The organism is Falsiroseomonas ponticola (assembly GCF_016805305.1).
Taxonomy (GTDB): domain Bacteria; phylum Pseudomonadota; class Alphaproteobacteria; order Acetobacterales; family Acetobacteraceae; genus Falsiroseomonas; species Falsiroseomonas ponticola.
Window position 1 is genome coordinate 227,456 of the sequence record NZ_JAERQN010000007.1, and the last position, 98,760, is coordinate 326,215.

A 98,760-nucleotide genomic window follows, 5' to 3' on the forward strand; every position below is an offset into this window, starting at 1 on the left:
CGGCCGCAGCGCCGGCGCCGAGCCTCGACCGGGAGATCCTGGATGCGCTGGCGCCGGAATTCGAGGAAGCCTGCGCCCGGCTGGCGGCGGCGGGCGATGGGGCGGCCGCCGGCCGGGCGCTGGATGGGCTGCGGGCGCTGGCGGGGGCGGCCGGGCTCGCTTCCCTGAAGCTGCTGCTGGACCGGGCCCTGCCGCTGCTCGACCCCTTCGATGCCGGCGGGCTCCGCGCCCTGGCGGCGGTGCTGTCGGCGCATGCCGCGCGGATCGTGGCGGCGGGCGAGGACCTGCCGCCGCCGGCGGAGCCCGCGCCCGCCCCGCCTGCAGGGCCGGCGGCGCTGGACCCGGAGATGCTGGCGGCCTTCGCGCCGGAATTCCAGGCCGGCTGCGCGCGGCTGGCCGCCGCGGCGGAGGAGGCGGAGGCCGCGCGCGCCGCCGATTCGCTGCGGGCGATGGCGGAGGCGCTGGGCCTCGATTCGCTCCGCGCGCTGCTGGCGGAGCCGCCCTTCGATGCGATGGCGCTGGCCGCCCATGCCGCCGCCATCGCCATCGCCGGCCACGACCTGCCCTTCGCCCCCGCCGCGCCCGTTCAGGCGAAGCGGCGGGTGCTGGTGGTGGATGACAGCGCCATGATGCGCCGCCTGGTGCGGGAAACGCTGGCCGCGGACCCGGATTTCGAGGTGGTGGGAGAGGCGCCGGACGGCCTCCGCGCCCTCGCCGCGCTTCGCGAATACCGGCCCGACCTGACCATGCTGGACATCGAGATGCCGGAACTGGATGGCATCGGGGTGATGCGGCGCTGGGCGCTGGAGGGGATCGGCGCGGTCGTCATCGTCTCCTCCGCCGCGCGGCCGGGCTCGGCCACGGCGGTGGAGGCCAGGCGGCTCGGCGTCGCGGGCATCGTCGGCAAGCCGTCCGGCGCCCTCAGCCCCGATCTGAAGCAGCGGCAGGGGGAGGCCCTGATCCGCACCGCCCGCCGCGCGGCCGGGCTGCCGGTGGAGGCCGCGCCATGATCCCCGGGTCGCGGAGCGGCCGATGATCGAGGATGACGGCCTCTGGCAGGAATTCGCGGGCGAGTCGGAGGAACACCTCGACGCCATCGAACGCGTCCTGGCAGGCGGCTCGGCGGCGGATCGCGCGGCGGTGGACCGGCTGTTCCGCGCCTTCCATTCGCTGAAGGGCATGTCGGATGCGCTGGGCGCGCCGGGCATGAAGAACGTGGCGCACCGGGCGGAGGATATCCTCGGCCTGGCGCGCAACGGGAAGCTGGCGGTGGAAGGGGCGGTCGCGGATGCGCTGCTGGCGGCGGTGGACGTGCTGCGCCGCCAGCGCGCGGTGGTGATCGACCAGCACAAGGACGTGCCGGCCCCGGCGGAGCTGCTGGCGCGGCTCGGCGCCCTGGCGGATGGCAATGCGCCGCCCCCGCCGCCCCGGCCCGCGCCGGCGCCCGCCGTCACCGCCGCGCCCGCGCCGGGCCCGGCGGCGGCGCTGCTCGGCGCGCTGGCGTCCCGCACGGCGGAGGCCGCGCCCCTCTTGGCCGCGCTGGCGGTGGAACGGCGGCCGGACGCGCTGCGGGAGGCCGCGGACCTGGGCGATGCCGCGCGGATGCTCGGGCTCGGGCGCCTCGGCGCCGGCTTCGACCGCCTGGCGGCTGAAGCCGGGGGCGCGGGGGCGCTGGCGGCGCTGGGCGGGTTGCGGCGCCTGCTGGCGCTGCTGGAAGGCGAGGCCGGCGAGCCCGCCGGGGCCGAGCGCCTGGCCGGCGCGCCCGGCACCGAATCGGCCGCGCTCGGCCCGCGCCTGGCCGCGCTGGCGCTGCAGGCGGAGGCGGTGACCGCGGGCGGCGACGCGACGGCGGCCATGCTCGCGGCGCAGGACGCGGCGGAGGTCGCCGCCGCCTTCGGGCTGGAGGGCCTGGAACACCTGCTGCTGGCGCTGGCGGACCTGGCGGACCGCGCGAGCGACCCCGACGCGGCCGCGACGCTGGCGGCGCAGGGGCCGGTCATCGCCGACCGGCTGCGCAGCGCGGCGGAAGGCGGGCTCAACGCCCTGCGCCAGGCGCAGGAGGTGGGGCCCGGCCCCGAACAGGCCGATGGCCGGATTCCCGCCGTCTTCGCGCCGCTGCTGGGCGCGGAGGGGCGGCGCCGCGCGCTGGCGGCGTTGGAGGGCGGGCGGGTTCTCTACCGCCTTCGCATGGCGACCGGGGTGCCGGCGGAAGCCGAGGCCGCCGTGGCCGCCGCCCTGGCGGCGGAGGCGGAGGTGCTGACCAGCCGCACCGTGCTGGACGCGAACCCCCCCCACCTCGACATGCTGGTGGCCGGCCCGGCGGAAGCCGATGCGCTGTCGCGCGCCCTGACCGCCGCCGATCCCGCCCGCGCCGTGGTGCTGGACCTGGCGCCGGTGGAGGCCGGGACGGGCACGCCGGAAGCCCAGCCGCCGATGCGGGCGGCGCCGGTCACGCTGCGCGTGCGGCAGGAGACGATCGACCAGATCATCGCGCTGGAAGCCGAGGTCCGCGCCGCCTCCCTCGCCCTGGCGGAGGCGCTGACCGATGGCGGGATGACGGAGGCGCTGGCCAGCCTCGGCGCGCTGGAACGCCGGCTTGCCGGCGGCGCGGGCCGCGAACTGGGCCAGGCCATCGGCCGGCTGCGGCAGGTGCAGGAGGCGCTGGAGCGCGCGGAGAACCGCCTGGCCGTCGGGATGCGGCGGCTGGATGATTCGGTGATGGAGCTGCGCGTCGTGCCGGTCGGCACGCTGTTCGGGCGGCTGCCGCGCGTGGTCCGCGCCGTCGCCCAGGCCTCCGCCAAGGAGGTGGAGCTGGTGATGGAGGGCGAGGACGTCACCATCGACCGCAGCCTGGTCGAGCTGCTGGCTGACCCGCTGCTGCACCTGACGCGCAATGCGGTGGACCACGGGATCGAGAAGCCGGAGGAGCGGGAGGCCGCGGGCAAGCCGCGCCGCGCGACGCTGCGCGTTTCCGCCGCCCGCCGTACCGGCCAGGTGCGGGTGCGGGTCAGCGAGGATGGCCGCGGCATCGATCGCGGCCGCGTCCTGGCCCGCGCCATCGCCCGCGGCCTGGTGAGCGAGGAGCAGGCGGCGCGGATGAGCGAGGAGGAGGTGCATGCGCTGCTCTTCCGCCCCGGCTTCTCCACCGCCGAGACCATCACGGAGACCTCCGGCCGCGGCGTCGGGCTGGATGTGGTGCAGGATGCAATCCGCCGCGCCGGGGGCACGGTGGAGATCGCGAGCGCGCCGGGGCAGGGGACGAGCTTCACGCTGCGCCTGCCGCTGACTGCCGCGGTGCAGCCCGTGCTGCTGGTGGAGGTCGGCGGCCATCCCTACGCCCTGCCGGCGGCGCGGGTGGAGGCGGTGCTGGACGGCGCGGCGGCGCCGGGCTGCGAGGTGCTGCCGCTGGCCGCTGTGCTCGGCCTGCCGGCGGAGGAGGCGCGGGGCACGGGCGCCATCGTCATCGTGAAGTCGGGCGGCCGGTCCTTCGGCCTGGCGGTGGGCGCGGTGCAGCGGCGGACGGATTTGCTGCTGCGGCCGCTGCATCCGGCGCTGGCGGCGCTGCCGGGGATCGGCGGCGTCGGCGTGCTGGGCAATGGGGAGCCCGTGGTGGTGCTGGAGCCGGATGGCTTCGCGCCGGAGGGCGCGGTGGGCTGATGGCGAACCGGGAGCGCACCGGTTGCCTCCCCCTGCTGGACGCTGCGGCGCGGGGCGGGTAGAGGCTCCCACCCAATCCAACCCGGCGCCGCCCGCTTCGCGCCGGATTCTGACAGGAAGGACCTGCCCGTGATTTCCCGACGCCACGCGCTCGGCGCCGGCGGCCTGACGCTGCTGCTGGCCGCCTGCCAGACCCCCACCCCGCCGCGCATCGTGCCGGAGGACGGCACGATCGACATCCTGAGCCTGCTGCGCAGCAAGCCGGAGCATACGCGGTTCGTGAACGCGCTGGTGATCAGCGGTGCGACGTCCCGCCTCGGCCGGCAGAATGGCGCGGTGACGCTGTTCGTGCCGACGAACGAGTCGCTGAACGGCCTGCCCGCGGCGACGCTGGCGCTGCTGGACAACCCGCCGGCGCAGCCGACGGAGGCGCAGCGCGCGCTGATCCAGCGGCTGGTCTTCGGCAATGCGGCCTGGGGCCTGCTGCGCTTCCCGGACATCGCGGCGCGCCGCAACACCATCGTCACCTGGGACCGCGCCCGCCTGACCGTGACCGCGACCGGCGAGCGCACCGCGCGCCTGGCCCGTGAGGGCGTGACGCTCGCCGCCGGCCGCCCGGCCCCGGAAGTGACGCGCGGCAACGTGCTGGCCAGCGACGGCGTCTTCCACGTCACCAACGGCTTCGTCGCCGGCTGACCGGCGACGGTTCAGGGCCGGTTCGGGGCCCTGGTCCCTTTGGGCGATAGGGTCCGGTGAAGGCAGCGCCTTCCCCGGACGCCTTCACCCCGCGTGCTTCAACGCCAGCGCCGTGATGTCATCCGCCTGCGGCGCGCCATCTGCGAAGGCGCCGACCGCGCGCAGCACGGTCTCCACCACCGTCCGCGGATCCGTCCCCGCCCCCGCCAGCGCCGCCATCAGCCGCGCCTGGCCGAAGAAGCCGCCCTGGTTGTCCTCGGCTTCCGACACGCCATCGGAATAGCAGAACAGCGATTCGCCCTGCGCCAGGGCGAAGGCGTCGGAGGCATAGGGAATGCCCTCCATCACGCCGAGCGCGGGCTGGCGGCGCAGCGGGCCGAGCAGGCGCGGGGCCTCGCCGCCCAGCACCACAGGCAGGTCATGGCCGGCCACCGCGACGCGGCCCTGGCCGGTGGTGCCATCGATCACGCCGAGCACGACGGTGACGAAGGTCTGGCTTTCGTTCTCCGCCGAGAGGTCGTCATTCGCCATGGCAAGGATGTCGCCGGGATCGGGCGCGGCGCCTTCGGCGGAAAGCCGCTTCGCCGCCGCGCGCATCAGCCCCAGCGTGCGCGCCATGGTGAGCCCCGCCGGGGCGCCCTTGCCGGAGACGTCGGCCACGGCGAAGAGCATGTGCTTCGCATCCAGCCGCAGGCAGTCATAGAGATCCCCGCCCACCTGCCGCGCCGGGACCATGGCGGCGTGGACGGAAAGCGCGCCGGTCGCCGCCGCCGCGAAGTCCCGCGGCACGAGGGAGAGCTGCGCGGCGCGGGCGGATTCCAGCTCCGCCTCCAGCGCATGCAGCCGGGCATCGGCCACTTCCCGCAGCCGCTTCTTCTCCAGCACCGCGCCGAGGCGCGCGCGCAGCAGCGGCGGGTCGAAGGATTTCGGCAGGTAGTCCTCGGCACCCAGCTCGATGCAGCGGACGATCTTCTCCATCTCCGTCAGGGCGGAGATGACGATGACGGGCGGCGCCGCGCCGCGGGCGGCGTGCAGCTGTTCCAGCACGCCGATGCCATCCAGGTTCGGCATCTCCAGGTCCAGCAGCACCACGTCGAAGCGCTGGCGTTCCAGGGCGGCCAGGCCCTGCACGCCATCCTCCGCCATCGTGACCTTCGCGTAGCCGAGTTCGCCGAGCCGGCGCTTCAGCACCAGGCGGTTGAAGCTGCTGTCATCGACGACAAGGATCTCGACATCCCCGTCCATGGTCTGCTGCCCGCTCATGCCCCGTTCCGATCGGAAGCCATCGCCTCCACCACCGCCCGTGTCTCCGACGCCAGCTTGGAGAGGTCGATCATCGTCACCGTGATCTCTTCCGCCGCCGTCGCATTGGACTGGCCGATGCGCGACAGGGTGCTGACGCGATCGGTGATGGAGGTGACCGTCGCCTGCTGCTCCTCCATCGCCACCGCGATGGCACCGGCGAGGCGCGCGCTTTCCGTCACGATCGCCTCCAGCTCATCCATCGCCTCGCCCACCGCGGCGGCGGTGCCGCTGCCCTCGCGCGTGCGCCGGCCGGCGACGAGGACGACATCCGCGATCTCCTGCGCCAGCGTCTCGCTGCTCGCCGCCAGCGCCCGCACTTCCTCCGCCACCACGGCGAGGCCCCGGCCGTGTTCGCCGGCGCGCGCGGCCTCGATCGCCGCGTTGATGGCCAGGATGTTGGTCTGGGTCGCGATCTTGGCGATGGTGCCGGCGATGCGCGTGACGCGTTCGGTATCCTCCGCGACGGCGTCAACCAGCTCGATCAGGCTGCGGAGCTTCACCAGGTTCTCCGCCAACAGGGCCTTCGATTCATCGGCGCGGTCGCTGCTCTCCTGCGTGGTGCGGCCAACCTCCCGCACCGCGTCCTGCGTCTGGCCCAGCGCTTCCTCCACCTGGCGGAGTTCCGCGAGCTGGGTCATCGCGCCGTCGCTGACCTGGCCGATGGCATCCGATGCCTGGGTGGTGGCGATGGCGGTGCGGCGCGCATTCTCCAGCGCCGTCTCCGTCAGGTTGCGGGCGGCGACGAGGTTGTCGCGGAACACCAGCACGGCGCGCGCCATGTCGCCCACCTGGTCGGTGCGATCCGCACCCGGCACGCCGGTTTCCACCGCGCCGCGGGAGAGGCTGACCATCGCGCCCGCCAGCCGGCCGAGTGGCCGGGCGAGCCCCTGCACCAGCACCATCCACACCAGCGCGCAGCCCACCAGCCCGACCGCGCCGGCGCCCATGACGATGGTGCGCGCCTGGCGTTCCAACTCATGCGCCGCGGCGAGGGAGGCGTCGGAGCGTCGCTTCACCTCCGCCCGCGCGGCGGTCGCCACGCGGTTGAAGGCGCTGGCGAAGTCCAGCCATTCCTCATGCAGCGGCGCGAATTGCGCGCGCTGGCGGGCGGCGAAGGCGGCGCGCACCTGTTCGGTGAATTCCGGCAGCCGCCGCGCCATGTCCACGCCGCCGCCCATGACGATGGGGTCGATATCGGCGGCCAGAAGGCGGTTCACGGCCTCGAAGGACTGGCTCACCAATTCGCCGTTGCGGACCATGCGGTTGGCGGTGGGCGCGGGCTGCAGCACGCCCGCGATGACGCTGGCGAAGGCCGAGGAGAAGTCGGCGACATGCAGCGCGAGCTCGTCCACCGCCGCATCGGCTTCGCGGTCGCGCCCGCCGAACTGCTCGATGATCGCGAGCTGGCGGGCGACGACGACGAGAGCCGAGCCCGAGAGCAGGCCGACGACCATCAGCATGAGCAGCGTGATCAGGCCGGCGCGCACGCCGATGCGGCCCAGCCAGCCGCGCAGCCCACCACCGCCGGGCTGGGCCGGGGCGGCATCCGCGCCATCGGCCGCTGCCGCGCGGCCGCCGCTGCCGCGCAGCGTGACGTCCGGCTTCGTCATGCCGCCGCGCCCCGCGCGTTCCGGGGCAACGTGGCGGGGCAGGGGCGCTTGTGAGCCATGGGACGGTCCGGGCCGGGTTCTCTCAACCGGGGGTGAGGCTACAGGCCGCGCACCCCGGCAACAAGCGCGGCCAGGCGACGTGCCGGTTCAGGCCCGGGTGGCGCCGCGCATCAGGCGCAGCGGGTCCTGCCGGACCTCCGCCCAGCTGTCCCAGCCGGGCGCGGGCGGCGGTGTCGCCCGCCCGATGGCGCGACCCTCCAGGCCCGGGAAGCGCTGCAGGATGAGCGGCAGGTCGGCCTCGGCATCCGCATGCCGGACCAGGCGCGAGAAATCGCAGCGGTAGGTGTTCCCGAACACGCGCCCCGCCTGCCCGCAGGCCGTCTCCATGGCCTCCCGCGACGCGAAGCCGACGGAGCCCTGCGCCAGGCCATAGGCCCCGACATAGGTCACCTCCCCACCACGCACGAGCAGGGCGGCCGGCGGCACGCGGCGGGTGATCCAGGCATGCTCGCGCAGGCCGTTGCTGTAGGCGACCGTCAGGTCATAGACCTGCAGCGCGGTGATCACGCAGGGGCCGGCGGGAAGCCGGAAGGCGAAGGGGGTGGCCTCCAGCGCCAGGTTCCCGTCCTCCATGCGCCGCGTCTCCTGGCCCATGCCCACGAAGGCGCCACGGCGGGTGAGGGGAAGGCTGTGCGCCTGGCCGGCCGCATCCACGATGCGCAGCCGGTAGCTGCGGCCATACCGGTCGCGCCGCAGATTGGCCTCGTCATGGATGTAGGCCAGCAGGCCGATGCCGGCCACGATCCCCTCCCCGGCCGGCAGGGCGCCGATCTGGTCCGGCCGCAGCAGCGAATCCGGCTCCGCCGGCGGAATGGGGTTCTGCACGGTGCAGCCGGCGAGGCCGGCCACGGCGCCGCCGAGCAGAAGGCGGCGGGAGAGGGGGCGTGGCATGGGGGTCCTGTGCTGCGTCGCGTCCGGCGCATCCTGGATCGGCGTGCAGAGTCGGAACAATCCGCGCGCGCGGCGCCGGGCGCCCGGTTTGACGCGCGGCGCCCAGCGCCGGATGCTCCCCCACGCGCCACGACGCAGGAGGAAACCCAACCATGGCCGAGCATCCCTTCACGGCGGAAGACCTTGAGACCCTGCGGCAGTGGGACACGCCGACCATCTGCAACGCGCTGGAATTCGTCGCCCCGCAGCGGCGTGGCCACGGCTTCACCGTGCGGCCCATGGTCTGCGCCGATCCGAAGCTGCCGCCGATCTGCGGCCTGGCGCGCACGGGCACGATCCGCGCCGCCCAGCCCTCCGGCCGCCCGAAGGACCAGGACCGCGCGCTGCGCATCGGCTGGTACGAGTATGTGGAACGCGCCAGCCTGCCGACCATCGTGGTGCTGCAGGACCTGGACGACACGCCCGGCGTCGGCGCCTTCTGGGGCGAGGTGCATACGGCCGTCCACAAGGCGCTCGGCGCGCAGGGCTGCGTGACCAATGGCTCGATCCGCGACCTCGACATGCTGGCGCCCGGCTTCCAGCTGGTGGCGGGCGTGGTCAATCCGTCCCACGCCTATGTCCACCTCGTCGCCTATGGGCAGGAGGTGACGGTGCACGGCATGCATGTGAAGCATGAGGACGTGATCCATGCCGACCGCCACGGCGCGGTGGTGATCCCGCATGACGTGGTGCGGCTGATCCCGGCCGCGATCGAACTCGGCGCGCGGAAGGAGAAGGTGATCCTCGACCTCTGCAAATCGCCCGATTTCAGCGCGGCGAAGCTGGCCGAGGCGCTGTCCAAGGCGGACGAGATCCATTGAGGGCACTGGCAGCGCTGATCGTGGCGCTGCCGGCCGCGGCGCAGGCGCCGGGGTGGGAGGCTGCGGTCATCCCCCTGGCCCCCGCGCTGCGCGCCTGCCTGGAGGGCCAGGCGGGCGCGATGGTGGTGGATGCCTGGGCGCTGCCGGGCGGGCGCGTGGCGGCGCGGCTGCTGCGGCCGGGCGGTGCGCGGGAGGATTGCGTGGCGGCGGGCGCGGTGGAATCGCGCTCACCCGCCGGCGCGGCCCGCCCCGGCGAGGGGCTGCGCGCCTTCATGCTGGAACGCCGCTGCGTGGATGCCTGGCGGGTCACGGACCCCACGGGGCGCGAACTGGGCTGGCTGGCCTATCCGGAGTGTGGATGAGACCGACGATCTGCCACGTCCGCCCCGAATGGGTGGACCACTACGGCCACATGAACCTGGCCTACTACCTCGTGGCCTTCGACCTCGCGACCGACCTGGTCTGGCCGGATTGGGGGCTCGGCGCGCCCTTGCGGGAGGCCGGCTTCGGCACCTTCGCCGTCGAATCCTGGCAGGGCTACCGGCGGGAGGTGACGCTCGGCATGCCATTGGCCGGGGAGAGCGTGCTGGCCGACTACGACCATCGGCGCCTGCTGGTGAAGCACCGGCTGTACCACGCGACCGAGGGCTGGCTTTCCGCGGAGAACGAGGTGCTGTTCCTCTGCGTGAACCTCGCCACGCGCCGGGCCGGGCTGTGGCCGGAGACGACCCTGGCGCGCTTCGTGGAGAAGCGCGGGACGGAGGCGCCGGAGCGCCTCCGCCTCACGCGCGTCAGTCCAGCCGCAGGTTGAGCGGGCGGATCACGGCGGCCCAGCGTTCGCGGTCCGCGGTGATGAAGGCGCGCGCCTGGTCGGGCGTGCCGCTGACGGGCAGGATGCCCTGGGTGCGGAAGACCTCCTGCGCCGCGGGGCTGCGCAGCGCCTCCGCGCTGGCCTCGGCGACGCGGGTGGCCGCGGCCGCCGGCATGCGGGCGGGGCCGACCAGGCCGAACCAGTTGGCGGCATCCAGCTGCATGCCCTGTTCGCGCAGCGTCGGCACATTGGGCAGCAGCGGCACGCGGGTGGAGGAGCCGATGCCCAGCACCTTCACGCGCCCGTCGCGGGAGAGCGATTCGGCCGGCCCCGCATTCATGAACATCGCATCCACCTGCGCCGCGACCAGCGCGGTATAGGCCGGCGCCGCGCCCGTATAGGGCACGTGCAGCATGTCGAGCCCCGCGGCCGCGATGACGCGCGCGGCGGCGAGGTGGGAGGTGGAGCCGATGCCCCAGGAGGCATAGGTGAGCGCGCCCGGCCGGCTGCGCGCCAGCGCCACGAAGGCATCGAGCGTATCCGTGCCGAGGCCGGAGCGCACGACGAGGGCGAAGGGGCCATCGGCGAAGAGCGTGATGGGCAGGAAATCCGCCATCGGGTCATAGGCCAGGCGCTGATAGACCAGCGGGTTCACCGCATGCGTCTCCGCACTCGCCACGAACAGCGTGTGGCCATCGGGGCGCGCCTGCGCCACGAACTGCGCGCCGACCGCGCCATTGGCGCCCGGGCGATTGTCCACCACCACGGGCTGGCCGATGACCGGCGCCATGGCGGTGGCCAGCGCCCGCGTCACCACATCGGTGGCACCGCCGGCATTCCAGGGCACGACGATGCGGATGGGCTGGTCCGGGAAGGCGAGGGCAGGGGCGGCGAGCGGCAGCAGGGCGGCGGCGCCGAGCAGCGCGCGGCGCGAGACCGTGGTCGTCATCGGCGGGGAGCCTCCGGGCAAGGGCGGCGCGGGCCGCGAAGTTGTCCGGACATGTCAGCCGACCATTCCGTTTGTGTCAAATCATGCGAATCCCGGCATCACTCGCCGCGATTGATCACCCAGATTCCGGCGCCGACCAGCAGCAGCGATGCCAGAAGCGCCGGCGTCACCGCCTCCCCCAGCAACAGCCAGCCGCAGGCGACGCCGAAGGCGGGCGTCAGGAACAGGAAGGGCGCGAAGGCGGAGGCCGCGTGCCGCTTCACCAGCCAGAACCAGGCGAGGTAGCTGACGACGGCGATGCCCAGCACCTGGAAGGCCAGCGACCCCAGCACGCGCGGCGACGGGTCGAAGACCCCGCGCTCCCCGATCGCATAGCCCAGCGGGATCAGCAGGGCGGAGACGGCGAGCTGGTAGAGCAGCGTGCGTTCGGAGGCGATGCGCGTCAGGCCGCTCGCCTTGATGGTCACCATCGTCCCGCCCCAGAAGAGGCCGGAGGCGAGGCCGATGAGGTCGCCCATCAGCGCCCCATCGCCGGGCGCGCCGAGCCGGTCCGCGAAGAGCACGGGGACGGAGGCGAAGGCGATGACGAGCCCCATGAGCTTGCGCCGCGTCAGCCGGTCCCCGCGCACGAGGAAATGGGCGCCGATCACGGCGAAGAAGGGCGCGGTGTAGAGCAGCACGACGACGCGCGCGGCACTGGTCAGTTCCAGCGCGCGGAAGATGGCCCAGAACTCGGCCGAGAAAAGCAGCCCCGCCAGCAGCCCGGCCGGCAGCGTGCCATCCCGCCGGAACACCGTGACGCCGCGCAGCCGGCACCAGAGCAGGATGAAGGGGATGGCGAGCGCCGAGCGCAGCCCGGCCTGGACGAGGGGCGAGATGCCCTCGCCGCCCCACTTCATCGTCACCTGCGCGAAGCCCCAGGCGGCGCAGAGCGCCACCAGCAGCACCGCATCGCGGGCGGGCATCATGCCTGGTGCCGGATCACCCCGCCGACGATGGTGGCGCGGACCTTCGTCTCCGCGATCGCGGCCGGGTCGCCATCCAGCACGTCCCGGTCCAGAACGATGAGGTCGGCCAGCTTGCCGATCTCCAGCGAGCCCTTCTCGTGTTCCTCCCGCTGCGCCCAGGCGCCGAGCCAGGTATAGGCGTGCACGGCCTCACGCGGCGTGATCGCCTCCCGCGCATCGAGGTCCGTGCCGCCGGTGGTGCGGCGGTTCACCATGGCGGCGAGCGCGGTCCAGGGGGAGACGCGGCAGACCGCGAAGTCGGAATGGCCGGGGGCGGGCACGCCCGCATCGATGAGGCTGCGATGCGGCCACATCCAGCGCATCGCCTCCTGCCCGCGATTGGCGGCATACGCCTCCCCGAGTTCGTCCATGAAGCCGGTCGCCGAACTGTCCACGAAGCCGCCGCGCTTGAGCCGCGCCAGGATCGACGGCGTCACGTAGCAGCAATGCTCGACGCGCATCCGGTGGTCGTCGATGGGATGGGCGGCGAGCGCGGCCTCCATGACGTCCAGCGCGAAGTCGATTCCGCGGTCGCCGACGCCCTCGATCATCACCTGCAGCCCAGCCTTGTGGGCGGCGGTGGCGCGCTGGGTCAGGTCCTCCCGCTCATAGAGCAGCATGCCGGTATTGGGCACGGGCTCACCCGGCACCGGCGTGCCGAGATAGGGGTCCCAATAGGCGGCGGTGCGGCCGGAGGTCGAGCAATCCGGGCACCACTCCACGCCCACAAGCCTCAGCCATTCATCGCCGAAGCCGGATCGGATGCCGGCGCCGATGAGGTGGGGGATCAAGGGCTCGTCGCGGCCACTCGCGATGATCCCCATCCGCATCCGCCAGCGGCCGTCGCGGTGCATGCGCTGGTAGGCGCTGATCGCCTTCGAAGGACACAGCGAATTGGCGACTGACGAGATGCCGGCGGCCAGGCACTGGTCCTGCACCATCTCCATGCCGTCCGCGATGTCGGCCTCGCTGTCCTGGCCATGGACGGCGTTGAGGAAGACATGCGCCGCCGTCTCCCGCACCAGGCCCGTCAGGCGCCCCTCATGCTTGTCGAAGCGGCCGAAGGCAGGGTCGGGCGTCTCCGCCGTGACGCCGCAGGCCGCGAAGGCGGCGGAGTTGGCGAGGCCGAGATGGCCATCCGTCCGCAGGATGAAGATCGGCCGGCCGAGGCTGGCGGCATCGAGTTCCGCCAGAGTCGGGTAGCCGCCGCAGGCGCGTTCGTTCAGCCGGTAGAAAGCCGCCCAGCGGCCCGGCGCCACGGCCTCGCAGCGGCGCCGGATCGTCGCCAGCAATTCATCCCGCGTCCGCACGCGGTCCGGGGAGACGAGGGTCCAGGCGCGCAGCCGGATGGCATAGGCATCCGGGTGCGCGTGGCTGTCCACGATGCCCGGCAGCACGCGCTGCCCCTCCGCATCCAGCACCTTGGTGCCGGGGCCGATGAGGTCCCGGATCGCGGCGCTGTCGCCCAGCGCGACGATGCGGCCATGCAGGGCGGCCAGCGCGCCGCATTCGGTGCCGGCCGCGTCCATCGTCGCGATGCGGCCGTTCAGCAGGACGAAATCGGGATGCATGGTCAGCCCACCAGCCGGTCGATGTGGTCCCGCACCTTGTAGTAGTTGCCGACGATCGGCAGGAACCAGGGCGTGCCCGTGTAGGTCGGCTGGGTCGGGAAGGGCAGGCCATCCAGCGCGAAGGGCGCATTCGCCGCGCCCGCCAGCTTCAGCGCGACATTGTGGCCGAGCCAGGTCGCCATGGCGACGCCGCTGCCCTGGCACCCCGCGGCGTAATGCATGCCGTCCTGCACGCCGATATGCGGCAGCAGGTCGAAGGTGAAGGCGACATAGCCGGTCCAGGCATGGGTGATCTTCACCCCCGCCAAATCCGGGAAGGTCTGCAGCATCGTGTCATACAGCGCCGGCGCCGCCTGTTCCGCCGTCGCCGCGCGGAAACTGGCGCGCCCGCCCCAGAGCACGCGCTTCCCGTCCGGCGAGGGCCGGAAATAGTTCAGCACGCGCTTGCTGTCGCTGATCATGCGGCGGCCCGGAAACAGCCGGTCCATCGTCTCCGGCGGCAGCTCCTCCGTCGCGATGATGTAGGAATTGAGCGGGATGAGGCGCTTCGCGAGCCAGGGCAGGGCGGTGCCGCGCGCATCCTTCGTATACCCGTTGGTCGTGACCAGCACGGCATCGGCGCGCAGCTCGCCCTTGTCCGTCGCGACGCGGAAGCCGCTGCCGCCTCGCGTCACGCCGGTGACGCGCACGCCATCCACCAGCCGCGCGCCCGCCTTCTCCGCCGCCTGCGCCAGGCCGCGCGCGTATTTGCCGGGATGCAGGCTGCCGGTGGCGGCGGCGGCCATGCCGCCCTCGTAGTGATCGCTGCCGACGAACTCCCGCTGCCGGGATTTCGGCACCATCTCGGTCGGCAGGCCCGTCACCTCCGCGATCCAGCCGGCGCGCGCCTCCATGGCCTTGTAGTGCGCGCGGGACCAGGCGCCGGTGTAGCGGCCGCAGCGGACATAGTCGCAGTCGATCCCCTCCCGCGCGATCGTCTCCTCGATGAAGGGGAAGGACGCCGCGGCGGCGCCGGCGATGGCGCGGCCCTTCTCCTCCCCGTATTTCGCCGCGAGCCCGGTGGAGGCCACCTTCAGCCCGCCCGAGACCATGCCGCCATTGCGGGAGGAGGCACCCCAGCCGATGCGCTCCGCATCGATCACCGTGACCTCATGCCCGAGGCGCCGCAGCGTCAGCGCGGCGGACAGGCCGGCATAGCCGCCGCCGATGATGGCGATCGGCGTCTGGTCCGGCAGGGCGTTGTCGCGGTCCGGCGGCTCGGCCGCTTCCCACCACCAGGGACGGGCCTTAAAGCCGGGGGCGGCGATGGAGTGAAGATCGGTCATTGCCCGCGCGCGCGTCCCGCTGTTGACTGATGGGCATGAGGTTCCCGCCGGACGCCGTCCGGATCAAGGGGACCCACGGGAGCTTCCTGGCGAAGGGGTCGAAGGCATGCAGACGTTCCAGCAGGATTGCATCGAGCTGGCCTGGCGCAAGTTCAACCGGGGGGAGGTCAGCCGCCGCACGCTGCTGGCGGGCCTGGCGGCCTTGGGCGCCGCGCCGATGCTGGGGGGCGAAGCCCAGGCCCAGGCCGCGCGCAACCTGGTGATGGTGAACTGGGGCGGCATCGCCAATGACGGCTTCGGCCGCTTCTATGGCGAGCCTTTCGCCGCCGCGAATCCGGGCTGGCGCGTGGTGCAGGACAGCACCGGGCCCTCCGCCGGGCGCATCCGGTCCATGGTGGAAAGCGGGCGCGTCACCTGGGACCTCTGCGACAGCTCCGCCACCTCCGCCACGCTGCTGGGCGGGCTGAACCTGCTGAACCGCATCGACTACAACGTCGTGGACCGCAACAACGTCATCGGCCCGACCTTCGCGCTGGACCACGGCGCGGCGCCCTATTCCTTCAGCAACGTCCTTGTCTATGACAGCACCAAGTTCCCGAATGGCGGGCCGACGAGCTGGGCGGATTTCTGGGATCTCCGCCGCTTCCCCGGCACGCGGCTGCTGCGGCGCGACGCGGCCGGCGCGCTGGACGCGGCGCAGATGGCGCTGGGGAAGGACCCGGCGAACCTCTACCCGCTCGACATCCGCGCCTGCATCGCCAAGGTGCGGGAGATCCGGCGCAACTGCGTCTTCTGGAACAGCGGTTCCGAATCGGAGCAGTTCATCCGCACGGGCGAGGCGGTGATGGGCCAGATCTGGCACACCCGCGCCAAGGTGCTGGAGCAGGAGAGCAACGGCCGCTTCAAGCACATCTGGAACCAGGGCATCCTGCAGCCCGGCATCTTCGTCAGCCCCCGCGGCAATCCTGGGGGCGAGATGGTGCAGCGGCTGCTGGCCTCCATGCTGTCCAACCCGGAACAGCAGGTGGAACTGCTGAAGTTCCTCGGCAACGGCCCGACCAACCCGCGCGCCGCGGCCCTGGTGCCGGAGGAATTCAAGCGCTTCAACCCGACCGACCCCGCCAATGCCCGCGTGCAGGTCGCGCAGAACGGCACCTGGTGGGGCGGCGTCTATGCCCAGGCCAATGCCGACTATATCGACATGGTGACGGGCTGAGGGCACTCTCGCTGCGTTGCAGCAAGCGAGGCGCCGCGTGGCGAAACCCATCCTCCTGGTGAAGTCCGGCGGCGAGGCGGCGGTGGCGGAATGGCAGGCCCATTTCGCCGCCTGCGCGCCGCAGGTCGAGGTGCGGTGGTGGGACGACGCCGGCGTGGCGGCGGAGGATGTGCGCTACGTGCTGGTGTGGGACCCGGAGCCGGGCCGCATCGCGCGCCTGCCCAACCTCCGCGTGATCTTCGGTGCCGGCGCGGGCGTGGACTTCATCACCCGCGACCCGGATCTGCCCAGGCACATCCCCCTGATGCGCATGGCGACGGAGGGGGCGGCCCAGCGCATGGGCGAATTCGTCTGCTGGTCGGCGCTGTCCCTGCTGCGCGGCGCAAGGCGGATCGCGCTGCAGCAGGCGGCGCGCGACTTCACCTATTTCGATGGGCTGGGCCTGGCCACGGAAACGACGGTCGGCGTGATGGGCCTCGGCCATATGGGCGCGCAGGCCGCGACGATGCTGCGCGGCCTCGGCTTCCCCGTCATCGGCTGGTCCCGCACGCCGAAGGCGATCCCGGGGGTGGAGGGCTTCGTCGGCGCCGGGGCGCGCGATGCCTTCCTGGCGCGCAGCCAGATCCTCGTCTGCCTGCTGCCCTCGACGCCGGAGACCAACGGCATCCTGGCGGCGCCCCTCTTCGCGAAGCTGCCGAAGGGCGCGGGGCTGGTGAATGTCGGGCGCGGCGCGCACCAGAAGATCGAGGACGTGATCGCGGCGCTCGATTCCGGCCAGCTCTCCAGCGCCGTGCTGGATGTGTTCGAGACGGAGCCGCTGCCCGCGGACAGCCCGATCTGGACCCACCCCAAGGCGATCGTCACGCCGCACATCGCCAGCCTGCCGACGCGGCGGGAACGCGCGGAACACGTGGCCCGCGCCATCGCCGCGCATGAACGGGGCGAGCCGCTGCGCAACCTGTTCGACCACGCGCGCGGCTACTGAGATGCTGCCCCCGCCGCCCGTCCGGCCCGACCCCGCCCATGTGCCGACCGAGCGCGAGTTGCGGGAGGACCTGGCGGCGGCCTATCGCCTCATCGCCCTGTTCGGCATGACGGACCTGGTCTTCACCCATCTCTCCGTCCGCGTGCCGGGGGAGGGGCATCGCTTCCTGGTCAACCCCTATGGCCTGCTGTTCGAGGAAGTGACGGCTTCCAGCCTGGTGCTGGTGGACGCCGAGGGCGAGCCGCGGCAGCAGACCAGCTGGCCCGTGAACCCGGCGGGCTTCGTCATCCATTCCGCCGTCCATCTCGGCCGGGCGGATGCGAATTGCGTGATGCACACGCATACGCTGGCCGGCATGGCCGTGGCCGCGCAGCGCGATGCGCTGCTGCCGCTGAACCAGATGATGATGGAGTTCATCGGCCGCGTCGCCGTCCATGACTACGAAGGCGTGGCAACGGACGAGAACATGTCGGAGCGCGAGCGCCTGGTGAGGGACCTCGGCGACAAGCCTGCGATGATCCTGCGGCATCACGGGCTGCTGACCGTCGGCCGCACGGTCGCGGAGGCCTTCTACTGGATGTACTACCTGGAGCAGTCCTGCCGCATCCAGCTGGCCGCGCAATCCAGCGGCGCGCCGCTCGCCGTGGCGCCGGCGGAGGCGGTGGCGCGCACGCAGCGCCTGTTCGACACCGGGCCCACCAAGGGCTGGTTGCCCTGGCAGGCGCTGCGGCGGAAACTCGATCGCGAACAGCCTGGCTACAAGGACTGACCGGATGTCGGGAACGGGCCATGCCCTCGCGCTGCGGGGGCTGACCAAGCGCTATGGCGGCTTCATCGCCGTCGATTCCGTCTCGCTCAAGGTGGAGCGCGGCGAGTTCCTGACGCTGCTCGGCCCCTCCGGCAGCGGCAAGACGACGATCCTGATGTGCATCGCTGGCTTCGTGGCGCCCACGGAAGGCGCGGTGCTGCTGGATGGCGCGGACATCACGCCGCTGCCGCCGGAACGCCGCGACTTCGGCATGGTGTTCCAGGGCTATGCGCTGTTCCCGCACATGACGGTGGCCGAGAACGTCGCCTTCCCGCTCCGCGTCCGCAAGCTCGGCGCCGCGGAGCGGGAGGCGAAGGTGCGCGCGGCGCTGGACCTCGTGCAGCTCTCGGGCTTCGCGGAACGCCTGCCGCGCCAGCTTTCCGGCGGCCAGCAGCAGCGCGTGGCGCTGGCCCGCGCGCTGGTCTTCGACCCCGCCCTGCTGCTGCTGGATGAGCCACTGAGCGCCCTCGACAAGAAGCTGCGCGCGGAGTTGCAGGAGGAGCTGAAGGCGCTGCACCGCCGCGTCGGCCGCACCTTCGTCAATGTGACGCATGACCAGGAGGAGGCGCTGTCCCTCTCCGACCGCGTCGCCATCCTCAACCACGGCAAGCTGGTGCAGGAAGGCCCGCCCGCGCATCTCTACGAACATCCGCGCACGCGCTTCGTGGCGGACTTCCTCGGCAAGTCCAACTTCCTGCACGGGTCGGTGCAGGAAAGCGTGCCCGGCGGCTTCGTGATCGGCGCGGGCGCTACGCGCATCCTGCAGGCGGTGGCGGAAAACCACCGCCCCGCCCATGGCAGCCCCGTGCTGCTGAGCCTGCGGCCGGAGAAGATCGCCCTGCTGAACGAGGATGATGCCGCCGACAACGTCGTCATCGGCCGCATCGCCGCCTGGTCCTACCTCGGTGCCGGCTACACGCTGGTGGTGGAGACGCCGGACCTCGGCGCGCTGCGCGTGGCGCTGCCGACCTGGCAGGCCCCGATCGCGCCGAGCGAGGGGCTTGCCGTGCGCCTCGGCTGGAGTTCGACGGCCAGCGTCCCGGTGGTGGAGGATGCGCCTTGATCCGCCGGCAGGATGCAGGCTGGTGGCTGCTGATCCTGCCCGCCTTCCTGCTGATGACCGCCTTCTACATCGCCCCCATCGCGCAGGTGCTGGCGATCTCCTTCACCGAGCCCGCGCCCGGCCTCGGCAACTACGAACGCCTCTTCACCAGCGAAAGCGTGCAGCGCGTGATCGTCACGACGCTGCGCATCTGCACCATCACCACCGCCCTCGCGCTGCTGCTGGGCTATGTGCTGGCCTATCGCATCGCGCTGGCGAATGAGGCCGCGCGGCGCTGGTGGATCCTGGCCGTGCTCGTGCCGCTCTGGATCAGCGTGCTGGTCCGCGCCTTCGCCTGGGTCACGCTGCTGCGCCGCCAGGGCCTGGTGAACAACGCGCTGATGGAAGCGGGCGTGATCAATGAGCCGCTGCAACTCGTCTGGAACGAATTCGGCATCATCGTCGGCATGGTGCACTACATGGTCCCCTACGCCGTGCTGCCGCTGCTGGCGAGCATGCGGGAGATCGATCCGCGCCTGCTGGCCGCCGCGCGGGGCCTCGGCGCGCCGCGCTTCACCATCTTCCGCCGCATCTTCCTGCCGCTCTCGCTGCCCGGGCTGATCGCGGCGGGCGTGCTGGTCTTCATCTTCTCGCTCGGCTTCTACATCACGCCGGCCATCCTCGGCGGCGGCAAGACGCTGATGGTGGCGGAATGGATCGGGCTGCAGATCCTCGACCTCATCCGCTGGGGCCTCGGCACCATGATGGCCACGGTGCTTGTCGTGGCCATCCTCGCCACGCTCGCGATCTTCTCCCGCGTCGTGGACCTCAGGCGCGTCTTCGGCACGGGGGCCTGAGCGATGGACCACGCGCATCGCCCCGGCCGATGGACCGTGGCCGCGGCCTGGATGGTCGCGATCTACCTGGTGCTGCCGATCAGCATCGTCATCCCCGTCTCGCTGACGGACCAGCGATTCCTCTCCCTGCCGCAGGAAGCGCTGAGCCTCCGCCACTACGCCACCGTGCTGGGCAGCGAGGCCTGGCTGGGATCGATCTGGCAATCCTTCCTGATCGCGGTTGCCGCCACCGTCATCGCCGTGGTGGCCGGCACGCTCTGCGCCATCGGCTGCTGGCGCCTGTCGCGACGTTCGACGGAACTCGTGCGGGCGCTGATGCTGCTGCCGATCATCATCCCCTCCATCGTCTATGCCGTCGGCCTCTACCGCTACTTCGCGAAGATCGACCTGCTGGACCGCTTCCTCGGCGTTGCCATCGCGCATGGCGTCACCGGCATCCCCTATGTCGTCATCACCGTCTCAACTGCGCTGGCCGCTTTCGACCCAAGGCTGGAACAGGCGGCGCGGGGCATGGGCGCCTCGCTGTCGCAGACGCTGCGCTGGGTGATCCTGCCGCGCATCGCGCCGGGCATCGTCTCCGGCGCCATCTTCGCCTTCATCCATAGCTGGGATGAGTTGGTGATCGTGCTCTTCATCGCCTCCCGCGATGTCTTCACCCTGCCGCGCCGCATCTGGGACGGCATCAACGAGAACCTGGACCCCGCCATGGCCGCCGTCGCCGTGCTGCTGGTGGTCTTCACCCTTGGCCTGCTGCTGCTGGACCTGGCGCTGCGCCGGCGCCGCGACGCCTGAGGAAACGACCATGCAAAAGACCCCGCCCAGCTTCGCGATGAGCGAGTTCGACCACCGCTACAACATGCTGATCGAGCGCTTCGCCAGCGAACCCGATCCCGCCTTCGAAAGCGCGTCGGAGCAAGCCTTCGTCTGGGGCCGCGAATGGGGCTGCAACTCCGATATCGGCCGCCTCCGCCTCGTGCTCATGCACCGCCCGGGGGAGGAGATGCGGGTGGTGGACACGCTGCCCCATATCCCGGAACTCAACGCCTTCGGGGACCCCGCGACCGGCGCCTATTGGCGCGGCAATCTCCGCCCGACGCTGGAGGAACAGCAGGCGCAGCATGATGCGCTGGTGGCCGCGCTGCGCGAGGAAGGTGTGGAGGTCGTGTACCTCAAGCGCGCCGCCGCAGGGCGCCACAAGTCGATCTACACGCGCGATTCCTGCATCGGCATCAAGGGCGGCGCCATCGTCACCCGCATGGGCCCGCGCATCCGGCGTGGCGAGGAAGCGCCGGTGACCGAAACCCTCGCTGCCATCGGCATGCCCATTCTGCGGACCATCCACGGCACCGGCCTGATGGAAGGCGGCAGCTTCGCCTATATCCGCCCCGACGTCGCCGTCGTCGGCGTCTCCTCCCGCGTCAATGAGGAAGGCGCGCGGCAGCTGGAGCAAGTGCTGGCGGTGCAGGGCACGCGCCTGATCCGCGTGCAGATTCCCGGCTACCGCCTGCACATCGACGGCGGCTTCGTGATGATCCACCACGACGTCGCCATCGTGAATCCCTCCATGCTGCCCTTCGTCTTCATGGAGGAGCTGAAGCGCCTCGGCATCCGCATGATCCCGGTGAACCACGAGGATCCGTCCTGGACGGTGAACTGCCTGGCCGTGGCACCTGGCCGCGTCATCATGAGCGACCGCGTCAGCGCGCGCACGCAGGATGCGCTGGACAGGGCCGGCATCTCCATCCGCCTGGTGGATTACGATCGCGTCGGGCTTGGCGGCGGCGGCATCCACTGCTCGACGAGCCCGCTGGTGCGCGACCCCGTCTGAGGCGCGCTTCACGGCAACGTCATCGCCGGCGCCGCCCGGGGCGCCGCCGTTGTCTCGATTGTTGATTGCCCCCGTCTCGCGCTTGGCGCTTCTGGCAGATGCGGCATCCGTCTTCCGGGCGCCGCCGTTCCAGCCTGCGCAGAGATGATGAACATCGATCCCGTCCGATCGCTGGAACCCGCAGCCGCGGCGCCCGCAGACCCCGCGACCGGCATGGCGGGCGCCACCGAGCCGGGGTTGCGGCGGCAACTGGCGCTCCTCCTCCTGGCGGTCCTGCTGCCGGGGCTCGCCATGGTGGTGGGCCTGGCGCTTCGGCCATCGGCCGGGTTGTGGCCGGCGGCCTGGGGGTTGCTCGCGCTGATGGTCGGGTTCGGCATCGCGCTGCTGCTGGCGCGGCGGATCCTGGACCGCACCGCCGTGCTGGCGGCCCGCGCGGAAGCGGTGGCCGCCGGGGATGCGCCGCCCGGCCTCTGGGAGCCGGGCATCAGGGAACTCACCCGCATCGCCGCCGCGCTGGATGACGCGGCGCTCGCCGTCCGGGATCGCGAAGCCGCCTTCGCCGCGGCCTTCGAGCAATCGACCGTGCCCATGTCCCAGGCGGAATGCGACACCGCCGTCATCCTGCGCGCCAATGCCGCCTACTGCGCCCTGCTCGCGCGGCCGGTGGAGGCCATCATCGGCCGCCCGCTGACCGACTTCGTCCATGCCGATGACCGGGAGGAGGATCTGGAGGCGTTCCGCCGCCTCTGCCGCGGGGAGATCGCGACCCATGCGCAGGTGAAGCGCTACCTGCGCCCCGATGGCAGCCTGCGCTGGGTGAAGGTCTCCACCTCTCCGGTGCGGGATCCCGAAGGCCGCGTGACGCGGACGGTGGAGGTGGTGACGGACGTCACCGGCCGCCGGGCCGCGGAGGCCGCGCTGCGGGAAAGCGAGGCGCGGCTCAAGCGCGTGCAGCGGATCGGCCGCGTCGGCGGCTTCGAGATCGACCTGCGGAGCGGGGAGAATGCGCGCTCCGCCGAATACATGGCGCTGCAGGGCCTGCGCGCCGTCAACGCGCAGGAACAGCACGAGGACTGGGTGCGCCGCCTGCATCCGGAGGACCGGGAGCGCGCGGAGCACCGATTCCTGGAGGCGATCGCCGATACCTCCGGCGAGGTGGACTACGCGCAGGAATATCGCATCGTGACACCCTCCGGCGAGGTCCGCTGGATCGCGGCGCGGGCGGAGATCGAGCGTGACGCGGAAGGCCGGTCGCTGCGCATGCTCGGTGCGCATGTCGATGTGACGGAGCTGAAGACGGCGGAAGCCGCGGTGCGGGACCGCGAGCACATGCTGCGCATCGCGCTCGGCGCCGCGCGGCTCGGCACCTGGGATGTGGATCTGCGGCAGGGCACGGCGTCCCGCTCCGCCCGCACCTTGGAGATCTTCGGCCTGTCGCCCGATACCGCGGCCGGCGCCTATCCCAGCTTCCGCGACCGCATCCATCCGGAGGACCGCGGCCGGCTTGATGAGGCCGTGGCGCGCGTCACGCGCGGGGAGGCGGAGCGCTACCACGTCACCTACCGCGCGCGCCGGGGCGATGGCTGGTGCTGGGTGGAAAGCCACGGCAGCGTCGCGGCGCGGGACCCTGCGACGGGCGAGGCGACGCGGCTGATCGGCACCACGCAGGACATCACGGAACGCAAGCAGACGGAGGAACGCCAGGCGCTGCTGGCGCGGGAGGTCGATCACCGCGCGAAGAACGCGCTGGCCGTCGTGCAGGCCGCGCTGCGGCTGACGCCGCGCACCGATGTGCGGAGCTACGTGGCCGCGGTGGAGGGCCGCGTGGCGGCGCTGGCGCGCGCCCATACCCTGCTGGCGGATGCCCAGTGGAACGGCGCCGCGATGCGCAGCCTGGCGGAGGGCGAGCTGGCCGCCTTCCTGCCGGCGGATGGCGCGCCCCGCGTCGTGATGGATGGCCCGCCGGTGCTGCTGCTGCCGACCGCGGCGCAGGCGGTGTCCATGACGCTGCATGAACTGGCGACCAATGCGACGAAATACGGCGCGCTGAGCGTGGCCGGCGGCCAGGTGACGCTCGGCTGGCGCGTGCGGGATGGCCGCTTCACCTGGCGGTGGCAGGAACTCGGCGGCCCCGCCATCGCGGGCCAGCCCGCGCGCCGCGGCTTCGGCTCCCGCGTGATCGAGGCGACGATCCGTGACCAGCTGGGCGGCACGCTGGAACGGCGCTGGGTGGAGACGGGGCTGGTGGTGGAGGCCTCCATCCCGCTGGATCGCGCCATCATCGGCCCGGCGGCGGAGGCCACCGGGCCCTGAGCGCCTATCGCTTCGTCACGCCCCAGAAGACCGGGACGGTGGTGGGGCGCAGGCCCTCGATGTTCGCGCGATGCGCGGCCAGCGTGCGGAACTGCCCGGCATTGATGTAGGGCAGCACCTCATAGGCGCGGGCATGGACGCGATGCAGGATCTCCTGCCGCTTCGCCGCGTCATTCTCCTCCCACCAGGAACGGCGCAGATCCTCCAGCTGCTGGTCGCAGGGCCAGCCGGTCAGGCCACCCTCGCAGGGGCTGGCGAGGTAGAGGTTGGTCAGCGGGTTCTGGCCGTCCAGCACATTGGCGACGGTGACGAAGAAGTTCCAGCCGCCCTGGTCCACCGGCTCCCGCCGGTTGCGGCGCTGCGTGACCGTCGCCCAGTCCATGCTGGGCACGTCCATGTTCAGCCCCGCGCGCTGGAAGGCCTGCGCCATGACCAGCGTCGCTGCGTTGTTGATGGGGCTGTCGGCGGCGTTCATGAAGACGATGCGCTGGCCGTTGTAGCCGGCTTCGCGCAGCAGGGCGCGGGCACGTTCCACATTCGCCTCCCGCAGCCCCTGCGCGCCGGCGCTGCTTTCCAGCGGCGTGCCGCAGAAGAAGAAGGCGGGGCAGTAGGGCACCTGTTCGCTGGCGCGGATGCCGACGGCCTGCAGCACCTCCTGCTGGTTCACCAGGTGCAGCAGCGCCTGGCGCGCGGCGGGGTGGTTGAAGGGCGGCTGGGTGTGGTTGATGCGCAGCCAGACCATGAAGCCCACGGGGTTCAGCGCCATGGTGCGGATGTTGCGGTTGCGCTCCAGCGTCGGGACGATGTCCGGGGAGGGCTGTTCGATGAAGTCGATCTCGCCGGATTGCAGCGCGGCCGCGGCGGTGGCGGGGTCCGGCATCGCCAGCCATTCGACGCGATCGACATTCACGACCTTCCCGCCGGCCAGCCCATCGGCGGCCTCCGCGCGCGGGCGATAGTTGGGGTTGCGCGTGTAGACGGCGCGATCACCGACGCGCCACTGGCTGGCCTGGAAGATGAAGGGGCCGCTGCCCGTCGCATCCGTGATCGCCGTCGTTGCCGGCGTCTGCGCGATGCGTTCCGGCATCACGAAGAGCGCGCTCGCGGTCGGTCGCGCCAGCGCCTCCGTCACCAGCGCGAAGGGGCGGGAGAGGGTGATGGTGAAGGTCTTGTCGTCCACCACCGCCATGCTGGCCGTGGCCGCCGCCAGCGCGCGGCCGACGATGTCCCGCTGCGACCAGCGGCGGATGGAGGCGACGGCATCCGCCGCGCGCACGGGCTGGCCATCATGGAAGGCCAGGCCGTCGCGCAGGGTGAAGCGGTGCGTCAGGCCATCGGCGCTGGCGACATGCGTATCGACCATCTGCGGGCGGGCGACGCCCTGGCTGTCCAGCGCGAAGAGCTGGTCATAGACCATGAAGCCGTGGTTGCGGACGAAGGCCGCCGTGGACTGCACCGGGTCCAGGCTGGCCAGGTCGTTGATCAGCACGACCCGCAGCGTGGACTGCGCCTGGGCCAGCCCCGCCGTCAGAGATATCGCGGCCGCCGCCACCGCCCCGATCCACCGCCTGCGCATGCGTCACTTCCTCATCCCGATGCCGCGATCATCAGCGCAGCGCGGCTGGCGGGCAATGATCTTTCCGCATCGCCGGGTTGACGTGTCCCTATCGTCGCCTGACAGTCCCTTCATCTTGTGCGGCGCGGAAAACGGTATGCGGTGTACGGCCTGATGAGCGAAATGATCTTCACCGGCGGGCGCATCTTCCGCGGCCTGGCCAGTGGCTTCGCGGAGGCGATGGCCATCCGCGACGGGCGCGTGCTGGCGGTCGGTTCGCTGGCCGAGGTGGAGGCCGCCGCACCGGGCGCAGGGCGCATCGACCTCGCCGGCCGCGTCGCCATCCCGGCCTTCAACGAAGCGCATATGCACCTGCTGCCCTATGGCCTGGCGCTGGCCGGCGTGAATCTGCGCGCGGAGCAGGTGCGCACGCTGGATGAGGCGCTGAAGCGCATCGGGGAGGCCGCGAAGGCCGCGCCCAAGGGCGCCTGGGTGCTCGGCCGCGGCTATGACCACGCGGAACTCGATATCGGCCGCCATCCCACGGCGGCGGAGCTGGATGCCGTCTCGCCCGACAATCCCGTCTTCATCGTCCGCACCTGCGGCCATATGGGCGTGGCCAACACCGCCGCGATGCGCGCCGCCGGCGTCGGCCACAACACGCCGGATCCCGAAGGCGGCGTGATCGAGCGCAAGGGCGGCGCGCTGACCGGCCTGTTCCAGGAACGCGCGATGCGCCTGGTGCGGGACGTGATCCCGCCGCCGGATGCGGAAGCCCTGGTCGCGGCGATCGAGCGCGCGGGCAACCACCTCGCCTCCTTCGGCTTCGCCAGCGCAACCGACATGAATGTCGGCATGACCGCGGGGATGGCGGAGGTCGAGGCCTTCCACGCCGCGCTCGCCGCCGGGCGTTCGCCGCTGCGGATGTGGAACGTGCTGGCCGGCAATCCGGAGGGCATCGCCCAGCAGGCCTGGGAGGCCGGGCTGCGCCCGAACCAGGGCGACGACATGCTGCGCTGGGGCGCGGTGAAGGTCTTCGCCGATGGCAGCGCGGGCGGCCTGACCGCGGCCTTCTTCGATCCCTACCTGGAAAGCGCCGGCGGCGGCACCGGCGTCTTCACCTTCCCGGACGACAAGATCCACGCGCTGCTCAAGCTTTACCATGAGCAGGGCTGGCAGCTCGACATCCACGCCATCGGCGATGCGGCGATCGAGCAGGTGCTGGTGGGCATGGAGGCCGCGGATAGCGCGGCGCATCCCTTCGCCGGCCGCCGCCACCGCATCGAGCATTGCGGCTTCCTCAACCGCGACCAGATGCGACGCATGAAGGCGCGCGGCATCCTGCCGGTGCCGCAGCCCGTCTTCATGTATGAATTCGGCGACCTCTACATCCGCAACCTCGGCCTGCCGCGCAGCGAGAATGCCTATCCGATGCGGACCTGGCTGGAGGAGGGGCACCATCCCGCCGCATCCTCCGACTGCCCCGTCTCCACCGTGGATCCCTTCATCAACCTCTTCACCATGATCACCCGCAAGACCAGCCGCGGCACGGTGATGGGGCCTGGCGAAGCGCTGACGGTGGAGCAGGCCGTGCACTGCCAGACCTGGTGCGGCGCCTATACGCAATTCGCGGAGGATCGCCGCGGTACGCTGGAGCCGGGCATGATGGCCGACATCGCCGTCTTGTCCCACGACATTTTCTCCAGCACGCCGGAGGAGATCCTGCACGACACACGCGCGGACCTGACGCTGCGGGGCGGCACGGTGATCTTCGACCGGCATGGGGAGGCCGCCTGATGCTGCGCCACGCCGTCCAGCGCCTGCTGCTGGCCGTGCCGGTGATGTTCGGCGTGCTGCTTGTCGGCTTCCTGCTGATGCAGGTGGTGCCGACCGACCCCGCCGTGGTCCGCGCGGGGCCCAATGCCAGCGCCGAGATCATCGAGGCGATCCGCCGCGACCTCGGCCTCGACAAGCCGCTCTGGCTGCAGTTCTTCCTCTATCTCGGGCGGCTGGCGCAGGGCGACCTCGGCGTCTCCATCATCAACAACGTGCCCGTCGCGCAGGAACTCGGCACCACCATCGGCCCGACGCTGGAACTGATGGTGGCGAGCCTCGTCTGGTCCATCCCGCTCGGCCTCTTCCTCGGCACCATCGGCGCCTATTGGCGCGGCTCGCTGATCGATCGCGTGGTCATGGCGATCAGCGTCGCGGGCGTCTCCGTGCCGGTCTTCTTCCTCGGCCTGGTGCTGATCTGGTTCGTCGGCTTCAAATGGCAGTGGCTTCCCTTCACGGGGCGGGAGGGGCCGCTCTGGACCTGGCAGGGGCTGCGCGCCGTCATCCTGCCCGCGATCACGCTGGGCGGCGTCTTCGTCGGCCCCGTGGCGCGCATGACGCGCACCGCGGTGCTGGATGTGCTGGGCGCGGACCATGTGCGCACCGCGCGCGCCAAGGGCCTGCCGGAGCGCATCGTCGTGCTGCGCCATGCGCTGCGCAACGCGATGGTGCCGGTGGTGACGCTGATCGGCCTGCAGATCGGCTTCCTGCTCGGCGGCGCGGTGGTGACGGAGACGGTCTTCTCCTGGCCCGGCGTCGGGCGCCTCGCGGTCGGCGCCATCCTGTCCTCCGATTTCCCGATGGCGCAGGGCACCATCATCGTCCTGTCACTCGGCTTCATCCTGGTGAACCTGACCGTCGATCTCCTCTACGGCGTGCTCGATCCGCGGGTGCGCGCGGCATGAGCGGCGTGCAGCCCCCCGCGCGGCCCTCCACGCTGCGTGTCCTGTTGCGGGAACCCGCCGCGGCCGTCTCCGCCACGCTGGTCGCCGTCACGGTACTGGCGGCGCTGCTGGCGCCATGGCTCGCGCCCTACGATCCCTATGAGACCGACCTGATGGCGATCATGCAGCCGCCGGGCGGAGCCTATCTGCTGGGGACGGATGGGCAGGGGAGGGACATGCTCTCCCGCCTGCTCTACGGCCTGCGCGTGACCCTGACGATGGGGGCGCTCAGCCTCGCCTTCGGGGGCGTGCTCGGCGTGCTGATCGGCTTCTGCGCGGCCTATTACCGGCGCGTGGACGGGCTGCTGATGCGGCTGGCGGACATCATGCTCTCCTTCCCCGCCATCCTCTTCGGCCTGGCCATCGCGGCCATCGCGGGGCCGGGCGTGACGGCGGTGGTGATCGCGCTGTCCGTCGCGACCGTGCCGCTGATGGCGCGCATCGCGCGATCGACCGCGCTCGTCGTGCTGGGGCTCGATTACATCGAGGCCGCGCGCGCCCAGGGCATGGGCGATGCGCGGCTGATCTGGCGGCACCTGATGCCGAACTGCCTCTCCCCCATCCTCGTCTTCGCCACGCTGCGCTTCGGCCAGGTGATTCTGTTGGGATCGGCGCTGTCCTTCCTCGGCCTCGGCGCGCAGGCGCCGATCGCGGAACTCGGCGCCATGGCGGCGCAGGGCCGCACCTTTCTGTTCTTCGCGCCGCATATCAGCGTCATTCCCTCGGTCGCGATCTTCGTCATCGTCCTCGCCTTCAACGTGCTGGGGGATGCGCTGCGCGATGCGCTCGATCCCCGGCTCCGCGTCTAGAACCAAGCAGGGAGAACCAAGCATGAGAACCGGACTGCTCCGCCGCGGCATGATCGCCGCCGCCGCCATCGCCGCGACGCTGCCCGCGCTGCCCGCGGGGGCACAGACGCCGCGCAACACCGCGGTCTTCATGCGGGAGATCGATGCGGACCGCTATGACCTCCACCGCAGCACCGCCCGCGGCGCCGGTGAGATCGTGACGCTGATGACCGACACGCTGGTCAGCATGGATTGGGATGGCCGCACCATCCGCCCCGGCCTGGCCGAAAGCTGGACGGTGTCGGAGGACGGCAAGCTCTACACCTTCCGGCTCCGCCGCGACGTCACCTTCTGCGACGGCAAGCCGATGACGGCGGAGGACGTCGTCTATTCCATCAACCGCTGGATCTCGCCCGCCACGCGCAGCCCCGTCGCCTGGCGCGCCGGCCCGGTGAAGGAGATCCGCGCCGTCGATCCCTACACCGTCGAATACGAACTCAACGCGCCCTTCAGCGAGCTGCTGTCGCAGCTCACGCTCTTCTTCGCCGGCATCATCGACCGCGCGACGGTGGAGCGCCTCGGCGACAATTTCGGCACCCAGGGCTTCAACGGCACCGGCCCCTATTGCTGGGCCAGCTGGACGCCGCGCAGCGAGCTGGTGCTGACGCGCCACCCCACCTATCGCTGGGGCCCGCCCATCTTCGAGAATCGCGGCCCCGCCCATGTGGAGCGCATCGTCTGGCGCGTGGTGCCGGAAGCCACCGCGCGCCTCGCCGCGCTGCAGACCGGCCAGGCCGATGTCACGCAGTACATCCCGATGGTGGCGGTGGACAGCGTGCGCCGCGTGCCGACGGTGACGGTGACGACGCAGCCCAACTACTTCTGGGACTACTATCTCGGCTTCAAGGTGGACAAGCCGGTGGTCAGCGACCGCGCCGTGCGCCGCGCCATCCACCAGGCGGTGGATCGCGCCGCGCTGGTGCGCGCCGTCTGGTTCGGCCACGCCCAGCCCGCGCTGAACATCGTCAACCCCAACACGCTGGACTACGACGCGCAGTCGGACACGCTGGTCCCGCGCTTCGATCCGGCCGCCGCCGCGCGCACGCTGGATGAGGCCGGCTGGCGCATGGGGTCCGACGGCATCCGCGTGAAGGACGGCCAGCGCGCCACCTTCCTGACCTACGGCATCAACACGCTGGAGAACCAGCGCCAGGGCGAGATTATCCAGCAGGCGCTGCGCCGCGTCGGCATCGAGATGCGCGTCCAGCTCTTCGACGCCACCGTGGCCTGGGGCCGCATGGCGACGCAGGAATTCGACGCGCTGTTCCTCTCCTACCCCTACTTCTCCGCGGGCGATGCGTTGGCGCTCTACTGGCACAGCCGCGCGCGGCCGACGCCGAACCGGATGAACTGGAACGACCCGGAGACGGATGCCTGGCTGGATGAGGCGCGCAGCGCCACCGATCCCGCCGTGCGCGCCCGCGCGCTCGCCCTGCTCCAGCGCAAGCTGGCGGAGGAAGCGCCCTGGCTGACCACGGCTCGGGAGAATCTCTATGTCGGCAACAGCAACCGCGTGACCGGCGTGCGCGCCCATGGCCTCTACGGCATCGGCGTCTACAAGGCGCTGGACATGCGGATCGTGCGATAAGCAAGGGGGAGACAACGGGCATGGCCATCACCGTCATCCGCAACGCGGACCTCGTCGTCGCCTGGGATGCCTCGACGAAGAGCCACACCTACCTCTCGGACGCCGATGTGGCGTTCGAGGGCGGCGCGCTGACCTTCGTCGGCCGGGGCTATACCGGCCCGGCGGAGGAGGAGATCAGCGGACGCGGCCTGATGGTCATGCCCGGCCTCGTCAACATCCACTCGCACCCCTCCAGCGAACCGATGAACAAGGGGCTGATCGATGAGATCGGCAGCCCCGGGCTCTACAATTCCTCGCTCTACGAATTCATGCCGATCTTCCGCGCGGATGCGGAGGCGGTGCCGTCCTGCGTGCGCGTCGCGCTGTCGGAACTGCTGCTGTCCGGCGTCACGACGGTGGCGGACCTGTCCATGGCCCATCCGGGCTGGATGGATCTGCTGGCGGAATCGGGCATGCGCGTCTGCATCGCGCCCATGTTCAAATCGGCCAAGTGGTTCACCAAGAACGGCCATGTTGTCGAATATGAATGGGACGAGGCTGCCGGCGAGAAGGCGATGGCGGAGGCGCTGTCGCTGATCGAGCGCGCGGAGCAGCATGAGTCCGGGCGCCTCTTCGGCATGGTCGTGCCGGCGCAGATCGATACCTGCACGGACACGCTGCTGAAGGAGAGCTTCCAGGAAGCCGGCAAGCGCGGCCTGTCCTGGCAGATCCATGCCGCGCAGTCGGTGGTCGAGTTCCACGAGATCACGCGCCGCCACGGCAAGACGCCGATCGGCTGGCTCGACAGCATGGGCCTGCTGAGCGAGCGCAGCATCATCGGACACGGCATCTTCCTGGACGACCATCCCTCCACGAAATGGTGGACGGATACCGACATGAAGCGCCTGGCGGAGACCGGCACCACCGTCGCGCATTGCCCGACCGTCTTCGCGCGCCGCGGCATCACGCTGAAGCATTTCGGCCGCTACAAGCGCGCCGGCGTCAATATGGGCCTCGGGACGGATACCTATCCGCACAACATGCTGGATGAGATGCGCCTCGTCGCCTATCTCGCCCGCACCCAGGCGAACGACCCGCGCAGCATGACGACGACGGAGCTGTTCGACGCCGCGACGGTCGGCGGCGCGCAGGCGCTCGGCCGTGACGATATCGGCCGCCTCGTCGCCGGCGCCCGCGCCGACTTCGTGCTGGTGGACGTCACGCATCCGCGCATGCGCCCATCCCGCGATCCCGTCCGCAGCCTGGTCTATGCGGCGGGCGACCGCGCGGTGAAGGATGTCTTCGTCGATGGCATCAAGGTCGTGGCCGATGGCCAGGTGCTGACCATGGACTACGCCGCCGCCGCCGAGCATCTCAACGAGGCGCAGAAGCGCATCATCGACCGCGCGCCGGCGCAGGACTGGGCGCATCGCCCGGTCGAGGTGTCGAGCCCGCCGACCTTCCGGTGGTCGTGACCCCGCTCCTCGAAATCCAGGGGCTGCGGACGGTGTTCCGCAGCGCCAATGGGGATATCGCCGCGGTCGATGGCGTGGACCTGACCGTGCCGCGCGGCCGTACCCTCGGCATCGTGGGGGAGAGCGGCTGCGGCAAGTCCATGCTGTCGCTTTCCGTCATGCGCCTCGTGCCGGCGCCAGGCCGCGTCGCCGCGGGGCGCGTGCTGCTGGAAGGGCGGGACCTGCTGACCCTCTCCACCACCGAGATGCGCGCCGTGCGTGGCGGCCAGGTGGCGATGATCTTCCAGGAGCCGATGACCAGCCTGAACCCGGTGCACCCCATCGGGCTGCAGATCACGGAGGCGATGCGCGCCCATGATCCGCGCGCCAGCGCCGCCGAACTCCGCGACCGCGCCATCGCCGCGCTGGAACGCGTGCGCATCCCGGCGCCCGCGCGGCGCTATGACGAATTTCCGCACCAGCTCTCCGGCGGCATGCGCCAGCGCGTGATGATCGCGATGGCGCTGGCCTGCAAGCCGAAGCTCCTCATCGCGGATGAGCCGACGACGGCGCTCGACGTCACGGTGCAGGCGCAGATCCTCGACCTGCTGCGGGACCTGCAGCAGGAAACCGGCATGTCCATCATCCTCATCACCCATGACCTCGGCGTGGTCGCGGAAATGGCCGATGAGGTGGCGGTGATGTATGCCGGCCGCGTCGCGGAACGCGCCTCCGCGCGCGATCTCTTCGGCAGCCCGCAGCATCCCTACACGCTCGGCCTGCTCGGCTCGGTCCCGCGCCTCGATGAGGATCGCGACCGCCTGCTGGCGATCGAGGGCGCGGTGCCGCCGCCCTTCGCCCTGCCGCAGGGCTGCCGCTTCCACCCCCGCTGCCCCTTCGCCATCGAGGCCTGCACCAGGGCGCAGCCGCCGCTGGAGGCGATCGAGCCCGGCCACTTCGCCGCCTGCATCCGCGCGCCCGTCGAAAGCGCGGTGGAGCTGACGCCATGAGCCTGCTGGAGGTCACGGACCTCACCAAGCACTACCCCGTCCGCCAGGGCATCGTGCTCGCGAAGCAGGTCGGCACGGTGCGCGCCGTGGATGGCGTCTCCTTCCGCATCGAGCGTGGCGAGACGCTGGCGCTGGTCGGCGAATCCGGCTGCGGGAAATCCACCACCGCGCGCCTGGTGCTGCGCCTGATCGAGCCGACCTCCGGCACCGTCCGCTTCGATGGCCAGGAAGTCTCGGGCGCCGCGCTGCGCACCTTGCGCCGCCGCGTGCAGGTCGTGTTCCAGGACCCCTATGCCAGCCTCAACCCGCGGCTGCGCGTCGGCGAGACGATCGCGGAGCCGATGGAGGTGCATGGCATCGGCGATGCGAAATCGCGGGAGGCGCGCGTGCAGGAACTCCTGCGCCTCGTTGGCCTCGCGCCCTTCCACGCGCAGCGCTACCCGCATGAATTCAGCGGCGGCCAGCGCCAGCGCATCGGCATCGCGCGAGCCCTTGCCGTGCAGCCCGACCTCATCGTCTGCGACGAGCCCGTCAGCGCCTTGGACGTGTCGATCCAGGCCCAGGTGGTGAACCTGCTGAAGGACCTGCAGCGGCAGTTCGGCCTCTCCTACCTCTTCATCGCGCATGACCTCGCCGTGGTGCGCCACATGGCCGATCGCGTGGCCGTCATGTATCTCGGCCAGATCGTGGAGACGGCCCCGAAGCGGGACCTCTTCGCGGCGCCGCGCCACCCCTATACCCGTGCCCTGCTGCGCGCGATCCCGCATCCCGATCCGCGCCGTCGCGGCCAGGTCACGCCGCTCGGCGGCGATGTGCCGAGCCCGATGAACCCGCCGCCGGGCTGCCGCTTCCACACGCGCTGCCCCTTCGCGCAGGATGTCTGCCGGCAGGAGGAGCCGGTGCTGCGCGATATCGCCGCCGGCGCGCGCGTGGCCTGCCACCTGGCGGAGACGCTGCCGCCCTTCGAGGCCGAGGCCGGCGACGGGCTGTCCGCGCTCGCGAGCCGTCGCCTCGCCCTCTACGCCGCCGCGAAGGAACGCCGCGCCGGGCGGTAGCGCGACCGCGCCGCCCCTCCTACTCTGCGGCCCGCAACGGGGAGGGATCGCAGCGATGGTCATGCAGCTGGTGGCGCCGCGCTTGATGCTGATGGGCGGCGGGTCGGTGGCGAAGCTGCCGGAGGTGCTGGCGCAGCTCGGCCTCTCTCGCCCGCTCGTGGTCACCGATCCCTTCATGGTCTCCTCCGGCATGGTGGAGCGCGCGCTGGCGCCGCTGCGGCAGGCGGGCCTCGCCTTCGCCGTGTTCAGCGAGACGGTGCCGGACCCGACGGATACGGTGATCGAGGCCGGCGTCGCGGTGCTGAAGGCGGGCAGCTACGACTGCCTGGTCGGCTTCGGCGGCGGCAGCCCGATGGACACGGCCAAGGCCATGGCGATCCTCGCCGCCGCGCCGCCCGGCACGCATATCCGCGCCTTCAAGGTGCCCGCCGCCGCCAATACCGGCGCCGTGCCCGTCATCTGCGTGCCGACCACGGCCGGCACGGGCAGCGAGGCCACGCGCTTCACCGTCATCACCGACACGGTGAGCGACGAGAAGATGCTGATCGCGGGCCTCGGCGCGCTGCCGCTGGCCGCCGTGGTGGACCATGAGCTGACCTTCAGCCTGCCCGCCCGCATCACCGCCGATACCGGCATCGACAGCCTGACCCATGCGCTGGAGGCCTTTGTCAGCAAGCGGGCCAATGCCGTCTCCGACGACTATGCCCGCAGCGCCATGCGCCTCATCGCCCCCAATCTCCGCCGCGTCTGGGCCGATCCCTCCAACGCCGAGGCGCGGGAGGCGATGATGCGCGGCGCGACCCTGGCGGGCCTTGCCTTCAGCAATGCCAGCGTCGCGCTGGTTCATGGCATGTCGCGGCCGGTCGGCGCGCATTTCCACGTCCCGCATGGCCTCTCCAACGCCATGCTGCTGCCCGCCGTCACCGCCTTCGGGCTGGAAGCCGGCCGCGCCCGCTATGCGGAGGCCGCGCGCGTGATGGGTATCGCGACGGAGCAGGAGGGCGACCAGTCGGCCGCGCAGCGCCTGGTGGAGGAGCTGCGCGCGCTGAACCACGACCTCAAGGTGCCGACGCCGGCCGGCTTCGGGATCGATGCGGACAAGTGGAACAAGCTGCTGCCGACCATGGCGCAGCAGGCGCTGGCCTCCGGCAGCCCGGGCAACAACCCGCGCGTGCCGGATGCGGACCAGATCGTGGCGCTGTACCGGGAGGCCTACGGCCGGTAGGTCAGCCCAGGCTCGCCCGCCAGGCGGCGCCCCAGGCGGGCAGGGCGGGCGGGGGTAGGGGGCGGCCGACGCCGAAGCCCTGCGCCACGTCGCAGCCCGCGGCGGCGGCGGCGCGCCAGGTCAGGCTGTCCGCCACCCCTTCCGCCACCACCACCATGCCGCGGGCCCGCGCATGGCGGACCAGCGCCTCCACCGTGGCGCGGGCGCGGCGGTTGCGCGGCATGGCGAGCACCAGCTTGCGGTCCAGCTTCACCCCGGCGAAGGGCAGGGCCAGCAGGCTGCGCCGGTGGTCATCAAGGCCGAGGTCATCCAGCAGCACGCCGTAGCCGCGCCGGGCCAGGCGGGTCAGCGCGCGGCGGAGCAGGGCGGTGTCGCGGACCTCGGTGCTCTCCGTCAGTTCCAGCAGCAGCGAATCGGCCGAAAGGCCGGCGGCCCGGACCTCCGAATCCAGCCAGCAGGCCATGTCGCCCTCCAGCAGGACGGAGAGCGGCACGTTGAAGGACATGCGCAGCCGCTGCGGCGCGCCCAGCGCGGCGAGTTCCCGCAGGGCCCGCCGCGCGACGGCGCGGGTCAGCCGCGTGGCCAGGCCTTCGCGCTCCGCCATGGCGATGAAGCGGTCGGCACCCAGCGCCGCGGCTGGGCGTTCCCACCGGGCCAGCGCCTCCACCAGCACGGGACGGCGATCGGCCATGCGCACCATGGGCTGGAAGCGGACGGTGATCTCCCCGCGGTCGAGCCCGGCGGCCAGGGCCGCCACGTCGCTTGCCGGCATCTCCCCCGGCGTGCCGCCGGCGACCAGCGCATCGGCCAGCGCGGCGCCCTCGGCATCGACGCTGCGCAGGCCGGGCGTGGCGGGCAGGCCGGGGCGATGGACGACGACGACGCCGGTGCCGCTGAAGGGGTCGCGCAGCGCGCTCATCAGCGCGGGGCTATGGCGCAGGCCCTCGCCGCCTTCCAGCACCAGGTGGCGGGGGGCGATCCCCGGGCCGACCAGGTGGCCGAGGGCTTCCGCGCCCGTCGTCACCAGGACGGTGGGCGGGCCGGCCATGCGCTGGGCGGCATCGCGGGCAGCCGCGATCACCAGCGGGTCGCTGGCGACCAGAAGGACCGTACCGGGCTCCGCCATGGCGCGGCGGGAGCGCCTGAGCATCAAGTCGCTGTCTCCCCGGCCGCCGGCATGGGGCGGCCTTCATGGCGCGCAACGGCAGGGCGGGGCGCGCCTGAGACGTGTAGCAAGGCTCGGCCGCCATTGCCACGACGTCTCAATTGCCGCGAAAAAAAATTCTTTATGGTGGTGACGGGGCTTTGCTGACCGGAATGCGGCACCGGGGGGAGTCATCCGCCCGGGGGCCAGCGATCAGCGTGGAATCGGCAGGAACGGGGCGCGGCGCCAGGATCAGGCGCGGCGGGGCAGCCAGGGTTCCTCGGCCCAGAGCCGCCGGAGTTCCCCATCCGCCCGGGTCAGCACGCGGCCCCAGGCTTCCGGGCCCAGGAAGCGGGCATTCTGGCCGAGGCTGGCGGCCTGGGCGGCGAAATCCGGATCGGCCGCCATGGTTTCCAGCCCGGCCAGCAGCCCGGCCCGGAAGGCGTCCGGCGCGGCCGGGTTCAGCGCGAATCCGCGCTGCGCGGCGGCGACGAGGTCGAGCCCCTGCTCGCGCAGCGTCGGGACCTCCGGCACCAGGGTGCTGCGGCGGCTGGCGGCGATGCCGATGCCGACCAGCTTGCCCTCCCGCAGCGCGGCGATGGCATCCGGCATGGCGAGCATGGCGGCCGCGACATGGCCGGAGATGGCGGCCTGGCGCGCGGCGGCGGCGGAGGGGAAGGCGAGGCGCGCGAGGTCGAGCCGCCCTTCCAGCCGCATCCCCGCGAAATGCGCCGCGCTGGCGGGCGGCGGCGTGCCGAGCGTGCCACGGTCCCCGAGCGCGCGCAGCGCCGCCACGTCGGGCGGGCCGGCGGGGGCGCCGACCAGCACCATGCTTTCCTCGATCACCGCGGCCAGGGGCGCGATGCGCTCCACCGGCGAAACCTCCCCGGCCTCCACCGCGCGGGCGAGGAGGAGGGGCGTGGTGACGACGCCGATCAGCTTCTGCTCCGGCCTGGCGGCGGCCAGCAGGGCCACCGCTTCGAGGCCCGACCGCCCGGCATGGTTGCGCACCGTCAGCGTCAGCCGCGGCAGGCAGCGTTCCAGGAAGGGCGCGACGCTGCGCGCCCAGAGATCGGCCGGCGACCCGCCCGGCGCGCCGACCAGCAACTCCACCGGGTTGCGGCGGCTGGCCAGCGCCGGGCCGGGCAGGGCCGACGCCCCCGCCAGCAGCAGCATCGCGCGGCGGGGGAGCACGGTCACGGCGTGGCCGCCTGCGGCACCGCCGCCGTTTCCCGCCGCAGCGACTTCGCCCCGGTGAAGAGCACGATGGGCGCGGCGATGAAGACGGAGGAGGAGGCGCTGACGACGATGCCGAACAGCATGGTCCAGGCGAAGCCGCCCAGCGTATCGCCCCCGAACAGCGCCAGCGGCATGGCGGAGAGGAAGAGCGTCATCGACGTGCCGAGCGAGCGGTTCAGCGTCTCGTTGATGCTGAGGTCCACCAGCTCCCTGAGCGGCATCTGCTTGAACTTGCGCAGATTCTCCCGCATCCGGTCGAACACCACGACCTTGTCGTTGGCGCTGAAGCCGATGATGGTGAGGATCGCGGCGACGGTCTGCAGGTTGAACTCGATCTGCGTCAGCGCGAGGAAGCCCACGGTCTTCGTGGCATCCAGGATCAGCGTGATGATCGCCGCGATGCCGAACTGCCATTCGAAGCGGAACCAGATGTAGAGCAGCATCGCGAGCAGGCTGATGCCGAGCGCGATCATGCCGCCGCGGAACAGCTCGCCGGAGACGCGGTTGCCGACCGCCTCCACCCGCAGGACGCGGGTGCCGGGGGTGGTGGCTTCCAGCGCCGCGCGCACGGCGTTCACGGCGCGCTGCGTCCCGGCCTCATCCCCCTGCACGGGCAGGCGGACCAGCAGCTGGTCGGGCCCGCCGAATTCCTGCACGCCGACATCGCCGAGGTTGAGGGCGGAGACGGCGCCGCGGACGCGGGCGAGGTCCGCCACCTGCGGGGTGCGGACCTCCATGATGATGCCGCCCTTGAAGTCGATCCCGCGCTCCAGCCCCGGATAGAAGGCGAGGATGACAGAGGCGGTGGACAGGATGGCGGAGACGATGAGGCCCAGCACCGCGCCGCGCATGAACTGGATGCGCGTGTTGTCGGGGACCAGGCGGAAGAGGGGGCGTGCCAGCAGGCGGAACATGGACGCGTGCCCTTACGTCGGCAGCACGGCCGGGCGGCGCCGGCGGTACCAGATGGAGACCATGAGCCGCACCACCACCGTCGCGGTGTACATCTGCACGATGGTGCCGATGGCGACGGTGACGGCGAAGCCCTTCACCGGGCCGGACCCGAAGGCATAGAGGCAACCCATGGCGATGAGGTTCGTCAGGTTGCTGTCCATGATGGTGCCGGACGCCTTGCTGAACCCGGCTTCCAGCGCGCTGAGCGGTGGTCGGCCGAGTTTCGTCTCCTCCCGTATCCGTTCGTTGATCAGCACGTTGGCATCGAGCGCGGTGCCGAGCGTCAGCACGATGCCGGCGATGCCCGGCAGGGTCAGGGTGGCGCCGATCACGGTCAGGATGCCGACCATGATGATGACGTTGGCGATCAGCGCGATGTTGGCGAGCCAGCCGAAGAAGCCATAGGCGAGGCCCATGTAGAGGAAGACGAAGAGCGTCCCGGCGGCGAGCGAGAGCAGGCCCGCGCGGATCGCATCCGCCCCCAGCTCCGGCCCGACGGTCCTCTCCTCCACCACCGTCAGCGGCGCGGGCAGGGCGCCGGCGCGCAGCAGCACGGCCAGGTCGTTGGCGCCGCGGACATCGAAGCTGCCGCTGATCTGCCCGCGGCCGCCGGTGATGGCTTCCCGGATCACGGGGGCGGTGATGACCCGTTCGTCGAGCACGATGGCGAAGGGGCGGCCGACATTCTGGCGCGTGATCTCCGCGAAGCGGCGGGTGCCGATGCTGTCGAAGGCGAAGTTCACCACCCATTCGCCGGTCCGGCCATCCTGTCCCGCGCGGGCATCGGTCAGGTTGGCGCCATCGACCTCGACGCGCCGGCGCACGGCGAAGCGTTCCTGGCCGCGGTCGCCGGGCAGGAACATGGTGCCGGCCGGCGGCGTGGGGGCCTGCAAATTCGCCGTCTCATCCACCAGGTGGAAGGTCATGCGGGCGGTGCGGCCCAGCAGGTCCTTGATCCGGGCGGGATCCTCCACGCCCGGCAGCTGGACCAGGATGCGGTTCTGGCCCTGGCGGGCGATCAGGGCCTCGGCCACGCCGGTCTCGTCGATTCGGCGGCGGACGATCTCGATCGACTGCTCCACGGCGCCGCCGGCCTTGGCGCGCAGCGCCACTTCCGTCAGCGTCGCGGTCACGGTGCCGTCGGGGCTGGTCGTGACCTCGATATCCGGCTGGGTGGCGCCGGCGCCGGTGGGCACCGCGATGGCGGCTTCCCGCAGCAGGCGCGCGACATCCGCGGCGCGGGCGGGGTCGGAGACGCGGAGCGTGATGCGCCGCTCCGCCTGGTTGGCGCTCAGCCCCGTATAGAGGATGCGCGGATTGGCCGAGGCGGTGCCGCGGCGGACCGAATCCACCAGGGTTTCCAGCCGTTCGCGCACCATGGCGGAGGTATCGACCTCCAGCAGCAGGTAGCTGCCGCCGCGCAGGTCGAGGCCGAGGCTGATCTGCCGCACCCAATCCGGCAGCACGCTGCGGGGCAGCACGTTGGGCACGGAGAGCAGCATGCCGAGGAGGCACACGCCAACCACCGCGAGCGCCTTCCAGCGGGCGAAATACATCATGGACGCAACGAAATCCTGGCCAAGGTCAAGGCAGCCCTTGCCCGGTCAAGGGCAGGCCCGCTTGGGCGGAACATGCGCGGGACCCCCCCCTGATGCAAGCCCGCGCGGGAAGGAGTATCCCGGCAGGGCTTGATGAAGGGTGTTTCCGCATGGTCCTCCGCCTTGCCCTGCTGGGTTGCGGGCATTTCGGGCGCTTCCACGCGCTGAAGGCGGCGCGCGCGCCGCGGGTCGAGTTCGTCGGCCTGCATGATGCCGACCCCGCCCGCGCCGCCGCGGTCGCCGCGGAATGCGGCGTGCCGGCGCTGCCGGCGGAGGAGGCGATCGCCCGGGCGGAGGCGGTGATCGTGGCGGCGCCGACGCGCTTCCACGCGCCGCTCGGCCGCCAGGTGCTGGCGGCGGGGCGCCACCTGTTCCTGGAGAAGCCCATTGCCGGCACGCTGGCGGAGGCCGAGCACCTGGCGGCGCTGGCCCTGGCGGCGGGCAAGGTGCTGCAGGTGGGCCATATCGAGCGCTTCTCCGCCGCCTTCCGCGCGGTGCGGGAGGCGCCCTCCGGCGGCCGCGCCCTGCATTGGGAGGCGGTGCGCGCCGCGCCCTTCCGGCCCCGCTCGCTCGACGTCTCGGTCGTGCTGGACCTGATGATCCACGACATCGACCTGGTGCTGACCCTGGCCGGGGAGGCGCCCTCGACCGTGGAGGCGACGGGCGCGCGGGTGATGTCGGACCACGCGGATTTCGCCGTGGCGCGGCTCGGCTTCTCCGGCGGCCGGTCCGCCACCATCACCGCGTCGCGCATCTCGCTGGCCATGGAGCGGCGGCTCCGCGTGCTGGGGACGGAGGGCGAGATGAGCGTCGATTTCCTCGCCCGGTCGCTGGCGGTGCTGCGGCGGGGCGGCGCGGAGCCGGTGGCCACCATGCCGGGCTACGGCATCGATCGCGGCGGCTGGACCGACCATGACAGCCTGGAGGCCGAGCAGGCCGGCTTCGTCGCGGCCTGCCTGGATGGCGTGGCGCCGGAGGTTGGCGCGGCGGAGGGGATCGCGGCGCTGAAGGTGGCGCTGGCGGTGGAGGCGGCGATTGGCTGAACGCGCGGTCAGCCCGGATTTCAGGAAATACTGCGGCTTGAGGGCCACTAACCCGTTTAGGCCGATTATGCCGTTTTAGTGCTTTTAGCACCGTTTTCGCGGGGGTCCTCCGGGGCGGCGGGGCCGGCATCCCGCCATCCCCGGCGCCGAAGGGCATGGCTCCGCCGCGTGGCGGGCGGAACATAAACGAAACACCGGCGGAGAGAAAGGGATTTCGGCGGTGCCTCACCCCGCCGGCACGGCCACTCCGAAGCGCTGGTGGAAGCCGCGCGCGCCTTCCGGCGTCACCACCAGCGTCCGCCCGCCCTGCCGCCGGACCCAGCCGAGTTCGAAGCAGCGGGTGCAGAGCGCGGCGCCGAGCCGGCCCGCGACATGCGGCCGGCGTTCCGACCAGTCCAGGCAGGGGCGGCAGAAGACGCGGCCGCGGGCGGCGCGGGCCATCGGGATGCCGAGCTGCTCGAAGAAGCCCTCCCCGGCCGGGGTCACGGCGCCCCCATCGGGGCCGAATTCCAGGACGCCGCGGGCCACCATGGCATCGGCCAGCGCGACCGCGAGCTGCCCGGCCAAATGGTCGTAGCAGGTGCGGGCGGCGCGCATCGCGGCATCGCGCGGGCCGGTGCGGGGCGCCGGCCGGGCGGCCTCCGCCACCGCCATCAGCCCTTCCAGCATCCGCGCGACGCCGGCGGTGGCCAGGCGGTGGTAGCGGTGGCGGCCCTGGCGTTCCATCGCCAGCAGCCCCGCCCCGGCGAGGCGTGCCAGGTGCCCGCTGGCGGTCTGCGGCGTGATGCCGGCGATGGCGGCCAGTTCCCCCGCCGTCAGCGCGCGGCCATCCATCAGCGCGGCCAGCATGGCGGCGCGGGCGGGGTCGCCGACCAGGGCGGCGGTTTCGGCCAGGGCGTTGACGCTGGGCATGGGCATCCTCCTCCGCCCATCCTGGCACGCGCCGGGGCTGCCGGCTTCGGTGAAGGCCGAAGGATCAGGCGGGCGCACCCCTTGGCGGGCCGGCACCCTGGGCCGCACCCTGGGCCGCATCCTTGGCCGCGTCCTTGGCCGCATCCTGGGCGGCACCCTGGCGCAGCGGGATCGCCATGGTGCAGCCGAGGCCCGCCGGATCCCAGGCCATGGTCACCTGGCCGCCGAGCTGGTCCTGGATGGTGCCGTGCACCACGCGGGACCCGAAGCCGGGCTTGCGGCGCGGCGCGGGGGGCGGGCCGCCGCGTTCCACCCAGCGCAGCCGCAGCAGCGCGCCCGCCGCGGCCTGGTCCACCGGCGGGCCCGGCGGATGCTCCACCACCCATTCCACCGCCAGCCTGCCTTCCGGCGCGGAGAGCGCGCCGTACTTGATGGCGTTGGTGGCGAGTTCGTGGATGGCCATGGAGAAGGGCTGGGCGGCGCCGGCGGGCAGCACGACCCGATCGCCGGACAGGGTGGCGCGCGGGCTGCCGCCATCCCGCGCCGCGCCGGCCACCAGGAAGGGGCCGAGTTCGCCCTGGATGAGGCTGCGCAGGTCGGCGCCGGACCAGCGATCCGCCGCCAGAAGGGTCTGGGCGCGGGCCAGGGCGGCGATCCGGCCCTCGATCGCCTGCACGAAGCTGTCGATCGTCTCCGCGCGGGTCAGGCGCAGCGCCGCCTGCACCACCGCCAGCATGTTCTTGGCGCGGTGGTCCACTTCCCGCGTCAGCAGCGCCTGGCGTTCATGCGCGCGGTGTTCGTCATCCACGTCGATCATCACCACCAGGGCGGCGATGACGCGCCCATCCGGCCCGTGCACGGGCACGCCGCTGACGCGGCACCAGCGCGGCGGCTGCAGGCCCACGGCGTGCAGGAAATCGACGCCCAGCGTCACCTCTCCCCGCAAGGCGCGGGCGCCGGGGAATTCGCGCGGCGGGATGCGCCGGCCATCGGCATCGAAGGCGATCCAGACATGGCCGTTATCCTCATCCACCGAGGGGATGCGCGGCCGGCCGAGCAGGCGGCGGAAGGCGGGGTTGCCGATGATGACCTCCCCGGACGGGGCGACCAGCGCGGCGCCGATCGGCAGGTGTTCCAGCACCGCCTGCATCCCCGCGGCTTCCCGCAGCGAGGCCTGGACCTGGTCGCGTTCCCGCGCCGCCTGCTGCAGGCGGAGGTTGGCGACGCGCAGGTCGCGCGTGCGCTCCTCCACCCGCCGCTCCAGCTCCTGGTTGCTGGCCCGCAGCGCCGCCAGGGCGCGCAGCCGTTCCACGGCGGCGCCGACCAGGTTCGCATAGCTGCGCAGGAAGGCGATGTCGGAATCGAGGAAGCGGCGCGGGGTGCGGCTGTCCACCTCCAGGATGCCGAAGGGGGGGTGGCCGTCGCCGCCCAGGATCAGGACATTGGCGAAGGCGCGGACGCCATGCGCCAGCAGGAATCCCGGCAGGTCGAAGCGGTCCTCCTTCGCCGTGTCGGTGCAGATGACGGGCGCCGCGCCGCCGATGGCGAACTGCTCCACGCCGCCGGGGTGCAGCGCCACGCGGGCCTGGCCGACCACGCCGGGCTGCCAGCCGATGCCGGCGCGGACCAGCATGCTGTCCTCCGCGCGCTCATACTCCATGACCTTGGCGAGTTCGGTGCCGAGGGCATCGCCCACCAGGCGGCACGCCTCCGTCAGGATCGCGTCGAGATCCTCCGCCTTCAGCGCGAACTCGCCGAAGCGGGCGAGCACCGTCTGCTGGCGGAGCAACTCGTCGCGTTCGCTGACATGCCGGTTGCGCAGCGGAAGGTCCCCCTCGGGATGTGCGACCGCTAGAACCGCGGCGGGGCATCCCGGGTTGCAGGGGGGCGGCGGTTCAGCGCGGCAACGTCACCTGGCGCAGCACGGCTTCCGCGGCCGCGGCACTGGGGATGCCGCGGCTCGGCCCCTCCGGCGGGGGGCGGAGCTGGGCGAGGACGGTGGCGAAGCCGGCGCGCTGGGCGGCGGCGGCGGCGCCATCGGAGAGCAGGGCGTGCAGCCCTTCCGAGAGGGCTTCCGGCGTGGCGGCTTCCTGCAGGTATTCCGGCACCACCTGGCGTTCGGCCAGCAGGTTCACCAGGCTGGCGAAGGGCACGCGCACCAGGCGGCGCACGATCGCGGCCGTGATCGGGTTGACGCGATAGGCGACGAGGTGGGGGATGCCCGCCACCGCCATCTCCACCGAGGAGGTGCCGGACTTGATGAGGCCGGCACCAAGCTGCGCGGCGGCGGCGAAGGCATCGTGCTTCTCGGCGATGTCGGTGACGAGGATGGGGCGCACGGGCCAGTCCTGCGTGCCGCGGCGCACGGCATCCGCCACCACGGCGGAGACGGGCAGGACGGGCACCAGGCCCGGATGGCGCGGGGCCAGCAGGCGGAGCGCGGCGCCGAAGATGGGCAGCAGGCGCTTCACCTCCATCCGGCGGGAGCCGGGCATGACGATGAGGACCGGCGCGTCCGGCGCGATGGCGTGCAGGGCGCGGAAGCGCGCGGCATCCCCGGCATCGACGCCGGATTCGAGGACGGGATGGCCGACGAAATCGGCCGCGATGCCGGCGGCTTCGAAGATCACGGGTTCGAAGGGCAGCAGGCAGAGGATGCGGTCCACCCGCGCCTTGATCTTGGCGATGCGCCCCGGGCGCCAGGCCCAGATCTGCGGCGCGACGTAGTGGATGATGGGGATGCCGAGCGGGCGCACGCGTTCCGCCAGCCGCAGGGTGAAGCCGGGGCTGTCGATGGTGACGATGGCGGCGGGGCGGCGCGCCGTGATGTCCCGCGTCGTCTCCTCCAGCCGCCGGGCCAGGCGGCGGATGTTGGGCAGCACCTCGATCAGCCCCATCAGCGCCAGTTCGCGCATGGGGAAGAGGGAGTGGAGCCCCTGTTCGGCCAGGCGGTCGCCGCCGATGCCCGCGACCTGGATGGCGGGGTCGCGCGCCCGCAGCGCCGCGACGAGGCGGGCGCCCAGCACGTCGCCGGAAGCCTCCCCGGCCACGATGTAGATCAGGGGGGCGGTCATGCGAATGCGGCCACCGCGGGCCGCGGCATCGGCCCGCGCGGGAAGTCCCGGTGGTTGCGCACGGCGCCATGTTCCCGGACGTGATCGACAAGGGCGGGGTCGAGCGTCGCGAAGGTCCAGCCGGGTTCGTCGAGCGCGCCGGCGGCGACGACGCCATCGGCGGGGAAGCCGCGGTCGGGCGGGCCATAGACGGCGCATTGGCCGTGGTTCTCGTCGAGCGCCGCGGACCAGGGGGCGAGGCCCATGGTGGGCGCCACGGCGACGAAGCACTGGTTCTCCAGCGCCCGGGCCTGGGCGCCGATGCGGATGCGGGCGAAGCCGTGCAGGCTGTCCGTGCAGGAGGGGGCGAGGACCAGCCAGGCGCCCTGCTCGACCTGGGCGCGGACATGCTTCGGGAATTCGACGTCGTAGCAGACGGAGATCCCGATGCGGCCCCAGGGCGTGTCGAAGACCGAAGGCGTGGCGCCGGGGGAGACGCCCCAGCGTTCGGATTCGAAGCGCGTCATCATCCGCTTCTGCTGGAAGGCCATGCGGCCATCGGGGGCGATGAGGGGGGCGACGTTCACGACGCGGCCGCCCGCCGCCATGGGCAGGGTGCCGGGGGCGAGCCAGAGGCCGCTGCGCATGGCGGCTTCGCGCATCGCGGCCAGGATGGCATCGGCATGGGCGACCATGGCGCGGAGTTCCGTCGCCTCCTCAGGCGCCGTGTTGCCGGCGAGGCCGGCGCCGAGTTCGACGCTGGCGTATTCGGGCAGCAGGACGAGGTCGGCGCGGCCGCGCGCCGCCTCCAGCCGCGCCTCGAGCCGGGCGGCGAAATCGGCCACCGTCGCGGGGTGGCCGACCTGCCAGCCGAGCAGGCCGAGGCGGAGCGGGCGGGGGGCGGGGGGGCTCACAGTGCCTTGGACCAGAAGGAGAGGCGGTGGGGGGTCTCCGCGCTGTCGCCGATCTCCTTCCAGGAGAAGGTGACGGCGAGGCCGGGCAGGGGCTGGTAGCCGCGCTTCCGCCAGAAGGCGTCGAGCGGCACGTGGCCGGGCGGGCGGCGCGGATCGTCGGCGGCGCGATCGACGCCGCAGAAGGTGGCCTGGGGCAGGCCGAGGCGCCGGGCATGGGCCTCGCGCTCCGCGAAGAAGCGGACGCCGGCGCCCTGGCCGCGGTATTCGCGCAGCAGCACCGACTCGCCGAAATAGCAGTAGCGGGCGGGGTCGAGGCCGGCGGCGGCGAAGGCTTCGCGGACCGGGGCGTGGCCCTGGGTCATGGGTTCGCAGGTGGCGGCGCCGACCACGCGGGCGCCATCGCGGCAGACGACGATGGCGGCGCCGGGGGCATCGGCATAGGCGCGGAGGTAGCCACGCTCATAGGCCTCGTCGCCCTCGTACAGGTAGGGCCATTCCGCGAAGACCGCGATGCGCAGGCCGGCCAGCGCCGGCAGCAGCGGGTGCAGCGCGGGGCCGGACAGCGTCTCGAAGCTGAGGTGGACGGGGGGCATGGCGGGATGCATAGGGGGGCGCCGCCGGGCAGGGAAGGGGATTGCGCGCGTGGACTGGATCGAGGCGATCGGCCTGGTGGCGGGGGCGATGACGACCTCCGCCTTCGTCCCGCAGGCCGTGAAGACCTGGCGCACGCGCTCGGCGCGGGATTTCAGCCTGGGGCTGCTGGTGCTGCTGGTGGCGGGCAACACGCTGTGGATGACCTATGGGTTCCTGAAGGGATCCATGGGCCTGGTCGCGGCGAATCTCGTGACGGTGCCGCTGACGATGTACCTGCTGGGGGTGAAGCTGCGGCGGGGGTGACCGTATGGTCCGCCGACCCTCTCCCCCGGCAGGGGGGAGAGGGCTCGAGAAAAATCAGGCCAGGCCGGCGACGGCGGCGTCGCGGGTCGGGTGGATGCTCAGGATCTTGTCGAAGCCGCTGATCTCCAGCACTTCGCGCACGGGCGCCTGGGGGGAGGCGACGGCGAAGCTGCCGCCGCCGGCCTTGGCCTGCTTGGCGGCCTTCAGCAGCACGCGCAGCCCGGCGGAGGAGACGTAGTGGACCTCCGCGAGGTCGGCCACGACCTTGGAGCCGCCTTCGAGCATGCCGAGGATGGCCCCTTCCGCCGCGGGGGCCGTCGCGGTGTCGAGCCGGCCCTTGAGGGCGGCAACCTTCACGCCGGAAACGGAGCTTTCAGTGATGTCCATGGAGGCTGTCCTGTCCTGTCCCGCGTGACTTACACCATCGGCGCGTAGCGCGCGATCTGGGCATAGATCTCCCGGATCGCATCGGCGAGCGAGCGGTTCAGCTCCTCGAGGTCCGCCACCGCGTCGATGCGCGGCTGCACGCGATCGAGTTCGGTGGAGGAGAGCAGGAGGGCGAAGAGCCCGCCGGCGCGGCAGAGGCCGATCAGCAGGGAGTCGCGGGGATCCGGGATCTCGTCGTTGAAGAGCACGCCCATGATGCGCGCCTTCACCTCCCGCTCCTCCTTGTCCGAGATCACGGGGTAGCGGCGTTCCGGGAAGACCCAGAGGAAGCGGCCCTCGACGCGCTTGAGGATGCCCTTGGAGACGAGGCGGGCGAAGAGCGCCTCGCGGTATTCGTCGGCGTCGGCGGCCAGCGTCTCGATCCAGTGGCGGCTGTCCTGCGTGTCCGACGCGGCGGCGATCTGCGCCAGCGCGCGGTCCTGCAGCGCATCGCCGGTCGGCGCCGGGTTCACGACGTAGAGGCGCGTGGGATCGGTATCGATGCGGCCGGCCAGCGCGAGTTCGGCGAGAACGGCGCCGGCGATGGCGAAGTCGCCCGAGGGGGCGGCGCGTTCCTGCAGGCGCCCGGTCTCGTCATCCAGCATCAGGAGGAGGATTTCCTCCGGCATCGTCAGCGGCATGGCGCTCCCTCGGCCCGACAGTTGGCGGGGGCAGGGTCGCGCGCGCCGGGGGGCGAGTCAACGCGCGTGCGGGATGGTCACGCGGGCACGATGGCGGGCGGCTGGCCCGCGGCCTTGAGGAAGGCGTCCAGCCCTTCGCGCACCACGGCGGGATCGAGGTCGCGCAGGATGAAGACGAGGCGGGAGCGGCGCGGTTCGTCCGCCGGCCAGGCGGCCAGGCGCTTCGGCGGGTGGAAGATGTGCTGCACGCCATGCACGGCGACGGGCCGATCCTCCCCCGCCAGGTCGAGGATTCCCTTCATGCGCAGCACGCTGGCGCCGCGCGTCATGGCCAGCATCTCGAGGAAGGTGGCGAGGCCGTCCCAGGGCAGGGGGCTGTCGAAGGAGAGGCAGAGCGCCTGGATGCGCGCGTCGTGGCGGTTGGGGTCGTGGTGGTGGTGGTGATGGTGGTGGTGATGGGGGGCGGCGGCGCCGATCCAGGCGGCGACGCCGGGCGCCTTCACCGCGGGGTCGTAGGGGCCGGCGGCCAGCAGCAGCGCGGGATCGATCGCGCCGTGATCCGCCACCAGGACCGGCGCCACGGGGTTGAGCGCGGCGAGGCGCGCGCGGAGCGCGGCGGTGGCCTCCGCGCTTGCGAGGTCGGTCTTGGTGAGGACCAGGCGATCGGCGACGGCGGCCTGGCGCAGCGCCTCCGGCTGCGCATCCAGCGTGGCGGCGCCGGCAGCGGCATCGACCAGCGTGACGACGCCATCGAGGACGAAGCGCGCGCCGATGCGCTGGTCCGACATCAGCGTGTGCAGGATGGGGGCGGGATCGGCGAGGCCCGTCGTCTCCACCACCACGCGCTTCACGGCCTGGCCGGCCAGCACGCGGTCCCACAGGCCATCCAGCGCGCGGGCGAGGTCGCCGCGGATGGTGCAGCAGAGGCAGCCGGCATTCAGCAGCACCGTGTCGCCATCCAGCCGGTCCACCAGCAGGTGGTCCAGCCCGACCTCCCCGAATTCGTTGATCAGCACGGCGGTGTCGGCCATCGCGGGCTGCCGGAGCAGCGCGTTCAGCAGCGTGGTCTTGCCGGCGCCGAGGAAGCCGGTGAGGACGGTGAGCGGGATCATCGGCCGTAGAGGACCTCGGGATCGACCTCCGGCGCCGCGATGGTGGCGAGTTCGCCGTCGCGCAGCGCGCGGTAGAAGCAGGTGCGGCGGCCGGTGTGGCAGGCGACGCCGGTCTGGTCCACCAGGGCGAGGACGGTGTCGCCATCGCAATCCAGGCGGAGATCGACCAGGCGCTGCACCTGGCCGGAGCTTTCCCCCTTGCGCCACAGCGCGGCGCGGGAGCGGGACCAGTAGCAGACGGTGCCGGTGGTCAGGGTTTCCGCCACCGCGGCGCGGTTCATCCAGGCGACCATCAGGACCTCGCCCGTGTCATGCTGCTGCGCCACGCAGGTGACGAGGCCGTGGCTGTCGAAGCGGATGGCGTCCAGCAGCAGGGCGCGCGCGGCGGGGTCGGCGACCGCGCCGGTGGGGGCCTGGGGCGGCGTCTCGGGGGGGGCGGGTGTGCCGGTCATGATGATACACTATATCATGGCGGCGGCGCGGGACAGCCAGCCGCGGCACGGGGAATCGGCATGAGCGAACACGCGCGTCACGCGCATCACCACGGGCAGTCCGAGGGGCATTCCCACGGGCATGCGCCGGGGGGCGACATCGAGGCGAGCCTGGCCCGCGCGGCGGCGACCTGCCTGGCGCGGGGGGCGCAGCTGACGGAGCTGCGCCGGCAGGTGCTGCGCCTGATCCTCGAATCGGCGCAGCCGGTCGGGGCCTATGCGCTGCTGGACCGGCTGCGGGGGGAACGGCGCGGCGCGGCGCCGCCGACGGTGTACCGGGCGCTGGATTTCCTGATCGAGCAGGGGCTGATCCACAAGATCGAGCGGCTGAACGCCTTCGTCGGCTGCGCGGAGGAGCCGGGCCATGGCCATACCCACGCGCATCCCCACCCCCACCAGTTCCTGATCTGCGGCCGCTGCGGCAGCACGGCGGAGGTCTGCGACGACGCGGTGGCGGGGGCGGTCGCGGCGGCGGCGGCGCGGCTCGGCTTCCAGGTTCATCGAACGACGGTGGAAGTCGAAGGGATATGCGCGCAATGTGTCCCGGGAAAATCCACCCCAGGTTGACGCTGCAACCCGTTATCCTGGAGAAACTATTGGAAAGTCAGTAAATCTTCTGTTTTTGCGAACGTTGCAATGCAGTTCCGGTCTGGCAGAACGGCCCCATGAAGAAGACTGCGGATTGGCTTGCACGACGCGACGCAGCGCTCGTGCTGTTGCGTCGGTTGCGCGAAGTCGACCAGCGGGTGGGTGTGAAAAACAGCCGCATCGCCTTCGATGTCGCGTTGCTGTTCTATGAAGGTTCCGGTGCCGTGCCGCCGACCGCGCTGTCCGTGGACCAGATCGCGGCGCTGACGGGCTATAGCGGGCCGACCGTGCGCCTGGTGCTGAAGCGGCTGATGGAAGGCGAGGTCGTCGCCACCAGCCGGCGAGTCGGCAAGACGCAGCTTTACGAGATGACGGCCAAGGGGCGCACCGGCTTCGATGGCTACGTGACGGCCATCCTCGAATTCAACGCGGGCTGACGCATCCCCGGTATCCTGCCATCCGATTCGTGACCGGATCAGAATACCGGCGCCGGGCGCGGATCGCAATCCGATGGCCGCGCGGGCGAAGCCCGGGGAAGGGCGCGCGGCCCTCCCCCAAGCCCTGCTTCAGCCCGGCAGCAGCGCCAGGCCCTGTTCCAGGTCGGCGATGATGTCCGCCACATCCTCCAGCCCGATATGCAGGCGCACGGCCTGGCCGGGCAGGGGGGCGCTGACGGAACGGCTGAGGCTCGCATTGGTGGGCAGCGCCAGGCTCTCATAGCCGCCCCAGCTCGCGCCGATGCCGAACAGCTTCAGGCCATCCACGAAGCGGAAGGCGTCGGCCTCGGTGTAGCGGGGCTGCAGCACGATGCCGAACAGGCTGCAGGCGCCGGTGAAGTCCCGCTTCCAGATCGCGTGGCCCGGGGCGCCGGGCAGGGCGGGATGGCGCACTTCCAGCACCTCCGGCCGCCCGGCCAGCCATTCGGCCACGATCAGCGCGCTTTCCTCCTGATGCGCCAGGCGGACCGGCATGGTGCGCACGCCGCGCAGCGCCAGCCAGCAATCATCGGGGCTGGCATAATGCCCCATGGCGGAGGCGGCGTTGCGGATGACCAGGTGGTGGTCGCGGCTGTTCACCGTGACGCTGCCCAGCAGGATGTCGGAATGGCCGCCGACATACTTCGTCAGCGCCTGGATCGACACGTCGCAGCCATGCGCGAAGGGCTGGAAGTGGTGGATGCCCCAGGTGTTGTCGATCATGCTGACGGCGCCGTGCTTCTTCGCCACCGCGGTCAGGGCGGGGACGTCCTGCACCTCGAAGGTGTGGGAGCCGGGGCTCTCCAGGTAGAGGACCTTCGTGTTCGCCGTCCACAGCGCCTCCAGCCCGGCGGCATCGATGCAGGGGTCGTAGAAGACCGTCTCGATCCCCCAGCCCTTCATCAGCCCTTCCGCGATGCTCCGCGCGGGGCCATAGGCGCTGTCCGGCATCAGGCAGCGGTCGCCGGCCTTGAGGAAGGCGAGCAGCGGCACGGCGACGGCGGCGAGGCCGGTGCCGGTGATGGTGCAATGGGTGCCGCCCTCGATCTCCGCCACCACGTCTTCCAGCGCGTAGTGGGTGGGCCCCCCTTGGGTGCCATAGGTCATCACCCGGTCGAAGCGGTGCTTCGCATTGTCGAGGCGCGCCTGGCAGGAGGGCGCGGTGACGGTGGAGCCGCGATGGACCGGCGGGTTCACGAAGCCCAGGCTGCGGATGCCGGGCCGCGCGGCGTGGGACATGCGCGTGGCGAAGGCGTGCGCGCCCTCATGCTTCGGGGCGGAATCGTCGGGCATCAGGATGCGCTCGTCTCTTTCGGGGTTTCGGGACGGCTGGCCCATTCGGTCCAGGAACCGTCATAGACGCCGGGCTCCGGCAGCCCGGCGCGCAGCGCGCCGAGCGTCAGCACGGTGGCGGTGACGCCGGAGCCGCAGGAGGTGACGATGGGGCGTTCGCCATCGGCGCCGCGGGCCGCGAACAGGGCGCGCAGCGTCGCGGCATCCTTCATCGTGCCATCGGGATTCACCAGGTCCGCGGCCGGCAGGCTGGCGGCGCCCGGCATGTGGCCGGAGGGCAGGCCGGCGCGGGGTTCGGGCGCCGTGCCGTCGAAGCGCGCCTTGCTGCGGGCATCGAGGATCAGCGCCTCTCCCCCGCCCTGGCGGACGATGCGCTTCACATCGCCGATGCCGACCAGGCGCCGGGCGACGAAATCGGGGATGAAGGCCACCGGCGTGGCCGGGGCCGCGTCGCCGGTCTCGATGGGGCGGCCTTCCCGCTGCCATTTCGGCAGGCCGCCATCCAGCACGGCCGCCTTCTCATGCCCGAAGAGCCGCATCATCCACCAGCCCCGCGGCGAGGCGCGGAGCCCGTGCTGGTCGTAGAACACCACGCGCGTGTCGTTGCCGACACCGAGCGCGCCGATCATTTTTCCGAAATGCGCAGGCGTCGGGACCATGTGCGGCAGGTCGGTGTGCGGGTCGGCGATCTGGTCGATGTTGAACAGCCTGGCGCCGGGCAGGTGCGCCGCACGGAAGCCGTCCGGCGCATTGCCCTTCTCGGTCGGCAGGTAGGTGGTGCAGTCCAGCACCACGAGGTCCGGCTTGCCGAGCTCGGCGGCCAGCCATTCCGTCGTGACCAGGTTGTCCATGGCCGTCAGTCCCCCAGGACGATGTGGATGCGCCGGTTCTGCCGGCCCTTGCTCTCGAGCTTCGTCACCTCGACGCGCCCGATCTCCGCGGTGGAGCGCACATGCGTGCCGCCGCAGGGCTGCAGGTCGATGGGCGCCGCCTGCGGGCCGATGCGCACCAGGCGCACGCGCCCCGCGCCGCGCGGCGGCTGGACGGAGAGGGTGCGGACCAGGGCGGGGTTGGCATCCAGCTCAGCCTCGCTGATCCAGGTCGTCGAGATCGGATGATCCGCCGCGACCAGTTCCGCGAGCTTTTCGGAAAACCATTCCTTCGCCGGCGGCTCCGCGAGATCGACGTCGAGGCGCGACTTCTCCGCGCCGATCTGGTTGCCGGTCGCGTAGATGCCCGGGAGGATGCTGCACAGCAGGTGCAGCGTGGTGTGCATGCGCATGTGGCGGTGGCGGCTCGCCCAGTCGAGCGCGAGGGTGACGGTGGCGCCCACCGGCGGCGCGGCGCTGCCGGGGGCCAGGCCATGCAGGATGGCGCCGGCCTCCCCCTTGATGGCTTCCGCGATCACGGCCTCTCCGCCCGCCCAGCGCATGATGCCGCTGTCGCCGGGCTGGCCGCCGCTGCGGGCATAGAGGCAGGTGCGGTCGAGCAGCACGCCCTTCTCCTCCACCGCGACGACGGTCGCGGTGCACTCCTTGAGGTAGGCATCCTCGGTGAAGAGCGGGTCGGTCATCTTGAAGGAATCCACTCGGCGCGCAGCCGCGCGCGGTTCAGTTGCAGCCACATGAGGGACAGCGCGGCGGGCGCGTTCTCGATCCGGTTCTCCGCCACCAGGCGGAAGGCGTCCCCGGCGGGCAGGGTGATGACGCGGGTTTCCTCCCCTTCCGCCACCAGGCCATGGGTGGTGGCGCTGGCGGCCGAGAGGTCCACCTGGCCGCAGAAGAAATGCACCACCTCGTCGCAGCCGCCCTGCATCAGCATGAAGCGGCCGATCGGCGCCATGGCGCGGGCGGCGAGGCCCGTCTCCTCCGCCAGTTCGCGGCGGGCGGAGGCCTCCGCATCCTCGCCGGCCTCCAGCAGGCCGGCGGGGCATTCGGTCATCACGGGCGCCATGCCGGCGGAGAGGGCGGGCAGGCGGAACTGCTCGATCAGCGCGACGCGGTCGGTGGCGGGGTCGTAGGGCAGGACCAGCACGCCCTGGCCGCGGCGCCACAGCTCCCAGGTCAGGATGCCGGATGGCGCGCCGTCGAAGCGGGTGTAGCGGAAGCGCACGCGCTGCAGCGCGAAGCGCTGCGCCCAGACGACCTCATCCTCCAGGATCTCGAGGCCGGGATGCGGCGGGATGGGGGGTGCCTTGGGATGACGCGGCGGTGGGGTGGCGCTCATGCGGCCAGGACCGTAGCTTCGGGGGCCAGGAAGGTCCATGTCCCCACCCGTATCGTCTGATTCGCTGCGTGCCGCCCGGACCCGGGCGATCCTCCTCGTCATCGGGGCCTCGGCGACCTTCACCGTGGCCGCGGCGATGGTGAAGGCCATCGGCACGGCGCTGCCGGTGGCGCAGGTGGTGCTGTTCCGTAACCTCTTCGCGCTGCCGCTGCTGCTGGTCCTGCTGGCGCGGGCGGGGGGGTGGGAGGCGCTGCGCACGCGCCATCCCGGCCAGCACCTGCAGCGCGCGCTGTGGGGCATGTTCGGCATGTTCGGCGCCTTCCACGGCTATGCGAATCTGCCGATCGCGACGGTCACGGCGCTGGGCTTCACCATGCCGCTGTTCCTGACGGCGCTGTCGGTGGTGCTGCTGAAGGAACAGGTGGGGTGGCGGCGCTGGTCGGCCGTGGTGGTCGGCTTCGTCGGCGTGCTGATCATGGTGCGGCCCTTCGCCACCGGGGATGCGGCGCTGCCGCCGATCTCCGTCGGCATCGTGCTGCTGGGGTCGGTGGGCTGGGCGCTGGCGATGATGACCATCCGCCGCATGGGGGAGGCGGGGGAGAGCGGCGTCGCCATCGTCATCTGGTTCGCGCTGATCAGCGCGGCGGCCAGCGCGGCGGCCACGGTGCCGGTCTGGGTGACGCCGGATGCCTGGCAATGGACGCTGCTGGTCGGCATCGGCCTCGCCTCCGCGCTCGCGCAGCTGCAGATGACGGCGGCCTACCGGCGGGGGGAGACGACGCTGCTGGCGCCCTTCGAGTATTCGGGGATCATCTGGACGATGATCGTCGGCATCGGGATCTGGGCGGAATGGCCCGATGGCTATGACCTGCTGGGCTTCGGCGTGCTGGTGGCGGCCGGGCTCTACATCTGGCGGCGGGAAGTCGTGCGGGGTGCGCGGCGGTAAGGGTCGCGGGGTGCGCGGCGGTGAGGGTCGCGGGGTGCGCGGCGATAAGGGTCAGGCGGGCGCGGCGCCAGGGCGGGCCAGCAGGCGGCCCAGGCGCTGGGTCTGCGGGTGGTTCGGGTGGCTGCGGAGCAGCACGGCGTGGTGTGCCGCCGCCCCCGCCACATCGCCGGCGGCGAGGGCGAAATCGGCCAGGCGGGCCTGCGCCACCGGGTGGTCCGGCACCACGCGCAGCGCGGCGCGATAGGCGTTGGCGGCAGGCGCTTCCTCCCCCAGCCGGTCCAGCAGCCGGCCCTGCTGGACCAGCAGCTGCGCCTCCCGCTGCGCATTCGCCTTCATCTCATGCAGCAGCAGGGTGCAGGCGGCGCCCAGCGCGGCTTCGGTATCGATGGGGGGTGGCGGCGCGGGCGGGCCTTCCGCCGGGGCGGCGGCGGGCATTTCCGCGAAGAGGGCGGGGCGGGCGGGGAACCAGCGGCGGCGCGTCGCCTCGTTCACCTCCGCATAGCGGGCGAGGAAGGCGGCGGCCTCCGCCGGGGCGGGCTTCCAGCCGGGGCCGGGCATGGCGTCCGACACCGCGGCCACGAAGCGGCGCCAGGCGGGGGAGGCGGCGGAAAGACCCTCCGGCGTCTCGCGCATCGCCTCCCCCATCCGGCGCATCAGGTCGATGGCGGCGGGGGTGACGGAGAGGTTGCTGTAGCGGTCGGGGTCGTCGGAGGGGACGGCGAGGGGGATGTTGGCGAGGGCCAGGAAATCATCCACCGCGTCGCCGTTGACCATGCTGGCGCGTTCGAAGATGCGGGGCTCGATCGCGGCTTCGCCGAAGATGGCGGCCCAGTTGTCCAGCAGCGCGGCATAGTCGTATTGCGGCAGGCGGTCGGGGCCATAGGGCGGCAGGCCGGGCGGGCTGATCTGCGCGACGCGCAGCGCCTGGGTGTAGCCGCTGGCGAAATGCGCGTCCTGCCGGCGGAGATACATCACCACGCGGATGCGGCCCGCGAAGGGCGCGACCAGGTCCCGCAGCCGGGCGATGGCGTCCCGCGTGGCGAGCAGGCCGGAGCATTGCTCCGCGGAGAGGATGATGAGGCGGGTCGTGGCGGGCAGGGCCGCCATCTCGGCCGCGAATTCGCGCCGGAAGCGGGCGAGCCGCGCTTCCGCCCCCATGCCTTCCCAGAGCGCCGGGTTGAAATGGCCCAGCGCCTCCGGCGCCACGAGGGAGGCGGGGAGCATGCCGTGGTTCGCCCAGCCGGGGGAGGCCGGGTAGCAGACGCCGAGGGCGGTGAGCTCCGCCCGCCGGGCGCCGAGCACCCGCTGGATGGAGGAGGTGCCGGTCTTCGACTGGCCGATATGCAGGATCAGCTCCGGCCGGGCCGTCGCGGGCGGCGGCGGCGCCCAGTCCGGCGCGGTGAAGGGGCGGAGCGGGGGGAGCATGGTGCTCAGAGGGCCTTGCGGAACCAGATCCGCGCATGGCCCGCGGGCATGCCATCCAGCCGGCCGAATTCCTTGTAGCCGTTCTGCGTCCAGAAATCCGGCGCCTGGAAGCTGAAGGTATCGGTATAGGCATGGGCGCAGCCGCGGTCGCGGGCGATGGCTTCCGCCCGCATCAGCAGTTCGGAGCCGACGCCCTTGCCGCGCAGGTCGCGCGACAGCCAGAGCCAGTCGATGAACAGCCAGCCCCAGAAGGTGAGGCCGAGCAGCCCGCCGCGGGCCGTGCCGTCCGGCGCGCGGGCCAGCAGGGTCACCGGCTCACGGTCGTAATCCCCGCCCATCTCCTGGTTGTAGGCATGCAGGCCGCGCTGGATGGCGGCGACGGCATCGAGTTCGGGGAAGGCGTCCTCGCTGATCTCGACGCCGGCATCGGGCGCCATGCCGCGCTGGCGCGGCACCTCCGGCAGCAGGCCGCGCTGGCGCGGCGGGGGTGTGATGGCCTCGGCGATCGCGGCGGCCTTGCGCATGGCGGGCTTGGCCGCGGTGATCCTGGATCGGGTGCCCTTGGCGCCCGTCGCCTTCGCCATGTCCTAGTGTTCCTGTGGCCAGGCCGTGTGTCGATCGGATGACGGGCAATAGCCGGGGATGGGGAAGGGCGCAAAGCGGGCGCGTTTCATCCGTTTCGCAGGCCCTTCAGCGTGGCGGCCAGCGCCCGCATCTCCTCCGCCGCGACGGAGGCGGGGGCCGATTCGGTCACGCCGAGGCCGGCGGCGAAGGCCTGGGCGATGCCGGCGCGGTTGCCGATGGCCGGCGCCAGCAGCGTCAGGCCGCGCCGGGCGATCTCCGCCTGGACCATGGTGAGCAGCTTGCCGGTGGCGGGGGCGCGGTTCAGCGCGATGGCGGCGGGCCGCTTCTCCCCCCGCGCCAGGTCGAGCGTCGCGTCCATGGCCCAGAGATCGGCGGGGGAGGGCTGGAGGGGGACCAGGACCAAATCCGCGCCGCGGATGGCGATCTTGGCGTCGGTGTCGGCGTGGGGGGGCGTGTCGAGCAGCACGAAGTCGTGGCTGCGGCGGAGCTTGTCGAGGGCGGCGGGCACGCGCCAGCCCGCGGGGGCATCGATGTCGAGGTGGGTGGCGCGGCGGCCGGCCTTGGCGCGTTCCGCCCCCCAGCGCGCCAGGGTCTGCTGGGGGTCCGTGTCCAGCAGCGCCACGCGGGCGCCGCTGCCGGCCAGCGCCGTGGCCAGGTTGGCGGTCAGGGTGGATTTCCCGGCGCCGCCCTTGCGCTGCGCCACCGCCACGATGAAGGCCATGCCTGCGACTCCATGTCCCGGTTCGCGGGAAGCCTAGCAAATCCTGGCGTCGCGGTCCTGCGGCGGGCCGTCAGCGGGGCTGGGCGGGGCCTTCCTGGGCGCGGGTGGTGCTGGCATCAGGGCGGGCACCGGGGCGCGGGCCGATCGGGGATTGGCCGGCCTGGCCGGCGCCCTCGCTGTGCTCGGGCTGGCGCTGGCCGGGCACGGCGGGGGCGGGCAGCGTGGCGTGGCCGGGGGGCGGGGCGGTGCGCGGGGGCTCGTTCCGGGGCGCGCCGGTGCCGGCGGGGGGCTGCGCGGGGGCGGTGGGCGAGCCGGCGCGGTCGCCCTCCATCCGGGTGGGCGGTGGGCGGGAATTGGCGGCGGGTTCGCGGTCCAGCTGCTGCGCGGCGGCAGGCAGGGCCAGCAGGGCGGCGAGGAGCGTGGGGGGGAGCATGATTCGCATGCGATCGCAGCGCGCCAGCGCCCGCCGGGTTCGATAGGCTGCCGGCATGGACGAGCTTCTGACACCGGATGAGATGGCGCGCGCCGATGCGGCGGCGATCGCGGGGGGCGTCCCGGGCCTCACGCTGATGGAGGCGGCGGGGCGGGCGGTGGCGCGGGCGGTGATGCGGCGCTTCCGGCCGGTGCCGACGCTGGTGCTGGCGGGGCCGGGGAACAACGGCGGGGATGGCTATGTGGTGGCCCGGCTGCTGGACCAGGCGGGGTGGCCGGTGGCCCTCGCCGCGCTGGCGCCGCCCCGGCCGGGCACGGATGCGGCGGCGGTCGCGGCGCGCTGGCGGGGGCCGGTGGTGGAATTCTCCGCCGGGCGCGCGGCGCAGGCGGGGCTGGTGGTGGATGCGGTGTTCGGGGCGGGGCTGTCCAGGCCGGTGGAGGGGCTGGCCGAATCGGTGCTGCGGGCCGTGGCGGCGCCGGTGGTGGCGGTGGACGTGCCCTCCGGCGTCGATGGCGCGACGGGGGCGGTGCGGGGCTTCGCCCGGGGGGCGGCGCTGACCGTGACCTTCTTCCGGCTGAAGCCGGGGCACCTGCTGCATCCCGGCCGGGCGCTCTGCGGGGCGGTGGTGCTGGCGGATATCGGGCTGCCGGCCGCCGTGCTGGGGGGCATCGCGCCGCGGGCCTGGCGCAACGGGCCGGGGCTGTGGCGGCTGCCCGTGCCGGGGGCGGAGGCCCACAAATACGCGCGCGGCCATGTCGCGGTGGTGGCGGGGGCCGGGATGACGGGGGCGGCGCGGCTGGTGGCGCGGGCGGCGCGGCGGGCCGGGGCCGGGCTGCTGACCCTGCTGGCGCCGGATGCGGCGACGGCGGCCGTGCTGCGCGCCGGCGACCCCGGCGCGATGGTCAGCGAGGCGGGCGCGGCGGCGCTGCTGGCGGATGCGCGGATCGGCACCTGGGTGCTGGGCCCCGGCCTGCCGCCCGATGGCACGACGCGCGCGCTGCTGCGCCGGGTGATCGGGGCGGGGCGGCAGGTGGTGGCGGATGCGGGCGCGCTGCGCGCCGCCACCGGCGATCCGGAGGCGCTGGCCGGCGCCGCCGTGCTGACGCCCCATGCCGGCGAGTTCTCCGCCGTCTTCGGCACGCCGGGGGAGGACCGCCCGGCCGCCGCGCGGGCGGCCGCCGCACGCACCGGCGCCGTGGTGCTGCTGAAGGGGGCGGACAGCATCATCGCCGCGCCGGATGGGCGGATCGCCATCAACGCCAATGCGCCGCCCTGGCTGGCCACCGGCGGCACGGGGGATGTGCTGGCCGGGATCGTGGCGGGGCTGCTTGCGCAAGGAATGCCCGCCTTCGAGGCCGCCTGCGCCGCCTGCTTCCTGCATGGGGAAGCCGCAGCGCGGATCGGCCCGGGGCTGGTGGCGGAGGACATCGCGGACCACCTTCCACCTGTCCTCGCGGCAAGGTTGCTCGACGCGGCGGGGGCTTCTCGGGCAGAGTGATTGAAACACGCAGAAAGGATCCGTGATGTCGGACCTTGCCGCCCCCGCCGGGCTTTTCGACCGCGCCCTCCGGCGCGTGACCACGCTGTGGCGGGACATGGCATCCTCCGTGACCGGGGGCGAGGAGGAGGGCATCGCCGCGCAGATGCGCGCCTGCCTGGAGGCGCGGGGCGGCGAGGTCTCCGCCCGGTCCCGCGCCGCCAAGCTGGCGCAATCCTACCTGGCGGCGGACCATGCGGGGCGGGGCGAGTTCCTGCGCGCCCTGGCGGCCTTCGATTCCGATGCGGCGGCGGTGACGGCGGCCTGGAACCGCGTGGCGGCGGCGACCGACGTGGCGGAACGCGCGGCGGCCAAGGCGGCGCTGCGCCGGGTGCTGGACCCGCCGCGGCTGCGGCTGCTGACGCAGTTCACCACCATCCCGGACGGGGTGAAGTTCCTGGTCGATCTGCGCGCCGACCTGATGGGCCGGATGGAGGGCGAGCCCCTGCTGCAGGCGCTGGAGGCCGATTTCCGCACCCTGCTGGCGGGCTGGTTCGATGTGGGTTTTCTCGAGCTGCGACGGATCGACTGGGCATCGCCCGCCATGCTGCTGGAGAAGCTGGTGGGGTATGAGGCGGTGCACCGCATCCGCACCTGGCGGGACCTCAAGAACCGCCTCGATTCCGACCGCCGCTGCTACGCCTTCTTCCACCCCCGCATGCCCGATGAGCCGCTGATCTTCGTCGAGGTCGCGCTGGTGGAGGGCATGGCCGCCAGCGTGCAGGGGCTGCTGGACGAGAAGGCGCCGGTGCAGGACCCGAAGAAGGCCGACACCGCCATCTTCTATTCCATCAACAACTGCCAGCGCGGGCTGGACGGCATCTCCTTCGGCAATTTCCTCATCAAGCGGGTGGTGGAGGTGCTGGGCGCGGAGTTCGGCAACCTCGACTGCTTCGCCACCCTCTCCCCCATCCCCGGCTTCCGCCGCTGGATGGAAGGCAGGCTGGAGGCCGGCGACGCGGCGCTGGTGACGGAGGAGGAGGCGGCGGCGCTGCGCGCCCTGGTGCCGGGGGAGCTGGCGATCGCGGGGCCGGATGGCGCGGCGGCCAAGGCGGAGACGCCGGCCCAGACGCTGCGCCGCGTCCTGGCCCGGCGCCTGCCGGGGCGGGAGGAGCCGCTGGGCAAGGCGCTGGAGCCCGTGCTGATGCGCGCCTGCGCGCGCTACCTGCTGGCGGAGAGCGGCCGCAGCCCGAAGCGCGCGCGCGACCCCGTCGCGCATTTCCACCTGAGCAACGGCGCGCGGGTGGAGCGGCTGAACTGGCGCGGCGATACCTCCGAGAAGGGCTTCCGCGAGTCCTTCGGGCTGATGGTGAACTACCGCTACGATCCCGCGAAGATCGAGGACTACCATGAGGAGTATGCGGGGGAGGGGCGGCGCGCGGCGTCCTCCGCCATCCGCAAGCTGGCCAAGGGGTTCGTGTAGGGGTTCGCATGAAGCTTGTGCTGGGGGCCGCTTTCGCGGTGGCGATGACCGTCGGCGGGGCGCTGGCCCAGCCTGCCGCTCCGCTGCGGGTGCTGGTGGAGCAGCGCGTCGAGGATGGCAGCCTGGAGGAACGCGCCACGCTGCGTTGCGTGGCCGATGCCCCCTGCCTGGCGCCGACCGCGTTGGTCCTCGATGGCCGGCCGGTGGCGACCCTGCTGGCGGTGGAGAACCTCGGCTCCTCGATCCGCCTGCATGTGATCCCGGACCTGCCCGGCCAGCCGGTGGCGTCGCTGACGCCCACGGGCCGGTCCGGCGTTGCCGTCATCAACCTGCGCCAGGCTTCCCGCATGGTCCGGGACGTGCCGCTTCACATCAATGCGGACCGGCGGCTGGTGGCGAATGACCTGGCGCATCGCAGCCCGCCCCATCCCGTGGCCGTGCTGCGGGTGACGGTGACGCTGGAATAGCGCCGCCCGGCCGCTGATTTCGGACTGATTTCGGCGCGGCTTCCCCCCGCTTTCGGGACCGCGGAGGCGCCCCTTCGCCAGTCTCCGCCCCGCATCGACGGGGCGGAGGTTGGCGATGGCGGGGCGGTGGTGGCTGGGGGTGGCGCTGGCGGGCCTGGCCGCGGCCGGCCCCTGCCGGGCGAGCGGGGCGGATGGCTTCCCGGTGCAGGAGGTGCTGTTCCCCGCGGCCAGCGGGGGCGTGCCGGCGGGGCTGGTGCTTCGCCCGCCGGGCTGGCTTTCCGGCGATGCCACGGTGGTGCTGGCGCCTTCCCCCGCCTGGCCGCCCGGGCTGCGGGAGAGGCTGGTGGCGGCGCTGGCGGCGGCGGGCGCCGCGGTGGTGGAGGCCACCGAGCCCCTGGAGGCGGCGCTGCCGGCCCTGCGGCGGGAGGGCGGGATCCTCGTCGTGCTCGGCCCCGGCGCGGCGGTGCCGGTGGCGGAGGGGGTGACGGCGGCGATCGCGCTGGATGCCGCAGGCCCGCGGATGCGCATGGGCCTGGCGCCGCCACCGGCGGAAGCCTGGCCGCTGCGCGCCGGGCTGCTCTGCGCGCTGCTGGCCGGGACGCTCGGCCTGGAGGCCGCGCCGGGGTGGGAGGCGCAATGCGCCAGGGGCCTGAGCGCCCCGCGTCCCGCGCGCAGCCCGGTGGATTGAGCCGCGCCCCATCCGCTGCAAGGATCGCGGCAACAACGCCGGGTCCGCCTTGTTCCAGGGAGTGACAACGACAGGGGTTCTGGGGGTGCCGGATTTCCGGCGCCTCTGGCTCGTCGGCTCCTTCATCTCCATCGCGCGCTGGCTGGAGATGCTGGTCATCGCCGTCGTGGTCTATGACCAGACGAAATCGCCCTTCCTCGTGGCCGCCATGACGCTGGTGCGGCTGCTGCCCATGGGGCTGTTCGGCGCGACGCTGGGCGTGGCGGCGGACCGCATGCAGCGGCGCCATGCGCTGGTCGGCGTGGTGTGCTGCCAGGCGATGGTGGCGGCGGGGCTGGTGGTGCTGTGCCTGTCCGGCCAGCCGCCGGTCTGGCTGCTGGGGCTGGCCGCCTTCGTCTCCGGCATCGCCTGGGCCACCGACAACCCGGTGCGGCGGATGATGCTGGGGGAGATCGTGGGCACCACGCGCATGGCCTCCGCCATGTCGCTGGACGTGGTCGCCAACAATGCCAGCCGGGTGGCGGGGCCGGCGCTGGGGGGCGCGATCCTGGCGGCGCAGGGGCCGGTGGCGGCCTTCGCGCTGTCCTTCGCGCTCTATGCCTTCGCGGCCGCGGCGGCGCTGCGGGTGCGCCACCGCAGCACCGTCACCAGCCGGCCGCTTTCCGTCATCCGCGACACGCGGGAGAGCTTCGCCCTGGTGCTGCGCCAGCCCGGCATGCGGGGCGTGCTGATCGTGACCATCATCTACAACCTGTTCGGCTGGCCCGCGAATTCGATGGTGCCGGTGATCGGGGCGGGGACGCTGGGGCTTGGCCCCGATGGCGTCGGGCTGCTGGCCAGCATGGATGGCGTGGGCGCCTTCCTGGCCGCCATGGCGCTGGCCGCGCGGGCGCCGGCGCATTGGTACCGGCCGGTCTATATCGGGGGATGCGCGCTCTATTGCGCGATGGCGACGGCCTTCGCCCTGGCGCCCGGCGTGATCAGCGCGGGGACGGCGCTGGTGGTGATGGGGGCGGGGGGCGCGGGCTTCGCCACCATGCAGGCGACGCTGGTCTATATCGCCATGCCGCCGGAGGAGCGCAGCCGGGCGCTTGGCGTGCTGTCGGTCTGCGTGGGGCTCGGGCTGCTGGGGTTTCTCCATCTCGGGCTGATGGCGGACTGGATCGGCGCGCCGGCGGCGACCGCGCTGATGGGGGTGGAGGGGCTGGTGGCGCTGGCCGTGACCTGGCGCTGGTGGCGGGCCTCGGGCTGAGATGCTTCGCTTGACCGGCGCGAACCCCTATCTTCGCGCCATGAACCCGAGGAGGCGAGGATGACCGCTGAACGCCCGATCCGCCAGGACGCCTCGCCCCTGGCGGAATCCCATCGCCTTCGCGTGCTGCACCAGCTGGAGCGCAAGCTGCTCTGGCTCTCCGCCTGGATGATCCACAACGCCAACCACATCCGCCCGAACCGGGATGGGCTGAAGGTGGGCGGGCACCAGGCCTCCTGCGCCTCCTCCGTCTCCATCCTGGCGGCGCTGTATTTCGAGGTGCTGCGCCCGCAGGACCGGGTGGCGGTGAAGCCCCATGCGGGGCCGGTCTTCCACGCCATCAACTACCTCTTCGGCCGGCAGGAGCGGGAGAAGCTCGCGACGCTGCGGCAGTTCGGCGGCATCCAGCCCTATCCGAGCCGGGTGAAGGACGGGGCGGAGGTGGATTTCTCCACGGGCTCGGTGGGGTTGGGCGTGGCGCTGACCACCTTCGGCTCGCTGGTGCAGGATTATGTGCGCCTGCACGGCATCGGCCGGCCGGAGATTCCGGCGGGGCGGCATGTGGCGGTGGTCGGCGATGCGGAACTGGACGAGGGCAACATCTACGAGGCCCTGCTGGAGGGCTGGAAGCACGATGTCCGCAATGTCTGGTGGGTGGTGGACTACAACCGCCAGAGCCTGGACAGCGTGGTGCCCGACCGGCTGTTCGGCCGGATCGAGGGGCTGTTCCGCGACATGGGGTGGAACGTCGTCACCCTGAAATACGGCCGCAAGCTGGAAGCCGCCTTCGCGCGGGAGGATGGCGATGCGCTGCGCCGCTGGATCGATGACTGCCCCAACAGCCTCTATGCCGCGCTGACCTTCCAGGGGGGCGCGGCCTGGCGCAACGCGGTGCTGGCGGATCTCGGCCGGGTGGCGGGGGTGCGGGCCATCATCGACCCGCTGAGCGACGACGAACTGGCCGCGCTGATGACGAACCTCGGCGGCCACGACATCGAGACGCTGACGGAAGCGTTCCGGGCGCAGGATGCGGCGGGCGACCAGCCCACCTGCTTCATCGCCTACACCATCAAGGGCATGGGCCTGCCCTTCGCCGGGCACAAGGACAACCATGCCGGGCTGATGACGAAGGAGCAGATGGCGGCCTTCAAGACCGCCATGGGCATCCGCGACGGCCATGAATGGGACCGGTTCGAGGGGCTGGAGGTCCCGGCGCCGGAGGTCGAGGCCTTCCTGGCCGCCGTGCCCTTCGCCAGGCCCATCGCGCCGGAGGGACGCGCCCTGTCCGCGCCCCCGGTGAAGGTGCCGGCCGCCCTGCCATCGCCCCGCATCCCGCCGGGGCGGATGATGTCCACCCAGGCCGCCTTCGGCGAGATCCTGGCCGAGATCGGGCGCGGGCATGGGGAGTTCGGGCCGCTGGCGGAGCGGATCGTCACCACCAGCCCGGATGTCACCGTCTCCACCAATCTCGGCCCCTGGGTGAACCGGCGGGGCATCTTCGACCGGCACCTGAAGAACGACGTCTTCCGGGATGCCAAGCTGGCGAGTGCGCAGCGCTGGGGGATGGGGCCGGAGGGGCAGCACATCGAGCTCGGCATCGCCGAGCAGAACCTGTTTCTGCTGCTGGGCGCGCTGGGGCTTTCGCATTCCTTGAACGGGGCGCGGCTGCTGCCGATCGGGACGGTGTACGACCCCTTCGTGAACCGCGGGCTCGATGCGCTGATCTATGGCTGCTACCAGGATGCGCGCTTCCTGCTGGTCTCCACGCCATCCGGCCTGACGCTCGCGCCGGAGGGCGGGCAGCACCAGTCGGTGAACACGCCGCTGATCGGCATGGCGCAGGACCGGCTGGTGGCCTTCGAGCCCGCCTACGCGGATGAGTTGGCGGTGCTGATGCGCTTCGCCTTCGACCACATGCAGAAGCCCGATGGCAGTGCCGTGTGGCTGCGGCTGTCCACCCGCGCGCTGGCGCAGCCGGAACGCCGGCTGGATGCGGAAGGCGTGATCGCGGGCGGCTACTGGGTGGTGCCGCCGGCTTCGGGGGCGGAACTCGCGCTGTGCTACCAGGGGCCGGTGGCGCCGGAGGCGCTGGAAGCCTTCGAGGCGGTGCGGGAGGACGTGCCGGGGGCGGGGCTGATGGCCATCACCTCCCCCGACCGGCTGCACCAGGGCTGGCTGGCGGCGCGGCGCGATGGCGGGACCAGCGCGGTGGAGCGGCTGCTGGCGCCGCTGGCGCGCGATGCGGCGCTGGTCACGATCCTCGATGGGCATCCGGCGGCGCATGGCTGGCTCGGCGCCGTGCGGGGGCAGCGCGTGGTGCCGCTCGGCGTCGATCGCTTCGGCCAGGCGGGGGATATCCCGGACCTCTACGCGGCCTATGGGCTGGGGGCGGATGCCATCCTGGATGCCTGCGCGGCGGCGCTGCTCGGCCCCGCCGCGCCGGCGAGGCGCATTCGATGAGCGCGGATGGCGGCAAGCCCGCGCGGCGGGCGGTGGTGCGGCCGATTCCGGCCCTGGCCGGCAAGCCGGGGGTGGCGGGGCCGGGGGTGGCGCGGCCGGTGGCGGCCGCGCCGCCCCCGGTCCCGCCGCCCGCCCCGGCGGCCAAGCCGCCCCGCCCCGAACGGCAGCGGCGGCCGGGGGCCGCCGGCATCGCTCCCACGCCCGAGGATGTGCGCGCCTGCTACCGCATGTTCCTGGGGCGGGAGCCGGAGAATGACGGGGTGCTGGAACGGCACCTGGCGCAGGTCACCTCGGCCGGGGAGCTGGTGAACCGCTTCCTGCATTCCGACGAATACCGCGCCCGCAGCGGGCCGCGCGCGGAGCCGCGGCTGCCGATCGGCGCGCCGGCCCTGGCGATCGAGACCGCGGCCACGCCCAAGCAGCTGGCGGCGATGCTGGAGCGCACCGGCCGCTACTGGGACCAGGTGGGGCGGGAGGCGCCGCACTGGTCCGTGCTGACGCAGGACCGCTTCCGCCCGGACGCGATCAGCACCAGCATCGACACCTTCTACGCCACCGGCATCGCCGATGCGCAGCTGGTGGAGGGCGTGCTGACGCGGCACGGCATCACCCCCGAATCCCTGCCGGAGGCGGTGGAGTTCGGCTGCGGCGTGGGGCGCGCGACGCTCGCCCTGGCGCGGCTGTTCGACCGGGTGACGGGTTGCGACATCTCCCCCTCCCACCTCGCGCTGGCGGCGGAGCAGGCGGCGGCGCGGATCGTGGACAACGTCGCCTGGCACCGCAGCACCGTCGCATCCCCGATGCCGGCGGGGGCGGGGTGGGATTTCTGGTTCAGCCGGATGGTGCTGCAGCACAACCCGCCGCCGGTCGCGGCGCATCTGCTGGCGATCGCCTTCGCGGGGCTGCGGCCGGGCGGCGTCGCGATGTTCCAGATGGCCACGCACCGGATGGGCTACGGCTTCGCCATCGAGGCCTACCTGGCCGATGGCGCCGGGCCGCCGGGGATGGAGGTGCATATCCTGCCCCAGCCCGCCATCTTCGCCCTGGCGCGGCAGACGGGGCTGGAGGTGCTGGAGGTGCGGGAGGACACGCATGTGGTCACCGCGGACCCGGTGAACTGGCTGAGCAACCTCTTCGCCTTCCGCCGCCCGGCCGGCTGAGCGGGGCGGGCCATCGGGGGGTAGCGGGAGGGGGCCGCGGCGCGGTATCCAGCGGCCCGCGCGGGCGTGGTGGAACGGTAGACACGCTGGATTTAGGTTCCAGTGGCGCAAGCCATGGGGGTTCGAGTCCCTCCGCCCGCATGATTTCGTTGCCTTTCCCTCAGGCGCCGGGCGGCCGCATCCGCGGCCTTGGCCCGCCGCACTGGCGGCGGGCCGCATTCGCGGCCTCGGCCGGCTTCGTCGGCCGCAGGTCACTCCAACCCCCGTTGGTGCAAGCCCCCCATTGCCGCCGCGCCCCCAAGCCGCTAGGGGGGCGGGCTTCCAGCGTGCCGCGCATCCGGGCCACCAACGACCCGGGGCGCCCTCAGGATAAAGAAGGTCCGAAATGCAGGTCACCGAGCTTCCCGCAGAGGGGCTGAAAAGGGCGTTCCAGGTCGTCGTTCCGGCGGCGACCCTGGCGGAGCGCCGTGACAAGCGGCTGAAGGAACTTGGCGCCGACCTGCGCCTGCCCGGCTTCCGCCCCGGCAAGGTGCCGGCCGCCGTCGTCAAGCAGCGCTACGGCACCGCCGTGTCCGGCGAGGTGCTGGAGCAGTCGGTGGACGAATCCATGCGCCAGCTGCTGACGGAGCGCGGCCTGCGCCCGGCCATGCAGCCCAAGGTGGACCTGGTGAACTACAGCGACGGCGCCGACCTGGAATACAAGGTCGAGCTGGAGCTGCTGCCCGAGATCCCGATGCCGGACTTCGCGGGCATCGCGCTCGACCGCCAGAAGGCGGTGCCGGGCGATGCGGAGGTCGATGGCTTCCTCGACACCATGCGCGGGCGCCTGGCGACCACCGAGGACGTGGCGGAAGCCCGCCCGGCCGCGAAGGGCGAGGTGCTGGTCTGCGACTTCGAAGGCCGCCTGAAGAACGAGGATGGCAGCCTGGCCGAGCCCTTCCCGGGCGGCACCGCGGCCGACATGCCGATCGAGGTCGCGGGCGATGGCTTCATCCCCGGCTTCACCGAGCAGCTGGAAGGCATGACGCCGGGCGAGAAGAAGGACATCTCCGTCAGCTTCCCGGCCGAATACGGATCGGCCGAGCTGGCCGGCAAGGACGCGGTCTTCGCCATCACGGCCAAGTCGCTGAAGACCAAGGTGCTGCCGGAGGTGAATGACGAATTCGCCAAGCGCCTGGGCCTGGAGGACGTGGCCGCGCTGCGCAACACGGTGACGGAGAACCTGCAGCGCGAATACGATTCGCTGGCGCGGCTGAAGGTGAAGCGCCAGCTGCTGGACGCGCTGGCGGAGCGGGCGAGCTTCGAGGTGCCGGCCGGCATGGTGGAGGGCGAGTTCGCCCAGATCTGGCAGCGCGTGGAGCAGGACCTGAAGGCCGGCAAGCTCGACGCCGACGACCAGGGCAAGGACGAGGACACGCTGAAGGCGGATTACCGCGCCATCGCGGAGCGCCGCATCCGGCTCGGCCTGCTGCTGAGCGAGATCGGCCGCACCAACAACATCCAGGTGACGAACGAGGAGCTAGGCGCCGCGATGCGCCAGGAGGCCTCCCGCTACCCGGGGCAGGAGAAGCAGGTCATCGAGTTCTTCCAGAAGAACCCGCAGGCGGTCGAGAACCTCCGCGCGCCGATCTTCGAGGAGAAGGTGGTCGATTTCGTGCTGGAGCTGGCCAAGGTGAACGAGACGACGATCACCCCGGCGGAGCTGACCGCGCAGGCGGCGGAGGCCGCCTGACCAGGCGGGGCCATCGGCACGGCGGCGGGCGGCGTCCCTCGGGGCGCCGGGCCCTGCGCATGAACGGGGTCGGCGCCTTGGCGGGTGCCGGCCCCGCTTGCGTTCCGGCGGGCGGCATCCCATCTGCGCGCGCCTGGACGATGCCGGGAAGTGGTTGGGGAAATGCAGCAACAGGGGGGCTTTGCGCGTCGCCCTGGTTTCCCCACATTAATATCAATCGTAGAGAATCGCCTTCGAGGGCAGGCCCCGTGACGGGCCTGTGCGTTGGCTGCAGCCCCGCCGGCGGCGGGGCATGAAAGGGACCACCATGCGGGACCGCGATCCGGTCGAGATCTACAACAACTCCCTCGTCCCGATGGTCGTCGAGCAGACGGCACGGGGCGAGCGGGCCTACGACATCTATTCGCGCCTGCTGAAGGAGCGGATCATCTTCCTCACCGGCCCGATCTACGACCAGGTGGCGTCGCTGATCTGCGCGCAGCTGCTGTTCCTGGAAAGCGAGAACCCGAACAAGGACATCGCCTTCTACATCAACAGCCCGGGCGGCGTGGTGACGGCGGGCCTCGCGATGTACGACACCATGCAGTACATCCGCAGCCCGGTCTCGACCGTGTGCATCGGCATGGCGGCCTCCGCCGGCAGCCTGCTGCTGACCGCCGGCGCCAAGGGCAAGCGCTACGCCCTGCCGAACAGCCAGGTGATGATCCACCAGCCCTCCGGCGGCGCGCAGGGCCAGGCGACGGACATCGCCATCCAGGCGCGCGAGATCCTCAAGACGCGCGAGCGGCTGAACCGGATCTACGTGCACCATACCGGCCAGGAACTGGCCGAGATCGAGGCGAAGATGGAGCGCGACACCTACATGACGGCCGAGGAAGCCCGGGATTTCGGGCTGATCGACCAGGTGGTGGAACAGCGCCCGGCACCGCCCGTGGAAGCGCCGAAGAGCTGATCGCGCATCCTCGCCCGAGCCAGGGATACCAGGGGAACAGGGGCGGGAACGGGCCCTTCGGGTTTCGTTCACGTCTTGTTTCTGATCTGCCCCTTGGTTCAGGGTTATGCTTTCCCCCGCCGCGAGGCGGGGCTACATTCACCCGTTGCCGCTCCCCAGCCGGGGGGTGGGCGTCCCGCGCCGTCAGCCTGCCAGGCGACCGGGGCATGAGGCTTTCGGAGCGCGCATGAGCAAGTCCGGCGACTCGAAGAATACCCTGTACTGCTCGTTCTGCGGGAAGTCGCAGCACGAGGTCCGGAAGCTCATTGCCGGACCGACCGTGTTCATCTGCGACGAGTGCGTCGAGCTGTGCATGGACATCATCCGCGAGGAGCACAAGACGCACCTCGTGAAGTCCCGCGATGGCGTGCCCACGCCGCGCGAGATCTGCAAGGTGCTGGATGACTACGTCATCGGCCAGGACCATGCGAAGAAGGTCCTCAGCGTCGCGGTGCACAACCACTACAAGCGGCTGGCGCATGGCGGGAAGTCCGGCGACATCGAGATCGCGAAGTCCAACATCATGCTGGTCGGGCCGACGGGCTCGGGCAAGACGCTGCTCGCGCAGACGCTGGCCCGCATCCTCGACGTGCCCTTCACCATGGCCGATGCGACGACGCTGACCGAGGCCGGCTATGTCGGCGAGGATGTGGAGAACATCATCCTCAAGCTGCTGCAGGCCGCCGACTACAATGTGGAGCGCGCGCAGCGCGGCATCGTCTATATCGACGAGGTCGACAAGATCAGCCGCAAGTCGGACAACCCCAGCATCACGCGCGACGTGAGCGGCGAGGGTGTCCAGCAGGCGCTGCTGAAGATCATGGAAGGCACCGTCGCCTCCGTCCCCCCGCAGGGCGGGCGCAAGCATCCGCAGCAGGAATTCCTGCAGGTGGACACGACGAACATCCTGTTCATCTGCGGTGGTGCGTTTGCGGGACTGGAGAAGATCATCGCGGCGCGGGGCAAGGGCTCGGGCATCGGCTTCGGGTCCGAGGTGCGGGCGCCGGATGAACGGCGCACGGGCGCCATCCTGCGCGAGGTGGAGCCGGAGGACCTGCTGAAGTTCGGGCTCATCCCCGAATTCATCGGCCGCCTGCCCGTGGTCGCGACGCTCGAGGACCTCGACGAGAAGGCGCTGATCGAGATCCTGACCAAGCCCAAGAACGCGCTGGTGAAGCAGTACCAGCGGCTGTTCGAGATGGAGGGGGCGAAGCTCACCTTCACCGAGGACGCCATGCGGTCCGTCGCGACGCGCGCCATCCAGCGCCGTACCGGCGCCCGCGGCCTGCGGTCCATCATGGAGAGCATCCTGCTCGGCACCATGTTCGACCTGCCGGGGCTGGAGGATGTCGAGGAAGTGGTGGTGAACCGCGAGGTGGCGGAGGGCCGCGCGAGCCCGCTGTTCATCTACGGTGAACGCCCTGTGGAGCAGACTAGCGCCTGATCGGGCGCCAGGACTGCGCTGACGATGACCGGTCCCCAGAAGCTGGCGCCGGCGGTCCGTTCAGGAAGGCGCTGCCAGCATGGCAGGCCCGCCTTGTGGCCGCGGAGCAGGGGACCCATCTGGATGACAACCCCGTGGCGCCGGGGCCCGTGCCGATAACCAGGGCCCCCGTGGTGGGATCGTCCTGGGGGCGGACCCCGCGCCGACTGTCCTGAGTGAGGTCCGACATGGCGGCCAATCCCACCCAACCCGCGCGCGGCGAACTGCTTCCCGTCCTGCCGCTGCGCGACATCGTCGTCTTCCCCCACATGATCGTGCCGCTCTTCGTAGGGCGCGAGAAATCCGTCCGCGCGCTGGAAGCGGTGATGCGCGACGACAAGCAGATCCTCCTCGTCGCGCAGAAGAACGCGGCGCAGGACGATCCGAGCGTGGACGACCTCTACCAGGTCGGCACCGTCTCCACCGTGCTGCAGCTGCTGAAGCTGCCGGACGGCACGGTGAAGGTGCTGGTGGAGGGCGGGCGCCGCGCGAAGATCGCCGCCTACAAGGGCACCGACCCGTATTTCGAGGCCTTCTCCGAGGTTGCGGAGGACCCGGCTTCCGAGGCGCGGGAGCTGGAGGCGCTGGCGCGCACCGTGGTCGCGCAGTTCGAGCAGTACATCAAGCTCAACAAGAAGATCGCGCCGGAGGTGCTCGTCTCGATCAACCAGATCGAGGAGCCGGCCAAGCTGGCCGACACGGTGGCGAGCCACCTGAACCTGAAGATCGCCGAGAAGCAGGAGCTGCTGGAGATCGTGGGCGTGGGCCCGCGGCTCGAGCGCGTCTTCGCGCATATGGAATCGGAGATCGGCGTCCTGCAGGTGGAGAAGCGCATCCGCAGCCGCGTGAAGCGGCAGATGGAGAAGACGCAGCGCGAGTACTACCTGAACGAACAGCTCAAGGCGATCCAGAAGGAGCTGGGCGAGGGCGAGGACGGCAAGGACGAGACCGCCGAGCTCGAGAAGAAGATCAAGGAGACCAAGCTCTCCAAGGAAGCGCGCGACAAGGCGATGGCGGAGCTGAAGAAGCTCAAGACCATGTCGCCCATGTCGGCGGAAGCGACGGTGGTGCGCAACTACCTCGACTGGATCCTGTCGATCCCCTGGAAGAAGAAGACCAAGATCCGCAACGACATCGAGGCGGCGGAGAAGGTGCTGGACGCCGACCACTACGGGCTCGAGAAGATCAAGGAACGGATCATCGAGTACCTGGCGGTTCAGTCCCGCAGCCCGAAGATCCGCGGCCCGATCCTGTGCCTGGTGGGCCCGCCCGGCGTGGGCAAGACCTCGCTCGGCAAGTCCATCGCCAAGGCGACGGGGCGGAACTTCGTGCGCATGTCGCTCGGCGGCGTGCGGGATGAGGCGGAGGTGCGCGGCCACCGGCGGACCTACATCGGCTCCATGCCCGGCAAGGTCGTGCAGGGGATGAAGAAGGCGAAGTCCTCCAACCCGCTCTTCCTGCTGGACGAGATCGACAAGCTGGGCGCCGACTGGCGCGGCGACCCGTCCTCCGCCCTGCTGGAGGTGCTGGACCCCGAGCAGAACGGCACCTTCAACGACCACTACCTGGAGGTGGACTACGACCTCTCGGACGTGATGTTCGTGACGACCGCCAACAGCCTGCGCATGCCGCAGCCGCTGCTGGATCGCATGGAGATCATCCGCATCCCCGGCTACACCGAGGATGAGAAGGTCGAGATCGCCAAGCGCCACCTGATCCCGAAGGTCAGCGAGGCCAATGGCCTCAAGGCCGGGGAGTGGACGATCAGCGAGGACGCGCTGCGCGACATGGTCCGCTACCACACGCGGGAAGCGGGCGTGCGCAACCTGGAGCGCGAGCTGGCCGGCATCGCCCGCAAGGCGGTGAAGGAGATCGTCTCCAAGAAGGCGAAGAAGGTCGCGGTCACGGTCAAGAACCTCGACAAGTTCGCGGGGGTGCGGAAGTTCCGCTACGGCGAGGCCGAGGCGGAGGACATGGTCGGTGTCGTCACCGGCCTGGCCTGGACGGAAGTGGGCGGCGAGATCCTGACGATCGAATCGGTCGTGGTGCCCGGCAAGGGCGCGACCAAGACGACCGGCAAGCTCGGCGACGTGATGCAGGAGAGCGTGAGCGCGGCCATGAGCTATGTGCGCTCCCGCGCGCCGAGCTTCGGGCTGAAGCCGACGCTGTTCGAGAAGCGCGACATCCATGTGCATGTGCCGGAAGGCGCGACGCCCAAGGATGGGCCTTCCGCGGGCATCGCCATGGCGACGTCCATCGTCTCGGTCCTCACGGGCATTCCCGTCCGCAAGGATGTGGCGATGACCGGGGAGATCACGCTGCGCGGCCGCGTGCTGCCGATCGGCGGGTTGAAGGAGAAGCTGCTGGCGGCGCTGCGGGCTGGCGTCACCACGGTGTTCATCCCGAAGGAGAACGAGAAGGACCTGGCCGAGATTCCGGACAGCGTGAAGAAGGGCCTCACCATCCTGCCGGTGAGCCATGTGGATGAGGTGATCTCCAAGGCGCTGGTGCGGGCGCCGGAGGCGATCACCTGGGAAGAGCCGCCGGAGGCGCCGCCCGCGGCCGCGTCCGGCGCGGCGGGGGATGGTTCGGCCGTCCGGCCGCACTGACCAACCCGGCCTGGGTGGAGGGGGCGCGCATCGGGGACGGTGCGCGCCCTTCGCTTGTCTTGTTGGCGCGTCTGGGATTTGTCTCACGCCGTTGCGCGGGGCCGCGGATTCCGTGGGTTTTGCGCCTCACCCTGCGCGGGAATGGCGGATATCCGCCAATTATCGGGGCGGGCGGCGTTGACGCCGCGGAAAGGCGCCTCCTAGTGTGCCCGCGAGGCGCCGGCAGAGTCGTGCTGGCTGGCCATCGAATGTCGTCACACAGGAACCTGAAGGGGGGTCCCACATGAACAAGCAGGATCTGGTCGCCGTTGTTGCCGAGGCCGGCGATCTGCCGAAGGCGAAGGCCGGCGATGTGCTGGATGCGGTCTTCGACGCGATCACCAAGGCGCTGAGCAAGAAGGACGGCGAAGTGCGCCTGGTCGGCTTCGGCACCTTCTCGACCTCGAAGCGGAAGGCCGGCAAGGGCCGCAATCCGCGGACGGGCGAGGAGATCAAGATCCCGTCCTCCACGACGGTGCGCTTCAAGGCCGGCAAGGGCCTGAAGGACGCCGTGAACTGAGTTTCCCGGCCATCGGGAAGCGGGAAGGGGGCTGGTCCGCAGGGACCGGCCCCTTTTCGTTTGGGCGCGCCTAGCGTAGGGGACGGGCGAGGGGCGCTTAGCTCAGAGGTAGAGCGGCTGCTTTACACGCAGTTGGTCGGCGGTTCGATCCCGTCAGCGCCCATTCCTTCCCGCCGAAGGCGGGAAGGAATCCGCCGGAGGCGGTGAGAAGCGACCTGCGCGGCACCGCCGCGCAGCGCGGCACGTAACCGGCGATGTCCCTTGGGCCACCAGGCGAGGCGGTGAGAAGCGACCTGCGCGGCACCGCCGCGCAGCGCGGCCCGCAACCGGCGATGTCCCTTGGGACGCCGGACGAGGTAGGCGGACGCGACGCTGCGGCCCCCCGCGCCCCCCGCAATTTTCCGGTCATCATCGAATCCGCGTGCCACAAGCAACGTCGCGAAGCGTCCACGTCGATCTGCCGGGCGCGTGCATTTCGGGCCCGGGGCGCGCTTGACACCCCCCCTCCGCCCCCGTATTTCTCTCCCACCAGTCGCGTGCGGGTGTAGCTCAGTTGGTTAGAGCGCCGGCCTGTCACGCCGGAGGTCGCGGGTTCGAGCCCCGTCACTCGCGCCACGCGACTGGTTTTCCCAACATTCCGACTGAGTTGGCGCGCTGGCCTCCGGGAAATCCGGATGTCGTGGCGCCTGTTTCCGTTTTGCGAACCACCGCATGTCAAGACTGCCATGATGCGCTGCACCCTATGGCGGAGCGCGTCGGGCGGGTCTAATCTGCCCCTGCTGCGATGCGGCATGGGACGGGGGCCTGCGGGACTACGCGGGAAGCCCCCCCATCTCGCACATGCAGAAAACCCCGGTGCCTCAATGCCGGGGATTGAGGCAAGGCAAAGGGTGCCGTGGCATGACCCAGCCCATGTTGGCTGAATACTTCCCGATCCTCGTGTTTCTGGGGATCGCGGCCGCCATCGCCTGCGCGATGGTGGGCGGGGCGCTGCTGGCCGCGCACCAGAAGCCGGACCCGGAAAAGCTCTCGGCCTATGAATGCGGCTTCGAGCCCTTCGACGACACGCGCCGGCGCTTCGACGTGCGGTTCTACCTGGTCGCCATCCTGTTCATCATCTTCGACCTGGAAGTGGCCTTCCTGTTCCCCTGGGCCGTGACGCTGAACGAGATCGGCTGGTTCGGCTTCCTGTCGATGATGGGCTTCCTCGGCGTGCTGACGGTCGGCTTCATCTACGAGTGGCGCAAGGGCGCGCTCGATTGGGAATGATGGCGCGGCTTCGCACCAATTTCAGGGGGCGCCGGCGGGGCGCCCGGAGATCGGCATGAGCGGTTCGAACACACAGGACATCGCCTGGAACCGGGAGGCGCTGCCCCCCGGCCCGGCGCAGGATGCCGTGGTCAAGGGCATCACCGGCGAGATCGAGGAAAAGGGCTTCGTCATCGCCAACCTCGACAAGGTGGTGAACTGGGCCCGCACGGGCAGCCTCTGGCCGATGACCTTCGGCCTGGCCTGCTGCGCGGTGCCGATGATCCACGCCTATATGGCGCGCTACGACCTCGACCGCTTCGGCATCATCCCGCGCGGGTCGCCGCGGCAGTCCGACGTGATGATCGTGGCGGGCACGCTGACCAACAAGATGGCCCCGGCGCTGCGAAAGGTCTACGACCAGATGAGCGAGCCGCGCTGGGTGATCAGCATGGGCAGCTGCGCGAATGGCGGCGGGTACTACCACTACAGCTACGCGGTGGTGCGCGGCTGCGACCGCGTGGTGCCCGTCGATGTCTACGTCCCGGGCTGCCCGCCGACGGCGGAGGCGCTGGTCTACGGCATCCTGCAGCTGCAGAAGAAGATCCGCCGGACGGGGACCATCCTCCGTGGCTGAGGCGAGCGCGATGCACGAGCTGGGTGCGACCATCGCGGCGGCGGCCGGCCCCGCGGTGCAGGAAGTCTTCGTGGAGCGCGGGCAGGAGCTGGTTCTGCGCGCGACGCGGGAGATGATCGTGCCGCTGATGGCGATGCTGCGGGACGATCCGCGCTTCGCCTTCGAGCAGGTGATGGACATCTGCGGCGTGGACTTCCCCGAGCGCGCGGAGCGCTTCGAGGTCGTCTACAACCTGCTGAGCCTGGCGCTGAACCAGCGCGTGCGCGTCATTGTCTCGACCGACGAGGCGACGCCGGTGCCGAGCGTGGCGGGCGTGTGGCCCGCCGCGACCTGGTATGAGCGCGAATGCTGGGACATGTACGGCGTCGTCTTCGCGGGGCTCACGGATCTCCGTCGCCTGCTGACCGACTACGGCTTCGAAGGCCATCCGCTGCGCAAGGATTTTCCTCTCACTGGCCATGTCGAGGTCCGGTACGACGAGGAGCGGAAGCAGGTGGTCTATGAGCCCGTCTCGCTGACGCAGGATTTCCGCAACTTCGATTTCCTCTCGCCCTGGGAAGGCATGACGACGCTGCCCGGCGACGAGAAGGTGTATCTGATCCGCGAGGAACGCGGGCAGATCGAGGGGCCGAAAGCATGAGCACCGAGCTTGTGAGCGGGCTGCCGCTGCCCGGCGGGTCCGAGGATTCGGGCCACCATCAGAAGCTGTTCGACGCCGACACCCACACCATCAATTTCGGCCCGCAGCACCCGGCCGCGCACGGCGTGCTGCGCCTCATCCTGGAGATGAAGGGCGAGGTGGTGGAGCGTGCCGATCCGCATATCGGCCTGCTGCATCGCGGCACCGAGAAGCTGATGGAGTACAAGACGTATCTCCAGGCGATGCCCTACATGGATCGCCTCGACTACGTCTCCCCCATGTGCATGGAGCACAGCTGGGTGCTGGCGGTGGAGAAGCTGCTCGGCATCGAGAATGACGTGCCGGAGCGCGCGCGCTGGATCCGCACCATGTTCGCGGAACTGACGCGCATCCTGAACCACCTGCTGAACGTCACGACCTATGCGCTCGACGTCGGCGCCATCACGCCGTCGCTCTGGGGCTTCGAGCAGCGCGAGCATCTGCTGGAATTCTACGAGGCGACGGGCGGCAGCCACTACCACGTGAACTACTTCCGCGCCGGCGGCGTGGCGAAGGATCTTCCGGCCGGGCTGGAGGATCGGATCGGCAAGTGGTGCGACCAGTTCCCGGCCTTCCTCGACGACCTCGAGGGCCTGCTGACGAACAACCGAATCTTCAAGCAGCGCACCGTCGATATCGGCGTGATGACGGCGGAACAGGCCATGGCCTGGGGCTTCAGCGGGCCCTGCCTGCGCGCCTCCGGCTGCGCCTGGGACCTGCGGAAGTCGCAGCCCTATGAGAAGTACGGCGAGCTCGATTTCGAGATTCCCGTGGGCGTGCATGGCGACTGCTACGACCGCTACCTCGTGCGCATGCAGGAGATGCGGCAGTCCCTGGCGATGGTGAAGCAGTGCCTGGCGAAGATCCGTCCGGGTGCCGTGAAGATCGCCGACAACAAGATCGCGCCGCCGACGCGCGGCGCGATGAAGCGGTCGATGGAAAGCCTCATCCACCACTTCAAGCTCTACACCGAGGGCTACCACGTGCCCGCCGGCGCGACCTACACGGTGACGGAAGCGCCGAAGGGCGAGTTCGGCGTCTACATGATCGCCGACGGCACCAACCGGCCCTACCGTGTGAAGATCCGCGCGCCGGGCTATGCGCATCTCCAGGCCATGGAGGCGCTTTCCAAGGGGCACATGCTGGCCGACGCCGTCGCCATCATCGGCAGCCTCGACATCGTCTTCGGGGAGATCGACCGGTGAGCGTCGAACAGCCCACGCACTTCGCCTTCGACGCGGAAAGCGAAGTGCAGATCAGCAAGGTACTGGCGCGCTATCCGGAAGCGAAGAAGGCCTCCGCCACCATCCCGCTGCTCTATGTCGTGCAGCGCCAGATGGGTCGCACCACGGGCAGCGCCTGGGTGCCGAATGTCGCGATGGATGAGATCGCGAAGCGCCTCGGCGTCGCGCCGATCCGCGTCTATGAGGTCGCGACCTTCTACTTCATGTTCAACATGAAGCCGATCGGGAAGCATCACCTGCAGCTCTGCGGCACCACGCCCTGCATGCTGCGCGGCAGTGACGATGTGATGCGCGCCTGCCATGACGCGGCGCATGTGAAGGTCGGCCAGACCAGCAGCGACGGGCTGTTCACGCTGACGGAGGTCGAGTGCCTCGGCGCCTGCGTGAACGCGCCGGTGCTGCAGGTGGATGACGACTATTACGAGGACCTGGACTACGACCGCACCGTCGCGCTGATCGAGGCGCTGAAGCGGGGCGAGCGGCCGAAGCCGGGCAGCACGATCGGTCGGCAGACCAGCGCGCCGGAAGGCGGACCGCTGACGCTGCTGGACGTGGCGGGGGAATAGGGCCATGGCGCTCGCCGACAAGGACCGGATCTTCACCAACCTCTACGGCATGCAGGATTGGCGCCTGGCGGCCGCGCAGCGTCGCGGCAACTGGGACGGCACCAAGGGCATCCTGGAGAAGGGCCGCGACTGGATCATCGAGGAGATGAAGTCGTCCGGCCTTCGCGGCCGCGGCGGCGCGGGCTTCCCGACCGGCATGAAGTGGTCCTTCATGCCGAAGCAGGCGAGCGAGCGGCCGCACTACCTCGTCGTCAATGCCGACGAGTCCGAGCCTGGTACCTGCAAGGATCGCGACATCATCCGCCACGATCCGCAGACGCTGATCGAGGGCTGCCTGATCGCCGGCTTCGCCATGGGCGCGCATGCCGGCTACATCTACATCCGCGGCGAATACTACAATGAGAGCGTCGTGCTCGAGGCCGCGATCCAGGAAGCCTATGACGCGGGGCTGATCGGCAAGAATGCCTGCGGCAGCGGCTGGGATTTCGACCTGTATGTCCATCGCGGTGCCGGGGCCTATATCTGCGGCGAAGAGACGGCGCTGATCGAGAGCCTGGAAGGCAAGAAGGGAATGCCGCGGCTGAAGCCGCCTTTCCCCGCCGCCGTTGGCCTCTATGGCTGTCCGACCACCGTGAACAACGTCGAGACCATCGCGGTGGTGCCGACGATCCTGCGGCGCGGCGCCGCCTGGTTCGCCAGCTTCGGCCGGCCGAAGAACAGCGGCACCAAGGTCTTCTGCATCCAGGGCCATGTGAACAAGCCCTGCAACGTGGAGGAGGAAATGAGCATCCCGATGCGGGAGCTCATCGAGCGTCATGCCGGCGGCGTGCGCGGGGGCTGGGACAATCTGCTCTGCGTCATCCCCGGCGGGTCCTCCACGCCGCTGCTGCCGAAGCACATCTGCGACGACGTGCTGATGGATTTCGATGCGCTGCGCGAGCACAAATCGGGCCTCGGCACCGCGGGCGTGATCGTGATGGACAAGTCCACCGACATCGTCCGCGCCATCGCGCGCCTGTCGCGCTTCTACAAGCATGAGAGCTGCGGCCAGTGCACGCCCTGCCGCGAAGGCATGGGCTGGGTCAGCCGCATGATGGACCGCATGGTCGAAGGCCGCGCGGATGTGGAAGAGATCGACGTGCTGGAGGAAGTGACAAGGCGCATCGAGGGCCACACCATCTGCGCGCTGGCCGATGGCGGCGTCTGGCCCGTGCAGGGCCTCATCCGGCATTTCCGCCCGGTCATGGAAGCGCGCATCGCCGAGTACAAGGCGAAGCATGCGCGCCCCTCCATGCCGATGGCGGCGGAGTAAGCGACGATGGCGAAGGTCACGGTCGACGGGATCGAGGTCGAGGTCCCGAACGGTGCCACTGTGCTGCAGGCGTGTGAGGCCGCGGGCAAGGAGATTCCTCGGTTCTGCTACCACGAACGCCTGAGCGTCGCGGGCAATTGCCGCATGTGCCTCGTTGAGGTGGAGAAGGCGCCGAAGCCGGTTGCGTCCTGCGCCTATCCCGTGGCTGACGGGATGGTGGTGAAGACGGACAGCCCGGTGGTGCGCAATGCGCGCCGCGGCGTCATGGAATTCCTGCTGATCAACCACCCGCTGGACTGCCCGATCTGCGACCAGGGCGGCGAATGCGACCTGCAGGACCAGTCCGTCTCCTACGGCATGGACAAGTCCCGCTACCGCGAGGCCAAGCGGTCGGTGAAGGACAAGAATATCGGGCCGCTGATCAAGACGATCATGACCCGCTGCATCCAGTGCACGCGCTGCGTCCGCTTCTCGGCCGAGGTTGCCGGGACGTCGGAGATGGGCGGCACGAACCGGGGCGAGAACCTGGAGATCGGCACCTATGTCGAGAAGGCGCTGACCAGCGAACTCTCCGGCAACCTGATCGACATCTGCCCGGTCGGCGCGCTGACCAGCCGGCCCTACGCCTTCGTCTCCCGCCCCTGGGAGCTGCGGAAGACGGATGGCATCGATGTGCAGGACGCGACCGGCACCAATATCCGCATCGACAGCCGCGGCCCGGAAGTGCTGCGCATCCTGCCGCGCATCAATGAGGATGTGAACGAGGAGTGGATGGCCGATCGCGGCCGCTTCTCCTTCGATGGCCTCAAGCGCAAGCGGCTCGACCGGCCCTGGCTGCGCGTCGATGGCAAGCTGAAGCCGGTGAACTGGCCGGAGGCGCTGGGCGCCGTGGCGGCGAAGCTGAAGGCGACCCCGGCGGATCGCATCGGCGCGGTGGCGGGTGACCTGGTGGATGCGGAGAGCGCCTTCGCGCTGAAGGCGCTGATGGCGGGGCTCGGTTCGGCGAACCTCGATTGCCGCCAGGATGGCGCGGCGATCGATGCCTCGCGCCCCGACTTCTACCGCTTCAACACGACAATCGCGGGGATCGAGGAGGCGGATGCGCTGCTGGTGATCGGCAGCAATCCGCGCACCGAGGCGCCCGTGATCAATGCGCGCATCCGCAAGCGGTGGTCGGCCGGGAAGTTCCCGATCGGGGTGGTCGGGCCGGCTGGTGTCGATCTTACCTACGGCTACGACCATGTGGGGGAGGGGCCTGCGACGCTCCGCTCCATGCTGGCCGGCACGCATCGCTTCATGGCGGTGCTGCGGGAGGCGAAGAAGCCGATGATCCTGCTGGGCCGCGGCGCGCTGGCGCGGCCGGATGGCGCGGCGGTGCTGGCGGCGGCCTGGGCCATCGCGCAGTCCTGCAACGCGCTGCGGGAAGACTGGCACGGCTTCAACCTGCTGCATCTGTTCGGCGGCCAGGTCGCGCCGCTGGCGATGGGCTTCCTGCCCGGCCAGGGCGGCAAGGACCTCGGCGCCATGCTGTCGGGCGGCGTGGATGCGCTGTGGCTGCTGGGCGCGGATGGGATCGACCCGGCCGCGATCGCGCCGGAGACCTTCGTGATCTACCAGGGCCATCACGGGGACCGCGCGGCCTCGCGCGCCGACGTGATCCTGCCGGGCGCGGCCTATACGGAGAAGGACGGCACCTACCTCAACACGGAAGGCCGGGCGCAGCGCAGCCGCATGGCGCTGCATCCGCCGGGCGAGGCGCGGGAGGATTGGCGCATCATCCGCGCCGCCGCGCAGGGCCTCGGCGTCGCGCTGGGCTTCGATGATCTCGGGCAGCTGCGCGCCGCGATGACCGCGGCGGTGCCGGCGCTGGCGGAGGGGTTCACCCGGTCCTTCTGCACGGACACGGCCGGGCCCGCCGGCGATGCGCAGGCGCTGGGCGATGCGCCCTTTGTCTCCGCGATCACGCAGTATCACCTGGCTGATGCCATCGCCCGCGCGTCGGATGTGATGGCCGAATGCGCCCGCACCTACGGCCCCGCGCCGGCGCTCGCCGCGGAGTAAGGAACGATGGAAGCCTTCCTCGCCACCCCCGTCGGCATCCTGGCGCTGACCGTCGCGCAGGCGATGGCGCTGCTGGTGCCGCTGTTGATCGGCGTCGCCTACCTGACCTGGGCGGAACGCAAGATCCTGGGCGCCATGCAGATGCGGAAGGGGCCGAATGTCGTCGGGCCCTTCGGCCTGCTGCAGCCCTTCGCCGACGCGCTGAAGATGCTGATGAAGGAGACCATCATTCCTTCCGGCGCGTCGCGCGCGCTGTTCCTGATGGCGCCGATGATCACCTTCATGCTGGCGATGCTGGCCTGGGCGGTGATCCCGGTGAATGATGGCTGGGCGATCGCCGACATCAATGTCGGCATCCTCTACCTCTTCGCCATCTCCTCGCTCGGCGTCTACGGCATCATCATCGCGGGCTGGGCGTCGAACTCGAAATACGCCTTCCTCGGCGCGCTGCGGTCGGCGGCGCAGATGGTGTCCTACGAAGTCTCGATGGGCTTCGTGATCGTGACGGTGCTGCTGTGTGTGGGGTCGCTGAACCTGACGGAGATCGTGCGGGCGCAGTCCACGGTGTGGTTCATCATCCCGCTCTTCCCGATGTTCGTGATCATGTTCATCTCCGCGCTGGCGGAGACGAACCGCGCGCCCTTCGACCTGCCGGAGGGTGAGTCGGAGCTGGTGGCGGGCTTCTTCGTCGAATACAGCTCGATGAGCTTCGCGCTGTTCTTCCTCGGCGAATACGCGAACATGATCCTGATGAGCGCGCTCATCACCATCCTGTTCCTGGGTGGCTGGCTGCCGCCGATGGCGATGGAGCCCTTCACCTGGATCCCGGGTCCGGTGTGGTTCATCCTGAAGATCTGCTTCTGCCTCTTCGTCTTCGTCTGGGTGCGCGCCACCTTCCCGCGCTACCGCTACGACCAGCTCATGCGGCTTGGCTGGAAGGTGTTTCTCCCGTTCAGCCTGGTGTGGCTCGTCATCACCGCCGCGGCGCTGAAGCTGTTCGGCTGGCTGCCGGCTGTCGGGTGAGGAGATAGGGATGCCCATGCTCGACCGCGTTGCCCGCAGCCTGCTGCTGACCGAGATCGTCTCGGGCATGGCGCTGACGCTGGGGCAGTTCTTCAAGCCGAAGGCGACGATCAACTACCCGCATGAGCGTTCGCCGCTGAGCGCGCGCTTCAAGGGGGAGCACGCGCTGCGCCGCTACCCCAATGGCGAGGAACGCTGCATCGCCTGCAAGCTGTGCGAGGCGATCTGCCCCGCCCAGGCCATCACCATCGAGGCCGAACCGCGGGATGACGGCAGCCGCCGCACCACGCGCTACGACATCGACATGACGAAGTGCATCTATTGCGGCATGTGCGAGGAAGCCTGCCCGGTGGATGCGATCGTCGAGGGGCCGAACCTCGAATTCGCGACGGAAACGCGCGAGGAGCTGCTCTACGACAAGGCCAAGCTGCTTGCGAACGGCGATCGCTGGGAAGCGATGCTGGCCGCGCGGCTCGAACTCGACGCGCCGTATCGCTGAGACGACCGCCCCGGTGACGGGGTGGATGGGGACGAGATGATGAACGCTACCGATCCCGGAGGGGCGCGATGATCGCCGCAGCCGCCTTCTACCTGTTCGCGGCCGTGCTGATCGCCAGCGCGGTCATGGTCGTGACCAGCCGCAACCCCGTGCACAGCGTGCTGTTCCTGATCCTGGCGTTCTTCAACGCGGCGGCGCTGTTCCTGCTGGCCGGGGCCGAGTTCCTGGCGATGATCCTGGTCATCGTCTATGTCGGCGCGGTCGCGGTGCTGTTCCTCTTCGTCGTCATGATGCTGGACGTCGACTTCTCCGCGCTGCGGGAAGGCTTCCAGCGCTATGCGCCGGTGGGCGGCGCGATCGGCCTGGTGCTCTTCGCGGAACTGGTCTTCGTCTTCGGCAGCTGGCGCTTCGCGGATGACGTGGGCGGGCTGCGGTTGAACCCGATGCCGGAGGGGGTGGACAACACCCGCGCCATCGGCCGCATCCTCTATACGGACCATGTCTGGCTGTTCCAGCTTTCGGGCCTGATCCTGCTGGTCGCGATGATCGGCGCCATCGTGCTGACGCTCCGCGGGCGCCCGGCCTCCAAGCGGCAGGACATCGCGGCCCAGGTGGCACGCAGCGGCAGCGTGAACCTGCGGCAGGTGCGCCCCGGCGCGGGCCTGGCCGAGATCGGGATCGAGCGGCCGCCGGTGGAGGCGCCGAAGCCGGTGAAGCAGGTCGAGCACCACGACCACGGGGGGCACCACTGATGCTGGCCGTCGGCCTCGCGCACTACCTGACGGTGGGCGCCATCCTCTTCGTGCTGGGCATCCTCGGCATCTTCCTGAACCGGAAGAACATCATCGTCATCCTGATGTCGGTGGAGCTGATCCTGCTCTCGGTCAACCTGAACCTGGTCGCCTTCTCGGCGCAGCTGGGCGACCTGACCGGGCAGATCTTCGCCATGCTGATCCTGACCGTGGCGGCCGCGGAGGCCGCGATCGGCCTCGCGATCCTGGTCATCTACTTCCGCAACCGCGGTACGATCGAGGTGGAAGACGTGTCCACCCTGAAGGGCTGAGCCGATGTATGTCGGTGCGATCTTCTTCCCGCTGCTCGGCGCCACCATCGCCGGGTTCCTCGGCCGCTGGATCGGCGACCGCGCGGCGCAATGGGCGACGGTCATCTGCATGGCCATCGCCGCGGCCTGCGGCATCAGCGCCTTCATCCAGGTGGCGCTGGGCCATGCGCCCGGCGTGGCGCCGCTCTTCACCTTCATCGATGTGGGCGGCTTCGAGGTGTCGTGGGCGCTGCGCTACGACACGCTGAGCGTCGTGATGGTGGCGATGGTCACCTTCATCTCGACCCTCATCCACCTCTACTCCGTGGGCTACATGTCGCATGACGCGACGATCCCGCGCTTCTTCGCCTACCTCTCCCTCTTCACCTTCATGATGCTGATGCTGGTGACGGCGGATAACCTGGTCCAGCTCTTCTTCGGCTGGGAGGGCGTGGGCCTCGCGAGCTACCTCCTCATCGGCTACTGGTACGAGAAGGACAGCGCGAACCGCGCGGCGATGAAGGCCTTCATCGTCAACCGCGTCGGCGACGTCTTCTTCATGCTCGGCCTGGCGCTGACCTTCTGGACCTTCCAGTCCGTCGAGTTCGACACGATCTTCGCGAGCGTGGAGCAGGCGCAGGCGCAGCGCTTCCTGGGGATGCCGGCGCTGGAAGTCATCGGCGTGCTGCTGTTCCTCGGCGCTTGCGGCAAGTCCGCGCAGCTCGGCCTGCACACCTGGCTGCCGGATGCGATGGAGGGCCCGACGCCGGTCTCTGCGCTGATCCATGCGGCGACGATGGTGACGGCGGGCGTCTTCCTGATGGCGCGCATGTCGCCGGTGATGGAATACGCGCCGACGGCGCTGGCCATCGTGACGATCGTGGGCGCCTCCACCGCGATCTTCGCCGCGACGATCGGCTGCGTGCAGAACGACATCAAGCGCATCATCGCGTATTCGACCTGCTCGCAGCTCGGCTACATGTTCTTCGCGGTCGGCGTGGGCGTGTACCAGGCGGCGGTCTTCCACCTCTTCACCCATGCCTTCTTCAAGGCGCTGCTGTTCCTGGGGGCCGGTTCCGTCATCCATGCGATGTCGGATGAGCAGGACATCCGGAAGATGGGCGGGATCTGGAAGAAGATCCCGGTGACCTACACCGTGATGTGGATCGGCAGCCTGGCGCTGGCGGGCGTGCCCTACTTCGCCGGCTACTACTCCAAGGACATGGTGCTGGAGGTTGCCTATGCCGCGCATAGCGGGCCGGGCATGTATGCCTTCGCCATGGGCCTGCTGGCCGCCTTCCTGACGGCCTTCTATTCCTGGCGCCTGCTGATCCTGACCTTCCACGGCGCGCCGCGGGCGGATCACCACACCATGGAGCATGTCCATGAGAGCCCGCTGGTGATGCTGGTGCCGTTGCTGGTGCTGAGCGTCGGCGCGGTCTTCACGGGCTACGTCTTCTACGACTTCTTCGTGGGCCACCACCAGGAAGCCTTCTGGAATGGCGCCATCTTCACCGGCCCCGACAACCATGTGCTGCACCACGCGCATGAGGTGCCGGCCTGGGTGCCGCTGGCGCCGACGGTCGCGGGCGTGGCGGGCATCGCGCTGGCCTATGTGCTGTACATGTTCGCGCCTGGCATCCCCGGGAAGCTGGCCGAGAGCTTCGGCGGGCTGTACCGCTTCCTGCTGAACAAGTGGTACTTCGACGAGCTGTATGACGCGATCTTCGTGAAGCCCGCCCAGGCGCTGGCGCGGGCCTTCTGGAAGACCGGCGACGTCAAGCTGATCGACGGCATGCCGAATGGTGCGGCCGCCCTGGCCGTGGATGCGGCGCAGGGTGCGGTGAAGCTGCAGACCGGGCGCGTGGCCAACTACGCCTTCACCATGATCATCGGCCTCGTGGCCTTCGTATCCCTCCTCCTGCTCGGGATGCCCCGATGAACGCCGCCGGCTTTCCCATCCTCAGCCTCGTCACCTTCCTGCCGCTGGCGGGGGCGCTGATCATCCTCTCCGTGCGCGGGGAGGAGGCGGTGGTGGCGCGGAATGCGCGCTGGACGGCGCTGTGGACCAGCCTGATCACGCTGGCGCTGTCGCTCGTGCTCTGGGTGCGCTTCGACAGCGCTTCCGCGGAGTTCCAGTTCGTGGAGCAGGCGGCCTGGCTGCCGGATTTCGGCGTCGGCTACCACATGGGCGTGGACGGCATCTCCGTGCTGTTCGTGCTGCTCTCCACCCTGCTGACGCCGCTCTGCATCCTGGCGTCGTGGGAGAGCGTGCAGTCCCGCGTGCGGGAATACATGGTCGCCTTCCTCGTGCTGGAAAGCATGATGATCGGCATGTTCTGCGCGCTGGACTTCGTGCTGTTCTACATCTTCTTCGAAGCCGTGCTGATCCCGATGTTCCTGATCATCGGCGTCTGGGGCGGCGCGCGGCGGGTCTATGCGGCGTTCAAGTTCTTTCTCTACACGCTGGCCGGCTCCGTCCTGATGCTGCTGGCGATCCTGGCGGTCTGGTACCAGGCCGGGACCACGGACATCCCGGTGCTGATGGAGCAGGCCTTCTCGCCGCGCATGCAGTTCTGGCTGTTCCTGGCCTTCTTCGCCTCCTTCGCCGTGAAGGTGCCGATGTGGCCGGTGCATACCTGGCTGCCGGACGCCCATGTGGAGGCACCGACGGCGGGTTCCGTCATCCTGGCGGGCGTGCTGCTGAAGATGGGGGCCTATGGCTTCCTCCGCTTCAGCCTGCCGCTGCTGCCCCAGGCCAGCGCCGACTTCGCGCCCTTCATGTTCGCGCTCTCCGTCATCGCGGTGATCTACACCTCCCTCGTCGCGCTGGCGCAGGAGGACATGAAGAAGCTGATCGCCTATTCCTCCGTCGCGCATATGGGCATCGTGACGCTCGGCATCTTCACCTTCACGGTGCAGGGGCTGTCGGGCGCGCTCTTCACCATGCTGAGCCATGGCGTCGTCTCCGGCGCGCTCTTCCTCTGCGTCGGCGTCCTGTATGATCGCGTCCATTCGCGGGAGATCGCGCGCTACGGCGGGGTCGCGAAGATCATGCCGGCCTATGCGCTGGTCTTCATGCTGTTCACCATGGCCTCCGTCGCGCTGCCCGGCCTGGCGGGCTTCCCGGGGGAGCTGCTGGTCATCGTCGGCGCCTTCAAGGTCAGCCCCTGGGTCGCGCTTGGCGCCTGCATGGGCATGATCCTGGGCGCGGCCTATGCGCTCTACCTCTACCGCCGCGTCGCCTTCGGGAAGATCACGCGCGATGACCTGCGTGCGCTGCTCGACCTCAGCCCGCGCGAATACGCGGTCTTCGCGCCGCTGATCCTGCTGACGCTCTGGATGGGGGTCTATCCCTCCTCCTTCCTCAACTTCTTCGAGGCAAGCGTGACGGCCCTCGTGACGCGGCATGAAGCCGCGCTCGGTGCCGCCCGCCTGGCCGGGATGTGAGCCCGATGAACTGGACCCTCGCGCTGCCGGAGATCGTGCTCGGCGTCTCCGGCCTGCTCATCCTCGCGGGTGGCGTCATCCCGAAGAAGGACACCTTCTTCCCCGTCTCCATGGCGGTGATCGGCGCATTGGTGCTGACCGCGGCGCTGGTGCTGGGCCAGTCGGAAGGCACCGCCTTCATGGGGCAGTACGTCTCCGACGGCTTCTCCCGCTTCGCCAAGGTGCTGATCCTGGCGGGCGCCGCGCTGGCGCTGGTGCTGGCGCTGGACTTCAACGCCAAGGCCGGGCTGGACCGCTTCGAATATGCGGTGCTGATGCTGTTCGCGGCGCAGGGCATGATGGTCATGGTCTCGGCCAATGACCTGATGAGCCTCTATATCGGGCTCGAGCTGCTCTCCCTCTCGCTCTACGTCATCGCCGCCTTCGACCGCGACAATCCCCGCAGCGCGGAGGCCGGGCTCAAGTATTTCGTGCTGGGTGCTCTGGCCTCGGGGCTGCTCCTGTACGGCTCCTCCCTCGTCTATGGCTTCGCGGGTACCACCAATTTCGACCGGCTGGCGGATGCGCTCTCGGCCGGGCAGGTCGGCATGGGCCTCATCATCGGCCTCGTCTTCGTGCTGGCCGGCCTCTGCTTCAAGATCAGCGCCGTGCCCTTCCACATGTGGACGCCCGATGTGTATGAGGGTGCGCCGACGCCGGTGACGGCCTTCTTCGCGACGGCACCCAAGATCGCCGCCATCGCGCTGCTGATGCGCGTCCTGGCCGGGCCCTTCGGCGACCTCTCCGCCCAGTGGCAGCAGGTGATCTGGTTCGCCTCCGCCGGCTCCATGCTGCTCGGCGCCTTCGCGGCGCTGACTCAGAAGAACATCAAGCGGCTGATGGCCTATTCCTCGATCGGCCATGTCGGCTACGCGCTGATGGGGCTGGCCGTCGCGACCGATGGCGGCTTCCGCGGCGTGCTCGTCTACATGGCGATCTACCTGGTCATGAACCTCGGCACCTTCGCGGTGCTGGTGGCGATGCGCCGCAACGGCCGCAGCCTGGAACAGGTGGATGACCTCGCGGGCCTCGGCCGGACGGACCCGGCCATGGCGCTCTGGATGGCGATCTTCATGTTCTCCATGGCGGGCGTGCCGCCGATGGCCGGCTTCTTCGGCAAGCTCTACGTCTTCCTGGCCGCGGTGCAGGAAGGCTTCTGGGTGCTGGCGCTGATCGGCGTCTTCACCAGCGTCGTCGGCAGCTACTATTACCTGCGCATCGTCAAGGTGATGTATTTCGACGCCGCCGAGGCGCCGCTCGATCCGCGCCCGGCGGGCGTGACGGTGGTGATGGCGGGGACGGGGCTGCTGACGCTGCTCTTCTTCCTGTTCCCGGCGCCGATCATCGCGGCCGCGCAGGCGGCTGTCGCTGCCCTGGCGGGATGACGCGCCGATGACGGCGCCCCCGGCCGGTTGGCGGCTGCGGGTGCATGAGAGCCTGGCCTCCACCACGGATCCCCTGCTGCGCCTGGCCGCGGCCGGGGAGCCGGAGGGGATCGCCGTGCTGGCGCTGCGCCAGACGGCGGGGCGGGGCCGGGATGGAAGGGCCTGGGAAAGCCCGGCGGGGAACCTCTACCTCTCCGTCCTGCTGCGGCCGGGCGGGCTGGCGCGCGACGCCGGGCAATGGGCACTGCTCTCCGCCGTGGCGCTGCATGACGCGCTGGCGCCGGATGTGCCGCCGGGCGCGGCCCTGGCCGCGAAATGGCCGAATGACCTGCTGCTGGATGGCGCCAAGGTCGCGGGCATCCTGACCGACAGCGCGGCGGATGCCGAAGGCCGGATCGAGTGGATCATCTTCGGCATGGGCGCCAACCTGGCGGTGGCGCCGGCGGTGCCGGGCCGGGCCACGGCCTGCCTGGCGCGGCCGGGGCAGCCGGCGCCGGAGCCGCGCGCCGTCGCTGCCCGGGTGCTGGCCGCGATCGACCATTGGCGGGGCGTGCTGGCGGCACAGGGCTTCGGCGCGATCCGGGAGGCCTGGGTCGCGCGCGGCCCGGCGATCGGCCAGGCACTGACGATGCGGGATGGCCGTGCGGGCACCTATGCCGGCCTGGCGGCGGACGGCAGCCTGCTGCTGGCCGGGGAGGGGCGCGTGCAGGCCCTGTCCTCCGGCGAGGTCGGCGGGGAGGCAAGGTAGGAAGCGATGCTGCTGGCGATCGATGCGGGCAACACCAATGTCGTCTTCGCGGTGCATGACGGGCATGAATGGCGCGGCCGCTGGCGCATCCGCACCGATGCGGAACGGACCTCCGACGAATACGCCGTCTGGCTGCTGACGCTGCTGGGCCATGCCGGGCTGAAGCCGCATGACATCGAACGCTGCGTGATCGGCACCGTCGTGCCGGCCGCGCTGTACAATCTGCGCCGCCTGTCCCGCGAATGGTTCGACTGCGAGCCGCTGGTGGCGCGCGCCAACCTCGACTGGGGTTTCGCCATCCGCGTCGATGCACCGCATGAGGTGGGCGCCGACCGGCTGCTGAACGCGCTGGCGGCGCATGAGCGCTACAGGGGGCCGCTGATCGTCATCGATTTCGGCACGGCGACGACCTTCGACGTGGTGGCGAAGGATGGCGCCTATCTCGGCGGCGTCATCGCGCCGGGCATCAACCTCTCGATCGAGGCGCTGCACCGCGCCGCGGCGCGGCTGCCGCGGATCGGCATCGGGCGGCCGCAGGCGGTGGTCGGGCGGAATACGGTGGCGGCGATGCAGTCCGGCATCTATTGGGGGTATGTCGGATTGATCGAGGGGATCGTCGCGCGAATCCGGGCGGAGCAGGAGGAAGCGGTGGATGATCGCCTGAAGGTGATCGCGACCGGCGGCCTCGCCCCCCTGTTTGCCGAAGGCACCACGGTGATCGAGACGACGGACCAGGATACCACCTTGGACGGGCTGCGCCTGTTGGCGCTGCGCAACCCCGCCCCCATCTTCACGCGGACCGCGCGACGCGACGACCCCTGAGGCGAGGGCTGCACCCAGCCCCCTCGGCCCGGCCAGCGTCGCGCCCCGAAACGACCAGGAGGCACCATCCGGCCCCGACCGAGGGGTCCGGGCGGATGGTTCGCTTCCAGAAGACGACGACTGAACCGACTGAGAACTGGAAGAACAACATGAATGGAGACCTGGCCTTCATCCCGCTCGGCGGGACGGGGGAGATCGGACTCAACCTCAACGTCTACCGATGCGATGGGGATCTGCTGGCGGTGGATTGCGGCCTCGGCTTCGGGGGGCCGGAGCATCCGGAGGTGGAGGTGATGGTGCCGGACCCCGCCTGGCTGGCGGAACGGCGCGACCGGCTGCAGGGCCTGGTGATCACGCATGCCCATGAGGACCATGTGGGCGCCGTCGCCCATCTGTGGCGGCAGCTGCGCTGCGAAATCTGGTGCACGCCCTTCGTCGCCGCGGTGCTGCGCCGGAAGCTGGGCGAGGCGGGGCTTGGCCCGCAGGTGAAGGTCAACGTGGTGCCGCCCGGCGGGCGGTTCGAGGCGGGCAGCTTCGACCTGGAGTTCCTGCGCGTCTCGCATTCCGTGCCGGAAGCGCAGGCGCTGGCGATCCGCACCCGCTACGGCAACATCCTGCACACCGGCGACTGGAAGCTGGACCCCCAGCCCCTGATCGGCCCGCCGACGGATGAGGCCGCCTTCGCCCGCTTCGGGGCGGAAGGCGTGCTCGCCATGGTCTGCGACAGCACCAATGCGCTGGTCGAGGGCCATTCGGGCAGCGAGGCCGAGGTTCGGCGGAACCTGACCGCCCTCATCAAGGGCATCAAGCGCGGCCGCATCGCCGTGACCTGCTTCGCGACCAACCTGGCCCGCGTCGAATCCGTGGCGGCCGCGGCGCGCGCGGCGGGGCGGGACGTGGCGCTGTTCGGCCGCAGCCTGCGCAACGCGGAAGCGGCGGCGCGGGAATGCGGCTACCTCCGCGACACGCCCCCCTTCCTGTCGGAGGAGGAGGCGGAGGACGTGCCCGACGACAAGCTGGTGGTGATCTGCACCGGCAGCCAGGGCGAGCCCCGCAGCGCCATGTCCAAGATCGCCGCCGACACCCATCCCCATATCTCGATGGGGGAGGGGGATACGGTCATCTTCTCCTCCCGCATGATCCCGGGGAATGAGCGGGCGATCCTGCGGGTGCAGGATGAGCTGAGCCGCGCCGGCGTCGATGTCATGACCGCCGATGACCACATGGTCCATGTCTCCGGCCACCCGGCGCGGGACGAGCTGAAGCGGCTCTACCAGCTGGTGAAGCCCAAATATTGCGTGCCCGTGCACGGCGAATGGCGCCACATGAACGAGCACGCGAACCTGGCGGAGAGCCTGGGCGCCATCGCGCATGTCATCGAGGATGGCGACGTGCTGCGCCTGGCGCCGGGGCCGGTGGAGACGGTGGAGAGCGTGCCGGTCGGGCGGCTGGCCATCGATGGCGACCGGCTGCTGCCGCTGGACGGCGATGTGCTGGCCGCGCGGAAGAAGATGCTGATGAACGGCGTCGTGGTGGCGAGCTTCGCGGTGGATGGCTCGGGCCGCGTGCTCGGCCAGCCGCAGATCTCGGCGCCGGGGCTGTTCGACGGCTTCGGGGAGGAGCCGGCGCAGATCGCCGCCGACCTGGCCCGGGCGGTGACGGAGATGCCGAGCGCCACGCGGCGGGAGGATGGGCTGCTGCGGGAAGCCGCGCGCAGCGCCGTCCGCAAGGCCGTCGGCCGGCGGCTGCGCAAGCGGCCCTCGGTCGAGGTGCATCTGCTGCGGGTCTGACGCGGCGGGACGGGATTCGCGGAGAGGTCAGGGATCATGGACTGGTTCACGGGAATCGTGACCTACCTGCTGCTGTGGTGGGTCGCGCTGTTCTGTGTGCTGCCGATCGGCGCGCGGCCGCGGGATTCGGAGCTGGAGGAGGGGGGCTGGCGCGGCGCGCCGGCCAACCCGCGGATCGGCCTGAAGGTGGTGGGCACCAGCGTGCTGGCGGCGGTGTTCTGGCTGGCGGCCTGGGGGCTGATGGCGACCGACTTCATCAGCTTCCGGGATGGCTGGTGGGCCTATGGCGGGCCGGAGCAGTCGAGCCCGATTCCGGGTGTGGCGCCGAGCCGTGCACAAAATTAAGGCGGCCAACCCGCCTCCCCGCGGGTGCCGCCCGTAAAACGCGCAGTTTTTTTCTGGAAGCCTGTTTTTTGGCTTCCGGTGGTGGCGTTTTCTGTTGTGCCACCTTGGTGTGCGGAGCCACATTGGGTCCAGGGAGAGGTTGATCCTCTCTCTGCCGTGTGACTGGCGTTTCCTCCCTAAACTCGGGCGGCACCTAAGGTGCTGCCCGTTTTTTTGTACCCGCGCCCCAGGCCGCTGGGAAGGGGTTTCTTAAGCCGCGGCGCGTTTTTTCGCTCTTTCCTTGCCGAAAACCGGGGTCGGCGCGAACATTTGTTGCTGCGGTGCAGCACGACAGGCCGTCCGGGGGGCGCCCTGTTCCCGTCCAGGCCCGGGCGGGCTAGGTATGCGGCCCCGACCTCCGCTGAGGATCTGCCCCTTGCGCCTCTCCCGTGCCTTCCTCCCCACCCTGAAGGAAACCCCGGCGGAGGCGACCATCGCCTCCCACCGGCTCATGCTGCGCGCGGGGCTCGTGCGGCAGACCTCGGCCGGCATCTATGCCTGGCTGCCGCTGGGCTGGCGGGTGCTGCAGAAGATCGAGCAGATCGTGCGGGAGGAGCAGGACCGCGCCGGCGCGCAGGAGATCCTGATGCCGACCATCCAGTCGGCCGACCTCTGGCGCCAATCCGGCCGCTACGACGCCTATGGGCCGGAGATGCTGCGCCTGCGGGACCGGCATGACCGCGAATGCCTCTACGGCCCCACCAACGAGGAGATGGTGACCGACATCTTCCGGGGCTACGCCAAGAGCTACCGGGACCTGCCGCGCAACCTCTACCACATCCAGTGGAAGTTCCGGGACGAGGTGCGGCCGCGCTTCGGCGTGATGCGCGGGCGGGAATTCCTGATGAAGGATGCCTATTCCTTCGACCTGACGAAGGAAGGCGCGCAGCACAGCTACCGGCAGATGTTCCTGGCCTACCTCCGCACCTTCGCCCGCATGGGGCTGAAGGCGGTGCCGATGCGGGCCGATACCGGGCCGATCGGCGGCAACCTGTCCCACGAATTCATCATCCTGGCGGAGACGGGGGAGAGCCAGGTCTTCGTCAGCCAGGACCTGCTGGACATGGACGCGCTGGCGAGCGCGCCCGACTACGGCGCGGACCTGGCGCCGGCCGTGGATGCCTGGACCAGCCACTACGCCGCGACCGAGGAGATGCACGACCCCGTCGCCTGGGAACAGGTGCCGGCGGCGAAGCGCGTCTCCGCCCGCGGCATCGAGGTGGGCCACATCTTCTATTTCGGCACCAAGTACTCCGCGACCATGGGGCTTTCCGTGCAGGGGCCGGATGGCAAGACGGTGGTGCCGGAGATGGGCAGCTACGGCATCGGCGTCTCCCGCCTGGTGGGCGCCACCATCGAGGCGAACCATGACGAGCAGGGCATCAAGTGGCCGGATGCGGTCGCGCCCTTCAAGGCCGTGGTGATCAACCTGAAGCAGGGCGACGCGGCCTGCGACGCGCTTTCCGAGCGCATGTACGCCGCGATTCCCGAGAGCCTCTATGACGACCGCAGCGAGCGCGCCGGCCCGAAATTCGCCGATGCCGACCTGATGGGGCATCCCTGGCAGGTCACGGTCGGCCCGCGCGGCGCGGCCGCCGGCGTGGTGGAGCTGAAGCGCCGCGCGACGGGGGAGAAGCAGGAAGTCTCGCCCGAGGATGCGCTCGCGAAAATCCTGGGCTGAGGATGTTCGGGGCGTTCGAACGCGCGGTCGCGCTTCGCTACCTGCGTGCCCGCAAGGGCGAGCGCTTCGTCTCCATCATCGCCGTCTTCTCGCTGGTCGGCATCGCGCTGGGCGTGGCCACGCTGATCATCGTCATGGCGGTGATGAACGGCTTCCGGCAGGACCTGATCGGCCGGATCATCGGGCTGAACGGCCACCTGATCGTGCAGCCCGCCAGCGGCAACCGGCTGCCGGACCATGCCGCGCTCATTGCGCGGCTCGGCGCGCTGCCGGGCCTGGTGCAGGTGGCGCCGATCGTCGAGGGACAGCTGCTGGTGACCAGCGAGGCCGGCGGCGCCGGCGGCGCGCTGGTGCGGGGCATCGCGCCCGCCGATCTGCGCGCGCGCACCACCATCGCCTTCTCCCTGCGCCGCGGCACGCTGGATGACTTCAAGGACCAGGATGCGCTGGTGATGGGCCAGCGCATGGCGATCCGCATGGGCGTGCGCGTCGGCGATCGCGTCAGCCTGGTGCTGCCGCAGGCGCGGGGGTCCGACTTCACCGCGGCGCCGAAGCTGCGCAGCTTCCAGGTCGTGGCGCTGTTCGATGTCGGCATGCCGGAATACGACAACCGGCACATCTTCATCCCGCTGGCCGCGGCGCAGGATTTCTTCGCGCTTGGCGATGCCGTCAGCCAGGTGGAGCTGCTAGTGGCGGACCCCGCGCAGGTGCGCGAGGTGACGGAGGCGGTGCGCGCCGCGCTGGCGGGCCAGCCGGTGCGGATCGCGGACTGGCAGGACGCCAACAGCACCATGTACGCGGCGGTGCTGGTGGAGCGGAACGTGATGTTCCTGATCCTGACGATGATCATCCTCGTCGCCGCCTTCAACATCATCTCCAGCCTTACGATGCTGGTGAAGGACAAGGGGCGGGACATCGCCATCCTGCGCACCGTGGGCGCGACGCGCGGCGCGGTGCTGCGCATCTTCCTGATCTGCGGCGGGTCCGTCGGCTGCGGCGGCACGCTGATCGGCTTCGTGCTCGGCCTGACCGTCTGCCTGAACTTCGAGAACCTGCGCGCGGGCGTGCTGGCGCTGCGGGGCACGCCCTTCTTCAGCCAGGAACTGCTCTTCCTCGCGCAGCTGCCCGCCGTGGTGGACCCGCGGGAGGTGGTGCAGGTGCTGGTGATGGGGCTCGGCCTGTCGCTGCTGGCGACGCTCTATCCCAGCTGGCGCGCGGCGCGCATCGATCCCGCCCAGGCGCTGCGGCATGGCTGAGGCGCGCGTCTTCGGCGCCTTCGAGCGCGCGGTCGCGATCCGCTACCTCTGGGCGCGGAAGGGGGAGCGGTTCGTCTCCGTCATCGCGGGCTTCTCCGTCATCGGCATCGCACTCGGCATCGCGACGCTGATCGTGGTGCTGAGCGTGATGGGCGGATTCCGGCAGGAATTGCTGGGGCGCATCCTCGGCCTCAACGGCCACCTCGGCGTCACCGGCGAACGCGGCACGGTCGAGAATTTTCCCGAGATCGTCGCGCGCATCCGTGCCCTGCCGATGGTGGCCTCCGCCACGCCCATCGTGGAGGGCCAGGTGCTGCTGACGAGCGATGGCGGCAGCGCGGCGGGCGGGCTGCTGCGCGGCATCGCGCCCGATGACCTGCGCGCCCGCCGCATCGTGGCGGAGAACATCCGCGCCGGGTCGCTCGCCGAGTTCCAGGGGGACGATGCCATCCTGATCGGCGTCGGCCTGGCGCGGCGGCTTTCCGTGGGCGTCGGCGATCGCGTCACCGTCGTCTCCCCCATCGGGCGAGTCACGGTCTTCGGCACCGTGCCGCGGCTGCGCGCCTATCGCGTCGCCGCCATCTTCGAGGTCGGCATGCAGGATTACGACGCCGGCTTCACCTTCGTGCCGCTGCCCGCCGCGCAGACCTTCTTCCAGATGCCGCGGGCCGCGACGCTGGTGGAGGTGCACCTCCGCAACCCCGACCAGGTGACGGAAGCGGCGCAGGCCATCCGCGCCGCGGCTGGGCAGTCGCTCCGCATCACGGACTGGCAGGACGCCAATAGCGGCTTCTTCCAGATCGTGCAGGTGCAGCGGAACGTGATGTTCCTGATCCTGACGCTCATCATCCTCGTCGCCGCCTTCAACATCGTCTCCAGCCTGACGATGCTGGTGAAGGACAAGGGGCGGGACATCGCCATCCTGCGCACCATGGGCGCGGGACGCTTCGCGGTGCTGCGCATCTTCCTGCTGTGCGGTGCCGCGATCGGCGGGCTCGGCACCGTCCTCGGCTTCGGGCTCGGGCTGCTGTTCTGCGCCAATATCGAGAGCATCCGCCAGGCGCTGATGGCGGCCACGGGCACCACCGTCTTCGACCCCAATGTCTATCTGCTGACGCAGATCCCCGCGGTGGTGGACCCGCATGAGGTCGTGCAGGTCCTCGCCCTCGGCTTCGGCCTCTCCCTGCTGGCGACGATCATCCCGAGCTGGCGCGCCGCCAGGCTCGACCCCGTGGAGGCGCTTCGGAATGAGTGAGCCCGCGCTCCGCCTGGCCGGCGTCGTGCGCCGCTTCCGCACGGAAGCCGGCGAACTGCCCGTGCTGACCGGCGCCGACCTGTCGCTGGTGCCCGGGGAGATCGTGGCCCTCGTCGCGCCCTCCGGCACCGGCAAATCCACCCTGCTGCACCTGGCGGGGCTGCTGGAGAAGCCCGACGGGGGCGAGGTCTTCTTCAACGGCCAGGCGGCCGGCACCCTCTCCGACGATGCGCGCACGGCCATCCGGCGCCAGGGCATCGGCTTCGTCTACCAGTTCCACCACCTGCTGCCGGAATTCTCGGCCGCGGAGAACATCATCCTGCCCCAGCTCGCCGCCGGCACGCCGCGCCGCGCCGCGACCGAACGCGCCCACGCGCTGCTCGCCCGCTTCGGCCTGGCGAAGCGGGAAGACCACCGGCCCGGCAAACTCTCCGGCGGCGAACAGCAGCGCGTCGCCATTGCCCGGGCGCTGGCCAACCATCCCCGCGTGCTGCTGGCGGACGAACCCACCGGCAACCTCGACGTGGAAACCGCCGACCGCGTCTTCCACGAACTGCTCGACGCCGTGCGCACCGAGGGCATGGCCGCCCTCATCGCCACCCACAACCCCGACCTGGCCGCGCGCATGGACCGCGTGGTGACGCTGCGGGGGGGGAAGATCGAGCAGGCGTAGGCGGCCGGGCGTAGGGTGCGCTGGTGGCCCCTGGAGAGGGGCCGCCGGCCCCTCTCCAGACCTCTCCCCGCCGAGGGGCAGCGGCCCCTTGTGTCTTGGCGATGATGCATAGTGTGACCGCCGGTGCAGGGCTGCAGCCCTGCACCGGCGGCGCGATCTCGAGGCCGTCGGCCCTTCGGTCCTAAGACCGTTTCCGAGCTTGGCCC

General features: G+C 71.1%; 90 protein-coding genes and 3 tRNA genes (1 of these 93 running past the window's edge). 64 read left to right on the forward strand and 29 right to left on the reverse strand.

The window, feature by feature from the left end:
- The 3 genes from JJI54_RS32990 to JJI54_RS20565 form a co-directional block, all read left to right on the forward strand.
- On the forward strand, nt 1-1,010 hold the 3' portion of the coding sequence (locus JJI54_RS32990) for a response regulator (protein ID WP_203074932.1). 304 nt of this gene lie to the left of the window's left edge; only the last 1,010 of its 1,314 coding nucleotides appear in the window; its start codon lies off the left edge, out of view; its stop codon occupies nt 1,008-1,010.
- A 22-nt stretch (nt 1,011-1,032) separates the two neighbouring features.
- A complete protein-coding gene (locus JJI54_RS20560; RefSeq protein ID WP_203074933.1) occupies nt 1,033-3,657 on the forward strand; it encodes a chemotaxis protein CheA in 2,625 nt (874 codons plus the stop codon).
- 129 nt (nt 3,658-3,786) lie between these two features.
- Nucleotides 3,787-4,353 carry a fasciclin domain-containing protein gene (locus tag JJI54_RS20565; RefSeq protein ID WP_203074934.1) on the forward strand — a complete coding sequence of 189 codons (567 nt, stop codon included), beginning with the start codon at nt 3,787-3,789 and terminating at the stop codon, nt 4,351-4,353.
- 84 nt (nt 4,354-4,437) lie between these two features.
- Here JJI54_RS20565 and JJI54_RS20570 read toward each other — a convergent pair whose 3' ends face one another.
- The 3 genes from JJI54_RS20570 to JJI54_RS20580 all read right to left on the reverse strand — a co-directional run bounded on the left by JJI54_RS20570 (nt 4,438) and on the right by JJI54_RS20580 (nt 8,219).
- Entirely contained in the window at nt 4,438-5,616 is a 1,179-nt protein-coding gene (locus tag JJI54_RS20570; protein ID WP_203074935.1) for a PP2C family protein-serine/threonine phosphatase, read from the reverse strand.
- Complete coding sequence (locus JJI54_RS20575; protein WP_203074936.1) at nt 5,613-7,268, reverse strand: methyl-accepting chemotaxis protein; 1,656 nt, start codon at nt 7,266-7,268, stop codon at nt 5,613-5,615. The genes JJI54_RS20570 and JJI54_RS20575 overlap by 4 nt, the downstream gene beginning before the upstream one ends.
- 147 nt (nt 7,269-7,415) lie before the next feature.
- Nucleotides 7,416-8,219, reverse strand: a complete 804-nt coding sequence (locus JJI54_RS20580; protein ID WP_203074937.1) for a hypothetical protein — start codon at nt 8,217-8,219, stop codon at nt 7,416-7,418.
- A 152-nt stretch (nt 8,220-8,371) separates the two neighbouring features.
- Between JJI54_RS20580 and JJI54_RS20585 the strand changes: the two genes are divergently transcribed.
- Genes JJI54_RS20585 through JJI54_RS20595 form a run of 3 tightly spaced genes read left to right on the forward strand, consistent with a single transcriptional unit; the run spans nt 8,372 to nt 9,890 of the window.
- Complete coding sequence (locus JJI54_RS20585; RefSeq protein ID WP_203074938.1) at nt 8,372-9,079, forward strand: RraA family protein; 708 nt, start codon at nt 8,372-8,374, stop codon at nt 9,077-9,079.
- Nucleotides 9,076-9,441, forward strand: a complete 366-nt coding sequence (locus JJI54_RS20590; protein WP_203074939.1) for a hypothetical protein — start codon at nt 9,076-9,078, stop codon at nt 9,439-9,441. Before JJI54_RS20585 ends, JJI54_RS20590 begins: the two co-directional genes overlap by 4 nt.
- On the forward strand, nt 9,438-9,890 hold the full coding sequence (locus tag JJI54_RS20595; protein WP_203074940.1) for a thioesterase family protein: 453 nt from the start codon (nt 9,438-9,440) through the stop codon (nt 9,888-9,890). Before JJI54_RS20590 ends, JJI54_RS20595 begins: the two co-directional genes overlap by 4 nt.
- On the opposite strand, the gene JJI54_RS20600 is transcribed toward JJI54_RS20595, so the two are convergent.
- From JJI54_RS20600 to JJI54_RS20615, 4 genes are all read right to left on the reverse strand, one after another.
- The gene (locus JJI54_RS20600) at nt 9,871-10,839 is read right to left on the reverse strand and encodes a Bug family tripartite tricarboxylate transporter substrate binding protein (RefSeq protein WP_203074941.1); all 969 of its coding nucleotides are present in this window, start codon (nt 10,837-10,839) and stop codon (nt 9,871-9,873) included. The two genes, JJI54_RS20595 and JJI54_RS20600, sit on opposite strands and share 20 nt — an antisense overlap.
- A gap of 98 nt (nt 10,840-10,937) precedes the next feature.
- Nucleotides 10,938-11,807: a DMT family transporter gene (locus JJI54_RS20605; protein WP_203074942.1), complete on the reverse strand. Its 870-nt coding sequence runs from the start codon at nt 11,805-11,807 to the stop codon at nt 10,938-10,940.
- Nucleotides 11,804-13,417 (reverse strand): amidohydrolase, encoded by a 1,614-nt coding sequence (locus tag JJI54_RS20610; protein ID WP_203074943.1) that lies wholly within the window; start codon nt 13,415-13,417, stop codon nt 11,804-11,806. The genes JJI54_RS20605 and JJI54_RS20610 overlap by 4 nt, the downstream gene beginning before the upstream one ends.
- A 2-nt stretch (nt 13,418-13,419) precedes the next feature.
- Nucleotides 13,420-14,742 (reverse strand): NAD(P)/FAD-dependent oxidoreductase, encoded by a 1,323-nt coding sequence (locus tag JJI54_RS20615; protein WP_203074944.1) that lies wholly within the window; start codon nt 14,740-14,742, stop codon nt 13,420-13,422.
- A gap of 106 nt (nt 14,743-14,848) precedes the next feature.
- Here JJI54_RS20615 and JJI54_RS20620 point away from each other — a divergent pair, with 106 nt between their 5' ends.
- The 8 genes from JJI54_RS20620 (at nt 14,849) to JJI54_RS20655 (ending at nt 23,791) form a co-directional block, all read left to right on the forward strand.
- A complete protein-coding gene (locus JJI54_RS20620; RefSeq protein WP_203074945.1) occupies nt 14,849-15,958 on the forward strand; it encodes an extracellular solute-binding protein in 1,110 nt (369 codons plus the stop codon).
- A gap of 37 nt (nt 15,959-15,995) precedes the next feature.
- Nucleotides 15,996-16,943, forward strand: a complete 948-nt coding sequence (locus JJI54_RS20625) for a 2-hydroxyacid dehydrogenase (protein WP_318987541.1) — start codon at nt 15,996-15,998, stop codon at nt 16,941-16,943.
- A 1-nt stretch (nt 16,944) separates the two neighbouring features.
- On the forward strand, nt 16,945-17,712 hold the full coding sequence (locus JJI54_RS20630; RefSeq protein WP_203074946.1) for a class II aldolase/adducin family protein: 768 nt from the start codon (nt 16,945-16,947) through the stop codon (nt 17,710-17,712).
- 4 nt (nt 17,713-17,716) lie between these two features.
- Nucleotides 17,717-18,814, forward strand: a complete 1,098-nt coding sequence (locus tag JJI54_RS20635; protein ID WP_203074947.1) for an ABC transporter ATP-binding protein — start codon at nt 17,717-17,719, stop codon at nt 18,812-18,814.
- On the forward strand, nt 18,811-19,650 hold the full coding sequence (locus tag JJI54_RS20640; protein ID WP_226381949.1) for an ABC transporter permease: 840 nt from the start codon (nt 18,811-18,813) through the stop codon (nt 19,648-19,650). Before JJI54_RS20635 ends, JJI54_RS20640 begins: the two co-directional genes overlap by 4 nt.
- A 3-nt stretch (nt 19,651-19,653) precedes the next feature.
- Complete coding sequence (locus JJI54_RS20645; protein ID WP_203074948.1) at nt 19,654-20,442, forward strand: ABC transporter permease; 789 nt, start codon at nt 19,654-19,656, stop codon at nt 20,440-20,442.
- 10 nt (nt 20,443-20,452) lie between these two features.
- Nucleotides 20,453-21,478, forward strand: coding sequence for a dimethylarginine dimethylaminohydrolase family protein (locus JJI54_RS20650; protein ID WP_203074949.1), 1,026 nt, complete (start codon nt 20,453-20,455; stop codon nt 21,476-21,478).
- A 147-nt stretch (nt 21,479-21,625) separates the two neighbouring features.
- Nucleotides 21,626-23,791: a PAS domain-containing protein gene (locus JJI54_RS20655; RefSeq protein ID WP_203074950.1), complete on the forward strand. Its 2,166-nt coding sequence runs from the start codon at nt 21,626-21,628 to the stop codon at nt 23,789-23,791.
- Nucleotides 23,792-23,795: 4 nt separating this feature from the next.
- Here the strand turns inward: JJI54_RS20655 and JJI54_RS20660 are convergent, their stop codons facing one another.
- Complete coding sequence (locus JJI54_RS20660) at nt 23,796-25,367, reverse strand: ABC transporter substrate-binding protein (protein WP_203074951.1); 1,572 nt, start codon at nt 25,365-25,367, stop codon at nt 23,796-23,798.
- 153 nt (nt 25,368-25,520) lie between these two features.
- Between JJI54_RS20660 and JJI54_RS20665 the strand changes: the two genes are divergently transcribed.
- Genes JJI54_RS20665 through JJI54_RS20700 form a run of 8 tightly spaced genes read left to right on the forward strand, consistent with a single transcriptional unit; the run spans nt 25,521 to nt 35,282 of the window.
- A complete protein-coding gene (locus tag JJI54_RS20665) occupies nt 25,521-27,143 on the forward strand; it encodes an amidohydrolase (protein WP_203074952.1) in 1,623 nt (540 codons plus the stop codon).
- On the forward strand, nt 27,143-28,084 hold the full coding sequence (locus JJI54_RS20670) for an ABC transporter permease (protein ID WP_203074953.1): 942 nt from the start codon (nt 27,143-27,145) through the stop codon (nt 28,082-28,084). The genes JJI54_RS20665 and JJI54_RS20670 overlap by 1 nt, the downstream gene beginning before the upstream one ends.
- On the forward strand, nt 28,081-28,932 hold the full coding sequence (locus JJI54_RS20675; RefSeq protein WP_203074954.1) for an ABC transporter permease: 852 nt from the start codon (nt 28,081-28,083) through the stop codon (nt 28,930-28,932). Before JJI54_RS20670 ends, JJI54_RS20675 begins: the two co-directional genes overlap by 4 nt.
- A gap of 22 nt (nt 28,933-28,954) precedes the next feature.
- Nucleotides 28,955-30,559, forward strand: a complete 1,605-nt coding sequence (locus JJI54_RS20680; RefSeq protein ID WP_203074955.1) for an ABC transporter substrate-binding protein — start codon at nt 28,955-28,957, stop codon at nt 30,557-30,559.
- Between the two features lie 20 nt (nt 30,560-30,579).
- Nucleotides 30,580-32,013, forward strand: a complete 1,434-nt coding sequence (locus JJI54_RS20685) for an amidohydrolase family protein (RefSeq protein WP_203074956.1) — start codon at nt 30,580-30,582, stop codon at nt 32,011-32,013.
- The gene (locus tag JJI54_RS20690; RefSeq protein WP_404817627.1) at nt 32,010-33,002 is read left to right on the forward strand and encodes an ABC transporter ATP-binding protein; all 993 of its coding nucleotides are present in this window, start codon (nt 32,010-32,012) and stop codon (nt 33,000-33,002) included. The genes JJI54_RS20685 and JJI54_RS20690 overlap by 4 nt, the downstream gene beginning before the upstream one ends.
- Nucleotides 32,999-34,057 carry an ABC transporter ATP-binding protein gene (locus JJI54_RS20695; protein ID WP_203074958.1) on the forward strand — a complete coding sequence of 353 codons (1,059 nt, stop codon included), beginning with the start codon at nt 32,999-33,001 and terminating at the stop codon, nt 34,055-34,057. The genes JJI54_RS20690 and JJI54_RS20695 overlap by 4 nt, the downstream gene beginning before the upstream one ends.
- Before the next feature lie 55 nt (nt 34,058-34,112).
- Nucleotides 34,113-35,282, forward strand: a complete 1,170-nt coding sequence (locus tag JJI54_RS20700; protein WP_203074959.1) for an iron-containing alcohol dehydrogenase — start codon at nt 34,113-34,115, stop codon at nt 35,280-35,282.
- A gap of 1 nt (nt 35,283) precedes the next feature.
- Here the strand turns inward: JJI54_RS20700 and JJI54_RS20705 are convergent, their stop codons facing one another.
- The 4 genes from JJI54_RS20705 to secD form a co-directional block, all read right to left on the reverse strand.
- Nucleotides 35,284-36,432, reverse strand: coding sequence for an EAL domain-containing protein (locus JJI54_RS20705; protein WP_203074960.1), 1,149 nt, complete (start codon nt 36,430-36,432; stop codon nt 35,284-35,286).
- 246 nt (nt 36,433-36,678) lie between these two features.
- A complete protein-coding gene (locus JJI54_RS20710; RefSeq protein WP_203074961.1) occupies nt 36,679-37,626 on the reverse strand; it encodes a Bug family tripartite tricarboxylate transporter substrate binding protein in 948 nt (315 codons plus the stop codon).
- Nucleotides 37,623-38,570 (reverse strand): protein translocase subunit SecF, encoded by a 948-nt coding sequence (secF, locus tag JJI54_RS20715; RefSeq protein ID WP_456305608.1) that lies wholly within the window; start codon nt 38,568-38,570, stop codon nt 37,623-37,625. The genes JJI54_RS20710 and secF overlap by 4 nt, the downstream gene beginning before the upstream one ends.
- A gap of 21 nt (nt 38,571-38,591) precedes the next feature.
- Nucleotides 38,592-40,178, reverse strand: a complete 1,587-nt coding sequence (gene secD, locus JJI54_RS20720) for a protein translocase subunit SecD (RefSeq protein ID WP_203074963.1) — start codon at nt 40,176-40,178, stop codon at nt 38,592-38,594.
- Between the two features lie 149 nt (nt 40,179-40,327).
- On the opposite strand from secD, the gene JJI54_RS20725 reads away from it, so the two are divergent.
- Nucleotides 40,328-41,260: a Gfo/Idh/MocA family protein gene (locus JJI54_RS20725; protein WP_203074964.1), complete on the forward strand. Its 933-nt coding sequence runs from the start codon at nt 40,328-40,330 to the stop codon at nt 41,258-41,260.
- A 225-nt stretch (nt 41,261-41,485) separates the two neighbouring features.
- Here JJI54_RS20725 and JJI54_RS20730 read toward each other — a convergent pair whose 3' ends face one another.
- The 5 genes from JJI54_RS20730 to JJI54_RS20750 form a co-directional block, all read right to left on the reverse strand.
- On the reverse strand, nt 41,486-42,172 hold the full coding sequence (locus tag JJI54_RS20730; RefSeq protein ID WP_203074965.1) for an ArsR/SmtB family transcription factor: 687 nt from the start codon (nt 42,170-42,172) through the stop codon (nt 41,486-41,488).
- A gap of 64 nt (nt 42,173-42,236) precedes the next feature.
- Nucleotides 42,237-43,961 carry an HWE histidine kinase domain-containing protein gene (locus JJI54_RS20735; protein WP_203074966.1) on the reverse strand — a complete coding sequence of 575 codons (1,725 nt, stop codon included), beginning with the start codon at nt 43,959-43,961 and terminating at the stop codon, nt 42,237-42,239.
- Between the two features lie 106 nt (nt 43,962-44,067).
- Entirely contained in the window at nt 44,068-45,246 is a 1,179-nt protein-coding gene (gene lpxB, locus JJI54_RS20740) for a lipid-A-disaccharide synthase (protein ID WP_203074967.1), read from the reverse strand.
- Nucleotides 45,243-46,139, reverse strand: coding sequence for a carbon-nitrogen hydrolase family protein (locus tag JJI54_RS20745; protein ID WP_203074968.1), 897 nt, complete (start codon nt 46,137-46,139; stop codon nt 45,243-45,245). The genes lpxB and JJI54_RS20745 overlap by 4 nt, the downstream gene beginning before the upstream one ends.
- Nucleotides 46,136-46,732, reverse strand: coding sequence for a GNAT family N-acetyltransferase (locus tag JJI54_RS20750; protein ID WP_203074969.1), 597 nt, complete (start codon nt 46,730-46,732; stop codon nt 46,136-46,138). The genes JJI54_RS20745 and JJI54_RS20750 overlap by 4 nt, the downstream gene beginning before the upstream one ends.
- 49 nt (nt 46,733-46,781) lie before the next feature.
- On the opposite strand from JJI54_RS20750, the gene JJI54_RS20755 reads away from it, so the two are divergent.
- On the forward strand, nt 46,782-47,036 hold the full coding sequence (locus tag JJI54_RS20755) for a SemiSWEET family sugar transporter (RefSeq protein ID WP_318987542.1): 255 nt from the start codon (nt 46,782-46,784) through the stop codon (nt 47,034-47,036).
- Between the two features lie 54 nt (nt 47,037-47,090).
- On the opposite strand, the gene JJI54_RS20760 is transcribed toward JJI54_RS20755, so the two are convergent.
- From JJI54_RS20760 to hisI, 4 genes are all read right to left on the reverse strand, one after another.
- Nucleotides 47,091-47,423, reverse strand: a complete 333-nt coding sequence (locus tag JJI54_RS20760) for an STAS domain-containing protein (RefSeq protein WP_203074971.1) — start codon at nt 47,421-47,423, stop codon at nt 47,091-47,093.
- Nucleotides 47,424-47,452: 29 nt separating this feature from the next.
- Nucleotides 47,453-48,103 carry a GOLPH3/VPS74 family protein gene (locus JJI54_RS20765; RefSeq protein ID WP_203074972.1) on the reverse strand — a complete coding sequence of 217 codons (651 nt, stop codon included), beginning with the start codon at nt 48,101-48,103 and terminating at the stop codon, nt 47,453-47,455.
- 77 nt (nt 48,104-48,180) lie between these two features.
- The gene (locus tag JJI54_RS20770; RefSeq protein WP_203074973.1) at nt 48,181-49,215 is read right to left on the reverse strand and encodes a CobW family GTP-binding protein; all 1,035 of its coding nucleotides are present in this window, start codon (nt 49,213-49,215) and stop codon (nt 48,181-48,183) included.
- The gene (gene hisI / locus JJI54_RS20775; RefSeq protein ID WP_203074974.1) at nt 49,212-49,667 is read right to left on the reverse strand and encodes a phosphoribosyl-AMP cyclohydrolase; all 456 of its coding nucleotides are present in this window, start codon (nt 49,665-49,667) and stop codon (nt 49,212-49,214) included. Before hisI ends, JJI54_RS20770 begins: the two co-directional genes overlap by 4 nt.
- Nucleotides 49,668-49,727: 60 nt before the next feature.
- Here hisI and JJI54_RS20780 point away from each other — a divergent pair, with 60 nt between their 5' ends.
- Nucleotides 49,728-50,273 carry a transcriptional repressor gene (locus JJI54_RS20780; protein WP_203074975.1) on the forward strand — a complete coding sequence of 182 codons (546 nt, stop codon included), beginning with the start codon at nt 49,728-49,730 and terminating at the stop codon, nt 50,271-50,273.
- A 98-nt stretch (nt 50,274-50,371) separates the two neighbouring features.
- Nucleotides 50,372-50,731, forward strand: a complete 360-nt coding sequence (locus JJI54_RS20785) for a helix-turn-helix domain-containing protein (RefSeq protein WP_203074976.1) — start codon at nt 50,372-50,374, stop codon at nt 50,729-50,731.
- 129 nt (nt 50,732-50,860) lie between these two features.
- On the opposite strand, the gene metC is transcribed toward JJI54_RS20785, so the two are convergent.
- From metC to JJI54_RS20805, 4 genes are read right to left on the reverse strand one after another with little or no spacing between them, the layout of a single operon-like run.
- A complete protein-coding gene (gene metC / locus JJI54_RS20790) occupies nt 50,861-52,063 on the reverse strand; it encodes a cystathionine beta-lyase (protein ID WP_203074977.1) in 1,203 nt (400 codons plus the stop codon).
- Entirely contained in the window at nt 52,063-52,914 is an 852-nt protein-coding gene (locus tag JJI54_RS20795; protein WP_203074978.1) for a sulfurtransferase, read from the reverse strand. The genes metC and JJI54_RS20795 overlap by 1 nt, the downstream gene beginning before the upstream one ends.
- 5 nt (nt 52,915-52,919) lie before the next feature.
- Nucleotides 52,920-53,636, reverse strand: a complete 717-nt coding sequence (locus JJI54_RS20800) for an alanyl-tRNA editing protein (RefSeq protein WP_203074979.1) — start codon at nt 53,634-53,636, stop codon at nt 52,920-52,922.
- Nucleotides 53,633-54,289 (reverse strand): NUDIX domain-containing protein, encoded by a 657-nt coding sequence (locus tag JJI54_RS20805; protein WP_203074980.1) that lies wholly within the window; start codon nt 54,287-54,289, stop codon nt 53,633-53,635. Before JJI54_RS20805 ends, JJI54_RS20800 begins: the two co-directional genes overlap by 4 nt.
- Before the next feature lie 37 nt (nt 54,290-54,326).
- On the opposite strand from JJI54_RS20805, the gene JJI54_RS20810 reads away from it, so the two are divergent.
- Nucleotides 54,327-55,235 carry a DMT family transporter gene (locus JJI54_RS20810; protein ID WP_203074981.1) on the forward strand — a complete coding sequence of 303 codons (909 nt, stop codon included), beginning with the start codon at nt 54,327-54,329 and terminating at the stop codon, nt 55,233-55,235.
- Between the two features lie 51 nt (nt 55,236-55,286).
- Here the strand turns inward: JJI54_RS20810 and JJI54_RS20815 are convergent, their stop codons facing one another.
- The 4 genes from JJI54_RS20815 to JJI54_RS20830 all read right to left on the reverse strand — a co-directional run bounded on the left by JJI54_RS20815 (nt 55,287) and on the right by JJI54_RS20830 (nt 58,399).
- The gene (locus tag JJI54_RS20815; protein WP_203074982.1) at nt 55,287-56,660 is read right to left on the reverse strand and encodes a hypothetical protein; all 1,374 of its coding nucleotides are present in this window, start codon (nt 56,658-56,660) and stop codon (nt 55,287-55,289) included.
- Between the two features lie 5 nt (nt 56,661-56,665).
- A complete protein-coding gene (locus tag JJI54_RS20820; protein ID WP_203074983.1) occupies nt 56,666-57,244 on the reverse strand; it encodes a GNAT family N-acetyltransferase in 579 nt (192 codons plus the stop codon).
- Nucleotides 57,245-57,330: 86 nt separating this feature from the next.
- Nucleotides 57,331-57,966, reverse strand: a complete 636-nt coding sequence (gene parA, locus JJI54_RS20825; RefSeq protein WP_203074984.1) for a ParA family partition ATPase — start codon at nt 57,964-57,966, stop codon at nt 57,331-57,333.
- 70 nt (nt 57,967-58,036) lie between these two features.
- Nucleotides 58,037-58,399 carry a hypothetical protein gene (locus JJI54_RS20830; RefSeq protein WP_203074985.1) on the reverse strand — a complete coding sequence of 121 codons (363 nt, stop codon included), beginning with the start codon at nt 58,397-58,399 and terminating at the stop codon, nt 58,037-58,039.
- A gap of 55 nt (nt 58,400-58,454) precedes the next feature.
- Between JJI54_RS20830 and JJI54_RS20835 the strand changes: the two genes are divergently transcribed.
- The 37 genes from JJI54_RS20835 to JJI54_RS21015 all read left to right on the forward strand — a co-directional run bounded on the left by JJI54_RS20835 (nt 58,455) and on the right by JJI54_RS21015 (nt 98,554).
- A complete protein-coding gene (locus tag JJI54_RS20835; protein WP_226381950.1) occupies nt 58,455-59,897 on the forward strand; it encodes an NAD(P)H-hydrate dehydratase in 1,443 nt (480 codons plus the stop codon).
- A gap of 25 nt (nt 59,898-59,922) precedes the next feature.
- Nucleotides 59,923-61,359, forward strand: coding sequence for a malonyl-CoA decarboxylase (locus JJI54_RS20840; RefSeq protein WP_203074986.1), 1,437 nt, complete (start codon nt 59,923-59,925; stop codon nt 61,357-61,359).
- Between the two features lie 8 nt (nt 61,360-61,367).
- The gene (locus JJI54_RS20845; RefSeq protein WP_203074987.1) at nt 61,368-61,826 is read left to right on the forward strand and encodes a hypothetical protein; all 459 of its coding nucleotides are present in this window, start codon (nt 61,368-61,370) and stop codon (nt 61,824-61,826) included.
- A gap of 115 nt (nt 61,827-61,941) precedes the next feature.
- The gene (locus JJI54_RS20850; RefSeq protein ID WP_203074988.1) at nt 61,942-62,514 is read left to right on the forward strand and encodes a hypothetical protein; all 573 of its coding nucleotides are present in this window, start codon (nt 61,942-61,944) and stop codon (nt 62,512-62,514) included.
- Between the two features lie 85 nt (nt 62,515-62,599).
- A complete protein-coding gene (locus tag JJI54_RS20855; RefSeq protein WP_203074989.1) occupies nt 62,600-63,766 on the forward strand; it encodes an MFS transporter in 1,167 nt (388 codons plus the stop codon).
- Between the two features lie 60 nt (nt 63,767-63,826).
- Nucleotides 63,827-66,226, forward strand: a complete 2,400-nt coding sequence (locus JJI54_RS20860; RefSeq protein WP_203074990.1) for a 1-deoxy-D-xylulose-5-phosphate synthase N-terminal domain-containing protein — start codon at nt 63,827-63,829, stop codon at nt 66,224-66,226.
- Nucleotides 66,223-67,386, forward strand: coding sequence for a class I SAM-dependent methyltransferase (locus JJI54_RS20865; protein ID WP_203074991.1), 1,164 nt, complete (start codon nt 66,223-66,225; stop codon nt 67,384-67,386). Before JJI54_RS20860 ends, JJI54_RS20865 begins: the two co-directional genes overlap by 4 nt.
- Before the next feature lie 60 nt (nt 67,387-67,446).
- Nucleotides 67,447-67,527: transfer RNA gene (locus tag JJI54_RS20870), tRNA-Leu, on the forward strand.
- A 244-nt stretch (nt 67,528-67,771) separates the two neighbouring features.
- A complete protein-coding gene (gene tig, locus JJI54_RS20875) occupies nt 67,772-69,118 on the forward strand; it encodes a trigger factor (protein ID WP_203074992.1) in 1,347 nt (448 codons plus the stop codon).
- Nucleotides 69,119-69,425: 307 nt separating this feature from the next.
- Complete coding sequence (gene clpP / locus JJI54_RS20880; protein WP_203074993.1) at nt 69,426-70,070, forward strand: ATP-dependent Clp endopeptidase proteolytic subunit ClpP; 645 nt, start codon at nt 69,426-69,428, stop codon at nt 70,068-70,070.
- A gap of 226 nt (nt 70,071-70,296) precedes the next feature.
- Nucleotides 70,297-71,553, forward strand: coding sequence for an ATP-dependent Clp protease ATP-binding subunit ClpX (gene clpX / locus JJI54_RS20885; protein WP_203074994.1), 1,257 nt, complete (start codon nt 70,297-70,299; stop codon nt 71,551-71,553).
- A gap of 227 nt (nt 71,554-71,780) precedes the next feature.
- On the forward strand, nt 71,781-74,201 hold the full coding sequence (gene lon / locus JJI54_RS20890) for an endopeptidase La (RefSeq protein ID WP_203074995.1): 2,421 nt from the start codon (nt 71,781-71,783) through the stop codon (nt 74,199-74,201).
- 283 nt (nt 74,202-74,484) lie between these two features.
- Nucleotides 74,485-74,760, forward strand: coding sequence for an HU family DNA-binding protein (locus JJI54_RS20895; RefSeq protein ID WP_092960779.1), 276 nt, complete (start codon nt 74,485-74,487; stop codon nt 74,758-74,760).
- 91 nt (nt 74,761-74,851) lie between these two features.
- Nucleotides 74,852-74,923, forward strand: a tRNA-Val gene (locus JJI54_RS20900).
- Nucleotides 74,924-75,298: 375 nt separating this feature from the next.
- A tRNA-Asp gene (locus JJI54_RS20905) sits at nt 75,299-75,375 on the forward strand.
- 285 nt (nt 75,376-75,660) lie between these two features.
- Complete coding sequence (locus JJI54_RS20910) at nt 75,661-76,029, forward strand: NADH-quinone oxidoreductase subunit A (protein ID WP_092960781.1); 369 nt, start codon at nt 75,661-75,663, stop codon at nt 76,027-76,029.
- A gap of 55 nt (nt 76,030-76,084) precedes the next feature.
- Nucleotides 76,085-76,645: a NuoB/complex I 20 kDa subunit family protein gene (locus JJI54_RS20915; RefSeq protein WP_092960862.1), complete on the forward strand. Its 561-nt coding sequence runs from the start codon at nt 76,085-76,087 to the stop codon at nt 76,643-76,645.
- Between the two features lie 10 nt (nt 76,646-76,655).
- A complete protein-coding gene (locus JJI54_RS20920; RefSeq protein ID WP_203075031.1) occupies nt 76,656-77,285 on the forward strand; it encodes an NADH-quinone oxidoreductase subunit C in 630 nt (209 codons plus the stop codon).
- Nucleotides 77,282-78,529, forward strand: a complete 1,248-nt coding sequence (locus JJI54_RS20925; RefSeq protein ID WP_203074996.1) for an NADH-quinone oxidoreductase subunit D — start codon at nt 77,282-77,284, stop codon at nt 78,527-78,529. The genes JJI54_RS20920 and JJI54_RS20925 overlap by 4 nt, the downstream gene beginning before the upstream one ends.
- The gene (locus JJI54_RS20930) at nt 78,526-79,134 is read left to right on the forward strand and encodes a complex I 24 kDa subunit family protein (RefSeq protein ID WP_203074997.1); all 609 of its coding nucleotides are present in this window, start codon (nt 78,526-78,528) and stop codon (nt 79,132-79,134) included. The genes JJI54_RS20925 and JJI54_RS20930 overlap by 4 nt, the downstream gene beginning before the upstream one ends.
- A 4-nt stretch (nt 79,135-79,138) precedes the next feature.
- Nucleotides 79,139-80,446 carry an NADH-quinone oxidoreductase subunit NuoF gene (gene nuoF, locus JJI54_RS20935; protein ID WP_203074998.1) on the forward strand — a complete coding sequence of 436 codons (1,308 nt, stop codon included), beginning with the start codon at nt 79,139-79,141 and terminating at the stop codon, nt 80,444-80,446.
- Between the two features lie 6 nt (nt 80,447-80,452).
- A complete protein-coding gene (nuoG, locus tag JJI54_RS20940; RefSeq protein WP_203074999.1) occupies nt 80,453-82,507 on the forward strand; it encodes an NADH-quinone oxidoreductase subunit NuoG in 2,055 nt (684 codons plus the stop codon).
- A gap of 6 nt (nt 82,508-82,513) precedes the next feature.
- Nucleotides 82,514-83,530 carry an NADH-quinone oxidoreductase subunit NuoH gene (gene nuoH, locus JJI54_RS20945; RefSeq protein ID WP_203075000.1) on the forward strand — a complete coding sequence of 339 codons (1,017 nt, stop codon included), beginning with the start codon at nt 82,514-82,516 and terminating at the stop codon, nt 83,528-83,530.
- A gap of 10 nt (nt 83,531-83,540) precedes the next feature.
- The gene (gene nuoI, locus JJI54_RS20950) at nt 83,541-84,029 is read left to right on the forward strand and encodes an NADH-quinone oxidoreductase subunit NuoI (RefSeq protein ID WP_164697624.1); all 489 of its coding nucleotides are present in this window, start codon (nt 83,541-83,543) and stop codon (nt 84,027-84,029) included.
- Between the two features lie 68 nt (nt 84,030-84,097).
- Nucleotides 84,098-84,781 (forward strand): NADH-quinone oxidoreductase subunit J, encoded by a 684-nt coding sequence (locus JJI54_RS20955; protein ID WP_203075001.1) that lies wholly within the window; start codon nt 84,098-84,100, stop codon nt 84,779-84,781.
- The gene (gene nuoK, locus JJI54_RS20960; RefSeq protein WP_203075002.1) at nt 84,781-85,092 is read left to right on the forward strand and encodes an NADH-quinone oxidoreductase subunit NuoK; all 312 of its coding nucleotides are present in this window, start codon (nt 84,781-84,783) and stop codon (nt 85,090-85,092) included. The genes JJI54_RS20955 and nuoK overlap by 1 nt, the downstream gene beginning before the upstream one ends.
- Nucleotides 85,093-85,096: 4 nt before the next feature.
- On the forward strand, nt 85,097-87,013 hold the full coding sequence (gene nuoL, locus JJI54_RS20965) for an NADH-quinone oxidoreductase subunit L (protein WP_203075003.1): 1,917 nt from the start codon (nt 85,097-85,099) through the stop codon (nt 87,011-87,013).
- Nucleotides 87,010-88,521, forward strand: coding sequence for an NADH-quinone oxidoreductase subunit M (locus JJI54_RS20970; RefSeq protein ID WP_203075004.1), 1,512 nt, complete (start codon nt 87,010-87,012; stop codon nt 88,519-88,521). The genes nuoL and JJI54_RS20970 overlap by 4 nt, the downstream gene beginning before the upstream one ends.
- A gap of 5 nt (nt 88,522-88,526) precedes the next feature.
- Nucleotides 88,527-89,945 carry an NADH-quinone oxidoreductase subunit NuoN gene (nuoN, locus tag JJI54_RS20975; RefSeq protein WP_203075005.1) on the forward strand — a complete coding sequence of 473 codons (1,419 nt, stop codon included), beginning with the start codon at nt 88,527-88,529 and terminating at the stop codon, nt 89,943-89,945.
- A gap of 7 nt (nt 89,946-89,952) precedes the next feature.
- Nucleotides 89,953-90,693, forward strand: a complete 741-nt coding sequence (locus JJI54_RS20980) for a biotin--[acetyl-CoA-carboxylase] ligase (RefSeq protein WP_203075006.1) — start codon at nt 89,953-89,955, stop codon at nt 90,691-90,693.
- Nucleotides 90,694-90,699: 6 nt separating this feature from the next.
- Nucleotides 90,700-91,515: a type III pantothenate kinase gene (locus JJI54_RS20985; RefSeq protein ID WP_203075007.1), complete on the forward strand. Its 816-nt coding sequence runs from the start codon at nt 90,700-90,702 to the stop codon at nt 91,513-91,515.
- Nucleotides 91,516-91,664: 149 nt separating this feature from the next.
- Nucleotides 91,665-93,305: a ribonuclease J gene (locus JJI54_RS20990; RefSeq protein WP_203075008.1), complete on the forward strand. Its 1,641-nt coding sequence runs from the start codon at nt 91,665-91,667 to the stop codon at nt 93,303-93,305.
- 36 nt (nt 93,306-93,341) lie between these two features.
- On the forward strand, nt 93,342-93,650 hold the full coding sequence (locus JJI54_RS20995) for a DUF1467 family protein (protein ID WP_203075009.1): 309 nt from the start codon (nt 93,342-93,344) through the stop codon (nt 93,648-93,650).
- A gap of 415 nt (nt 93,651-94,065) precedes the next feature.
- On the forward strand, nt 94,066-95,370 hold the full coding sequence (proS, locus tag JJI54_RS21000) for a proline--tRNA ligase (protein WP_203075010.1): 1,305 nt from the start codon (nt 94,066-94,068) through the stop codon (nt 95,368-95,370).
- Nucleotides 95,371-95,372: 2 nt separating this feature from the next.
- The gene (locus tag JJI54_RS21005; RefSeq protein ID WP_203075011.1) at nt 95,373-96,626 is read left to right on the forward strand and encodes a lipoprotein-releasing ABC transporter permease subunit; all 1,254 of its coding nucleotides are present in this window, start codon (nt 95,373-95,375) and stop codon (nt 96,624-96,626) included.
- Entirely contained in the window at nt 96,619-97,881 is a 1,263-nt protein-coding gene (locus JJI54_RS21010) for a lipoprotein-releasing ABC transporter permease subunit (protein ID WP_203075012.1), read from the forward strand. The genes JJI54_RS21005 and JJI54_RS21010 overlap by 8 nt, the downstream gene beginning before the upstream one ends.
- On the forward strand, nt 97,874-98,554 hold the full coding sequence (locus JJI54_RS21015) for an ABC transporter ATP-binding protein (RefSeq protein ID WP_203075013.1): 681 nt from the start codon (nt 97,874-97,876) through the stop codon (nt 98,552-98,554). The genes JJI54_RS21010 and JJI54_RS21015 overlap by 8 nt, the downstream gene beginning before the upstream one ends.
- The last annotated feature ends 206 nt before the right edge of the window (nt 98,555-98,760 follow it).

Excerpts from the sequence above, each read along its gene's own strand:
- JJI54_RS20560 (WP_203074933.1), top strand. The coding sequence starts at position 1,033 with ATGATCGAGGATGACGGCCTCTGGCAGGAATTCGCGGGCGAGTCGGAG.
- JJI54_RS20570 (WP_203074935.1), bottom strand. The coding sequence starts at position 5,616 with ATGAGCGGGCAGCAGACCATGGACGGGGATGTCGAGATCCTTGTCGTC.
- JJI54_RS20575 (WP_203074936.1), bottom strand. The coding sequence starts at position 7,268 with ATGACGAAGCCGGACGTCACGCTGCGCGGCAGCGGCGGCCGCGCGGCA.
- JJI54_RS20580 (WP_203074937.1), bottom strand. The coding sequence starts at position 8,219 with ATGCCACGCCCCCTCTCCCGCCGCCTTCTGCTCGGCGGCGCCGTGGCC.
- JJI54_RS20585 (WP_203074938.1), top strand. The coding sequence starts at position 8,372 with ATGGCCGAGCATCCCTTCACGGCGGAAGACCTTGAGACCCTGCGGCAG.
- JJI54_RS20595 (WP_203074940.1), top strand. The coding sequence starts at position 9,438 with ATGAGACCGACGATCTGCCACGTCCGCCCCGAATGGGTGGACCACTAC.
- JJI54_RS20600 (WP_203074941.1), bottom strand. The coding sequence starts at position 10,839 with ATGACGACCACGGTCTCGCGCCGCGCGCTGCTCGGCGCCGCCGCCCTG.
- JJI54_RS20605 (WP_203074942.1), bottom strand. The coding sequence starts at position 11,807 with ATGATGCCCGCCCGCGATGCGGTGCTGCTGGTGGCGCTCTGCGCCGCC.
- JJI54_RS20610 (WP_203074943.1), bottom strand. The coding sequence starts at position 13,417 with ATGCATCCCGATTTCGTCCTGCTGAACGGCCGCATCGCGACGATGGAC.
- JJI54_RS20615 (WP_203074944.1), bottom strand. The coding sequence starts at position 14,742 with ATGACCGATCTTCACTCCATCGCCGCCCCCGGCTTTAAGGCCCGTCCC.
- JJI54_RS20620 (WP_203074945.1), top strand. The coding sequence starts at position 14,849 with ATGCAGACGTTCCAGCAGGATTGCATCGAGCTGGCCTGGCGCAAGTTC.
- JJI54_RS20630 (WP_203074946.1), top strand. The coding sequence starts at position 16,945 with ATGCTGCCCCCGCCGCCCGTCCGGCCCGACCCCGCCCATGTGCCGACC.
- JJI54_RS20635 (WP_203074947.1), top strand. The coding sequence starts at position 17,717 with ATGTCGGGAACGGGCCATGCCCTCGCGCTGCGGGGGCTGACCAAGCGC.
- JJI54_RS20645 (WP_203074948.1), top strand. The coding sequence starts at position 19,654 with ATGGACCACGCGCATCGCCCCGGCCGATGGACCGTGGCCGCGGCCTGG.
- JJI54_RS20650 (WP_203074949.1), top strand. The coding sequence starts at position 20,453 with ATGCAAAAGACCCCGCCCAGCTTCGCGATGAGCGAGTTCGACCACCGC.
- JJI54_RS20655 (WP_203074950.1), top strand. The coding sequence starts at position 21,626 with ATGAACATCGATCCCGTCCGATCGCTGGAACCCGCAGCCGCGGCGCCC.
- JJI54_RS20660 (WP_203074951.1), bottom strand. The coding sequence starts at position 25,367 with ATGCGCAGGCGGTGGATCGGGGCGGTGGCGGCGGCCGCGATATCTCTG.
- JJI54_RS20665 (WP_203074952.1), top strand. The coding sequence starts at position 25,521 with ATGAGCGAAATGATCTTCACCGGCGGGCGCATCTTCCGCGGCCTGGCC.
- JJI54_RS20670 (WP_203074953.1), top strand. The coding sequence starts at position 27,143 with ATGCTGCGCCACGCCGTCCAGCGCCTGCTGCTGGCCGTGCCGGTGATG.
- JJI54_RS20675 (WP_203074954.1), top strand. The coding sequence starts at position 28,081 with ATGAGCGGCGTGCAGCCCCCCGCGCGGCCCTCCACGCTGCGTGTCCTG.
- JJI54_RS20680 (WP_203074955.1), top strand. The coding sequence starts at position 28,955 with ATGAGAACCGGACTGCTCCGCCGCGGCATGATCGCCGCCGCCGCCATC.
- JJI54_RS20685 (WP_203074956.1), top strand. The coding sequence starts at position 30,580 with ATGGCCATCACCGTCATCCGCAACGCGGACCTCGTCGTCGCCTGGGAT.
- JJI54_RS20695 (WP_203074958.1), top strand. The coding sequence starts at position 32,999 with ATGAGCCTGCTGGAGGTCACGGACCTCACCAAGCACTACCCCGTCCGC.
- JJI54_RS20700 (WP_203074959.1), top strand. The coding sequence starts at position 34,113 with ATGGTCATGCAGCTGGTGGCGCCGCGCTTGATGCTGATGGGCGGCGGG.
- JJI54_RS20705 (WP_203074960.1), bottom strand. The coding sequence starts at position 36,432 with ATGCTCAGGCGCTCCCGCCGCGCCATGGCGGAGCCCGGTACGGTCCTT.
- secD (WP_203074963.1), bottom strand. The coding sequence starts at position 40,178 with ATGATGTATTTCGCCCGCTGGAAGGCGCTCGCGGTGGTTGGCGTGTGC.
- JJI54_RS20725 (WP_203074964.1), top strand. The coding sequence starts at position 40,328 with ATGGTCCTCCGCCTTGCCCTGCTGGGTTGCGGGCATTTCGGGCGCTTC.
- JJI54_RS20730 (WP_203074965.1), bottom strand. The coding sequence starts at position 42,172 with ATGCCCAGCGTCAACGCCCTGGCCGAAACCGCCGCCCTGGTCGGCGAC.
- lpxB (WP_203074967.1), bottom strand. The coding sequence starts at position 45,246 with ATGACCGCCCCCCTGATCTACATCGTGGCCGGGGAGGCTTCCGGCGAC.
- JJI54_RS20750 (WP_203074969.1), bottom strand. The coding sequence starts at position 46,732 with ATGCCCCCCGTCCACCTCAGCTTCGAGACGCTGTCCGGCCCCGCGCTG.
- JJI54_RS20760 (WP_203074971.1), bottom strand. The coding sequence starts at position 47,423 with ATGGACATCACTGAAAGCTCCGTTTCCGGCGTGAAGGTTGCCGCCCTC.
- JJI54_RS20765 (WP_203074972.1), bottom strand. The coding sequence starts at position 48,103 with ATGCCGCTGACGATGCCGGAGGAAATCCTCCTCCTGATGCTGGATGAC.
- JJI54_RS20770 (WP_203074973.1), bottom strand. The coding sequence starts at position 49,215 with ATGATCCCGCTCACCGTCCTCACCGGCTTCCTCGGCGCCGGCAAGACC.
- hisI (WP_203074974.1), bottom strand. The coding sequence starts at position 49,667 with ATGACCGGCACACCCGCCCCCCCCGAGACGCCGCCCCAGGCCCCCACC.
- JJI54_RS20780 (WP_203074975.1), top strand. The coding sequence starts at position 49,728 with ATGAGCGAACACGCGCGTCACGCGCATCACCACGGGCAGTCCGAGGGG.
- JJI54_RS20785 (WP_203074976.1), top strand. The coding sequence starts at position 50,372 with ATGAAGAAGACTGCGGATTGGCTTGCACGACGCGACGCAGCGCTCGTG.
- metC (WP_203074977.1), bottom strand. The coding sequence starts at position 52,063 with ATGCCCGACGATTCCGCCCCGAAGCATGAGGGCGCGCACGCCTTCGCC.
- JJI54_RS20795 (WP_203074978.1), bottom strand. The coding sequence starts at position 52,914 with ATGGACAACCTGGTCACGACGGAATGGCTGGCCGCCGAGCTCGGCAAG.
- JJI54_RS20800 (WP_203074979.1), bottom strand. The coding sequence starts at position 53,636 with ATGACCGACCCGCTCTTCACCGAGGATGCCTACCTCAAGGAGTGCACC.
- JJI54_RS20805 (WP_203074980.1), bottom strand. The coding sequence starts at position 54,289 with ATGAGCGCCACCCCACCGCCGCGTCATCCCAAGGCACCCCCCATCCCG.
- JJI54_RS20810 (WP_203074981.1), top strand. The coding sequence starts at position 54,327 with ATGTCCCCACCCGTATCGTCTGATTCGCTGCGTGCCGCCCGGACCCGG.
- JJI54_RS20815 (WP_203074982.1), bottom strand. The coding sequence starts at position 56,660 with ATGCTCCCCCCGCTCCGCCCCTTCACCGCGCCGGACTGGGCGCCGCCG.
- JJI54_RS20820 (WP_203074983.1), bottom strand. The coding sequence starts at position 57,244 with ATGGCGAAGGCGACGGGCGCCAAGGGCACCCGATCCAGGATCACCGCG.
- parA (WP_203074984.1), bottom strand. The coding sequence starts at position 57,966 with ATGGCCTTCATCGTGGCGGTGGCGCAGCGCAAGGGCGGCGCCGGGAAA.
- JJI54_RS20830 (WP_203074985.1), bottom strand. The coding sequence starts at position 58,399 with ATGCTCCCCCCCACGCTCCTCGCCGCCCTGCTGGCCCTGCCTGCCGCC.
- JJI54_RS20835 (WP_226381950.1), top strand. The coding sequence starts at position 58,455 with ATGGACGAGCTTCTGACACCGGATGAGATGGCGCGCGCCGATGCGGCG.
- JJI54_RS20840 (WP_203074986.1), top strand. The coding sequence starts at position 59,923 with ATGTCGGACCTTGCCGCCCCCGCCGGGCTTTTCGACCGCGCCCTCCGG.
- JJI54_RS20845 (WP_203074987.1), top strand. The coding sequence starts at position 61,368 with ATGAAGCTTGTGCTGGGGGCCGCTTTCGCGGTGGCGATGACCGTCGGC.
- JJI54_RS20850 (WP_203074988.1), top strand. The coding sequence starts at position 61,942 with ATGGCGGGGCGGTGGTGGCTGGGGGTGGCGCTGGCGGGCCTGGCCGCG.
- JJI54_RS20860 (WP_203074990.1), top strand. The coding sequence starts at position 63,827 with ATGACCGCTGAACGCCCGATCCGCCAGGACGCCTCGCCCCTGGCGGAA.
- JJI54_RS20865 (WP_203074991.1), top strand. The coding sequence starts at position 66,223 with ATGAGCGCGGATGGCGGCAAGCCCGCGCGGCGGGCGGTGGTGCGGCCG.
- tig (WP_203074992.1), top strand. The coding sequence starts at position 67,772 with ATGCAGGTCACCGAGCTTCCCGCAGAGGGGCTGAAAAGGGCGTTCCAG.
- clpP (WP_203074993.1), top strand. The coding sequence starts at position 69,426 with ATGCGGGACCGCGATCCGGTCGAGATCTACAACAACTCCCTCGTCCCG.
- clpX (WP_203074994.1), top strand. The coding sequence starts at position 70,297 with ATGAGCAAGTCCGGCGACTCGAAGAATACCCTGTACTGCTCGTTCTGC.
- lon (WP_203074995.1), top strand. The coding sequence starts at position 71,781 with ATGGCGGCCAATCCCACCCAACCCGCGCGCGGCGAACTGCTTCCCGTC.
- JJI54_RS20895 (WP_092960779.1), top strand. The coding sequence starts at position 74,485 with ATGAACAAGCAGGATCTGGTCGCCGTTGTTGCCGAGGCCGGCGATCTG.
- JJI54_RS20910 (WP_092960781.1), top strand. The coding sequence starts at position 75,661 with ATGACCCAGCCCATGTTGGCTGAATACTTCCCGATCCTCGTGTTTCTG.
- JJI54_RS20915 (WP_092960862.1), top strand. The coding sequence starts at position 76,085 with ATGAGCGGTTCGAACACACAGGACATCGCCTGGAACCGGGAGGCGCTG.
- JJI54_RS20920 (WP_203075031.1), top strand. The coding sequence starts at position 76,656 with ATGCACGAGCTGGGTGCGACCATCGCGGCGGCGGCCGGCCCCGCGGTG.
- JJI54_RS20925 (WP_203074996.1), top strand. The coding sequence starts at position 77,282 with ATGAGCACCGAGCTTGTGAGCGGGCTGCCGCTGCCCGGCGGGTCCGAG.
- nuoF (WP_203074998.1), top strand. The coding sequence starts at position 79,139 with ATGGCGCTCGCCGACAAGGACCGGATCTTCACCAACCTCTACGGCATG.
- nuoG (WP_203074999.1), top strand. The coding sequence starts at position 80,453 with ATGGCGAAGGTCACGGTCGACGGGATCGAGGTCGAGGTCCCGAACGGT.
- nuoH (WP_203075000.1), top strand. The coding sequence starts at position 82,514 with ATGGAAGCCTTCCTCGCCACCCCCGTCGGCATCCTGGCGCTGACCGTC.
- nuoI (WP_164697624.1), top strand. The coding sequence starts at position 83,541 with ATGCCCATGCTCGACCGCGTTGCCCGCAGCCTGCTGCTGACCGAGATC.
- JJI54_RS20955 (WP_203075001.1), top strand. The coding sequence starts at position 84,098 with ATGATCGCCGCAGCCGCCTTCTACCTGTTCGCGGCCGTGCTGATCGCC.
- nuoK (WP_203075002.1), top strand. The coding sequence starts at position 84,781 with ATGCTGGCCGTCGGCCTCGCGCACTACCTGACGGTGGGCGCCATCCTC.
- nuoL (WP_203075003.1), top strand. The coding sequence starts at position 85,097 with ATGTATGTCGGTGCGATCTTCTTCCCGCTGCTCGGCGCCACCATCGCC.
- JJI54_RS20970 (WP_203075004.1), top strand. The coding sequence starts at position 87,010 with ATGAACGCCGCCGGCTTTCCCATCCTCAGCCTCGTCACCTTCCTGCCG.
- nuoN (WP_203075005.1), top strand. The coding sequence starts at position 88,527 with ATGAACTGGACCCTCGCGCTGCCGGAGATCGTGCTCGGCGTCTCCGGC.
- JJI54_RS20980 (WP_203075006.1), top strand. The coding sequence starts at position 89,953 with ATGACGGCGCCCCCGGCCGGTTGGCGGCTGCGGGTGCATGAGAGCCTG.
- JJI54_RS20985 (WP_203075007.1), top strand. The coding sequence starts at position 90,700 with ATGCTGCTGGCGATCGATGCGGGCAACACCAATGTCGTCTTCGCGGTG.
- JJI54_RS20990 (WP_203075008.1), top strand. The coding sequence starts at position 91,665 with ATGAATGGAGACCTGGCCTTCATCCCGCTCGGCGGGACGGGGGAGATC.
- JJI54_RS20995 (WP_203075009.1), top strand. The coding sequence starts at position 93,342 with ATGGACTGGTTCACGGGAATCGTGACCTACCTGCTGCTGTGGTGGGTC.
- JJI54_RS21005 (WP_203075011.1), top strand. The coding sequence starts at position 95,373 with ATGTTCGGGGCGTTCGAACGCGCGGTCGCGCTTCGCTACCTGCGTGCC.
- JJI54_RS21010 (WP_203075012.1), top strand. The coding sequence starts at position 96,619 with ATGGCTGAGGCGCGCGTCTTCGGCGCCTTCGAGCGCGCGGTCGCGATC.
- JJI54_RS21015 (WP_203075013.1), top strand. The coding sequence starts at position 97,874 with ATGAGTGAGCCCGCGCTCCGCCTGGCCGGCGTCGTGCGCCGCTTCCGC.